This is a genomic window from Candidatus Peregrinibacteria bacterium, assembly GCA_016699755.1.
Taxonomy (GTDB): Bacteria; Patescibacteriota; Gracilibacteria; order CAIRYL01.
In genome coordinates, this window is sequence record CP065009.1 from 1,268,135 (window position 1) to 1,383,477 (window position 115,343).

At 40.4% G+C, this 115,343-nt stretch carries 94 protein-coding genes, 1 other RNA gene, 3 pseudogenes and 2 CRISPR repeat arrays (2 of these 100 running past the window's edge); of the genes and pseudogenes, 53 read left to right on the forward strand and 45 right to left on the reverse strand.

The window, feature by feature from the left end; all coding sequences use genetic code 11:
* Together IPN35_05665 and IPN35_05670 are read right to left on the reverse strand one after the other, a co-directional pair.
* On the reverse strand, positions 1 to 605 hold the 5' portion of the coding sequence (locus IPN35_05665; GenBank protein QQS59042.1) for an undecaprenyl-diphosphate phosphatase. 187 nt of this gene lie to the left of the window's left edge; 605 of the gene's 792 nt are visible here — the first part of the coding sequence; its start codon is at positions 603 to 605; its stop codon lies off the left edge, out of view.
* Positions 602 to 1,087: a DedA family protein gene (locus IPN35_05670; protein QQS59043.1), complete on the reverse strand. Its 486-nt coding sequence runs from the start codon at positions 1,085 to 1,087 to the stop codon at positions 602 to 604. Before IPN35_05670 ends, IPN35_05665 begins: the two co-directional genes overlap by 4 nt.
* Before the next feature lie 114 nt (positions 1,088 to 1,201).
* On the opposite strand from IPN35_05670, the gene IPN35_05675 reads away from it, so the two are divergent.
* Positions 1,202 to 2,002: a hypothetical protein gene (locus IPN35_05675; protein ID QQS59044.1), complete on the forward strand. Its 801-nt coding sequence runs from the start codon at positions 1,202 to 1,204 to the stop codon at positions 2,000 to 2,002.
* Here the strand turns inward: IPN35_05675 and recR are convergent.
* A complete protein-coding gene (gene recR, locus IPN35_05680; GenBank protein ID QQS59045.1) occupies positions 1,968 to 2,573 on the reverse strand; it encodes a recombination protein RecR in 606 nt (201 codons plus the stop codon). The two genes, IPN35_05675 and recR, sit on opposite strands and share 35 nt — an antisense overlap.
* A gap of 109 nt (positions 2,574 to 2,682) precedes the next feature.
* Here recR and ssb point away from each other — a divergent pair, with 109 nt between their 5' ends.
* The 3 genes from ssb to IPN35_05695 all read left to right on the forward strand — a co-directional run bounded on the left by ssb (position 2,683) and on the right by IPN35_05695 (position 6,034).
* A complete protein-coding gene (ssb, locus tag IPN35_05685) occupies positions 2,683 to 3,543 on the forward strand; it encodes a single-stranded DNA-binding protein (GenBank protein QQS59046.1) in 861 nt (286 codons plus the stop codon).
* 12 nt (positions 3,544 to 3,555) lie between these two features.
* The gene (locus IPN35_05690; protein QQS59047.1) at positions 3,556 to 4,560 is read left to right on the forward strand and encodes a 3-dehydroquinate synthase II; all 1,005 of its coding nucleotides are present in this window, start codon (positions 3,556 to 3,558) and stop codon (positions 4,558 to 4,560) included.
* Positions 4,561 to 4,645: 85 nt separating this feature from the next.
* A complete protein-coding gene (locus IPN35_05695; protein QQS59048.1) occupies positions 4,646 to 6,034 on the forward strand; it encodes an MBL fold metallo-hydrolase in 1,389 nt (462 codons plus the stop codon).
* A 112-nt stretch (positions 6,035 to 6,146) separates the two neighbouring features.
* On the opposite strand, the gene rpsR is transcribed toward IPN35_05695, so the two are convergent.
* The 3 genes from rpsR to rplU form a co-directional block, all read right to left on the reverse strand.
* Positions 6,147 to 6,353 carry a 30S ribosomal protein S18 gene (rpsR, locus tag IPN35_05700; protein ID QQS59049.1) on the reverse strand — a complete coding sequence of 69 codons (207 nt, stop codon included), beginning with the start codon at positions 6,351 to 6,353 and terminating at the stop codon, positions 6,147 to 6,149.
* Positions 6,354 to 6,375: 22 nt separating this feature from the next.
* Entirely contained in the window at positions 6,376 to 6,939 is a 564-nt protein-coding gene (gene rpsF / locus IPN35_05705; GenBank protein ID QQS59050.1) for a 30S ribosomal protein S6, read from the reverse strand.
* A gap of 62 nt (positions 6,940 to 7,001) precedes the next feature.
* Positions 7,002 to 7,379 carry a 50S ribosomal protein L21 gene (gene rplU / locus IPN35_05710; protein QQS59051.1) on the reverse strand — a complete coding sequence of 126 codons (378 nt, stop codon included), beginning with the start codon at positions 7,377 to 7,379 and terminating at the stop codon, positions 7,002 to 7,004.
* A 99-nt stretch (positions 7,380 to 7,478) separates the two neighbouring features.
* On the opposite strand from rplU, the gene IPN35_05715 reads away from it, so the two are divergent.
* From IPN35_05715 to IPN35_05735, 5 genes are read left to right on the forward strand one after another with little or no spacing between them, the layout of a single operon-like run.
* Positions 7,479 to 10,052: an Ig-like domain-containing protein gene (locus tag IPN35_05715; protein QQS59052.1), complete on the forward strand. Its 2,574-nt coding sequence runs from the start codon at positions 7,479 to 7,481 to the stop codon at positions 10,050 to 10,052.
* Between the two features lie 3 nt (positions 10,053 to 10,055).
* Positions 10,056 to 11,366, forward strand: coding sequence for an MFS transporter (locus IPN35_05720; GenBank protein QQS59053.1), 1,311 nt, complete (start codon positions 10,056 to 10,058; stop codon positions 11,364 to 11,366).
* On the forward strand, positions 11,363 to 12,355 hold the full coding sequence (locus tag IPN35_05725; GenBank protein QQS59054.1) for a carbohydrate kinase family protein: 993 nt from the start codon (positions 11,363 to 11,365) through the stop codon (positions 12,353 to 12,355). The genes IPN35_05720 and IPN35_05725 overlap by 4 nt, the downstream gene beginning before the upstream one ends.
* Before the next feature lie 2 nt (positions 12,356 to 12,357).
* Positions 12,358 to 12,912: a hypothetical protein gene (locus IPN35_05730; GenBank protein ID QQS59055.1), complete on the forward strand. Its 555-nt coding sequence runs from the start codon at positions 12,358 to 12,360 to the stop codon at positions 12,910 to 12,912.
* 2 nt (positions 12,913 to 12,914) lie between these two features.
* Positions 12,915 to 13,385, forward strand: a complete 471-nt coding sequence (locus IPN35_05735; protein ID QQS59056.1) for a TrmH family RNA methyltransferase — start codon at positions 12,915 to 12,917, stop codon at positions 13,383 to 13,385.
* On the opposite strand, the gene IPN35_05740 is transcribed toward IPN35_05735, so the two are convergent.
* From IPN35_05740 to IPN35_05750, 3 genes are all read right to left on the reverse strand, one after another.
* Positions 13,380 to 13,685 (reverse strand): type II toxin-antitoxin system mRNA interferase toxin, RelE/StbE family, encoded by a 306-nt coding sequence (locus IPN35_05740; protein QQS59057.1) that lies wholly within the window; start codon positions 13,683 to 13,685, stop codon positions 13,380 to 13,382. The two genes, IPN35_05735 and IPN35_05740, sit on opposite strands and share 6 nt — an antisense overlap.
* An 88-nt stretch (positions 13,686 to 13,773) precedes the next feature.
* A complete protein-coding gene (locus tag IPN35_05745) occupies positions 13,774 to 14,082 on the reverse strand; it encodes a hypothetical protein (protein QQS59058.1) in 309 nt (102 codons plus the stop codon).
* Positions 14,054 to 14,662, reverse strand: a complete 609-nt coding sequence (locus IPN35_05750) for a hypothetical protein (GenBank protein QQS59059.1) — start codon at positions 14,660 to 14,662, stop codon at positions 14,054 to 14,056. Before IPN35_05750 ends, IPN35_05745 begins: the two co-directional genes overlap by 29 nt.
* Before the next feature lie 144 nt (positions 14,663 to 14,806).
* Between IPN35_05750 and IPN35_05755 the strand changes: the two genes are divergently transcribed.
* The 3 genes from IPN35_05755 to IPN35_05765 are packed head-to-tail and all read left to right on the forward strand — an operon-like array spanning position 14,807 to position 16,256.
* Positions 14,807 to 15,079, forward strand: a complete 273-nt coding sequence (locus IPN35_05755; GenBank protein ID QQS59060.1) for a DUF1858 domain-containing protein — start codon at positions 14,807 to 14,809, stop codon at positions 15,077 to 15,079.
* Between the two features lie 26 nt (positions 15,080 to 15,105).
* A complete protein-coding gene (locus IPN35_05760; GenBank protein QQS59061.1) occupies positions 15,106 to 15,855 on the forward strand; it encodes a Nif3-like dinuclear metal center hexameric protein in 750 nt (249 codons plus the stop codon).
* Positions 15,843 to 16,256 carry an FdtA/QdtA family cupin domain-containing protein gene (locus IPN35_05765; protein QQS59062.1) on the forward strand — a complete coding sequence of 138 codons (414 nt, stop codon included), beginning with the start codon at positions 15,843 to 15,845 and terminating at the stop codon, positions 16,254 to 16,256. The genes IPN35_05760 and IPN35_05765 overlap by 13 nt, the downstream gene beginning before the upstream one ends.
* Positions 16,257 to 16,274: 18 nt before the next feature.
* Here IPN35_05765 and ispH read toward each other — a convergent pair whose 3' ends face one another.
* Entirely contained in the window at positions 16,275 to 17,213 is a 939-nt protein-coding gene (ispH, locus tag IPN35_05770) for a 4-hydroxy-3-methylbut-2-enyl diphosphate reductase (protein QQS59063.1), read from the reverse strand.
* A 7-nt stretch (positions 17,214 to 17,220) separates the two neighbouring features.
* Complete coding sequence (locus IPN35_05775) at positions 17,221 to 17,643, reverse strand: phage holin family protein (protein ID QQS59064.1); 423 nt, start codon at positions 17,641 to 17,643, stop codon at positions 17,221 to 17,223.
* Positions 17,644 to 17,951: 308 nt separating this feature from the next.
* Here IPN35_05775 and IPN35_05780 point away from each other — a divergent pair, with 308 nt between their 5' ends.
* Positions 17,952 to 19,853 (forward strand): tetratricopeptide repeat protein, encoded by a 1,902-nt coding sequence (locus IPN35_05780; protein QQS59065.1) that lies wholly within the window; start codon positions 17,952 to 17,954, stop codon positions 19,851 to 19,853.
* Here the strand turns inward: IPN35_05780 and IPN35_05785 are convergent.
* The gene (locus IPN35_05785; protein QQS59066.1) at positions 19,834 to 20,748 is read right to left on the reverse strand and encodes a hypothetical protein; all 915 of its coding nucleotides are present in this window, start codon (positions 20,746 to 20,748) and stop codon (positions 19,834 to 19,836) included. The genes IPN35_05780 and IPN35_05785 overlap by 20 nt on opposite strands.
* A gap of 240 nt (positions 20,749 to 20,988) precedes the next feature.
* Between IPN35_05785 and IPN35_05790 the strand changes: the two genes are divergently transcribed.
* The gene (locus IPN35_05790; GenBank protein QQS59067.1) at positions 20,989 to 21,273 is read left to right on the forward strand and encodes a metal-sensitive transcriptional regulator; all 285 of its coding nucleotides are present in this window, start codon (positions 20,989 to 20,991) and stop codon (positions 21,271 to 21,273) included.
* A gap of 16 nt (positions 21,274 to 21,289) precedes the next feature.
* The gene (locus IPN35_05795) at positions 21,290 to 21,937 is read left to right on the forward strand and encodes a DUF4395 family protein (protein QQS59068.1); all 648 of its coding nucleotides are present in this window, start codon (positions 21,290 to 21,292) and stop codon (positions 21,935 to 21,937) included.
* A 5-nt stretch (positions 21,938 to 21,942) separates the two neighbouring features.
* Here IPN35_05795 and lspA read toward each other — a convergent pair whose 3' ends face one another.
* The 6 genes from lspA to cas12a all read right to left on the reverse strand — a co-directional run bounded on the left by lspA (position 21,943) and on the right by cas12a (position 32,565).
* Positions 21,943 to 22,386 carry a signal peptidase II gene (lspA, locus tag IPN35_05800; protein QQS59069.1) on the reverse strand — a complete coding sequence of 148 codons (444 nt, stop codon included), beginning with the start codon at positions 22,384 to 22,386 and terminating at the stop codon, positions 21,943 to 21,945.
* A gap of 77 nt (positions 22,387 to 22,463) precedes the next feature.
* Positions 22,464 to 22,754: direct repeats of the CRISPR family, unit length 36 nt; unit sequence ATCTACAAAAGTAGAAATCCTATAGGTCGTTTAGAG.
* Positions 22,755 to 23,504: 750 nt separating this feature from the next.
* A CRISPR array of direct repeats spans positions 23,505 to 26,206; the repeat unit is 36 nt; unit sequence ATCTACAAAAGTAGAAATCCTATAGGTCGTTTAGAG.
* Between the two features lie 220 nt (positions 26,207 to 26,426).
* On the reverse strand, positions 26,427 to 26,705 hold the full coding sequence (gene cas2 / locus IPN35_05805) for a CRISPR-associated endonuclease Cas2 (protein QQS59070.1): 279 nt from the start codon (positions 26,703 to 26,705) through the stop codon (positions 26,427 to 26,429).
* Between the two features lie 8 nt (positions 26,706 to 26,713).
* Positions 26,714 to 27,670, reverse strand: coding sequence for a type V CRISPR-associated endonuclease Cas1 (gene cas1, locus IPN35_05810; protein ID QQS59071.1), 957 nt, complete (start codon positions 27,668 to 27,670; stop codon positions 26,714 to 26,716).
* 14 nt (positions 27,671 to 27,684) lie between these two features.
* Positions 27,685 to 28,239 carry a type V CRISPR-associated protein Cas4 gene (gene cas4, locus IPN35_05815; GenBank protein QQS59072.1) on the reverse strand — a complete coding sequence of 185 codons (555 nt, stop codon included), beginning with the start codon at positions 28,237 to 28,239 and terminating at the stop codon, positions 27,685 to 27,687.
* A gap of 149 nt (positions 28,240 to 28,388) precedes the next feature.
* Positions 28,389 to 28,718, reverse strand: coding sequence for a hypothetical protein (locus tag IPN35_05820; GenBank protein QQS59073.1), 330 nt, complete (start codon positions 28,716 to 28,718; stop codon positions 28,389 to 28,391).
* 31 nt (positions 28,719 to 28,749) lie between these two features.
* Positions 28,750 to 32,565 (reverse strand): type V CRISPR-associated protein Cas12a/Cpf1, encoded by a 3,816-nt coding sequence (cas12a, locus tag IPN35_05825; protein ID QQS59074.1) that lies wholly within the window; start codon positions 32,563 to 32,565, stop codon positions 28,750 to 28,752.
* A 170-nt stretch (positions 32,566 to 32,735) separates the two neighbouring features.
* Here cas12a and IPN35_05830 point away from each other — a divergent pair, with 170 nt between their 5' ends.
* The 5 genes from IPN35_05830 (at position 32,736) to IPN35_05850 (ending at position 39,716) form a co-directional block, all read left to right on the forward strand.
* Positions 32,736 to 36,905, forward strand: a complete 4,170-nt coding sequence (locus IPN35_05830; GenBank protein QQS59075.1) for a lamin tail domain-containing protein — start codon at positions 32,736 to 32,738, stop codon at positions 36,903 to 36,905.
* Between the two features lie 72 nt (positions 36,906 to 36,977).
* Positions 36,978 to 37,409, forward strand: a complete 432-nt coding sequence (locus tag IPN35_05835; GenBank protein QQS59076.1) for a transcriptional repressor — start codon at positions 36,978 to 36,980, stop codon at positions 37,407 to 37,409.
* Between the two features lie 117 nt (positions 37,410 to 37,526).
* A complete protein-coding gene (locus IPN35_05840) occupies positions 37,527 to 38,696 on the forward strand; it encodes a phosphoglycerate kinase (GenBank protein ID QQS59077.1) in 1,170 nt (389 codons plus the stop codon).
* A 158-nt stretch (positions 38,697 to 38,854) separates the two neighbouring features.
* Positions 38,855 to 39,106: a hypothetical protein gene (locus tag IPN35_05845; protein QQS59078.1), complete on the forward strand. Its 252-nt coding sequence runs from the start codon at positions 38,855 to 38,857 to the stop codon at positions 39,104 to 39,106.
* Positions 39,107 to 39,287: 181 nt separating this feature from the next.
* Complete coding sequence (locus tag IPN35_05850; GenBank protein ID QQS59079.1) at positions 39,288 to 39,716, forward strand: hypothetical protein; 429 nt, start codon at positions 39,288 to 39,290, stop codon at positions 39,714 to 39,716.
* Between the two features lie 56 nt (positions 39,717 to 39,772).
* On the opposite strand, the gene IPN35_05855 is transcribed toward IPN35_05850, so the two are convergent.
* On the reverse strand, positions 39,773 to 41,140 hold the full coding sequence (locus IPN35_05855; protein ID QQS59080.1) for a sugar transferase: 1,368 nt from the start codon (positions 41,138 to 41,140) through the stop codon (positions 39,773 to 39,775).
* A complete protein-coding gene (locus tag IPN35_05860; GenBank protein QQS59081.1) occupies positions 41,137 to 41,796 on the reverse strand; it encodes a YggS family pyridoxal phosphate-dependent enzyme in 660 nt (219 codons plus the stop codon). The genes IPN35_05855 and IPN35_05860 overlap by 4 nt, the downstream gene beginning before the upstream one ends.
* Before the next feature lie 75 nt (positions 41,797 to 41,871).
* Here IPN35_05860 and IPN35_05865 point away from each other — a divergent pair, with 75 nt between their 5' ends.
* The 3 genes from IPN35_05865 to ssrA all read left to right on the forward strand — a co-directional run bounded on the left by IPN35_05865 (position 41,872) and on the right by ssrA (position 43,309).
* Positions 41,872 to 42,111 carry a hypothetical protein gene (locus IPN35_05865; protein QQS59082.1) on the forward strand — a complete coding sequence of 80 codons (240 nt, stop codon included), beginning with the start codon at positions 41,872 to 41,874 and terminating at the stop codon, positions 42,109 to 42,111.
* On the forward strand, positions 42,108 to 42,752 hold the full coding sequence (locus IPN35_05870) for a hypothetical protein (protein QQS59083.1): 645 nt from the start codon (positions 42,108 to 42,110) through the stop codon (positions 42,750 to 42,752). Before IPN35_05865 ends, IPN35_05870 begins: the two co-directional genes overlap by 4 nt.
* A 96-nt stretch (positions 42,753 to 42,848) precedes the next feature.
* Positions 42,849 to 43,309, forward strand: a transfer-messenger RNA (tmRNA) gene (ssrA, locus tag IPN35_05875).
* Positions 43,310 to 44,003: 694 nt separating this feature from the next.
* Here the strand turns inward: ssrA and IPN35_05880 are convergent.
* From IPN35_05880 to IPN35_05905, 6 genes and pseudogenes are all read right to left on the reverse strand, one after another.
* Positions 44,004 to 44,390, reverse strand: a pseudogene (locus IPN35_05880) (recombinase family protein).
* Positions 44,367 to 44,825: pseudogene (locus IPN35_05885) on the reverse strand (recombinase family protein). The pseudogenes IPN35_05880 and IPN35_05885 overlap by 24 nt, the downstream one beginning before the upstream one ends.
* A complete protein-coding gene (locus IPN35_05890) occupies positions 44,822 to 45,001 on the reverse strand; it encodes a helix-turn-helix domain-containing protein (protein QQS59084.1) in 180 nt (59 codons plus the stop codon). Before IPN35_05890 ends, IPN35_05885 begins: the two are co-directional and overlap by 4 nt.
* A gap of 152 nt (positions 45,002 to 45,153) precedes the next feature.
* A complete protein-coding gene (locus IPN35_05895; protein QQS59085.1) occupies positions 45,154 to 46,407 on the reverse strand; it encodes a hypothetical protein in 1,254 nt (417 codons plus the stop codon).
* On the reverse strand, positions 46,404 to 46,976 hold the full coding sequence (locus IPN35_05900) for a hypothetical protein (protein QQS59086.1): 573 nt from the start codon (positions 46,974 to 46,976) through the stop codon (positions 46,404 to 46,406). Before IPN35_05900 ends, IPN35_05895 begins: the two co-directional genes overlap by 4 nt.
* Before the next feature lie 199 nt (positions 46,977 to 47,175).
* A complete protein-coding gene (locus tag IPN35_05905) occupies positions 47,176 to 48,480 on the reverse strand; it encodes a hypothetical protein (protein QQS59087.1) in 1,305 nt (434 codons plus the stop codon).
* A gap of 68 nt (positions 48,481 to 48,548) precedes the next feature.
* Here IPN35_05905 and IPN35_05910 point away from each other — a divergent pair, with 68 nt between their 5' ends.
* The 8 genes and pseudogenes from IPN35_05910 to IPN35_05945 all read left to right on the forward strand — a co-directional run bounded on the left by IPN35_05910 (position 48,549) and on the right by IPN35_05945 (position 60,116).
* Positions 48,549 to 50,093 (forward strand): SAM-dependent DNA methyltransferase, encoded by a 1,545-nt coding sequence (locus tag IPN35_05910; protein ID QQS59088.1) that lies wholly within the window; start codon positions 48,549 to 48,551, stop codon positions 50,091 to 50,093.
* Position 50,094: 1 nt separating this feature from the next.
* Positions 50,095 to 51,129, forward strand: coding sequence for a virulence RhuM family protein (locus tag IPN35_05915; GenBank protein QQS59089.1), 1,035 nt, complete (start codon positions 50,095 to 50,097; stop codon positions 51,127 to 51,129).
* Positions 51,129 to 51,488 (forward strand): hypothetical protein, encoded by a 360-nt coding sequence (locus IPN35_05920; protein QQS59090.1) that lies wholly within the window; start codon positions 51,129 to 51,131, stop codon positions 51,486 to 51,488. Before IPN35_05915 ends, IPN35_05920 begins: the two co-directional genes overlap by 1 nt.
* Positions 51,489 to 51,986: a hypothetical protein gene (locus tag IPN35_05925; protein QQS59091.1), complete on the forward strand. Its 498-nt coding sequence runs from the start codon at positions 51,489 to 51,491 to the stop codon at positions 51,984 to 51,986.
* The gene (locus tag IPN35_05930; protein ID QQS59092.1) at positions 51,983 to 53,212 is read left to right on the forward strand and encodes a restriction endonuclease subunit S; all 1,230 of its coding nucleotides are present in this window, start codon (positions 51,983 to 51,985) and stop codon (positions 53,210 to 53,212) included. The genes IPN35_05925 and IPN35_05930 overlap by 4 nt, the downstream gene beginning before the upstream one ends.
* 10 nt (positions 53,213 to 53,222) lie before the next feature.
* The gene (locus IPN35_05935) at positions 53,223 to 55,931 is read left to right on the forward strand and encodes an AAA family ATPase (protein ID QQS59093.1); all 2,709 of its coding nucleotides are present in this window, start codon (positions 53,223 to 53,225) and stop codon (positions 55,929 to 55,931) included.
* A gap of 8 nt (positions 55,932 to 55,939) precedes the next feature.
* The gene (locus IPN35_05940) at positions 55,940 to 59,056 is read left to right on the forward strand and encodes a type I restriction endonuclease subunit R (protein QQS59094.1); all 3,117 of its coding nucleotides are present in this window, start codon (positions 55,940 to 55,942) and stop codon (positions 59,054 to 59,056) included.
* A 461-nt stretch (positions 59,057 to 59,517) separates the two neighbouring features.
* Positions 59,518 to 60,116: pseudogene (locus tag IPN35_05945) on the forward strand (GIY-YIG nuclease family protein).
* A gap of 156 nt (positions 60,117 to 60,272) precedes the next feature.
* Here the strand turns inward: IPN35_05945 and IPN35_05950 are convergent.
* From IPN35_05950 to IPN35_05965, 4 genes are all read right to left on the reverse strand, one after another.
* Entirely contained in the window at positions 60,273 to 66,380 is a 6,108-nt protein-coding gene (locus IPN35_05950) for a hypothetical protein (GenBank protein QQS59095.1), read from the reverse strand.
* A gap of 238 nt (positions 66,381 to 66,618) precedes the next feature.
* The gene (locus IPN35_05955; protein ID QQS59096.1) at positions 66,619 to 67,146 is read right to left on the reverse strand and encodes a metal-dependent hydrolase; all 528 of its coding nucleotides are present in this window, start codon (positions 67,144 to 67,146) and stop codon (positions 66,619 to 66,621) included.
* A gap of 7 nt (positions 67,147 to 67,153) precedes the next feature.
* Entirely contained in the window at positions 67,154 to 67,999 is an 846-nt protein-coding gene (locus tag IPN35_05960) for a DKNYY domain-containing protein (GenBank protein ID QQS59097.1), read from the reverse strand.
* Positions 67,980 to 72,275 carry a phosphodiester glycosidase family protein gene (locus IPN35_05965; protein QQS59098.1) on the reverse strand — a complete coding sequence of 1,432 codons (4,296 nt, stop codon included), beginning with the start codon at positions 72,273 to 72,275 and terminating at the stop codon, positions 67,980 to 67,982. The genes IPN35_05960 and IPN35_05965 overlap by 20 nt, the downstream gene beginning before the upstream one ends.
* A gap of 318 nt (positions 72,276 to 72,593) precedes the next feature.
* On the opposite strand from IPN35_05965, the gene IPN35_05970 reads away from it, so the two are divergent.
* Positions 72,594 to 72,872, forward strand: a complete 279-nt coding sequence (locus tag IPN35_05970; GenBank protein QQS59099.1) for a hypothetical protein — start codon at positions 72,594 to 72,596, stop codon at positions 72,870 to 72,872.
* A 110-nt stretch (positions 72,873 to 72,982) separates the two neighbouring features.
* On the opposite strand, the gene IPN35_05975 is transcribed toward IPN35_05970, so the two are convergent.
* Positions 72,983 to 74,134 (reverse strand): Fic family protein, encoded by a 1,152-nt coding sequence (locus IPN35_05975; protein ID QQS59100.1) that lies wholly within the window; start codon positions 74,132 to 74,134, stop codon positions 72,983 to 72,985.
* A 581-nt stretch (positions 74,135 to 74,715) separates the two neighbouring features.
* On the opposite strand from IPN35_05975, the gene IPN35_05980 reads away from it, so the two are divergent.
* A complete protein-coding gene (locus IPN35_05980; GenBank protein QQS59101.1) occupies positions 74,716 to 76,518 on the forward strand; it encodes a ribonuclease J in 1,803 nt (600 codons plus the stop codon).
* Here IPN35_05980 and coaBC read toward each other — a convergent pair.
* The gene (gene coaBC, locus IPN35_05985) at positions 76,502 to 77,716 is read right to left on the reverse strand and encodes a bifunctional phosphopantothenoylcysteine decarboxylase/phosphopantothenate--cysteine ligase CoaBC (GenBank protein ID QQS59102.1); all 1,215 of its coding nucleotides are present in this window, start codon (positions 77,714 to 77,716) and stop codon (positions 76,502 to 76,504) included. The two genes, IPN35_05980 and coaBC, sit on opposite strands and share 17 nt — an antisense overlap.
* A gap of 59 nt (positions 77,717 to 77,775) precedes the next feature.
* Complete coding sequence (locus IPN35_05990; GenBank protein QQS59103.1) at positions 77,776 to 78,852, reverse strand: A/G-specific adenine glycosylase; 1,077 nt, start codon at positions 78,850 to 78,852, stop codon at positions 77,776 to 77,778.
* Positions 78,853 to 79,086: 234 nt separating this feature from the next.
* Here IPN35_05990 and IPN35_05995 point away from each other — a divergent pair, with 234 nt between their 5' ends.
* Both IPN35_05995 and IPN35_06000 read left to right on the forward strand, forming a co-directional pair.
* Complete coding sequence (locus IPN35_05995) at positions 79,087 to 79,443, forward strand: hypothetical protein (GenBank protein ID QQS59104.1); 357 nt, start codon at positions 79,087 to 79,089, stop codon at positions 79,441 to 79,443.
* 237 nt (positions 79,444 to 79,680) lie between these two features.
* Entirely contained in the window at positions 79,681 to 82,446 is a 2,766-nt protein-coding gene (locus IPN35_06000) for a ribonucleoside-diphosphate reductase subunit alpha (protein QQS59105.1), read from the forward strand.
* A gap of 83 nt (positions 82,447 to 82,529) precedes the next feature.
* Here IPN35_06000 and IPN35_06005 read toward each other — a convergent pair whose 3' ends face one another.
* Positions 82,530 to 83,099 carry a LemA family protein gene (locus IPN35_06005; protein QQS59106.1) on the reverse strand — a complete coding sequence of 190 codons (570 nt, stop codon included), beginning with the start codon at positions 83,097 to 83,099 and terminating at the stop codon, positions 82,530 to 82,532.
* Positions 83,100 to 83,124: 25 nt separating this feature from the next.
* A complete protein-coding gene (locus IPN35_06010; protein QQS59107.1) occupies positions 83,125 to 84,120 on the reverse strand; it encodes a DUF3137 domain-containing protein in 996 nt (331 codons plus the stop codon).
* Positions 84,121 to 84,194: 74 nt separating this feature from the next.
* Here IPN35_06010 and IPN35_06015 point away from each other — a divergent pair, with 74 nt between their 5' ends.
* Positions 84,195 to 84,845 carry an IS1595 family transposase gene (locus tag IPN35_06015; GenBank protein ID QQS59108.1) on the forward strand — a complete coding sequence of 217 codons (651 nt, stop codon included), beginning with the start codon at positions 84,195 to 84,197 and terminating at the stop codon, positions 84,843 to 84,845.
* A 26-nt stretch (positions 84,846 to 84,871) separates the two neighbouring features.
* On the opposite strand, the gene IPN35_06020 is transcribed toward IPN35_06015, so the two are convergent.
* Entirely contained in the window at positions 84,872 to 86,332 is a 1,461-nt protein-coding gene (locus IPN35_06020) for a hypothetical protein (protein QQS59109.1), read from the reverse strand.
* Between the two features lie 102 nt (positions 86,333 to 86,434).
* Positions 86,435 to 86,749, reverse strand: a complete 315-nt coding sequence (locus IPN35_06025) for a hypothetical protein (protein QQS59110.1) — start codon at positions 86,747 to 86,749, stop codon at positions 86,435 to 86,437.
* Positions 86,750 to 86,838: 89 nt separating this feature from the next.
* On the opposite strand from IPN35_06025, the gene gatC reads away from it, so the two are divergent.
* The 7 genes from gatC (at position 86,839) to IPN35_06060 (ending at position 93,846) form a co-directional block, all read left to right on the forward strand.
* Positions 86,839 to 87,129: an Asp-tRNA(Asn)/Glu-tRNA(Gln) amidotransferase subunit GatC gene (gatC, locus tag IPN35_06030; protein QQS59111.1), complete on the forward strand. Its 291-nt coding sequence runs from the start codon at positions 86,839 to 86,841 to the stop codon at positions 87,127 to 87,129.
* Between the two features lie 31 nt (positions 87,130 to 87,160).
* On the forward strand, positions 87,161 to 87,565 hold the full coding sequence (locus IPN35_06035; GenBank protein ID QQS59112.1) for a hypothetical protein: 405 nt from the start codon (positions 87,161 to 87,163) through the stop codon (positions 87,563 to 87,565).
* Positions 87,562 to 88,974: an Asp-tRNA(Asn)/Glu-tRNA(Gln) amidotransferase subunit GatA gene (gene gatA / locus IPN35_06040; protein ID QQS59113.1), complete on the forward strand. Its 1,413-nt coding sequence runs from the start codon at positions 87,562 to 87,564 to the stop codon at positions 88,972 to 88,974. The genes IPN35_06035 and gatA overlap by 4 nt, the downstream gene beginning before the upstream one ends.
* Positions 88,975 to 89,049: 75 nt before the next feature.
* The gene (locus IPN35_06045; protein QQS59114.1) at positions 89,050 to 90,042 is read left to right on the forward strand and encodes an aspartate carbamoyltransferase catalytic subunit; all 993 of its coding nucleotides are present in this window, start codon (positions 89,050 to 89,052) and stop codon (positions 90,040 to 90,042) included.
* Positions 90,042 to 91,337 carry a dihydroorotase gene (locus IPN35_06050; GenBank protein ID QQS59115.1) on the forward strand — a complete coding sequence of 432 codons (1,296 nt, stop codon included), beginning with the start codon at positions 90,042 to 90,044 and terminating at the stop codon, positions 91,335 to 91,337. The genes IPN35_06045 and IPN35_06050 overlap by 1 nt, the downstream gene beginning before the upstream one ends.
* Before the next feature lie 150 nt (positions 91,338 to 91,487).
* Entirely contained in the window at positions 91,488 to 93,134 is a 1,647-nt protein-coding gene (locus tag IPN35_06055) for an S-layer homology domain-containing protein (protein QQS59116.1), read from the forward strand.
* A gap of 76 nt (positions 93,135 to 93,210) precedes the next feature.
* On the forward strand, positions 93,211 to 93,846 hold the full coding sequence (locus tag IPN35_06060) for a V-type ATP synthase subunit D (protein ID QQS59117.1): 636 nt from the start codon (positions 93,211 to 93,213) through the stop codon (positions 93,844 to 93,846).
* A gap of 13 nt (positions 93,847 to 93,859) precedes the next feature.
* Here IPN35_06060 and sufC read toward each other — a convergent pair whose 3' ends face one another.
* The 5 genes from sufC to IPN35_06085 form a co-directional block, all read right to left on the reverse strand.
* Entirely contained in the window at positions 93,860 to 94,654 is a 795-nt protein-coding gene (sufC, locus tag IPN35_06065; GenBank protein QQS59118.1) for a Fe-S cluster assembly ATPase SufC, read from the reverse strand.
* A gap of 58 nt (positions 94,655 to 94,712) precedes the next feature.
* Positions 94,713 to 95,333 carry a non-canonical purine NTP pyrophosphatase gene (locus IPN35_06070; protein QQS59119.1) on the reverse strand — a complete coding sequence of 207 codons (621 nt, stop codon included), beginning with the start codon at positions 95,331 to 95,333 and terminating at the stop codon, positions 94,713 to 94,715.
* Positions 95,330 to 96,637, reverse strand: coding sequence for a trigger factor (tig, locus tag IPN35_06075; GenBank protein ID QQS59120.1), 1,308 nt, complete (start codon positions 96,635 to 96,637; stop codon positions 95,330 to 95,332). Before tig ends, IPN35_06070 begins: the two co-directional genes overlap by 4 nt.
* A 60-nt stretch (positions 96,638 to 96,697) precedes the next feature.
* Positions 96,698 to 100,066, reverse strand: a complete 3,369-nt coding sequence (locus IPN35_06080; protein ID QQS59121.1) for a transglycosylase domain-containing protein — start codon at positions 100,064 to 100,066, stop codon at positions 96,698 to 96,700.
* A gap of 65 nt (positions 100,067 to 100,131) precedes the next feature.
* A complete protein-coding gene (locus IPN35_06085; protein ID QQS59122.1) occupies positions 100,132 to 100,782 on the reverse strand; it encodes a hypothetical protein in 651 nt (216 codons plus the stop codon).
* A 224-nt stretch (positions 100,783 to 101,006) separates the two neighbouring features.
* On the opposite strand from IPN35_06085, the gene IPN35_06090 reads away from it, so the two are divergent.
* The gene (locus IPN35_06090) at positions 101,007 to 102,059 is read left to right on the forward strand and encodes a ribonucleotide-diphosphate reductase subunit beta (GenBank protein QQS59123.1); all 1,053 of its coding nucleotides are present in this window, start codon (positions 101,007 to 101,009) and stop codon (positions 102,057 to 102,059) included.
* 3 nt (positions 102,060 to 102,062) lie between these two features.
* Here IPN35_06090 and IPN35_06095 read toward each other — a convergent pair whose 3' ends face one another.
* Positions 102,063 to 107,693 carry a hypothetical protein gene (locus IPN35_06095; protein QQS59124.1) on the reverse strand — a complete coding sequence of 1,877 codons (5,631 nt, stop codon included), beginning with the start codon at positions 107,691 to 107,693 and terminating at the stop codon, positions 102,063 to 102,065.
* 251 nt (positions 107,694 to 107,944) lie between these two features.
* Here IPN35_06095 and rpsB point away from each other — a divergent pair, with 251 nt between their 5' ends.
* Genes rpsB through IPN35_06115 form a run of 4 tightly spaced genes read left to right on the forward strand, consistent with a single transcriptional unit; the run spans position 107,945 to position 111,346 of the window.
* The gene (rpsB, locus tag IPN35_06100; GenBank protein ID QQS59125.1) at positions 107,945 to 108,634 is read left to right on the forward strand and encodes a 30S ribosomal protein S2; all 690 of its coding nucleotides are present in this window, start codon (positions 107,945 to 107,947) and stop codon (positions 108,632 to 108,634) included.
* On the forward strand, positions 108,631 to 109,287 hold the full coding sequence (locus tag IPN35_06105) for a hypothetical protein (protein QQS59126.1): 657 nt from the start codon (positions 108,631 to 108,633) through the stop codon (positions 109,285 to 109,287). Before rpsB ends, IPN35_06105 begins: the two co-directional genes overlap by 4 nt.
* Positions 109,288 to 109,307: 20 nt before the next feature.
* Positions 109,308 to 110,078 (forward strand): translation elongation factor Ts, encoded by a 771-nt coding sequence (tsf, locus tag IPN35_06110; protein QQS59127.1) that lies wholly within the window; start codon positions 109,308 to 109,310, stop codon positions 110,076 to 110,078.
* A gap of 5 nt (positions 110,079 to 110,083) precedes the next feature.
* Positions 110,084 to 111,346: a homoserine dehydrogenase gene (locus IPN35_06115; GenBank protein QQS59128.1), complete on the forward strand. Its 1,263-nt coding sequence runs from the start codon at positions 110,084 to 110,086 to the stop codon at positions 111,344 to 111,346.
* 3 nt (positions 111,347 to 111,349) lie between these two features.
* Here IPN35_06115 and IPN35_06120 read toward each other — a convergent pair whose 3' ends face one another.
* Complete coding sequence (locus IPN35_06120; GenBank protein QQS59129.1) at positions 111,350 to 111,616, reverse strand: cupin domain-containing protein; 267 nt, start codon at positions 111,614 to 111,616, stop codon at positions 111,350 to 111,352.
* Positions 111,617 to 111,646: 30 nt separating this feature from the next.
* Positions 111,647 to 112,651 (reverse strand): calcium/sodium antiporter, encoded by a 1,005-nt coding sequence (locus IPN35_06125; protein ID QQS59130.1) that lies wholly within the window; start codon positions 112,649 to 112,651, stop codon positions 111,647 to 111,649.
* A gap of 86 nt (positions 112,652 to 112,737) precedes the next feature.
* Here IPN35_06125 and IPN35_06130 point away from each other — a divergent pair, with 86 nt between their 5' ends.
* From IPN35_06130 to IPN35_06150, 5 genes are all read left to right on the forward strand, one after another.
* Positions 112,738 to 113,133, forward strand: coding sequence for a YjbQ family protein (locus IPN35_06130; GenBank protein QQS59131.1), 396 nt, complete (start codon positions 112,738 to 112,740; stop codon positions 113,131 to 113,133).
* Between the two features lie 33 nt (positions 113,134 to 113,166).
* Positions 113,167 to 113,580 (forward strand): hypothetical protein, encoded by a 414-nt coding sequence (locus IPN35_06135; protein ID QQS59132.1) that lies wholly within the window; start codon positions 113,167 to 113,169, stop codon positions 113,578 to 113,580.
* 92 nt (positions 113,581 to 113,672) lie between these two features.
* Entirely contained in the window at positions 113,673 to 113,879 is a 207-nt protein-coding gene (locus IPN35_06140; protein QQS59133.1) for a hypothetical protein, read from the forward strand.
* Positions 113,876 to 114,628 (forward strand): 16S rRNA (cytidine(1402)-2'-O)-methyltransferase, encoded by a 753-nt coding sequence (gene rsmI, locus IPN35_06145; protein ID QQS59134.1) that lies wholly within the window; start codon positions 113,876 to 113,878, stop codon positions 114,626 to 114,628. The genes IPN35_06140 and rsmI overlap by 4 nt, the downstream gene beginning before the upstream one ends.
* A 131-nt stretch (positions 114,629 to 114,759) precedes the next feature.
* Positions 114,760 to 115,343: the beginning of a peptidoglycan-binding protein gene (locus IPN35_06150; GenBank protein QQS59135.1), read on the forward strand. 703 nt of this gene lie beyond the right edge of the window; only the first 584 of its 1,287 coding nucleotides appear in the window; the start codon lies at positions 114,760 to 114,762; the stop codon falls past the right edge of the window.

The window sequence follows — 115,343 nt, forward strand, 5'->3', positions numbered from 1 at the left end:
GAAATAAGCTGCAAGAGAAGTGCTCCAGACAGAATTGGGATGCCAAGAAAAAAGGAAAATCGTGTTGCCGTAGCGCGCTCTACGCCGGCAAACATGGCACCTGCTGTGGTGATACCAGAACGAGAAACACCTGCAAATGGTGCAAATGCCTGAAAAACACCTGCTACCATTCCCGCGAAAAATGAGAGAGAAGGGTATTTTTTTCGTGGGATTTTTTCCGCAAGCAAAAAACAAATACCAGAAAAAAGGAATCCATAGCCAATGACCATAGGGGAACGCATGCTCTCAAAAAAATCTTTTGCAAAAACTCCTAAGAGTCCTGCCGGAATACTTGCGAGAAACAGGAGGAGAAGAAGATTTTTTCCGTGAATTTCTTTTGATGATGTTTTTTTTGTTGTAAAAAGCATTTCCCAGAGATCTCGCCAGAAAAGGATAAGAAGAGAAAGAAGTGTTCCTCCGTGGAGCACCACATCAAAGGCAAGGAGTCGCTCTGCGGGAAGCCCAAAAAAATGTTCCGCAAGTGCCAAGTGTCCCGAGCTTGAAATGGGGAGAAATTCAGTAATCCCCTGAAACATTCCAAGAAAAAGTACTTCCCACGTTGTCATGATGTTAGAAATGAGAAAAAAGCCCATCCAAAAAGTACAGTTCCTACGACGAGTCCAAAATGAAGTGTTCGACCAATAGTGGCAGACACGAAAAATCGCCAAAAGCGCATTTCAAAAATGCCTGCCGCCCAAGTACCCACCTTAAACGGAAGTGGAGTAAAAGCAAGAAGAAATATGCTTGCGTCTCCCCATTTTTTGAAAAACTTCTCTGCCGTTTCCATCCTTCCCCCCCCAAATATTTTTAGAGCCACGGGGTGCCCCAATTTTATGCCGAGCGTGTATCCCATACATCCGCCGAGAAGATTGGCAATAAGCGTCACACAAAAAGCGGAAGAAGGAGAGATACCGAGAAGCAATGCAAACCCAAGAACAGGTGCTACTGGAATAGGATTAATGAATGCTTCGGTAAAGGAGAAAAGGAAAAGCCCAAGAAGTCCGTATTCTTCTACAAAGAGTTTTGCCGATTCGAGAAAGATTTCCATGGTTTATACAAATATCCATCCCCAATCTATCCTAACGTATTTCTAGAAAAAAGGTTTCTTTTTTCGGTATACAATCCCTTGAAGAAATAGCCAAAAATCAGTACAATAAGAGGAATGGAAAACACAAAAGAAAAAATTGACGGCATGCCACCAGAAGAAAAAGAAGGTGATGTTACAAATAATTCGGATGTAGCAGGACTCTGTTATTTTCTCGTATTTGCCCCTCTTATTTACTATCGGCGAAAAGACTCCCCTTTTATTCAATTTCATGCACGACAAGCAAATGTTCTTTTTCTCGTTACCATTTTTTTTGCCATTCTTCCGGGAAAATTAAGTTGGCTCCTTCTCCTTTCACTCGCAATGGCAGTCACCGGAATACTTCAAGCGAATATGGGAAAATGGTGGAAAATGCCTATTGTTGCAGAACTTCTTGAGAGCGGTTTGAGCTACAACTCGGCAAAAGAAAAAGGGAAAAGAGGAGTCCTCCTTTTTCAACGCGCGCTCAATTTACAGAAAAAATCTGGAGAAAATCCTTCAAGAGATTCTCAGCGGATTCAATTTCTTGAAGAACAACTTCTTCGAGAAACACGACTTCGAAAGCAACAAATATCAAAACTCTCAAGCGAACAACAACGCATTCTCAATATACTTTCCAAAATACAAAAACCAGAAGAAGAGGAATATCTTCTCGTTTTTCGAAATGAAGGAAAAACCATTCTCATTGGGGGTTTTTCAGAAGAAGGAATGGAGCTCTTTGCGAATAAGGAGGTATTTTTTGGAGCAGAGCATCTTGAGTCGTTTTCTGGGGAAAAGATACGTTGGGAAGATGCAGAAAACAGGATTTCAGAGATATTCTATGAAGTATTTTCAAAGAAAGAGATTAATACCGAAGTCGATTCTCCAGTGCCCGAGTAAGTGTAATTTCATCCGCATATTCTACGTCTCCTCCTACCGGAATACCACGTGCCAGTCGCGTCATAATCAATCCTTGAAATGATTCGCATTTTCGCACTACTAGCGTTGCAGTTGCTTCTCCTTCGAGCGTTGGATTTGTGGCAAGAATTATCTCAGAAACATCTCCGTGCTCAAGACGCGAAACAAGTTCGTGAATACGAATATCTCCCGGACCAATTCCTTCAAGTGGTGCCAGTGCTCCACCAAGAACATGATACAGTCCTCGATACGAACCGGTGCGCTCAATAGCGAGGAGATCGAGGGAGTCTTCCACAACACAAATACGATTTTTTTCTCGTGTGTCATCTTGGCAGATGTCACAATATGTCTCTTCAGAAAAATGACCGCATATTTCACATTTTTTTAGAGATATTCCTGCTTCAAGAATGGCATTTCCAAGACGATGTCGCACCTCTTCCGGTTTTCGGAGGAGAAAAAAAGCTAAACGCGTTGCGGTTTTTTGTCCAACACTTGGAAGCATTCTCAGTGCTTCTATAAGTCGCTCAAGAGAAGGGGGAAGTCCTGAAGACATGTCTCAAAAATATCAAGAACCATCCTTTCATATTCTCGAGGGAAAAGAAAAAAACTTCTTTTTTTGAGAGAAAAAGTTCATAGTGCTACCGATATTTTTCCCTCACTCTATGGTTTCTCTTAATCGCATTACAATTATCGGATATCTTACCGAAACTCCTCAAGTTCGACAAATTGCCAATGGGACAAGCGTAACGGATTTAAATATCAAAACTATCGAGAATATCACTAAAGAAGACGGTTCACCCATTACCATTAGCACCTATCACAATGTAAATGCTTGGCGCCGACTTGCAGAAATTGCCGGAGATTACTGTCGAGCCGGAAGTCCCATCTATATTTGTGGTCGTGTCAAAACTGATTCATGGGAAACAGAAGATGGTCAGAAGCGTTACAAAACGAAAATTATTGCGGATGATCTCATCCTTTTAGAATCACAGAAAAATACAGAGTCTCTTTCAGAAGACTCTCTGCTTTTTGGGTGTGTGAACACAGGAGAGATACTTGGAAATGTGACAAAAGAACCAGAGCTTCGCCAAACAACAAATGGACAACATGTCGCAACTATTCGTGTTGCTACCAATAGACGTTGGCAAGATCGAAATTCAGGGGAACAACGTGAAGAAACGGAATATCACGCCATTGTCGTCTGGGGAGAATTGGCAAAAGAATCGGCAGAGCGCATAAAAACCGGAGCAAAACTCTATGCTCGTGGACGAATGCAAACCCGAAGCTGGGAAACACCAGACGGAGAAAAGCGTTACAGCACAGAGCTTGTGGCAGATAAAATTGTTCTTCCGGGCGGAAAAAATGAGGAACTCGCTGTAAGTGCTCCAGTACAAACAGGAAATACTGAAGCATCACCTTCTCCAAAAAAATCGACAGGAGAAGAAAATCCTGATGCAAAAATTCCCGAAATTCCAGAGATTAAATACGAGTCAGATATCAAGCCCGAAGATTTGCCATTTTAAATATTACGATATATGAAAAAACTCTTCTGGGTTGATCTTCGCAATTTCGAGAAAAATCTTTTTACTGCGGCAGTAGAAGCTGGGGCAGATGCTATACTCCTTTCCAAAGGAAAATCAAAAGAGGCAAAAGAGCTCGCCAAAATAATGACCATCGCAGAAGATGGCGATTTGGTGCTCGGAAAAGACGTAGAACTCGTGAATATTTCGCAAAAATCGGATGAAGATACTGTGGTGAGCTTTCATGGAAAAATACCAGTCATCTTAGAAAATGCGGATTGGACCATTATTCCCCTAGAAAATCTTATCTCTAAAACAACAAACCTTATTCAAAGCGTATCTTCTCCACAAGAAGCAAAACTCGCACTCAAGGTAATGGAACGTGGTGCTGATGGAGTACTTTTAAAGCCAGTCTCTGTAAACGACATCCTTGAAACCGGAAGAACGATTCGAGATGCAGAAAGCGAGACACTTGTGCTCGAAATCGTAACGATTACTGAAATGAAACCAGTTACTATGAGTGATCGGTGTTGTATCGATACCACCTCGCTTCTTCCTTCGGGTACAGGTTTTCTTGTGGGAGATTCGGGGAAAGCAATGTTTCTCGTACACAACGAAAATGTAGAAGGTCTGTACTGTGCAACGCGCCCATTTCGGGTAAACTCCGGTGCGGTTCATGCGTATATTCGCTTGCCGCATAACCGCACAAAATATCTCTGCGAACTCAATTCGGGAGACGAAGTGCTCGCCGTGAGTCCCGATGGAAAAGGACAGGTGGTTGCGGTGGGACGAAATAAAATTGAACGACGCCCCATGCTTCTTGTTATAGCAGAGAATAAGGAGGGAAAAAAAGTTTCTCTGGTTCTTCAAAATGCAGAAACGATTCGCCTCACCACTCCCGAGGGAAAACCAGCTTCTGTAACGCGTCTTATTAAGGGTGATAAAGTTCTCGCTTTTTTTGGCAGTGGTGCCGGACGACATTTTGGAGAAGAAATTCATGAAACCATTCAAGAAAAGTAAGTTTTTCCTTTGTATATTTGAGATTGTGAGCGTTTGAGAAAACAAAAAAAATATGCAATAATAGAGGAAACATATTTTAAAAAAAATGCAAATTCATTTCCATGGTGCTGCTGGGGGCGTTACCGGATCGAAACATATTGTAGAAGTAAGAGGAAAAAAAATTCTCCTCGATTGTGGTATGTATCAAGGGCAACGAACAAAATCTATGGAACTCAACAAAACACTCCCCTTTAATCCGCAAGATATTGATGCCGTACTTCTCTCCCATGCCCATATCGACCATTCTGGACTCCTGCCACTTCTCGTAAAAAATGGCTACATGGGGAATATCTGGTGCACTCCTGCTACCGCCGACATTTTGACACCTATGCTTCTTGATGCCGCTCACATTCAAGAGGCAGATGCACAATACTTCCTCCGAAAAAAACACCTCCGAGAAACGGCGATTTTTCCTATTGAACCGCTCTACACTACCGAAGACGCACAAACAACACTTACTCTTGTTCGAAAACAACCAAGAGGGGAGCGACTTGAAATCTTTCCAGAAGTATTTGTGACTTTTTTAAATGCCGGACATGTTCTTGGAAGCGCGCAAATTGTTATTGAAGGAGATGGAAAAATTATTGCCTTTACCGGAGATTATGGACGAAAAGGACGAAAAATTATTCGTGATCCCGATGTTATCCCCAAGGCAGATGTCATTATTTCAGAATCAACCTATGGTGGGCGTTTTCATGAGCCGGTATCAGAAACTCTCGATAAACTTGCCACCATTATCAATGACACCGCCGCACGAGGCGGAAAGATTATCATCCCAAGCTTTGCCCTCGAACGAACACAGGAGATTCTCTACGATTTGCATATTCTTTTTCATGAATCTCGTATTCCAGAAATTCCTGTATTTGTTGATTCTCCTCTCGCAACAAAATTTACTGAGATTTTTGAAAAAAACGAATCGTTGTTCGATGAAGAAACGCGAGAATATTTTACGTCAAACGGCATGAATCCGTTTACCTTCTCTTCACTTCATCACACGAACACAACAGATGAAAGCAAGGCACTCAATAGTCGCCCAGGACCGTTTATCGTTATTTCTGCAAGTGGCATGTGTGAAGCAGGTCGTATTCGACATCACCTGAAGAATTCTATTTCCGATCCAAAAAATACCATTCTCATTGTTGGATACATGGCACAGCACACTCTTGGACGAAAGCTTGTGGAAAAGTTTCGAGAAGTGAAAATTTTTGATCAAATCTATCCTGTACGGGCAGAAATACGAGTACTCAATGGACTTTCGGGTCATGGAGATCAAGAGGATCTTCTTCGAAATATCAACGGCATTTCAGGACTTCAAAAAGTTTTTCTCGTTCATGGTGATCCCGATCAATCAAATGCGTTCAAAGAAAAATTACAAGAAACTCGTCCAGATCTTACGGTAACTATCCCTGTTCCAGGGGAGACAGCGGAAGTGTAAAGTTTTGCACTTCCCTTTTTTTCATAAAGGCGATTCATCAGGAAAAAGCGAAAAACAGGTGACCTGTTTTTCGCTGAGAACTAAAGACAGCTTAATAATGACGAGCAACCCCTTATCGTACAAACCCACACAGCGCTAAGTGCCGAGCGCGCTTAATAGAACAGGACAATATTTTCTGGTGTCGAAGACAAGTCCCCGTGTGCTCCCTTCTCTTAATGGAGTTAAAATAATCGAGATACAAATGGAGAAGTGATGCGTTTTTATAATCGATATGTTTCATCTTTTGCTGGCAGAAGAAACACTTTTTTTTCTGAAACATTGAGTAGAGAAAAAGGGAAATATTAGAGATCGAGATCGCCTCCAAGGATCTCATCAATTTTTCGATCGATTTCATCCTTGCTCACCTGCTTTTCAGAAGACGAAGGTTTTTTGACTTCTTTTGTTTTTTCCGAAGAATCTTCTACCTCTTTTTGCTCTGAGCGTGGTGAAGGTGTTTTCTTTCGTGTTGGAAGAATATCGTCTTCCTCTTCTTTTTCGTCCTTGGCGAGATGGGTATTATTCCATTTTTTTATCTCTTCAAGTGTCATAAATATCTCATCCTTTTCTGTTTTGACAATAAGATGCCGAAGGATTTTTCCATCAAGACGAATTTCCTCATCAATCTCCGCAAGCTTTTCTTTTGGGAGTGTCGCACGAAAAGTCATGTACCAAGCAGCCTCTTCTTTTCTTATTGGGTAGGCAAGTACTTGTTTTCCCCAGAAATCACGAACACTTATAGTGCCTCCTTCTTCTACAAACTTCTCTTGGAGCACTTTTTCAAAATACTCCTGCGTCTCTTTTTCAGAGAGAGAAGGAATGAGGAGGAGTGTTACCTCGTATTCGGGAAGAGGAGAAGGGTGAGTCATGGTCTTCATGGACAAAAAAATGCGCTTTTGCCAATACAAAAGCGGAAGGACCTTTCGGTGGATTACGATGAGGTTTCAGGTGTTTCGTTTTCTGGAGAAGATGTTTTTTCAGCTTTTTTTTGTGGCGCTCCGGTAACGATGTTCACTACTTCGATTTCAGTAAAAGACTGGCGATGTCCACGAACTATTTTATGTCGCTTTTTTGGCTGAAATTTTAAAACTCGAATTTTATCATTCTTTCCCTGTTGCTTTATCTTTGCGACAACTCTTGCTCCTGTGACAAACGGAGTTCCAATATCAGTCTTTTTTTCATCAGAGACAAGAAAGACTTCGGGAAAAATTACCTCTTCTCCCTCCGCTTCTAAGAGCTTTTCTACACGAAGCACTCCTCCTTTTTCCGCTCGATACTGTTTTCCTCCGGTCGTAAAAATGGCGAACATTCCCTTTTCGCAAAAAATTAAAGCTTGTCCATTTTTCAGGAAAAGAAGCCTTCCGTCAAGTCTCTCTTAAAAAAAGTAAGAAGAGGATTGATTTTTTTTGTGTCCTATGAGAAAATACATGGAAAAAAGCCACCAAAAATGACGCTCAAAACAAAACTTTTTTTTCTCTTTTTTTTCGCACTTCTCTTTTCTCCGCAAGGGGTGTTGGCTACGAATTCTCTTCGAATCGTGGCAACTGACACTATTTCGGGGTATTCCTCTGCCATTCGCACCTCTCTTGGAAATCCGAGAGATCGTGTCATCTTTCGTATAGAAAAACCAGATGGATCACTTATAGAACTAGAAGGAAAAGCAGATGAGGCAGGAGTCGCAAAAATAGATTTTCTCGGTTATCACACGAAAGAAGTCGGAATATATCATGTTACTGCATATGTTGGTGACACTCAATTTTCCGATACTTTTGAGGTATTTCCAGATGTTACCTCCCCCATTCACTCTCAGGTAATGGCAATAAAAGATAGTGCAGAAGCAAATGGGGCAGATACGATAAAAATACGAGTAACCCTTCGAGATCGTAATGGAAATCCCATTTCTAATCATTTTGTCGATCTTATTTCTTCTCGTGCCTCAGAAAATATTGATCCTCTTGGAAATGGCGCCACAAACGCCTTCGGAGAAATCTATTTTTACGTAACATCTTCTGAAGATGGTATTTCCTATTTTTCCGCACTCGATCGAAATGCAGGAGTGACTCTGGAAGATCGGGCAAAAGCAGTATTTTTTCGCTCACGAACAGATCAAACCTCTTCGTATCAAGCAGATCTTTTTCACACAGATTCTTTTTTTTCGGATAACAAAAATACACAAACCATTGACGACAGCAATGATGAACAGGGATTGGGATTTATTGGATATGATCCCCCCGAAGAAGCAGGGGTTCTTCATCATTTTGAAATAGAAATTGAACCAAGTGAAGGAGATGAGGTTCATATTGGAAGAGATTACAATCTCACTATTCGTGCAGTTGACGCAGATGGTATAGTGGTGACGAATTACGAAGGAACGGTAGTACTCGCATCAACAAAAGGAGTTTCTCTTCCGGGAGGAGGCGCGGGAAATTCTGGAAATATGGTTTTTTCTGCCAAAAATATGGGAGTGGTGACCGCATCTCTCGCCATAAGATTTAGTGAGGTTGGGGAACAAACTATTACTGCATATGAATTGGATCTCGATACAGGAGGGGTAACAAACATCATAGGAAAAAAAACAATTACTGTTGTCGAGTCGTGTACGAACGGAAATTGTGACCCAGAAGGTAAAGACCCATCCGGTCCAGAGAAGGATATTGTTATTGCCACTCCTTCTGGTGGGACAACCTTGGGAACAACAGTTCCTATTGCAGGAACGGCTAGTCTCTCAGGAGAAGTGCGTGCGTTCGTAGATAATATTGCGCTCGCAACATTTCCTGTTGAAAAAAATGGATCATTCGCCGGAACGATTTCTGTTCTCACAACAGGGGGGCACGTTCTTGTTGTGAAAGATTCTGCCAATCCTGAAAAGGTGTCTGACCCCATCTCGTTTAATGTGCGCAATACCCCTCCAGCACTTCTCGATTTTTCGGTCACTCCAACGGGAACATTTTCTCCCGGAGAAGTTGCCTCTGTCACCGTGGTCTCGCAAGCAAATCTTCAAGAAGTCAAAATATCTCTGACCGGAGACAGCGTTGATACAAGAAGTTTTTCCCTTTTGGAATCTGAAAGTAATCCGGGGAATTATAAGTCTTCTTTCGCCGTTCCTGCAGAATCAGGAACGTACATTCTTTCTGTGCGTCTAAAAGACAGTTTTGGGCTCATCTCTGAACCAAATATTACAAAGAGTGTTGTTGTTCAGAAAGAGGCTTCGACTCCTATTCCACAAAATGTTGTGGCAGAAGGAGGGGATCGAGAAATTAAGTTTTCGTGGTCGATTTCTTCTGAAGAAGAATCTTCTGTTTCAAAATTTGAGATTTTCCGAGGAAATGATGAAGAAGATATGAAAAAAGTATCGGAAACTCTTGGAACAGCACGAGAAAAAATCTTTTCCAACCTCGAAAACGACACCATGTATTTTTTGCGCATCCGTGCTATTGACAAAGAGGGAAAAGAGGGTGAGTTTTCCAAAACGGTTTCTGCTACTCCGGAAGGTGCCGATATTATTATTCCTCCAGATATTCCATCTCTTTCTTTGCAGGCAGAAGCAGGAGACGGAAAAGTAAAACTCACATGGGGGGATCCGCTTCAAAAAACCGATCGGTTTGTTGTTCGTTTTGGAATAGAGAGTGAAAAATATCGAGAACAATTTTCGGTTGATGGAGAGACACGATCAGTTATTGTTGATGATTTGGTGAATGGTATTCCGTATTATTTTTCTCTTCAGCCGTTTGATAAAGATGGAATTTTCACGGGAGATAAATATGAAGAAAAAAGTGCGCAACCACTCTTTTCGGGAGTGCGACCACCTATTCATGGAGCTCCCCCCATTAATCCACCACCAGTTTTAGAAAGAGAAAATGGAACGGAAGAAGTTGCTGGCAAGAATGGACCAGAACATATTTTTCTCCTTTTTATTGGACTCTCTTTTGCGCTTGCCATGTTTTCATTTCAGCGTTCGCTTGTTCTCTTTCGAGTGGAATAAGATATGACACTTCTCAACACCAAAAACTTTCCAACATCTGTTCGCATTTTCATTCTCGCCATTGGATTTGATTTTTTTGCGTGGGGATTTCTCGATCCTTTTTTCTCGTTATTTTCCCATTCGCTTCTCAAAAGTTTTTTTCTTGTTGGTCTCATTACCGCTCTTAAGGGAGTATCTGGTCTTTTTGCACTTGGTCCCCTGTTAGAGTGGATTCGAGTTTCTTCTGCACCACCGGTCGCACTTTTTGCTCGTATCTGCACTCTTTTTGCCATTTCTTTTTATGCAGCAGCAGGTATTTTTTTTCTCCCGTCACTCCTCTTTATAGGGGGAATTCTTCAGGGAATTGGGAACTCTGCAAGAGACGTATCGTGTCGAGATTTTTTAATGGAGTCGAGCACAAAAGAAAATGCATCAACCATTTTGGGAACAAATTTCTCATTTCGAAGTGGATGTTGGATTCTTACTGCCGCTTTTTCTGGAATAATTCTTCTCTTGCTTTCAGATATTTTTTCCACGGAATACGCTCGAGTATTCCCATTACTGTGTCTTTTGGTGTGTCCGTTCTTTATTGTTGCGTTCCTCCTTCTTCGCCGTATTCCTCAAAAAACAAGCCTTTCATTTCCTATAAGTGCACTAGCTCCTCGAAATTTTTTCCAGAAAGAGCAATCTCTTTTTCGATCATTTTTTCTTCTTCCTCTCCGATTACAGTATCTCATGCTTCTTATTTGTTTTCTGCAAGTTATTCAAATATCGCTTCTCCTCTTTTTGCCAATTCTCGCGAACGAACTCAAGCTTTCACTTCCTGAAATTGGTTTTCTCATGGCGACGATGTTTTGTCCACTCCTTTTTTCGGCACTCTTCTCTGTATTTGAAGATCGAACCGATCGCATGCTTTTTATTATTGGAGGACTCTTCTTTGCCGCTGTGCCACTGCTCATTCTCTCGCAAACAACAGCACCGCTTCTTGTTGGGCTTTGTGCCGTGCTCATTTCCCTTTCCCTTGCGGTTGTCCTTCCAGCAAATTTGGGAAGTATTGCCGCAGAAACTTCTCATGAAAAAGCTCCAGAAATAGCATCTCTTCAAATTCTTTTTCAACGTTTTGGCACTCTTCTTGGAGCATTTTTTACCGGATTCTTGTCGCAATATTTTGGTATTCAATCCGCGTTTTTCACCATTGCTGGCATTACTGTGCTTTTTGCGTTGTGCGCTGTCGTTGTAAAATGGTATCTTCAAGAACAAACGGTCATCAAAAATCATCCGTTCCACATCCATCCACTTCATCCACAGCTCTTTCATATTCATCATGTTTCATGAAAGCAAGAATTCTTGCCGTGGGATCACTCACAAGTGACCTCTTTCTCAGACCGCGGCGACAGGAAATTTTTCACAAAGAAGGTCACGAGTTTATTGGACTTTGTCTCGGAGACAAGGTTCGCATCGAAGAACGTCACGACACCTATGGCGGCGGCGGATGCAATGTCGCAGTAGGACTTGCGCGTTTCGGTGTTCCCACTGATATGCTCGGTATGACGGGCGATGGATTGGCATCTGAAAGGATATTTCGGAATCTTCGAAATGAAGGAGTGGGAGTACAGCATATTCAACAAGAGAAAGGTGGGAAAAGCGGTTTTTCCGTTGTACTTTCTTCAGAATCCGGAGAGCGAACCGTGCTTTTTTCACCCGGTGCGAACGACCATTTTTGTGATTTTGACGAATCCATTATGGAAGACTACGAGGGTGTGTGTCTTCAGCACTTGTCGGGATGTTCTGTAAATGTTTTTGGAAAAATCCGAAATTATTTTGTAAAGCATCCACAAAAATTCCTCAGCTGGAACCCCGGACGCGAATCATTAGAACAGGGGTGCGAGGCGTATGCCGATTTTATTCCAGTAGTCGACGTTCTTCTTATTAACAGAGAGGAAGCACAGCTCTTTACTGGAAAAAAAGAACTCAAAGAGATGTTTCGAACATTCTACAAATTTCAATTTCAGGGAAATGTCATTATTACCGATGGAATGCGTGGTGCAACGGGATGCAATGGAAAAGAAACATATACCTGTCCGGTATATGAAGGACTTGACCGAAAAGATACTCTTGGAGCAGGCGACAGTTTTATGACAGGGGTCGTTGGTGGGCTTTTACTCGGAGAAGATTTGCCCTCTTCTTTGAAACTTGCTACCATTAACGCGGCTCATGTTGTCTCCTGTTATGGATCACAGACATGCCTTCAGTCATATGAGAATCTTCGAAAACTTACAGATAAGATTCACATTGAGACAAAAACCTTTCCTCTCTCGGCGTAAATATGCCAGATATCAATAAGATTGCTCTTTTGCGAGAAATGTTGGAAATTGCGGAAAAGCAAATCCGCTCTGCAAAGCGAATTATCTCCGATATTTCTGGAGAAGGAATTGGTGATGACGATGATTTTATTCAGAGCAGAACCAAAAATCTCTCCTCTCCTCAGGTAGAAGAAGGAAATGTACGTGTTGTTGAGGGGGCATTTGACGGACAAAATATGATCGATTCCACAGGAAGGTCGTATCCTGTTCCCGCAAATTATGCGAGCAAAAGCAAATTAGTCGTAGGCGACCACATGAAGCTTACCATTACAGAAGACGGAAAGTTTCTCTATAAACAAATTGGACCCATAGAGCGTCGTTCAGTAGTGGGTCCGCTTACCTATGAAAATGGACAATATAAAGTACTCGCCGATGGCAAAGCATATAAAGTTCTTCTCGCTTCCGTTACATTTTATCGAGCAGACATAGGAGACGAGGTTACCATTTTGCTTCCAGAAAATCAGGAAGCTGAATGGGGTGCTATGGATGCCGTAATTCCTAAAGCAGAATCGGACTGATCATGAAGGAGATTCGTGTTATTCTCCTCGAAAACATTCGCTCTCTTCATAATGTTGGAGCGATTTTTCGGAGTGCAGATGGTGCTGGATTTCAGCATATTATTTGCTCTGGATATACTCCTCGTCCAGATGATGTGCGAATGAAAAAAGTTTCCCTTGGTGCCGAGGAATCTCTTTCTTGGAGTCATGTACCTTCTTCAGTTGATGCGGCACATCGCCTTAAACGAGAAGGGTTTTTTCTGTTGGCAATGGAAACAGTGCCAAAAGCAACAAACCTCTTTTTTGAACCCTCTTTTCCCGAACCTATAGCACTTATTTTTGGACACGAAGTAGATGGCATTTCTTTGGAGCTCTTGTCTCTTGCAGATAAAACCTGTTTCCTTCCGATGCATGGAGCAAAAGAATCGCTTAATGTTTCGGTCGCCACCGGTATTGCTCTCTACGAGGTACAGCGAAAGCGAAATTTCTCATGAGTATAATTTGTTTTTTCGTGGCTTATGTTCCTTCTCATAGACTTCTCTGTGTGTTCCTATGTCCATCAGAACAGCTCTAACATCCTCTTGTGTCTTTTCCAGTATGTAAAGAATTCTTAAAAAAGACCCAACGCAAATACTCCTTTCCCCTTGGTGTTGTCCTCTGAGAGGATGATCCCTTAGTCTTGGATCTCGGGGGTCTCGTTTAAACGTCTCCATTGCCTTATCTACTCTTTTTTGATCAGAAGGCGCAAGTTGCCTGTATGATTTTTCAAAATTTCTCTCAGTCTTAAGCTTCACAGCAAAAAATAGTTAAGGAGAGTGTACCATACCTTTGTCATCCCAAAAAAGAGAAAATGACGATGATCCTTTTCTGGCAACAGCTTTTTTACTTTTTCCCCTCTTTTTTTCCTTCTCCAATGCGAAAATATCCGCGAATAGATTTATCGGTTCCAAATGAAATACTTTCGCCATCACACTCTTGACAGACAAACTTCGTATTTTTTTCCTCTCTCTTTTTCACGCTCACAAGCGTTTCGCAATTGTGGCAGTAAAACACAATTTCTTGATTCTCCCACTCTTCTTCTGGAATTGCTCTCGATTTAATTTCATACGCCATTGAGAGATCTATCTCACTCAGCGGGGTGTTTGCATCGTCTTTTTCATTATCAGCGTAAAACTGATGACTCTCGCTCATCGGTATCGGAGAAAGAAAGTTGTTGTCGATCGATATGTGGTTCTTCTGGACGAATATTTAAATTGGGGGTAAAGGGGGAATTTTTTGACAAAAATACGCTCTGCACCTCTTCTCTTTTTACTTCTCGAAGTGAAAGGTATCCTCCAAAGAGAACAAGCGTATGAGAAAGAATAGTTCCAAAAAGCCCAAAACGAATTTGTGCGGTGGAATCATTCTGCATAAGCGAAGAGAAGACAAAAATATTAATAAAAAGCGTATATATGGCAAGCGTTCCAATCCCTGTCCAAAGCTTATTGCTCGAAATGCCAAAAGTTTTTGAAGATCCCAAAAAGCGGTGAATAAAAATGAGAAGTGATCCTCCAGAAAAGAAAAGTGAGAGAAGTCCAAAAATGGGAAAAATGCCAAATCCACTCTTAATATCTGCTACTCGTTGCAAACGTCCCTCTGCAGAAACAAGCTGATCCGACTGAAACCAGGGAAGAAACACAAAGAGGATTCCCAATATTGCGCCAAAAAACACATATTTCATCGAAATGGGAAGCCGACGAAAATCGCGAAGAATGGCTTGTATATTCACCACAAGAAAAAGTCTACTTTTCAGAGTAACGAACAAACAGAAGAGAAGCAATTTGACATGATTTTTATTTATGGCGGAAGTAATTTTTTGAATATCTTGCGGTTTTATTTTTTGTTTCTCCAAAGAATACTTCCTGTGCTATGGTGTATGCAAAATATCCTTCTTGGTATGCCAGAAAAATATCAGCTCATCACCGGAGATATGACCGTGCAAGATATTATTGATACCTACCCTGAGGCGGCAGATATGCTCGGAGAATGGGGATTAGGATGCTCTATGTGTCATATCGGTGCCATAGAATCGATTGCCGATGGGGCGGCAGCACATGGATTTACTCCAGAGGAAATCGAAGATCTTCTCAGCGACCTCAACGAATTGGCAAAAAGCCAGAAAGAATCCGAAGAAAAAACCAACGTGTAAACTCTTTTTTCGATCAGAAAAAAAACATGATTTTACGAGATGACTTTTCCGCATTTTGCAATGCCTTTCTCCGAGTGTCAGAGGTTCCCGATTCGTGGTGTGTCAACGGATTACAAGTTCCAGGAAAGGAGAACATTGAAAAAGTGGCACTTGGAGTAAGTGCGAGTCGAAATTTTTTGCAACAGGCGGCAGATTGGGGGGCGGATGCTGTTTTTACGCATCACGGACTTTTTTGGAAAAGCGGAGTAAAAACCATTTCTCCTCTTCTTGCCGAACGCCTCCGCATTCTTATGAGTCATAAAATTTCTCTTTTCTCCTTTCATCTTCCACTCGATGCCCATCCTGAAGTGGGGAACAACGTCACCATTGCTCACGCATTGGGCGCAAAAACAGTGCGGATGGAAGATATTTGCGCCATAGCAGAATTTTCTTATTCACTCTCCTTTTCCGATTTTGAGGGGCAATGCCAAAAAGTGTTTGGGCGATCAGCAGTATTCTCTGAATCTTTTGAAAAAGAGGAAATAAAAACCATTGGTATTTGTTCCGGTGGTGGAGCGGATTACGCCGAGAAGTGTTTTTCTGCTGGAGTGGATGTCTTTTTGACGGGAGAAATTTCAGAACATCACTATCACGATTTTGCCGAATTCCCATTGCCGTTTTTGGTGTTTGGGCATTATACCACTGAAACATTTGGAGTTCGGGCAATGCTTCCGATGCTTCAGCAGCAATTTCCGTCTGTTATATTTTCCTTTTTTCCTGAATCATGTCCGGTATAATCCGAGAAACAGAATTTCCCTCTTTTGAAGAAGCTGCCCGTGGGAAACTCGTTCCCATAGAACTTGACTCTGCTATTCCATTTCCAACTAAACGTGTGTATTACCTTTGGGGTGTTCCAGTGGGAGCAGTTCGTGGCGGACACGCACACACTATTGAGAAGGAATTTTTTATCTGTCTTCGGGGACGGTGCACGCTCAAATTTTCTACAGACGGATCACCACTCCAAAAAATTAGCCTTAACAATCCTAGGCGCGGTATTTTTGTAGACAACCTTGTGTGGCACGAATTCTGTGATTTTTCTCCAGATGCTATTTTGCTTTGTTTTTCCTCTACTTCATATTTACCAGATAATTATATTTCTGATTTTGAAGATTTTCGAAAGGTCTGCAAAGAGCAGTAAAACGCGGATTCTCCTCTTTTATGTCGGAAATTTTGGCAATGGAAATCGAACATTCTCTTCAAGCACAGAGAGGTTTTGGACTTCTGTTTTGGGGAATTTTTGAAGAATATGATCAATGACATTTTGCACGAGTATTTCTGGAACCGATGCACCAGAGGTAATTCCGATTCTCTGTGCTTCTTGTAAAAAATCGTCAGGAATATCTTTTGGAAAATCAACAAGAAGCGCACGAACACCAACATTTTCTGCCGTTTCTCGAAGACGATTAGAATTTGAGGAATGTTTGGAGCCCACAACAAGAATAGAGTCACATTGCTTTGCGAGTTCTTCTGTTGCTTTTTGTCGATTCGTGGTGGCGTAACAAATATCCTTTTTTGACGGAAGAACGATTTCGGGAAAAAGACGTTTTAATGCTGTCAAAATTTCTTCCGTTTCTCGAACCGAAAGGGTTGTTTGTGTGAGTACTGCTATTGGTTTCCCCTCTGGAACATCTTGTGCTGAGAGCGCTTTTACATCTGAAACACTCTCGATAAGTCGCATTTCTGCCACACCTGTTGTCCCTTCTACTTCTGGGTGTCCTCGGTGCCCGATAAAAAAGAGAAAGTGTCCTGTCTTTGTAAGTCGCGCTGCTTCAATATGAACTTTCGTTACGAGTGGACAAGTGGCATCAATAAGAATGAGGTTTCGTTTTTCTGCTTCTTGACGAAACTTTGGGGAAACTCCATGTGCCGAAAAAAGATATATGGACCGATTGGGAATGGCATCCAAATCTTTTGAAAAAAGAACTCCTCGTTCGCGAAGAGTATTTACCACGTGTTGGTTGTGCACCAAATCGTGATTGACATAAAGAGGGGTTCCAAAGCGACGAAGTACTTCTTCAATAATCTCAAGCGCACGATTTACTCCAGCGCATGGTCCCCGTGGAGAAGCGAGCACAATGGTTTTTTTTTCTTTCATATTAATATTATTTTCGTGGTGGACGAAGAACCCAGCGAAACACCGAGTTCGTAAGAGTTAACACAACTGATGCCAAGAAATATCCCCCAAAACCTCCTTCGATATTGACCATAATTGATGAAGACATCTCCTGAAAAACCCACTGCACAAGAAGCAGAATGATCATGTTAATTATAAGGAGGAAGAGCCCGAGAGTAAAAAAAACAAACGGAAGTGACAACAGCTTAAGGAATGGTTTTACAAAGGTGTTCAGAAGGGCGACAACAATCCCCACAAAGACAAACCCCATCCACACGGGACTAGATTCTATATGAAAATACTGCGGAACTATTTCAGCGGCAAGCCATACCGCGAGACTATTGGAGAGAATGGCAATTCCAATTTTTCGTAAAAAGCGACGAAGCATGGGGGAAAAAATATACCCTGTCATTGTTCCGACCAAGAGGGAAAAAGTCAAAAGACACTCTTTCGTGTTTTTTGGCTATTCTTTCTGTTTTTGTTGTGGTGCCACTCTCATACCGGCTTTTCTGATTTTCTCATTATACCTTGTCGGTTTTTCCAAATTCATCAAACGTGTGTTTTAAAAAAGAGTGCTTCTAGGAAGCAGGAGTGGGCGAGGGGTAATTACGATGTACGAATGGGAGAATCGTTGCATAAAACCCTTTTTTTTGGCACAATGCAGGGAATGATTTGCAAAATAAAAACACAAACCTCAATGCACTTTTTTTCTTTTCAAAAATGTTTCTTGCTTCTCAACTAGGATTCGGTCCACTTCTTGAGATTTATAGTGAATATGGAATAGAAATGCTCTATCTCTTTTTTGGGGTGTTTGGGCTTGTGATATTTAGTTTTTTGGCGAATAAAATAAATGCTTTGTGGCTCAAAAGGAAAGAGATTCTCAAAGAAATCAAAAAAAAATCGCTTCCAAAAGACTTTTTTTTTCATTCAGTAGGAAACGGTGGTGCACGTTTTGTGCTTTGGCATTTGGGAGGACAAATGATAAAGGAGGTCGATCAAAAGCTTTTTTTTCAAATTTTACCTCAAATAGATCTCGGTTCTTCTTTGGGTGCAAAGATTCTTCAAGTCAACAAGTGGTTTCAGAATGGAGCAATACAAGAGGATATGCGAGAAGCACTTACAGCTTTTTTTGAGCGGCTTGAAGATCATAGGGGTCAGTCGGAGGGGTATATTTTACAGCTCAGGGCATCTGACAGAAGAGAGCTTTCTGTTTCCCTAGAGGCGATTGATAGTGCTTTCCTGAAGGGCGATGCTTCTTTTGTAAGCACAGGAGATGCTGTTCTCCAAAGACTCCGTCTTCTTTCAGAACGAAAAATCCGAGATGAAGAAGAAATTCTTTTTTCTTTGGCACACAAATATTTTGTTTTGGGAAATATCGTAGATGCACGGAAGAATCTTCAAGAGGCATTTGATTTGGAACAAGGGGCGTTTGGTGCTCGCTCGCAAGAGTATTCTCGTTTTCTTGGCGACTTAGCCCTTTGTGATTTTTTTGAAGAAAATTACCAAGAGGCGCTGGGTTCTGAGGAGCCCCTCGTTGACACTGTCCGCAAATACCTTATTGATAAAGATCCGAATACGGGAACATACCTCAATGCTTTGGGGAAGGTGTATTTAGAACTTGGACGAGGAGCCGATGCGGTAAAATGTTATGAAGAAGCGCTTTCGGTATTTTTGCGATTTTTTGGAGAGAAACACCTTTCCGTTTCTGATACGTTCTTTAATCTGGGAGAAGCGCACCAAGAAGCAAAAATGTACGGAGAAGCCATCAAATTTTATGAACAATCTCTGAACATTTTACAGCGAGTTGCTTCGGGGTACATTCACTTTTCTGCCATTACCTTAGAACGAATTGGTATCTGCTATTATCTCAATAAAAGTTACGAAAAATCGATAGATGCCTTTCAAAAATCCCTTAATTTCTATAAGGATTGGTACGGAGATGATCACTCGTTTGTCGCTCGGGCGTCGAATAATTTTGGAGGGGCACTGTTTGCAAAGAAGGAATTTCGTCAGGCCATGGAACTCTATCAACGAGCGCTTTCAGTGCAGACAAAAATATTGGGAGAAAAGCATCTCAACGTCGCCATTACCTACAGCAATCTTGGAGGGGTGTGGAAGGGGATGGGACAATATCCAAATGCCATTGAATGCTATGACAAAGCCATCGAAATTCTCAAAAAAAATGGAGGAGAAGAACAGGCGGCCGTGGCGGTTGCTTATGACAATCTTGCTGGAGCACTTCGAGAGCGTGGAGATTTTGAGAAGGCATTTGATTTCTATACAAAGTCGATTGCTATTTCTCAAAAGATATTTGGGGATTTTCACCCCAGTATTGCCAGTTGTTATAATGGGATGGGAAAACTTTTTCGTCTTCAGAAGCAAATCGAAAAATCTCGAGAATATCATCAGAAAGCCATGGAAATAAATATTTCTTTTTTTGGAAAGGATGGAGTGGAGACCGCAAGGACATACGAGAATTTAGCACGTGTTTTTTTGGCGGAAGAAAAACCTCAAGAAGCACTACCTTACCTCAAGAAGGCGCTTGAAATATTTGGACATGAGTTTGGACCTCAGGATATTGATGTGCGACGAGTACGCGATACTATCGCTCTTTTGGGATAACTCTTTTTTCATAAGCGAGAAGTAGCCCCTCTGATACAGCAGGAATAAGCCGTTTCATTTTGGTTTCATCAATATTCCATTGAGCAATATTTTTTTCATCTGGATTCCCGAGAAATGGGCGAGGAATATCTACCGCAACGCCAGAGAAGAGGGAAAGATACCGAGCTCCGAGGTGTTGTTGAGGAAAAAGGCGATATGGAGTATTAAAATCCACAGGATAGCCATATTCCTGAAGAGTATTTGCAAATATGTTTGAACGAATTTCATCCGCAATACAAACATTATTCTCGTCGGATGTTATCATGTTTACTGATCGAACTTTTTTTTGATTCTCTGTTTCCAAAAGAGCGCCAATGTATTTTTCTAGGGTATCTGGTTTCTCATGCTCTCTTGGGGAAATGTATTGCGAAGTGGGCCACATGGTGTGGTTATCGTAAAAAAATCCATTGGGCGAAAGATGTTGTTGAAGAAATGCAATTATAGCGGCTTCGGTGTCTCGACTTATTTTTTTTAGGAGCATATCAACTTCAGGAAAGCGCTCTCTGTCAAAAATATTTCGAACAGCAAATGCTTCTGTGCGATTCGCGTCTACAATCCCTCGGTGATAATGTACTCGCGTTACTGCCACGTTTCGTTTATGAGAAAGCTCTGTGGCGACAGAAAAGGCAAGATCTCGTGCTCCAAAATCATATTCTAGCTCAAGATATGTTTGAAATATCTCTTCGGGAATATGAGAGAACGCATTCTTTATCTGTGGAAAGGCTTCTAAAAATACAATATCCCTGCATCCATGAGGACAGTTGAGCACAATATCGAGCGGTACACTTGGGTCTCCAAAAAAAAAGACATCTACCAAGACATACCCATTGTGATTGACCAAGATAATATCTTTCATGTTTTTTCATGAAATATTAATGTAATTATGGCTTTTTTTTCAAAAAATACAAAATGTTAGGAGCGCAAATTTTCATTTTCTAGCGAAAATCCATCTCTGTTTAGAAAATCCAAGGGCAGTAGTAGAGCTGACGTGGAGAAGGCGCACGAGTAAATCCATTTCCGCCAAGAATGAGAATATTCGTTTCTTTATTCATTCAAAAAAATTGCAACTTGCATTCTGCCAGTTTTTCGCATTTTCTTGACACCCCTATGGGGTATATGTAAATATCGCAATATGAAAGAGAAGAGTGAGAAAATACTTCATCGGCTTGCTATTATTCGCGGACAAATTGATGGCATTCGAAACATGATTGCTTCCGAGTCTGATTGTAAAGATATTCTTGTTCAGTGGAAAGCCGTGCAAAGGGCGTTTTCATCAACAGGAATCGAGCTTCTAGAAGAGTATCTCGATCGTTGTGCTCGTCAAAAGAAACTGAACGATTCAGAGGTTCTTGAGGTTATTCGCCAATTCTCTCGTTTATAATCTTTCTTGTTTTCCTATGAAAAAAGCGTGCCCTCTCTCTGCTGAAACCGTCAATTCTGTACAAGTTCGTTTTGTGGCAGGAGGAGTGATGATTATCGCTTTTTCTCTTGTTATTACTCCAAATATTCTTATTGCTACACTTTTGACAGTGGATTTTTTTCTTCGGGGATTTGTTCGCCGATTTTCACTTTTGGGATGCACGGCACGAGTATCTGCACGTTTTTTGGGAATTGGGAAAAAAATAAACGCTGGACCAAAACAATTTGCAGCAAAACTTGGGTTTTTCTTCTCGGCGGGGATATTCCTTTCTCTCCTTTTTGGGGCTTTTGAGATAGCATCTTTCTTCGCAATTCTCCTCGTGTTTGCCGCCGGTCTTGAGGCGATTTTTGGATTCTGTTTGGGGTGTTATATTTTTCCGCTGTGGGTTCATGTTCGATCTTTTCGTGTTCCCAAAAAATATGCCAATATTCTTGGTTCGGCGCTTATGTCTGTTATCATGGCATTTCTTATGTCTGGTGTTTTGACGTTTTTCAATCTTGGTGCTGTCTCCTTTTTTGTAAGTATTTGGATGAAATCTTTTTTGAAATCAATTTTTGTTGCTTTTCCTGTTATCCTTCTCGTTCGCCCCTTGGTAGAAAAACTCGTGCGAAAAATGGTGATATAACAAAACTACTCCGATTTCTTTTTTGAGAGTTCGTAGAGAATTAATGCGGCTATTCCAAGGGAAATAGCAATATCTGCCACGTTAAATACAGGGAATTTCCACACTGCAATAAAATCTGTCACGGAGCCAAATGCAACGCGTTCCCAAAAGTTTCCGAGTGCGCCACCAATAATACTTGCAATAGCACATTGTTCCCATTGTGTTTTTGCCTTTTCTTTGCCATAGCACAAGAGTCCGAGTAGAAGGAAAATAGTGAGAAAAACCTGAAAAACGAGCGGAACAGGAAGAGAGAGTGCAATGCCAGTATTTCGATGATATTCAAAGGCAAAAAGCCCAGGGATAATTTCCACCGTGTTTCCTTGAAAATACTGTTGTACTTCATATTTGCTGATAAGGTCGAGGAAGAGAATACTAGCAGTGATGCCGATGGGAAGGATGAGAAAGTTCATGGGATTTAGAAGAGCAGGATTTTCTGAATTGAATACTAATGAGAAGTAGAGCACAACTCAACTGAGGCTTTCGCTTGATCTACAAAAGTAGAAATCCTATAGGTCGTTTAGAGAGAAAAATTGACGACGATTTTAAAGAAATATCTACAAAAGTAGAAATCCTATAGGTCGTTTAGAGACGAAATGCTAACCGATGATGCCCTCCATCTACAAAAGTAGAAATCCTATAGGTCGTTTAGAGTCGGAAATAAACGATATTATTATCGCCATCTACAAAAGTAGAAATCCTATAGGTCGTTTAGAGTTGTGCCCTGTATTGTCTGCCTCTTAATATCTACAAAAGTAGAAATCCTATAGGTCGTTTAGAGCCAAGCGAGTAGCAATAAGAATGTTTGGTGGGAAAGGCACAAAAGAAGGGATTGTAGACCCTGTATTAAAACGAATAGCGAATAAAGCAAAGCTAAAAGAAGCGGCTGCAAAGAGCAAAACAAAAGAAGCCGTTAAGACCCAGAAAGCTATAAAAAGAGAACAAGAGAACATGGCGATTTTTGCTGATGAGTTGCAGAAAAAAGGATTAAAAATGGGTGATGGCTTTAGTATGACCGATACTGCACCACTTACAAGACAAGAGCAACTTCTTATAAAAGAAACACAAAACAAAGAAGAGGCAATGAAGGTCGCTGAGTATATCTACAAGATGAGACTGGAAGGGAAAGCTGTTGGTGAAGGCTTTACTGTTCAAGACCTCGTAGACACACCATTATCAAATCCTACAGATAGAAATATTAATCTACCTGGAGCACCAGAGGACAATATTATACCTCAATCATCAAAAAACAATCGAAATCCAATCCAGCCGAGTACGAAAAGCACTGCAAATCCCCAAGTCATAGATGAAAAAACACCACCTATACCTAAGCAAAAAACGCAAGTAAAGTCAACGGTTACAAAGCCAGTTGAACCAACAATTAAAACAGCATTTGCAACTGACTCATCAGGAAAAGTTAAAGTATCATCAGTATTGGATTTTTTAGAAAAATCAGTAAAAAAAGATGACCTAGGGATGATAAAAATAGCAAGAGATACTGTTGATAATATAGGGCAATCAAGAAAGACGAATCTACAAAAGTAGAAATCCTATAGGTCGTTTAGAGGTTCATTGCACCTAAGCGGTAAGCGTTATCTACAAAAGTAGAAATCCTATAGGTCGTTTAGAGAAGACCAACAAATGTGGACACAGGCGAAATCTACAAAAGTAGAAATCCTATAGGTCGTTTAGAGCACATAGATTTACTCGTTCATTTGTTAAATCTACAAAAGTAGAAATCCTATAGGTCGTTTAGAGCTAAATAAGGGGAAAATAAAATCTCCTATCTACAAAAGTAGAAATCCTATAGGTCGTTTAGAGGAGAGACAAAAGAACATTTACACCACCGATCTACAAAAGTAGAAATCCTATAGGTCGTTTAGAGCTAAATAAGGGGAAAATAAAATCTCCTATCTACAAAAGTAGAAATCCTATAGGTCGTTTAGAGGAGAGACAAAAGAACATTTACACCACCGATCTACAAAAGTAGAAATCCTATAGGTCGTTTAGAGAATACAAAAGCCACTACCTCGCCATTCTATCTACAAAAGTAGAAATCCTATAGGTCGTTTAGAGCAATATGTAATTACTTTACAAATTACATATCTACAAAAGTAGAAATCCTATAGGTCGTTTAGAGTCGGAGAGACAGTCGGGAAGTCATATGTATCTACAAAAGTAGAAATCCTATAGGTCGTTTAGAGAACCGACACGATAAAACAGTCGGCTCGCATCTACAAAAGTAGAAATCCTATAGGTCGTTTAGAGCAAATCAGAAGCCATCCACTCTATAAATCTACAAAAGTAGAAATCCTATAGGTCGTTTAGAGATATAATCCTGAAAAATACTTTACTCTTATCTACAAAAGTAGAAATCCTATAGGTCGTTTAGAGTTTTTCTTTTCGTTGAATTGTTCATATTATCTACAAAAGTAGAAATCCTATAGGTCGTTTAGAGAGTAAATCACGAAACATTTCTTCTTGTATCTACAAAAGTAGAAATCCTATAGGTCGTTTAGAGTTGTGGTAGACTACATTGCGTATCGCATTATCTACAAAAGTAGAAATCCTATAGGTCGTTTAGAGACATTGTGGCAAGACTCACTGAAATCAAATCTACAAAAGTAGAAATCCTATAGGTCGTTTAGAGAATCTTCTTGCCCTGTGTATAAGTCGGATCTACAAAAGTAGAAATCCTATAGGTCGTTTAGAGCAAATCAGAAGCCATCCACTCTATAAATCTACAAAAGTAGAAATCCTATAGGTCGTTTAGAGATTATAAGAATGATGATAACGTTTCTTAATCTACAAAAGTAGAAATCCTATAGGTCGTTTAGAGCCTGAAAAAGGTGCGAATGAGATCTTGATCTACAAAAGTAGAAATCCTATAGGTCGTTTAGAGTAACCAATGAAGACTATCCCATCTACGATCTACAAAAGTAGAAATCCTATAGGTCGTTTAGAGAAACGATTAACAACTCCACAGGAGTTAATCTACAAAAGTAGAAATCCTATAGGTCGTTTAGAGGATGTTGTCACTGACGGATTCGGCTCTATCTACAAAAGTAGAAATCCTATAGGTCGTTTAGAGCTATGACGTCGCACAGTTCATGACAATAATCTACAAAAGTAGAAATCCTATAGGTCGTTTAGAGACAACGTACTTCTCGCAGATGATGAGCTGATCTACAAAAGTAGAAATCCTATAGGTCGTTTAGAGATAACCAACGAAGACTATCCCATCTACGATCTACAAAAGTAGAAATCCTATAGGTCGTTTAGAGTCTTTCAGAAACGAACGCAGGGTCTTTGATCTACAAAAGTAGAAATCCTATAGGTCGTTTAGAGAAAATAACATTTTCCTAAAACGGCTTTAATCTACAAAAGTAGAAATCCTATAGGTCGTTTAGAGAAGAAACCAACCGTATGCACGCGCAACATCTACAAAAGTAGAAATCCTATAGGTCGTTTAGAGGCTCATAGTCAATTCAGACGCCGAGAGATCTACAAAAGTAGAAATCCTATAGGTCGTTTAGAGCTTTTTTCCAAAGAGGATATTCTCTGTTATCTACAAAAGTAGAAATCCTATAGGTCGTTTAGAGACAACACCCTCCAACAGAGAGCGTACATCTACAAAAGTAGAAATCCTATAGGTCGTTTAGAGAATTATTTCCTTGCGAGAACCAAGAATATCTACAAAAGTAGAAATCCTATAGGTCGTTTAGAGTCTCGGACAGAAAAAATACGCCACAGATCTACAAAAGTAGAAATCCTATAGGTCGTTTAGAGGTTGGTGAAGGTGCTGAGAGAGTGTATGATATCTACAAAAGTAGAAATCCTATAGGTCGTTTAGAGAGACGACGGAGGAAGACGAAGAAATGAATATCTACAAAAGTAGAAATCCTATAGGTCGTTTAGAGTTACCACAGGGAGAAGATGGGATGACGAATCTACAAAAGTAGAAATCCTATAGGTCGTTTAGAGAGTAAAATAACGTTCAGCCGTGTCATGTATCTACAAAAGTAGAAATCCTATAGGTCGTTTAGAGACTTTTTCTCCACCATTCGTCAAATAATCTACAAAAGTAGAAATCCTATAGGTCGTTTAGAGATGAAGAATTCTGCTAGTACAGGTTATCTACAAAAGTAGAAATCCTATAGGTCGTTTAGAGACAAAAATGATGTTGCCTATGGAACTATCTACAAAAGTAGAAATCCTATAGGTCGTTTAGAGAGCAAATTTGTTTTGGAGAAGCCGAAAAGATACAAACCCCGAAAATATTCAGGACGACTTTTTGGCTTTTCTTCATGGTGTCTTTTTAGAAAGACAGAGGTTTGCAATTTTTCTCAAAAAGCCCCATACGGATTTCCACCAAATATTGGTGAATTGAATTTTTAAAGAACGACCAAAGATCACCATCAGTATACCATTTCTGTTTTCGAAATCCAGAAAATTATACAAAAATAACCGCATCGTCTTTGTTGGCGGCGTATCCATATTTGATGGTTTTTTTCTCATCCGACTGCGAAATAGGAAAAATAAGCACGCTATCTGCTTGGCTAAATTTTTTGAGAAACTTCCCCTCAATCTCCGCCAGTACCAAGTTTAAAATCCGCTCACTACTCTTGAGTTCAAACACAGAATACTGCACGCGCCAACCATATTGCTTCAGAAATTTGGAAAATTGCGTCCGTAACTTGTCATTTTGAATGTCGTAGGTGACAAGAAGCATTTGTTTTTTTAGACAGAAAATACAGGGAGTTTTTCCATTTCATCACGGATGAAACAGCGGTAGTAGCTTTGCACATGGCGAAAAATATCCTCTTTTCGTTCCACAATGGCATTGGTAAAAATACGAGCGTACTTTCCTCCATTTTTCCATGGCAACATATATTGGTGTCCGTGAATATCAAAATCTTTTTCATCAATTTGCTTGAGTCCATATGCATTGCGAAGCGCACGGTCAACAAGACATCGAAATGGCTCCACCATGTCACACACGAGAGATTTTCGCTCATAGAAAAACTGATGATACACGCCGCAATATATGTCGAATCCATAGAGTCGCAAATGTGCCTCGAGAATGTGAAAAAGAATGGTGTAGCCCATGTCGAGCAAGGTATTTGCTGGATCAAACTTGGTTCGTGGTTTTCTTCCGTGCCAGCTCATCTCCCGAAAATATGCACCAAAAAACAGTTTTGCCACGCTTCCCTCAATTCCCAAAAGTGATTCATTATTTTTCGCTTCGGGAATTCCTTTTGCTATTTCTCGAATATCTGCGATGGCTTTTTTCTCAATATCTGTTTTTTTTCGAATCGATTGGAGGAGTGCGAGTTGATTTTTAATTTTGTTGTGCACAAGATGCCGTGCAATGGGCAGTGAATCTGATAGAAGATATTGGCGTTTTCGAAGAAGAGTGTTTCCTTCAGTTTTTGCCCCAAGCGCGGCGTAGACGCGGAAATTTTGATTTACAAAAAAGAGTGCGACTCCGTTTTTGATTATTTTCTGGAGAAAGACGCTCGAAAAGGTTCCATGTCCAATAACAAATAAAGCAAAAATTCGATGAAAAGGGAGTTGAAACAAAATTTCCTTTTCTTTTTCAAGAATGAGATTGTTGTTTTGAAAACGCAAATGTCGTGCGTCTTCGGTAGAGAGAAAGAGAATCTGTTTTTCGCAAAAGTCTGGGTACGAAAGCATAAGAAGAGGGGAAATTATAATTCCGCCTTAGAATCGCAAAGTTCCGCATAAATACATCGGGCGCACTTTTGCGGATTGGGTACGAAAGGCGTTTCGAGAGAAAAATGTCGCAATTCCTCTATTATTTGGAAAAGCTCATCTTTTTCTTTTTGCGTTGGAACAGGAATTTCAAATCTCGTATTGGTCGAGAGCGAGTAAAGAACAATCTTCTGCACCAAAAACCCCTCTTCTTCTAAGCATATTGCTTGCGCCCATACCTGATATTTGTATCCATCGTAAATGGTCGTTATTTTTCGCTTCCGTTCTACCAATTCACCGGTTTTGGTGTTGAAAAGGTCTATTTTGCCACACACGCCAAGCGTATCACTCCAAATTTCTAAACCTTGAATCCATTTTTTTGAAGTGGAATAGGTTTTTGTGTCGATACTTTCGTGAGCGATATTTCCCTTTTTCTGTGGTGTATCGTGAAAAACATTCGTGGAATATTGTCCGTACAGGTTATGAAAATAGAGTGATCGTGGACAAAAGACAAAGTCGTTCAGCCAAGTAATTTGAATGTATGATTCCATGTGTATGTTTTTGTTTTCCTTCGCTGAAAAACGAAAGCATGTGTATTATAGCATATTTTTTATAGATGTTCTTTTGAAAAAAATGTTCCTCAAAACAATGATGTTGTTCATCACTCTTGAGGATTGTGAGGAAATATAAGACTCACGACTTATTTCTTCTTTCTCTCTTCTTCCATTGCCTTTTTTGAAGAAAAATAAGAGAGTTGTCGTTTCCACTCTTCCCGATCAATTAAAAACAAATCCCACTCTTTCTCAGAAATGAAAAGGTCAAGATCACTTGTATTCTTGTCTTTCTTTGGTCTTCTATTTTCAATCCATTTTTGAATATGAGCATTTTCAAAATTCTCAATAAGTGTTTCAAATTGTCGGGAACATTCTTTGAAAATTTCTTCCCCTTTTTTTTCTGAAAAATCAGGCAATAAATTTTGAAGAGAAGCATTTCTTATCTGGAATCCAATGCTTTTGGTAAATTGATACATAATTTTGAAAAAGAAGGTAAGCCAATCCTTATTAATGTGAAACAAAGTTATCCCACTCGGCATTGCTTACGAACAAATTGTCCCACTTCATTTTTTCGCAACCTCCATTTTTTTCCGAAAAATCTGAGATTTTCTTGAGAACTAAAATTCCCTTTCGAGCAATATTGTATGCTCCGTTATCATCTCCATTTTTTGGAAGATCTTTTCCAAATTCTTCGGATTTTCTGCTATCAAAAAATGGTTCTACAGGAGAGAAAATGAAGTCTTGTTTATCGAATATCTTTGCTTGATCATCAGTATTTCGTATCTGGCAAATAAGGTTGATATAGAAAATAAGATCTTTAAAGAATTGCACATGTTCTTTCGTATTTAAGCTTTCAATCTGACCAAGAATATTCCCCGTCATAATATCGATTTCAGCCTCTTTGAGTAATTGCAGTAAATTCTCGGTTATACTTGCATAATGATCATATCCACCTTTATTGTTATTTAAATGTCGATTCCATCGAAAACGCTCTACTGATGAACAAATCGTCCAAATGGTGTTTTGAGGATATTCTTTTTGGGTTCGAAAATTCTTGATGTCATAGGTAAATTCAAATCTTCCGTTCGAAAATTCAATCTTCGTAAAATTTTGAATATCTGCCTTTGCTTTTTCTGCACTGGAATATTTGAGATACAAGTGTGGTCGCCATCCGGTTATAGGATCAATACGTGATGTATACGCTGCTTGCGTATAGAAAATGATTCCGGTCTGTTTTCCCATATCTTTAAAGGTCGTAAATGGAGCAGCGAGTTGGTACGCTTTCAAAAGATGCCCCGCTTTTTCGAGGTTTTTCTCTCCTTTGTTCACGAGAAAATTGAGTTTTTCGATGAGAGCTTTTTCAAGTTGTTGATATACGGATTTTTCAATTCCACCACGAATTTGTTTAAATCGCATGTTCAAGTCTTCAAAGACAATAATGGCATTATGTTGAATGGCAAGATCTGCAAGTTTTCGAACAACTTGTGAAATATATCCTTTCTTTAGATCCTTAATTCCTTCTACTGTTTGCCAGTCTTTGCGTTCTTGTTCACGATTTTTTGCTTTTTCTTCGAGTTTTTCAGCGTAGTTCACTCCAGTAATTTCATTAAGAGTTCCACTATCTAAAATTTTCCCTTCTTGTGTAATTACTGAAAAATATGCCAAATGTTTTTCTCCTCGATCTACGCCGATAATGTTGATTTCGGGATTATTTGCAAGAAAGTTGTTGATTTTCACGTTGAACTGGAATGGGTCGCTTTTCGTTCTATTCAGGGTGAGGGGGACATGGAAGAAAATTTTGTTTTCCGTAAAGCGATTTTTTTGAAAGGCTTTTTCTTCTTTTTCGAGTATTTTTCCGCTTTTCGTTGTTATTTTCTCTTTTTTGAGATCTTTTGTTTTGGGGCGATAAAAAATCTCCGCTTGTCCATTGAGTTTCATAGGGAAATTTTGTTTTCTGTTTTCTTCCGAAAAAAGAGATTCAAAATAGAGTGTGTGAAGATTCTTTGCTCCTGTTGCTCCTTCATTCCAGTCTTTGTTTTTGATTTGGAAGAGATAAAGTTCGCCATTTTGATTTTTCTCGTTAATGTAGGATTCGGAAATATCTTGAAAAGTTATTTTATAACCATCTTCCGAGACATCTCGAAAAAATTCACCAATATTCTCCTGATACAATTCTGTTGTCTTTAGGTGTTCAAAATCATACCCCTTCCAGCCATCATATTTTTTTAAACAATCTTTATAGAAATCAATGAGCTTCTGCATACTGTTTATTGAGAAAGTTTCTCCTTTTTTAAATTCAGCATTTTTATAAATATTCCAAATTTCTTCTGATGGTTGGAAAAACTCTAGTCCTTTTGCAGAAAAACAGACTTTTGGGAACATTTTCGCTTGATCGGGGAAAAATTTATATACCACTTTTTCGTATTTTCCTTGTTCTATATTTTTTGAGAAATTCTGAATATTTCGGTCATCAAAAATCTTATTGTTTCCTTTTGACATGAGTCCTAAATAATATTCCCCATTCTTTCGTAAAATTACCGCTGAATTATCGGATTCTTTATTTTTATCCCAACCATCAGCAAGTGTTGGATTATCAAAATTCAATTTCCATTTTTCCTCACTATACGGCTTTTTTGTCAGATAATTTCGGAGTTTGTTGTAGACTTGTACGATTTCTTCATATGCATTTTCATAGAACTGTAAATATCCGTTTTCTGGATTCGTATAAAAAGCATCGAGTTCGTAATCCGTTTGCCATGCCCTTTTCTTCTCTAGTGCAAAATACTTTGCCATTTGGTAAATAGTCAAAATCGAATCGGAAAAGTTTTTGATGATAATTTTTGCGTTTTGGTCGAAAACAAAATGTGAGAGAAGATTTGAAAAATCTTTTTCAAAAATCTCATATCCAGATTCTACTTTCTCTCCAGTTTCTGAATTTGTTTTTTCAGACCTAAAAAGGGACAGAAATTCAAACTCAAAAATTGCTAAAAACTGTTCCCATATTTGTTTTTCTTCAAAATTTTGAATTTCATAATACCGCTCTTTCCAAAATTTTTTTGAAGGAATTTTTTCGAGAGATTCTTTGATATGGGAAAGAGCAATAAAATCGGAGAAAGAATATCCACCATCTTTTTTCTTGGCAGAAGTAGAAATGATTTTTGCGCTTCTTAGTACTTCATAAAGTGCTTCCTCAACGGTTTCTGTTTCGTTTGTCCATTTATGAAAAATAGTATTGATGGCTTCTTTAGAAAGGTAAATTTCTTCTAAATGGTATTTTCCCTGATCTACAAGAAAATCTTCAAAAAGTCTTTTGAGGATGAGGGCTTTCAATTGAGCAGTTTTGTGAAAAGATTTGAGTATGTCTAAAAGTTTTTCGTCATTTTCAATTTCATCAATAAATTGTTCTTTCTCGCTGAGAATTTGTTTATCAAGTGATTTAAAAAACGGTAGTTTTTCTCCTTTGTGATCTTGTCTATATTTATTAATGAATTCATTGAGACCCTTGAGCTTTTCACCATTTTTGAGCGCTTCACCACCTAAAACTTTATTATAAAAATTAATTCCATCTTGCAGAAAGCAAGTGTTGTAAAAATTGATTGAGAAGATTTCGGAGAGTGATTTTCCAAAGTTTTCTTCGACTTCTCTAAAATCAACTTTTTCTTTAAGACACTCAAAAATTTGAATATTGTCGCAAAAGCGTTTGAGGTTTTGGTCAATAATTCGTGTCGCTAGTGCCGTAGATGTTCCATCATCCTTGTAAAAGTTCTTTCGGGTTTCGAAGAACTTGCCAAAATATCCAGAAAAGCCCTTCCAACTGTCAAAAATCGAAACAAGTTCCCCGGTTGATTCATCAGCAACCATACTTCCTTCTTCATTTTCATACCTTTCTTTTAGGATTGCCTTAAAAACAGCCTCTTCAAAAAGAATTTCTATGTTTTTGTTCTTTAATCCTGAATATTTTTCCGCCCATTCTTTTCCTTGTGTGTTAAAAAATTGCACGATTCCTTTCCGTAATTCTCCCTCTTTTTTTTGTATTTCTTTTTCGTACACTTTCTTATCGATTTTCCATTTCTTAAAAATCTCAAAATATCCATCGAGTTCGGATAAAACTTTGCTCTCCAATGCCTCTTTTACAAATTCTCTGTGGAGTCGATCAAAATATGGTTTGGTTGCTTCGTATTTTTTTTGAATAGTTTCATCTCTTTGAAAGACTTTTGTTTCCTCTAACATTTGCTGTGTCTTTCCCACAGGTTTTAACTCAAACCTCAGCGTCTTGCTCAATGAATATTGATTCGTAAATGACGAGAAAAGAGAGTTGTTCATGAGAATTAGGTGAAAGAAAACAGGTTTTTTGAATATTTTTCATCCTATTCCTCTCTCATCACAAATCGCAAGAAAGTTTTTCACTTTACCACTCTCTTGGAAATGCAAGTGAAAAACATGGAAAACATCATTTTTTTCGTGAAACAATAACCGTTGGTTTCTGATTTTTCGTGATCCGTTTTTTTCTGATCTTCTTTTTAGTATGCGCTCTTTTTGCTATTTTCGCAAATATCGCATCCCCTGCTCAACGTTTCATTTCCCAATGGATCAGGAACACCCCAGAAGACAAAATTTTTCGCTCTGCATATTTTTCGCCGTATTTCGCCTTCAAAAAATTCGTCTGTAAAACGCTTTCGCTTTTTTTAGTATTTCTCCTTTCCGCTTCGACTGCCTTGGCAGATGTCATTGCACCACTTCCTCAAGAAGATTTGTTGCAGCTTTTTGTTGACCCCAACCCCTCTCAAGAATCATCAGAAGAAACGGTATCGCCACCAGAAGAAGAGGGCAGTGGTCTTTTCGCTCCACTCCCAAATGAAGAGTCTCAAACGCTTTTTATAAATCCCGAAGAAGATATTCCAGAAGAGGTTCCAACAAGCACCCCCGAGGAAAACACCACTCCTTTGGCGAAATTTGGCGAAATTTTTATCAGCGAAGTGGTGACCAATCCCAAAACAGGCGAAGAGGAATGGGTGGAACTTGCGTTAATGATTGACGAAACGCGCGATATCTCTGGTCTTTTGCTCTTTGATGAAGTGGGGAAAATATTTACCATTCCCCAAAACACTCTTTTAACTCCAGGGGAATTCCTCGTTTTTTCTGGATGGGGAAGCAAACTCAATAACACGGGAGATTCTGTATTTCTCAAAAATGCCAATGACGAAATCCTTGCTTCTGCGGAAAATATTCCGGCGCTTAACAAAGGGCAATCGTGGTTACCAGAAGAATCTATTATTGGAGTTCCAACCGCGGGAGCAGAAAATGAATGGGCACCAAATCCTCCGCCAGAAGAAGTGCTACCTCAAGATTCACCAGAAGAAGAAGTGCCGGCTTCCGATCCTCCGCAAAATGAGACACCACCAAACGTGTTTCCTCCAATCACTTCCGACGATATTTTAATCAACGAAGTACTCACAAACCCAGAAATAGGCGAAGAAGAGTGGGTGGAAATAATTTCGCTGGCGAATGAAGAAAAAAGTCTTGCTGGATGCGCCTTGTTTGATGCCGTTGGAAAAATCTACTCGTTTCCAAATGAGGCGAGCATCGCACCTAACACATTTCTCGTGGTTTCTGGATGGGGAAGCAAACTTAATAACACGGGAGATTCTGTATTTCTCAAAAATGCCAATGACGAAATCCTTGCTTCTGCTGAAAATATTCCGGCGCTTAACAAAGGGCAATCGTGGTTACCAGAAGAATCTGTTATTGGAGTTCCAACCGCGGGAGCAGAAAATGAATGGGTTTCTGATCCGTCTCCTTTAGAAACAGAAATCGTTTCTGAAGAAAATCTTCCCGCTGATATTGTGATCAACGAAATTATGAGTCATCCCAAAATGGGAGAAGAGGAATGGGTGGAGCTGTTTTCTAATGCGGAAACATCATTTGATCTCGGGGGATTTTTTTTGGCGGATGCAACTGGCGCGTTTTATGAGATTCCCGAAGGAACCCTGCTTCTTCCCGAAACATATCTTGTACTCTCTGGATGGAGCGGAAAACTCAATAACAGCGGTGATGAGATTTCTCTTCTTTCTCCCACAAAAACAGAAGTTGTTGCTCCGACTGTTTTTCCCTCACTCAAAATAGAGGAATCGTGGGCATTTTCAGAAGACGGATACCGAAAAACAAATATTCCAACACCAGGACAAAAAAACCGTTTTCCGATTATTTCGTATGAAGAAAAAACGGCAACTACTCCAAGAAAAACTCCTATTCCACCACTTGCCAAAACACCGGCAACTCGTTCATCTGTTCGAGCAGAAGATATTGTTTTGCGAATTTCCGAAGCACTGTTTCATGGAACAGAAGAGGATTTTGTTGAGCTCTTTTGCGAAAAATGTGATACCGATTTATCAGGAATTCGTGTGGGTGATGACGATACATTTTTTGAGTTTCCCGAGGGGAGTATTCTTCCAAGTGGCGCATTTGTCGTGCTCCATCTTGCAAAAGAAAAGCAAGAAGCGCGGCAAGAGGAAAACATATGGCACTTTTGGACAAAGAAAAGTGGACTCACTGGAACCGATGAAACACTCTTTATTCTCGACTCACTCGGAACAGTAGAAGATGGACTGTGTATTGCAAATCGCAACGGAAGCTTTTCACCGGGAGAAGAGGATGATGTTGTTCGACTTATTCGTGAGCAGGCATTTTCTGGAATTCATCCGCTTTCAGAGGATGTGTGTTTCGATTCCCGTATTCTTGGAAAAGACCGATCCCTTGTAGCAATACCAAAAAAAGTGGGAACCGCCGCACAAAACGCTTTTGACGCATCGCCCACTCCGGGAAAACCAAACCCTGCTCCACCGCTTCGAGCAGAGGGAGTTTCTCTTTCGCTTTCCGATGGAATTCTTCTCCCCGACAATTCTCTTTCGTTTCGTATTCAAAATACCGGAAAACGAATGATTTCTTTGCGTGGATTTTCGCTTCAGACAGGAGAAAGTGTGTCGCCACTTCCAGAGAGTGATCTTTTTCCAAATGAATCGTCTTTTTCTTTTCTTACTGTTTCTGGAACCGATCGTATTTTCCTCAAAGATGCATGGGAAGCTGTTTCTGCAAAGTTTTTGCTTTCGGAGGCGCGAAATGCTGATATTGGTGCAAATCGTTTGGTGATTTCTGAAGTACTCGTCAATCCCGACGGTGTTGATGTAGGAAATGAATTTTTAGAAATTCAGTGTCTTACAGAAGAATGTCCTGCAGAGGAATTTGCCATTTTTGTGGGGGAAAATCGCATTCCGTTCTCAAAAAAACTCCGGAGGGGAGAATATTTTGTCTTTTCCGATATTGCTCTTCGAAACAGTAATCTGCTCGTTCAGGTGTTCGATCTTTCTTTGGGAAAAAAGGATGAATTTTCTTTAGAAAATTCTCACTCTGGAGAAAGCATGGTGCGCTCTGAATCTGGTTTCCTTGCAACTTTACTCCCCACTCCAAAAACAGAGAATCGCATATTTACCAAAGAAATGAGGGGAGACTCTGACGGAGATGGTATTCCCGATACATCGGAAATACTTTTAGGCTCCAATCCTTCCGAAAAAAATTCTATTTCAAGTGTGGAATATCGTTTGTTTCAATCGTTTGTACGCGCAGGAACGCAAGTAGAAGCAAAGGAAACACCAGACGGTATTCTCTTTGCTGGAAAGGCACTTCCCGAAACGGATATTCACATTGTCCTTCATTCTGATATACGAATTGTTTCTGCAAAAACTGATGCAGAGGGAAATTTTTCCGTCCTTTCTTCGCCAGATATTCCGTCTGGAGTGCATCGGGCGGATGTTGTGATGACTTCAAAGAATGGATTGCCACTTATTATCAAAGATGTCACGCAGGTTTATCTCAGTAAAAATCCGAGAGAAGGATGGCTTTCTGGCGTACAAATTGCTCAGGTACTTCCCAATCCCGAGGGAAAGGACGCGGGTCAAGAGAGTATTATTCTTCGGAATACGGAAAATCACTCTGGCATTTTGGCAGGAGCGGTTTTGAGGAGTGGAAATCGAGAAATTCATCTCCCAAAAATGGATTTTCTTTCAGGGCAAGCACGCGTTTTGCATGGAGATCTTGTTCCCCCTCTTCGCAATACAGACGGAAGTATTTTTCTTGTGGATGCGGATGGAAACACAATATCCACTGTCTCTTGGAAAACCGCAAAAAATGGAAAATGGATAGGACCAGAAGCTCCGATCCTTCCTTTGAAAGCAAAAAAGGTGAAGGCAAAAAAATCTGCTCACGCCTCTTCGAAAAAAGCATCAAAGAACTCTGGATCAGAAGAGGCATCTTCATTTCCGGTTCGACAAGAGATTCACGGAACATTTGGTGGTATTCGGGGGAATATGTTGGTGATGCTCGGTGACACCGGAGAAGAATCGGAATATCCAATTTCAAACAGAGTTTCTCCACGGCTTTTGAACCTTTTACTTTCTGAAGGGGAAAAAATTTCGGTTGTTGTAGAAAACGGCAAAGTATTTTCTGTTGATGCACTTCCAGAGCTCTCCTTTTTTCCTGTTCCCCCTTCTTTTCATGCGTGGGGAATTTCCTTCTTTCTCTTTCTTGCTTTTTTCTCGGGATGTCTCTTTTTCTTGCTTCCAATAGGAATTCGGTTTGGAAAATATTTTGGGTTTCCCAAGGCATCTTGAGAGTGAGAAGTATTCTCGAAAAATACGAATTTTGATTTGATTTTTCCCCCGAAAGGCGTATTCTAAAGCGTGATGAAAGGGTATAAGGCATTTCTTTCGGGTTCTGGTGTTCGAAACACTGCTCAACGGCGGAAAATTTATGCTGTGGTTATGCATCAGTCATCGCATTTCACAATAGATGATATTGTTCAACTTGTCCCTTCCCGAGCAAGCCAAGCAACAGTCTATCGGATGATTGGACGAATGAAGCAAATTGGGCTTATTGACGCACACACTCTTGGAGAAAAAACGGTATATGAAGTTGCACAACCAGAAGAACATCATGATCATCTCGTGTGTGAAAAATGCGGACATATAGAGGAATTTATTTGCCCAGAGGTTGAAGAATTACAAGAGGGCGTGGCGGCAGAATATGGTTTTCGCCTCGTTCGACACGAACATGTACTCACAGGAATTTGCTCAAAATGCCAAGAGAACGCAGAAGAATTCAAAAAGAAACATTAAATTTGTAGTCACCGTCGTCGTTACCAAATTCCGCTTCGGTTCTTAAAAGTGTTTTTAAAAAAACCTTTCCCTTTTTCCCAAAAAAGAGGAAAATAGGAGTGTTCTTTTAAAAACAAAATGAAGCTTCTCTCCCAACTTTCCCAGGGTGATCTTCGGGGAAAACGTGTCTTGGTTCGTGCCGATTTCAATGTTCCCATTTCTGAAGGAGTCATTACCGATGACACTCGTATTCGTGCTACAATTCCCACTATTCAACACATTCTTACTGCCGGAGGAAGTGTTATTCTCTGCAGTCACCTCGGAAGACCAGATGGAATGCCAAACAAAAAATATTCCCTTGCCCCTGTGGCAAAACGCCTTTCTGAACTGCTTCATAAAGAAGTTGTTTTCCTTCCAAATCCACTTGAAGAAAAATCTTCTCTTGGCAGAGAAGGAGAGGTGGTGCTTCTTGAAAATACTCGATTTTTCGCTGAGGAGGAGGCAAATAGCCCACTTTTTTCTGCACTCCTCGCAAATGGATGTGATCTCTATGTGAATGATGCCTTTGGAGCCGCCCATCGTGCTCACGCAAGTACTGCGGGGGTTGCCGATTTTCTCTCGGGATACTCAGGACTTCTCCTTGAAAAAGAAGTAAATGCGCTTTCTGGAGTTATGAAAGATCCAGATCATCCGCTTATTTTGGTGCTCGGAGGAGCAAAGATGAAAACGAAAATTGGAGTACTCAGAAGCTTTATTAAAAGTGCTGACAGTATTCTTTTGGGGGGCGGAATTGCAAACACCTTTCTCGCCGCAAGCGGAGTGAACGTACAAGAATCACTGTATGAAGAGAAGGAAATCGAAACCGCAAAGGAAATTTTAGACCAAGCAACAAAAAATATGTGCTCTATTCTTCTTCCGATTGACGCTGTTGTGGCAAAAAACACGGAAGATGCACAACACCACAGAATATCTTTGGTACAAGAGCTCTCGTTGGGAGAAAAAATATTTGATATTGGACCGGAGAGTCAGAGGAAGTTTTCGGAAAAAATATGTTCCGCAAAAACCATTCTCTGGAATGGCCCAGTGGGACTTTCTGAAGTTTCTCCGTTTGAAGTAGGAACACGAGCAATTGCCAATGCCATGACAGAGAGCAGTGCAAAAGTAATACTTGGAGGAGGAGATACTCTTGAGGCTATTGCACGACTTGGATTTTCGGAAGATCAATTTTTCCACATTTCTACAGGAGGCGGTGCCATGCTCGAACTTCTTGAGGGAAAAGAGCTTCCCGGAGTTATGGCGGTCTCGTAATAGCAGATTCTCAAAAACCCACAGAAAACAGCAGAAGAAAGTGATCTCCGCGTTCTTTTCAATTTAAAAACGGATTCTCTTTGAAATATATCAACAAAAAATATTGACAAAAAAATAATTAATGTTTAAAAAGATACACTTTCTTTTTTAAAACACTTATGAACAATGATCGACCAATGGCAACATATATTACGGGAGATTCTGAAATTTGGAAAAATATGAATCCTGAAGAACGAAGAAGAACGCTTCGAAACATTGCCCAATATGGAACCGATCCCAAAAGAGAGAGGAATAAGCAAACTTTTAAGGTACAAGAAAATGGCCCCGTAGGCATTCAAGAAAAAATCAAGGCTCTCATAAAATCCTGTGCCGAAAAAAGAAAAGCTCTTTCGGAAAAAGCGAAATCATAAGACGTGCGAGATAAAAAGGATCTTCATGGAATGTTATAGAGACATTCCATGAAGAGAGAGTTGCACAACCACTGTCATCTCAAGAGTCTAATCGCGTCAAGTCCTCATTCATGGAGTATTTTCTTGCTTTTTTTGTAAAAAAGTGGGAGAATACTCTGATGATCTTTTTCTCTCAACAAAAATGAAAAAATATACTTCATCTCTGAGAATACTGTCTCTCTTTGATGCATTCTGCATGCTTGTTGTGCTCGGGACAATGGCATTCGCACTTCTTCTTGGTAATGTTGCACCTGCCGCTCATGCGGAGTTTCTTCCTTCTGCACACGCCGCACCAGAGCTCATTATAACCAATAACGATAAAACAAACTTTACCCCCGAAGAGAGTGATCCTCGGGAGGTTATCCTTAGGGTTGTTAATTACTTTCTTGGGTTTGTTGGACTTATTGCTGTTATATTTGTCATTTTTGCGGGCTTTCTTATGCTCACTGCCGGAGGAGACGAAGACCAGGTTGGTCGAGGAAAAACCATTCTTATTTGGGCGGCAATTGGAATTATTGTGGTTCTCTTATCGTGGGCACTCGTCAAATTTGTGGCAGACATCTTTCAGTAAAATTATACTGTTCTTCAAAAAAGCTCCTCAAAAGCGGGGGGCTTTTTTTGTATACATCAATCCGCCCCTCTTCCTCGTAGAACGACAAGAGTTGCTTTGAGCACAATCTTTACATCAAGCCAAAACGACCAATTCTCCAAATAGTAAATATCGAGACGCATTTCTTCATCAAAACGAAGATCGCTTCTCCCCGAAACTTGCGAAAGTCCAACAAGACCAGGGCGTACTGAGAGGACACGGCGAAGTTCGGGAGTGAATTTCTCAATTTCTTCCGGAAGATGCGGACGAGGACCAACGAGAGACATTTCTCCCAAGAAAACATTCCAGAGCTGCGGAAGTTCGTCTAATGAAAACCGACGAAGAAATCTTCCAAATGCAGTAACTCGCGGATCATTTCGGATTTTAAAGAACGGACCATCTCTGCGATGATTTTCTTTTTCTAACTCTGCCCGAAATGCATCAGCATTCTGAACCATAGAGCGAAACTTAAAGCAACGAAATGGTTTTCCGTCTCTTCCAATTCGTGTTGCACCGTAAAAAATAGTGCCCTGAGACGTGAGTTTTACCCCAATTCCAAGAAGAAGAAAAAGCGGAGAAAGAAGAAGGGCAAAAACGACAGAGGCACACACATCAAATAAACGTTTCATTACTCGTCCCCACCCCGAGAGCGACTCTGGAACAGGACGAAGAAGGGGAACTCCACTAAAAATATGAAGCTCCATACGAGCAAATGCTACAGAGGACCATGGAATAAAGCGAAATACCCTGTGTTCTCTGTAGCAAAGCGAGCGTAAACGCTCTCCTGTTTCTTCCGAAAGAAATGGATCTACATGCCACACTTCATCTACATGGTTGAGGTCAATATCATCTTTTGGACCAAATTCTTTTCGGTAACAAAATCCTGGAGCGTTCTTTAAAATCCTTTGAAACATGCGACGGTTTTCTTCTTCTCCCACAAGCATTACCCGAGAAATACCAACATTATCCGCCCACAAAGAATATTTAATCGCCCGAAGAAGAATAAGGAAAACCCCATACAGTATTGTCGTAAAGAAAAGGGCTTGTATGAGAATCATACGAGAGAAAATAACCTCTCGCGCAACCATAACGAAAAAGCTCACAATTCCCATTCCCCAAACAATAACCGACAACAAGATGCGAGGAGCTTCTTTTGTCCAATCTTCTTCCCGAAAACCAAAGCCTCCCAAGAATGCAATAGAAAGCACAAATCCGCACGACGCGTAGAGAGAAAAAGGGAGAAAAAATGAAGCATCTGGAATAAATCGCGGATCAAACCAACTGTGCAAGCCAGGAATAAGATCGGTTATAGGGCGAACAATACGGGCGAGCCACCACCCCGCGAATCCCGAAAAAAATGAAAGAGGAATGCGTGCAAGCACAAAATACATATCAAATCGCTTCATACAGAAGAAAAAAGAAGGCTCCCCACACGCACAAGTGTTGCTCCTTCTTCCAGAGCAACGGAATAATCACCACTCATTCCCATAGAAATTTCTCGAAATGCTTCTCCAAAATCACCTTTTGCGCGAATTTTTTCAAAAATGCCTCGGAGTTTCTGAAAAGTATTTCGAAACTCCTCTTCTTTTGCGTTTTGTTTCCCAATGGTCATAAGCCCTTGTACTACAATTCCAGAAATTTTTTGGATTTCTGGGAGGACAGAAAAAAGCTCCTCCTCAGAGAATCCATATTTTTTGGGATCGTTTGCAGTATTAACTTGCAGAAGAACTGGCATTTTTTTGGCAGACATTTCCGCCTCTTGTCCTATTTTTTCTGCCAACAAAACCGAATCGACCGATTCAATAACGTGAAAGAGTGAAACGGCTTTTTTCACCTTATTTGTCTGGAGATGTCCAATACAATGCACTTCAAAATCTCCCCGAAGAAGTGGAAGCTTTTCCATTGCCTCTTGAATACGATTAAAGGCAATAATATGTGCGCCGAAATCGAGAATTTTTTGTATGTTTGAAACTGATTGATTTTTGACCACTACTACCAAACGCGCTCCAGAAAAGTGGGAAACCTCATCGACCACCCGATGATATTTTTCCACAATACTCATGCGCCTCATTGTGTCGGAAACCAGTTGAAAAGAAAAGATCTCTTTGAGAGAATAGGCTTCGTTTCTTCCCCTTTTATGAGACTTCTCTACTATACGTTTTTTCTTATCTTTTTTATTCTTTCGGGTGTACTCGTGTTTGGAAACACAAATTATTCTGGAGAATTCTTTTTTATGCGCCCATTTGAAGGGCAATCACTTGCCTTGCCCTTTTTTGGGTTTTTTCTCCTAGGAGCCTTTTCCGGAATCTTTTTTTTCCTTTCGATACGCTCTCTGTTTTCTCAGAAAGAGCACTCTATTGAACCACCACAAGCATGAAATACAAGATTCCTCTCTTTTTACTTGCGATTCTCCTTTTCCCTGCAAATACATTTGCGGAAAACATTCACGTCACTACAAATATTCGAAATGGACAATGGTTTCCTTCTTCCTTTCTCTTGCAATTCTTTACGGATCGCGAAGATGCGAAGATTTTTTGGACCCGTTTTCCCAAGCGTTCTCCAGCAGAGGGAAATATGTATCAAAGTGCTATTTCTATTATTCGTTCTGGAAGCATTCATTATTTTGCCTTTACTCCAGAACCAGAAATAACGGCAACAGATACCAAAAAAATTACTTTTTTTGTGGAATCAAAAACCGGATATGAGCATCTTCGTATGACGCTCGTTGATCCGCGTCACAATATGGTGGTGCTCAAAAACTTCTCTGCATTTCCCGTGCAAACAGATGGTTGGAAAATAACATCACAAAATGGAGAATTTGATTTTTCAGGACGAGAACTCGCACCAGGAAAAAAGATGGCACTTTCTCTTCCCATGAATAAGACATCTCCAAAGATATTTCTTGTTGCTCCAGATGGGAAAGCAAAGCAACTTGTCGCGCCACCAGCCCTTCTTTCGGGACAATATTGGGAATGCACTACACGCCGCTCTTCCTCATGTGCGATTCAAGAAAAATAGGAGAAAGAGGTTAGAATCTCCTTCCAAAGAAAAAGTACTTGCGTCTCATCAAAAAAGAGACCAAAATATAAAGCACGCATGATCATTGAAACCAACGGGGGTGACCGGCTTTTGACGGGAGGATTAGGAGAGGAAAAGTTGCGATTTCGGGGTTTGATTTCTATCCCCGATAGATCCATAGAAATCACCATAAGTGCAACTGCACAAAACCCTGCTCGCTCTGGTAAAATCGCAGGACTTGTAAACAATGCCTTTGGCAACCTGTTTGCACCAAAAGCCCTCGCTTTTGCGTAAGAGTTTGAGCATGTGACCGCCCACATATGCGGTTCCGTCTTTCTTAAACCCGCTTAGGGGGCTAAGAACAGGCGTCATTAAATCTAAGACGAATTTTTCTTGTTTGTGATGTTTTTGGAGAAACGTTCGTACCACAAAAATATTCCGCCTGCTAAGTTTTTGTTCTGTTTTTATTTAGTGGCGGTAAACAAATGGAACTATAATTGTAGACGCTTTTCGTTTCCCCTTACCGGACGGGGGTTCAATTCCCCCCACCTCCACCAACTGTGATTTATTGCTTTTAGAGTCCTGTAATATATTGTACAGAAGCGAATATTCGCTGTTTCCAAAACCCCTTTCTTTGCTGTAGAGCAATTTATTCCGAAACACGAAGTTTTGAATACATAATTTCTCTTTTACTTGCCCTTTTCGCCATGTTTCCAAAGGGTTTTTTAATATGTTCTCTCCCGTATGAAATGTGACATGAAAAGGTGTGCTGATCACCTTCTTGTCATTACTACTGTATTTGCTTTCTATCTGTTCTTTCTTTTCAAGTAGCTCTTTAATCTCATCTTCATAGATTTTTTGTAATGATTCTGACTCGGCTTTTCCGGCGAGCTTGGCGAGTCTTTTTATCTCTATTTGAATTTTTTCGGCTTCCTCCTGCGAGTTATTGATATTTTTTGAAGCAATACTGAATCTGGTCTCATGAATATCTTGTAATACTGCTTTGAGGAGATTCAGAATCTCAATAGATGGCTCATATTTCTTGAGAAGATCCAAAAAGCCCTCCTCAAATTTGCTTTTTGGGATGCTTCCGATACAACGGGAAGACAGACACCGATAATAGGGGAACTTCTTTCCATCTCTCCCCGTTGACCATGCGGCAGTGAGTTTTCTTCCACAACACTCACATGTTACCGATCCGCGTAGTGGAAAGTCTTCTCGAACATCTTGCCGAACATACGATCGGACTTTCCCTGTTAGTCTTTCCTGTATTCGATTATACGTATTTTCAGAAATAAGTGGCTTATGTTTTCCTCTTGCCCGAATTACTCCAAGATCTTCACAGGTGATGAATCCAGCGTAAAAGTCATTCACCAAAAGCCGTTGCACAGCCTGTAAATGAACTCTACCACTACTTTTCACTGTCGCTCTGCTCTTGTATCCGCTTGCTTGTAAAAATCTCTGCATATCCATTTTGGTCTGGAATTTTCCGGTAGCAAAGTCTTCCAGTGCTTTTTTTATAGTACTGGCTTCCGGTTCTTTTTGTACTATTATCTTTCCTTCCTCTTTATCATGAGTATTCTTGTATCCGGAAGGAGCATAGAATGTCCAATACCCAGCTTCAAGCCTTGCCTTCATTCTGTTTCGCACCTGAGCTTTGTTTTGGTTGCGCTCCAGTTCGGCAGCACCCGCAATCACTGTCTCTACAAATTTTCCCTCCGGCGTGTCTTCAAATTTATAGGAGGGACTATCAAGCATTCCGTTTACACCAGAAATTGCAGCTTTTAGATGAAAGTGTCCTATCACGTCTCTAGCAAATCGCTTGATATCATCAATAATAACGACTGTCTTTTCTGTACTCTTTTTCATGCGCCCCTGTAGGTACGAGAGCATGTTTTGCATTTCTGGTCGGTCTGTTATGCCACCTGAAATGCCTTCTTCATGAAAGACCTTTACGATTTCATAGTTTTTCTGCTTGGCATAGCCCCTGCATCTTTGTTCCTGACTTTTCAGTCCATGTCCTTCGGATACCTGCCGATCCGTAGAAACCCTGCAGTAGATAACAGCTTTCATAGTTTGTGCTGAGAAAGATAATCCAAAACGCTTTGTTTCCGTATTCGCAGTGTTCCCTCAATTTTGTAGACCTCAAATATTTTCCGTTCAATATAGCGGTATGCTGTAGGTCTGCTAATCTTAAGCATGTCCATTAGCTCTTTTATAGTAATGAGTTCATCTGTTTTGTCGGTCATGTGCTTTGAATATATTTTCATTTGTTATCATAGATTATCATAAATAGAATTTGCAAGATAGTAAAGATCATCAATCACTTGTTGTAACTCTTCATCGGAAAAATCATCTGATATTTTGCCCAGTATCTGCCGTGCCTGTTCTACAGATACTGTCATGCTTCTTTCTCAAAAACATCAAATCCCTGTTCTTTTAAAAGTTCCTTAAAGGCTCTTTCTCCAAAAGTGTTGATAAATTCGCACACATCCATTTTGTCTTTGCTTGTCTCTCGCGGCAGTTTGATAATGATTGCCTCAATGCCATACTCTTTGAATTTTTCCTGAGTTAATTTCGCCCCCTTTTGGCCGGCTCCATTCAGATCACTGTCAAAGCAAATAGCCACATTCTTTCCCCTGAGTTTTTGTGCCAGTTCTGCAACTGTAATCCGTGTAATATCTTTTGCTACCGGAGACACTGATGCAATGCCCACTTCATTTGCCTTAATACAATCTGTAACACCTTCAGTGATAAGAATGGATTGTGATTTCTCTAAAACATCAGCGTTAAATATTTGTCCCATTCCTCGACAATGTTTCGTTTTTGAGTACTTGTTCGGTGTGCGAAAGTTACCAGCTATTCTTCCTGCAATCTGAACTACTTTTCCTTTCCTCAAAAATGGATACAAAATCCTTCCTTGCATGTGCTTTGCCAAATACAAAAAGCCTCTTTTCTCTCTTCTGAAAAACCCACTGAATATCAGTTCTTCATCTAAAAACCCTTGATCTCTCAGTTTTTTGAGAGCATCTTTGTAATTCAATCCGCAATATCCGATTTTGTATTTTGCAACTGTTTCTTTGGAAAAGTTCGGAGGAATATATTTTTCTATGGTTTTCACCACCTTTCCAATTTTTTTGCTGTAAGGAAAACCAGTGATTTTTATCGGAGCAAATCCTGTAAGATATAGCTTTTTGTTCTCTTCATTCAGAGAAAAAACCTCTAAAATGGAACTCAACAGTTCCATAAATCGAACCGCATTTAGAGAATTTGGGAGAAATCCGACAATTTTTTTTGTCTTTTTCACCCTTTTTCTTGTTTTTTTTGACACATCGCCATGTTGTGTTCCAGTTTCTTTTGTTGAAGAAATTTTTCCTGTTTCATATTCTTCAAGAATTCTTTCAGCAACATTGATTGCTTCGGGAAGGCTACAGTCTTCTTTTAACTGGATAAAATTGAATATGTCCCCACAGGCTTCGCACCCCATTCCATGGCAGTAGAAAGCTTTTTTTATAAGGTCATAATGAAGACTTGGTATCGTTTCGTAGTGAAAAGGACAAAGGATAAAACCTTCCGAAAAAGTCACACGCTCCCCGTAGTATCGGAAAACACATTCAAGAGAAAGCCGTTGTTTAATGTAGTCTCTATTTTTCATTTTTGTGTCAAATCTCCCACACTCTCCCCCACTTTCTTATTCATAGGTTTTTCATTTTCTTGATTGCGTTCATTAGCGGAGGAAAATAAAATGAAGAATTTCTCTTCCGTAAGGAATAAAAGCAATTTTTCTGTTACCTCAGAAATAACAGAATCTGTGATTTCTTTTTCATAATCTTGGAGATTTTTCTTTAAATATTCTTGAAAGTTTGAGAGGGCACTTTTGTGTTTTCGGATTCCTTTTGGCCAGTGCATGGTGGCAAGGTGAATATGCAAATTACTTACCTGCCACTTTCTGGGTTTATCAGATCGAATGAGCTTAATCTTTAGGAATTTTTTAAAATCTTCATTAAAAGTATTTTGACTGATATTGGGCATTACTCTTTCTCGAACCTCTTCGCGTGTTCCAGAAAAACAACCATAGCTATTATTGGCGATCCGCCAATCTGCCTCGTGGATCAATTTGTAATAGAGAGTGTTTTGTCTTTGTGTGAGAATATGCAGACTTTCCAGTAGCTGGAGATAGCGGTGATGGACGGTATATCCACTTATGTTGTGAAAATTGTTCATGGTGATTGTGATAAGAAATCACTAAAACAACAGACTCCACTTTTTTGTGGGTCAAGTGTTTAAAAAATAACAGACAGCATCTGACTATGCTTTATATAAAGCTTTTCTTTTTCTTTAAGGGCAAAAATAGGTTCTGAAACTTTGTATTGATATTATTTTGTATATTGTGTTTTACATTATTTCACTAAATTTTGTGGAGTTATTGAGGAGTTTCTTGTGTAGTTTTAGGAAGGAGGGCTGGATTAAAGTAAAACCCTTCTCTCGTGTCTCCAAATATAAAAATTATGTCATTAAATACTTTTATGCTTTTTAATTCGCCAATACGATTAAGCAGTGTTCTTTCTGAATAACAGCTGTCTTTTGTTAATTGGTCATTAGGCAGAATATTCTTCTTTTTTAGGGCAGATTTTTTTACATACCCCTGCCTCACGACATCTTCTAAAAAAATATGTTCACCATTGCTGTAAATACCTTGAAGAAGAAGATATGAGAAGATCTCATTCTTCGGATACTCCAAAGTTGCTTCTGCACCTGATAAATTATCTATCAATCGTCCGCTTTCTTTGTAATAAAGGAGATTTTTTCTGCCAAGCATTATAGGCTCTTCATTCAACGGCACCATTCTTTTTCTCTGACCAATAGCTGCAAGATCAACTGATGAGTCTGAAAAATGATTTTTTAGGTCATTAAATACACTCAAATATCTGTCCCTTGCTTCATTTAAAGAAATACTTTGGATTCCGGTAATTTCAAAGTATCCATACTCATCTGCTAGTTTATCGTGGATAGAGCCATCTATGTTCTCATCAGTCGCACTGAAAACTTCATTAAGATAATACTTTCTGAGGTCTTTGTAGTCATCATCCATCTCTGAATGATACTTTTTCATCAAGAGAATGAGGTCATTTTTTATAATTCTAAGTGCATCTTGCATTGCCTTACAGGAGAGCTTGACACCATTTTCACTTGTAGTGAGCCTAATAAAAGTTGTCAAAAGAAGAAGATCATAAAAATGTCTATGCCAACCAGCTTTTTTTGTATCAGTATTATTCTCCTTGATAGTCATAAAGGGAATCTGCTTATTTTCTCTAAGTGCTTGATATAATTGAAAAAAACATGCGTGAATGCCTTCTGATTCTAATACTTCAACTCCAATGTGTTTAGCAAGCTTTCTGTATGTTTGGAAGGATTTTTCATCTTGGTATTTTTCAGAATGCATCGCCACGCTTTCGTATACATAATGCACCATAACAACAATACAGTCATGCAGCTTTCCATAAGTCTTTTTGAATTCTGTACTTGAATGCAACTTTCGATAGGAGAATATCTTAGAGGAATAATAATCCCAAAGAGGCATATTTTTCTCTATTTCTGGGAAGAAGGTTTTTATTAAATATTCCTCAAAATTGTTACATTCCGCATACTGCTTCTCTAAATCTATTAAAATTTCGTAGGGCCCCCTCATTGATTCTGAGAAATTCTCACCCATTGTATTCTCGTTCAATACAAATGAGAACAAATTATGAATAATGATGTTTTTTATTTATACTCCAAAAAAGGTTTTTCAATACAATGGCAAAAAATGAGAATTCAAACGGAACATTCGAAAAAAAGCTATTTATGGCTGCCGATAAATTGCGAAAAAATATTGATGCTGCAGAATACAAGCATGTCGTACTTGGTCTTATCTTTCTGAAATACATCTCAGACTCTTTTGAAGAAAGATATAATCAACTTGAAAAAGAAGTTTCCGAAGGGGCAGATCCAGAGGATAAAGACGAATACTCGTCAATGAATATCTTCTGGGTGCCGACAAATGCACGATGGAAACATCTACATGCCCAAGCAAAACAACCGACAATCGGAAAGATTCTCGATGAAGCAATGGAATCAATTGAGAGGGAGAATCCTATTCTGAAAGGTATTTTGCCAAAGGTCTACGCACGACCAAATCTCGACAAAGCTGCACTTGGCGGTCTGATCGATCTTATTGGTGATACGTCGATTGGAAGCGAAGCCGCGAAGTCAAAAGATATTCTCGGGCGGGTGTACGAATACTTTCTTGGTGAGTTTGCGAATGCCGAAGGAAAGAAGGGGGGGCAGTTCTACACACCGAAATCAATTGTAAAAGTATTGGTCGATATGATCGAGCCGCACAAAGGTCGTGTTTATGATCCCGCTTGTGGTTCGGGAGGGATGTTTGTTATGAGTGAGGAATTTGTGAAAAATCACCAAGGGCGGCTAGATGACATCTCTATCTATGGGCAAGAAAGCAATCAAACCACCTATAGACTCTGCCGTATGAATCTTGCTATTCGTGGAATTGATGGCTCACAGATCAAGTGGAATAGTGAGGGTTCATTTCTCAAGGACGCACACCCTGACCTAAAAGCTGATTACATCATTGCAAATCCCCCTTTTAATCAAGGCGAATGGGGTCAAGAGCTTCTTCGTAACGATCCACGCTGGCAATATGGTGTTCCACCAAGCGGAAATGCGAACTTTGGCTGGATGCAACATATGATCTACCACCTTGCACCAAAGGGTACGATGGGGCTTGTTCTTGCGAATGGTTCTCTCTCATCAAATCAAAGCGGAGAAGGAGAAATCCGCCAACGGATTGTGGAAGCTGATTTGGTAGATTGCATTGTGGCTCTGCCAAAACAACTTTTCTATAACACTGGTATTCCGGCGTGTCTCTGGTTTATTTCCAAAAAACGACACGAAATGAACGGCGACCGCAAGCGCACGGGTGAAGTGCTTTTTATTGATGCTTCGGAGCTGGGCTTTATGGCAGACAGAGTACATCGCGAATTTACTGATGATGATATTTCAAGAATTACTGACACCTACCACGAATGGCGAAAGAACGGCGGAAAATACGAGGATGAAAAAGGTTTTTGTAAATCGGCGAAGATTGATGAGATTACAAAACATAACTTTGTACTGACACCTGGGCGGTATGTTGGTATTCCAGATGAGATCGATGATGGAATACCTTTTGAAGAGAAAATGGCAGGTCTGATGAGCACACTGTCCGAGCAGATGAAGAGAGAGAAGGAGCTGGACGAAGAAATTAAAAAGCAACTTTCAAATATCGGCTTTAACTTGAAATAACATGACGAAAAAATCACAACCACCAACAATTCGCTCATCCGCCGCAGAGTATTTGACTTTCGTATCTGCAACGGGCAATACGGAACAAGCCATAGAAATGCGCTATGAGGATGAAAATATCTGGTTAACGCAAAAAATGATGGCGGAACTCTATGGTGTTTCTGTTCAAGCGATAGACCAGCACCTCAAGACATTGATCAAAGACGGTGAACTTGATAGAGCAACTATCAAGCAATACTTGATAGTTCAAAAAGAAGGGGTTCGGACGGTACAAAGAAAGGTAGATCACTACAACCTTCAATCCATCATCTCTGTTGGATTCAAAGTAGAAAATGAACGAGCGATACAATTTCGCAAATGGGCACGCCAGATTGTAAAGGACTATACTATACAGGGCTGGACCATGGATACGGAGCGACTGAAACAAGCTCATCAATTTGATAAAAAGTTTTTTGAGCGTCAGCTCCAAAAAATCCGTGAAATCCGCTTGAGTGAGCGGATGTTTTACCAAAAGGTTACCGATATTTATATCACCAGCGTTGACTATGATCCATCGTCAAACACCACAAAAGATTTTTTTAAGAAGGTGCAAAACAAGCTTCATTACGCCGTACATCGACACACTGCCGCGGAGCTGATTGTAAAGCGAGCGAATGCAGAAAAAGAAAATATGGGGCTGAGTACATGGGAAGCCGCGCCAGATGGGAAAATTCAGAAGTTTGATGTCTCTATTGCAAAAAATTATCTCACCCCAAAGGAGATGAACTTTTTGGAGCGTCTTGTTTCAATGTACCTTGATTATGCGGAGTTACAGGCGGAGCGCCATATTCCGATGATGATGGAGGATTGGGCAAAACGGCTGGACGGTTTTATTGAGTTTAACGGAGCGGTGCTTTTGACCGATGCGGGGAAGATCAGTCATGAGGAAGCAAAACTGCATGCCGAAACTCAGTTCGAGAAATACCGTATTACGCAAGACAAGCTGTTTAAGAGTGATTTTGATCGGTTTTTAGAAATATTTCCTGATAAAAAATAATGCCACAAGAAACCACACAAAACGGCATAAATCAAGAGCGACTTCGAAAGATGCACAAAAAAGTCATTTTATATTTAGGGGGAGTTTTATATGCTGATATGAATGATATTCAAGAAGAATTTCATTTGAGTGAAAAAGAAAGGACTGCAATCGAAAGCATACTGGTGGATAGTGCCCTGATTAAAAAATTTTCAATTCTTGGTATAACAAAAGAAGGTATAAAACCTTATACGCTCACGATGGAAGGATATAAAATGGTGGAGATTATGAAACCTTGGTACAGAAAAGCTGAGGTATGGATGGCAGTTTTTACCCTTTTTGTAGCTATTTTTACTTTTATTTTGGCAATAAAAAATTAAATGACACAAGCAACAACTACACAGAACGGCTGGATGCAACAACAAGAGCTTCTAAGTGAAGTTCAAAGATGTGTTGATCTTTTTAATTCTCAAGTTTTTTTAAATAATTCCGTTTTTCGACAATCAGCTTTTATTGAGCTTCTGGTGCGTTTGAATTATGTGCTCCAAGTTTTAGATAAGAATTCCAAAAGAATAACCTGGACAGATGACCTTGAGGTAACCAAGAAGATCAAGGATATTACTGACTTGGTAAATAACTTAAGAAATGCAGCTTGTCATCAAGAAAGCCGTCGTAATTTTGTAGAAGGCACAAATCTAAAGTTTGTTTTTAATACCATTACAGGAGAAGTGCCAAGAGCGATTCAAATTGGGAATAAATTTTTAGGCTGTGATTATGCGGATGATATTGCTTTTTATTACGGAGATAAAAAAATCTATTTAGTTCGTCACATTAAAAAACTTTTGGAGGAATTACCTAATTTGATAAAGACCAAATGACACAAGCAACTACACAGAACGGCTGGACAGAAACGACACTTGGAGAAGTGTGCGAAGTTTCATCTTCAAAAAGAATTTTTGCAAAAGAATATCAAACCTCAGGTATACCATTTTTCAGAGGAAAAGAAGTCACGGAAAAATTTAATGGAAACAATGTCTCAACAGAATTATTTATTACAGAAAAAAAATATAATGAGATCAAGAGTAAGTTTGGAGTACCACAGGAAAATGACATTTTGCTAACATCTGTTGGAACTCTTGGAAACCCGTATTTGGTGGAAAAGAATTTTAAATTTTATTTCAAAGATGGGAATTTAACTTGGTTTCGTAATTATAAAAACATTGACCCAAAGTTTCTGTTTTATTGGATCGTTTCACCAGACGGAAAAGAATCATTATCACATTCAAAAATTGGCTCAACTCAGCAAGCATATACAATAGTTTCATTAAAAAGATCAGTGATCATACTCCCCTCACTCCCTGAACAACGCGCCATCGCCGCAGTGCTCTCGTCGTTGGATGACAAAATCGAACTGTTGCGAGAACAAAACAAAACATTAGAAGAAACGGCTCAAGCAATTTTTAAAGAGTGGTTTGGGAAATATTCTGTAGACCGACCAGAAGAATTGCCGGAGGGGTGGAGAATCGGAACATTGGGGGATATATCGATAAACTATTCTGAGTCATTTAAATTTTCTGATAAAGAAGTGGTATTTATTAACACAGGAGATGTTTTGGAAGGACAATTTTTACATTCAAATAAAATTAGCCCTAACGGACTTCCCGGACAAGCTAAGAAGGCAATCGGGTTGCACGATATTTTATATAGTGAAATTCGACCTAAAAATAAAAGATTTGCCTTTGTTGACTTTGACACATCTGATTATGTTGTATCTACAAAATTTATGGTTATCAGACCGATAAGTAGTTTTAGTCCATTTATTCTATATTTGATCTTAAAGAATCAAAATTCTATAAATGAATTTAATACTATCGCAGAATCAAGATCTGGAACCTTTCCTCAAATTACTTTTGATTCTATTAAAAAATTTCCTGTGATAATACCTTCCATAAAGTCACAGAGTGAGTTTGAACAAGTGTTAATCTCAATAATGAAAAAAGATAATGTTAACAATAAACAAATCCAAACCCTCTCCACTCTTCGCGACACTCTGCTTCCGCGGTTGATGCGGGGTGAGGTGAGGGTGGCTGAATTTTATACTTAAGCAGTGTCATATGAAAAAGATAGACTCTCAAATCATAGCAATTGATAAAGCAATTTGTGGTAACATCCGAAAATTTGATGTCACAGAGAGAGGGCTACAGTCGCAAAACATTCTTTCTCAACTTAGAAATCTGATAGAACATGTCGCCTTGAAGATGTTCGCAGGTCAGAAGGATATCGAGAATACCTATGAAAATATACAAAATGCACTTCAATTCATCCATACTCGGGGTAATCTGAAGTTCTTATCAAGATTTCATAAGAATTTGCAGATCACAGCCTCACATTACACTTTGGATGAGGAGAATTCGGAAAGATTAATGCTTAAGTATTTCGAGTATCTAATCAGAATAAAATCCTTTCTAAAAGAGAAATACGATTTGGATATCCTAGAGAATATTGCAGATTTTCCTATTGCCGATGATCCAGCCCTGAGGGAGTACTACGAAAAGATAGCAGTTAAAATTGATGAATCTGAATCACAGCGAAAGCAAAGTACGTATGATGACCGTTATTATATTCAGAAAATTAAGCCTTTTTTCATCGGTCTAAAGGTCTATTACGAAATCACTTTTACGGCCGCAAATGATCATGCTAGTAAGTTTGATAGAATTATCGCGTTCACAAAATATGATATTCCACCAAATTATGCCGTTAAACTGAGGGTTAGCCACGATGAGATTGAGGTCTTTGGAAAAACAATGCCCATTCAAATTATAGATTCCTGGGAGACTTCTATCCGGCCATGCGAACTGAATAATTTTGCCAACATATTTGGAGACCACACAAAAATACAAAGCGGTTCGACTGAATATCGTGAACTAATGGTTTTTCTCAAAAAAACCGGTCTTAATCTCGTCGAAATCATAGATTTTTCAGATGATTTATATTTGAAATTTGTTGGAGTGATCCAAAATAAAACAAAAACTACTCATTTTCTAGATATCCTGGATAAATGTAGGGGCCTCATGCAAGGTGGTAAGTCCGGAGGTAATGTCATACGATATCTATTGTACAGGCTGAATAATAAAATTATAAAACAGCAATACAACAGATATGAAAATTGCTCATTACTTTCAGATTTAAAGCTAAAATTTGGTTGTAAGCCATTTGATAAGATGCCCTTTACTACTTCGTTAATTTATCATAACCCAAAACTCTCAGATTTGCTTGATTGTATTAATCCGACCAGTCGGGTGCATGAGTTAATTGCAAGGCGCATACAAAATAATACAGAAATAAAAGGTCAATTATACACTCCAATTAAAGATCTTGACGATTTTGAGGGAGTAGATACATTGGCAATTGATTACAACAGACTACTATATTACAAGCACACGCATCGTAAACTGGTAAATTATAAAGACTATTTTTTTATTAAAGGGTATGAGGAAGACGCTCTCCAAATTATCAGGAACTTAAAAGAACTGTCATCATCCGGCATAAAAAATTACTCAAGTTCTTTTGAATCTTGGCTTCAATCTTCAACACATAAGGTTGACTGTGAAGAAAAAATAGGAAAATTGAGAGTCATGTTTGAAAAATCAGAAGTTGCAGTAATATATGGCTCGGCTGGCACTGGCAAAACAACACTGATAAATCACATTTCTCATTTTTTTAATGACCAAGACAAGCTATTTTTGGCAAATACAAATCCTGCCGTTGATAACCTAAAAAGGCGTGTCGATGCCTCAAAATCAAACTTCAAAACAATCGCAAAGTTTTTATCTAGTCGCAATGAAGATACAGAGTGCGACATACTGATTATTGATGAATGTAGTACCGTAAGCAATACTGATATGCTAAAGGTCTTAGAAAAAGCCTCTTTTACTCTATTGGTACTAGTGGGCGACATCTTTCAGATAGAATCTATTCGATTTGGAAATTGGTTTGGTTTAGCAAAAGAATTTATTCCGAAGACATCGATATTTGAGCTTACCAAACCATATCGCACAAAAAATAAGCAGCTTCTCGAATTTTGGGATAGCGTTCGAAATATTGATGACAACATGCTTGAGCATATTACGAAAAATAATTATTCGGCGAACCTGAACGATTCTATTTTTGATCGTACTGGTAACGATGAAATAATTCTATGTCTTAATTATGATGGGTTATATGGAATCAATAACATTAACAAGTTTCTGCAAGGCAATAATCCAAACATTTCTGTTGAATGGGGCGTGCAAATCTACAAAGTAGGTGATCCGATTCTTTTTAATGAGTCTAATAGATTTGCACCCCTTATTTATAACAACTTAAAAGGCAGAATTTTAAATATTATGATTTTAGAAGATCAAATACAATTTGATGTTGAAATAGATAAAATAATAAACCAATTAGAAGCGAATCCGTATAATTTTGAATTATTGGATAATTCTGAAGAAAATAAATCAGTAATCCGCTTTATCGTAAACAAATATCGAAGCACTGATGAAGATGACGAGTCATCTTCCATGGCGGTTGTACCTTTTCAAGTCGCCTATGCGGTATCAATTCACAAAGCCCAAGGGCTTGAGTATGATTCAGTTAAAATCATAATTACAAATGAGGTTGAAGAAATGATTTCTCACAATATTTTTTATACAGCTATTACAAGGGCTAAGAATAAATTAAAAATTTACTGGACACCAGAAACTGAAAAATATGTATTGGAGAGTTTATGTGCAAAGAGTAGCAAACAAGACATGAATATTCTTATGTCAAAATATCAACTTTAATTTTCTCTATGACCAAAATTTTCGAATCCGACGTCGAGCAAATGACCATCGAGACTCTCCAGTCTCAGGGCTACACATATCTGACCCCAGAACAGCAAGAGGAGGAGCGACCAGATCTTTCTGATGTGGTACTGAAGGGGCGACTTCGTGATGCCATTAATCGATTAAATCCAGATATTCCTGCGGATGCACAAGAGTATGCGCTCAAACAGGTGATAAATTTACCAAGCCAGAGTCTCATAGAAAATAATGAAGCTTTTCATCGATACCTTACGGAGGGTGTACCCATTGAATATCAAAAGAATGGCGAAACAGTTGGGGGTTCTGTACAACTCGTAGATTTTGAGAATCCTACGGCAAACAATCTGATTGTAACGAATCAATTCACAGTAACAAATGACAATACCATCAAAAGACCAGATGTTGTGATTCTGGTAAACGGACTGCCACTTGTGGTAATCGAACTCAAAAATCCAACAGATGAAAATGCCACTGTTACAAAAGCGTTTACTCAGCTCGGAAACTATAAAAATGCCATTCCTGACCTTTTCTTTTACAATGGCTTGCTCGTCGCTTCCGACGGACTCGACGCCAAGGTCGGTTCACTTACTGCTGGATGGTCACGGTTTATGAATTGGAAAACAGTTGATGGTGTAAAAGAAGATGCCGTTACGGTGCCACAGATTGATACCATGATCCGCGGAATGCTTCGACCAGATGTGATGCTTGATCTCATCAAGCAATTTACTGTCTTTGAAAAAACAAAAAAAGAAGAATCGAAAACGGGGCTTATCCAAATCGAAACAGTAAAAAAGGTTGCGGCGTATCATCAGTACCATGCGGTGAATCGGGCAATTGAATCAACCAAGGAAGCTGCCAAAGAAACAGGGAACAGAAAAGCAGGAGTGGTGTGGCATACTCAGGGATCGGGGAAATCACTCTCAATGGTGTTTTATGCGGGAAAAGTGGTATTGGGGCTTGATAATCCGACAATACTGGTAATCACTGATCGTAACGACCTTGACGATCAACTCTTCGATACTTTCGCGGGATGCAAACAGCTCCTTCGTCAAGAACCCATACAAGCAAAGGATAGGCTTGATTTGAAAAAACTCCTCAAAACATCGGGTGGAGGAATTGTATTTTCTACCATTCAGAAATTTTCTCCTGAAGATGGCTCTTCAATATATGAGCTTTTATCTGACAGAAAAAATATTATCGTAATTGCCGATGAGGCGCATCGAAGCCAATATGGTTTTGGCGCAAAAACTCGTGAGACCGAAAAAGGAGTCGAAACTCGTTATGGAAATGCAAAATACCTCCGTGATGCCCTGCCGAATGCTTCATTCATCGGTTTTACAGGAACACCAATCGAAAGTGAGGACAGATCGACTCCTGCCGTATTTGGAGAATACATTGATGTTTATGACATTTCTCAGGCAGTAGAAGACGGTGCGACCGTTCGCATTTACTATGAATCACGGCTCGCTAAAGTTCACCTGAAGGAGGAAGAAAAGGAAAAACTCGATTATGAAGTAGAAGCAATCACCGAAGGAGAAGAATCAACCGCCAAAGAAAAAGCAAAAGCAAAGTGGACGCAACTGGAAGCCATAGTGGGACACAAAGACCGACTTGCTTCCGTGGCAGAAGATTTCATTAAACATTTTGAAACTCGACAAGAAGCCTTTGAAGGAAAAGCCATGTTTGTGAGTATGAGCAGAAGAATAGCTGTGGAGCTCTATGAAGCAATTATAGAACTCCGCCCTGAATGGCACGACACTGACCTGAAAAAAGGTGTGATAAAAGTGGTAATGACTTCGAGCTCTTCTGATCCTGCCAGTTGGCAACAGCACCACACGACCAAGCAAGATCGCAAGGCAATCGGTGAACGGATCAAAGATCCTGATGATCCACTAAAAATTGTTATTGTGCGCGACATGTGGCTTACAGGCTTTGATGCTCCGTGCCTGCATACGCTCTACGTCGACAAGCCTATGAAAGGACACAATCTCATGCAGGCTATTGCTCGTGTGAATCGTGTCTACAAGGATAAGCCAGGAGGTCTTGTGGTGGATTATATCGGCATCGCCTCAGACCTCAAGCGAGCACTTGCAACCTACACCGAAAGCGGCGGAAAAGGCGAACCGACACTGAATCAAGAAGATGCAGTTTCAACAATGCTCGAGAAGTTTGAAGTGGTGTGCCAACTCTTTGCAGGATTCGATTTTGAACGATATTTTGAGGCTGACACCCGAGAAAAAATGACTATTATTCTTGAGGCTCAAGAACATATTCTTGGAATAGAGGATGGGAAGAATAGATTTACAAAGGAAGTCGGACTCCTCTCCAAGGCTTTTGCGCTTTCTGTTCCGCATCTTAAGGCGATGGAGATTAAAGATGAAGTCGGATTTTTTCAAGCAGTAAAGGCTCGATTGGTAAAATTCGAACCAAGTGGAAGCGGTAAAAGTGATGAAGAAATTGAAACATCTATTCGACAAATTGTAGACAAGGCGGTGGTTTCCGAAGGAGTAATCGATATTTTTGATGCGGCAGGAATCAAAAAGCCTGATATTTCCATTCTTGATGATGAATTTTTGGAAGAGGTAAAGGGTATGAAGCGCAAGAATGTTGCACTAGAGCTATTGAAAAAGATATTGAATGACGAAATCAAAGGGCGAAGAAAAAAGAACTTTATCCAAAGCAAAAAGCTCTCGGAGATGCTTGAGAATGCCATTAAAAAATATCAAAACAATCTCATCACTGCAGCTCAGGTAATTGAAGAATTAATCAATATCGCCAAAGAGGTGCGAGCCTCAGATGAGCGTGCAGATAATCTTGGGCTTACCGATTATGAAATTGCCTTTTATGATGCTCTTGCGAACAATGACAGTGCAAAGTCAGTATTGGGGGATGATGCCCTCAGAGAGCTTTCTCGTGTCCTTGTAGAGAAAGTAAAAGCCAACACCTCGATTGACTGGACAATCAAAGAAACAGTACAGGCAAAATTAAGAGCAATCGTAAAAAGAACCCTTCGGCTATACGGCTATCCGCCTGATATGGCAAAACTGGCAACAGATAATATCTTAAAGCAAGCTGAGCTACTTGCTGATGAATGGAGTGTGTAATATTTAATTGTTTTATGACAGAAGAAAAAAAGAATATTTTATGGTCTGATATTGAAGGTATTTGCACTGATATATTCTATGATTATGAATTTGAGTTGCCACTCGTAAAAAAGCTTTGGAATTTATATGAGAGTCCACCAAGCAATATTACTGAAGCACAGAAAAGGATTATGTTTTTTGCACACTTTGTTGCTGATATTAAAAGGGCTACTGGTTTTTATGCTGATGACACTGTAAGTACTTGTGAAGAATGTTTATCCGAAATACAGCCCTTCAAATGGGGTTGGAATGAAGATGGTTTTTGGAATGAGAATCAAAATACAAAAATCAATAACTTTAAAAATGCTATAGATTTTGCAAAATACCTTGCCATTGATATTCTAGGTGACCAAATAAGTGAGCTAGAAATCTATCAAAAGATAGATGAATTATACTCTCTTTTTTCTTCTAAGTTACAAATTATGAACGAAATCGTCTATATTCTCATCAATGAGGCCATGCCAAACTATGTAAAGATTGGTCGAACAACAAATCTCGAACAGCGAATTCGAGATATGGACAATACCAGTGTACCACTTCCGTTTGAGTGTTTTTACGCAGCAAGAGTAGAAAATGCTTCCTTTGTTGAAAAAAAACTTCACGATGCTTTCTTAGATCATCGGGTGCGTTCGAGTCGTGAATTTTTTGAAGTTGCTCCAGAAAGAGTTGTTTCAGCCCTGAAACTGGCAGAGATAGAAAACGTTACTCCAAAGCAGGATATTGTGGAGAACATTGAGGATCAGCAAGCACTAAATGAAGCACGCACTAAGAGGGCAAGGTTTAATTTTAGAATGGCAAATATCCCCGTTGGATCAGAACTTTATTTCAACGGAGACAAAGAAATAGTGGCGAGGGTCATTGATAATAGAACAATAGAATACAATGGCGAAAAAACCAGTTTATCAAAATCAGCACAACAAATCTTGAGCTATGACTACGGCGTGGCTGGCACCGATTATTGGATGTACGAAGGGGAGAAACCTTGGATGAGCGAAGACGGAGAATTGAGATGGAGGAATAAGAGGAATAAAAAGACGAGTATTCTATATTCATGGAACAAATATTGGAAGAGATGAACTTCACGAAACCTTTCCCCTAAATTCAGAACCTATCAAATGAAATTCGTTGGCATCGAAAATGTATTCTCCTCTTCCATTACTGGTGAATGACAAGAGCTCTATCCTTCCCCTCCATCTGAAGAGTCCTTTAAAAGGATATTATCGACTTCCATTTTACCACGAAGAAGTATTTGGGTCACTCCCGTAATATTCGTATCGGGCTGAACGCTATGCATATCTGCCTGAAGATTGCGAGTAATGGTGTGAATATTTCCATCAGCAACATGAGCACCAACTCCACAATAAATATATTCCCCATTAGTATTCGGTACACAATCGGAATCTTCTGGTCTATATCGCAAAAAACGAACTCCGTTGTTTGTCGTGAGTTTCAAGAAAAAATAATGATTTTTTGTGAGTCTCCAATCCCACTGTGCTACAAATTGTGTAGTATTTGGCGTTGTGAATATCTTTTTAAAGCCATTTTCCTTCCCATTGCTTTCGGTAATAAGAAGACCGTCTTGGGCAGTAATAGAAGGAGCTATAGGAGTATTAGGGGTTGTATCAAAAACAATCCAATCACTGGCATCTTCACCATCTTCATAGAGTGTGGAATTCTCTCCTGAGTTCTCGACGGAAAGATGTATTTCAAAATCACTGGTATTCGCATTTCCACTCGTATCCTCACATCGAACGTAGTAATGATACGACTGCCCATCTCTCAAGCCACTCACATGAAGGTTGTGAGCTAAAGAACTATCAGAATTGACAGGAACAAAAACTGGATTAAAAGGAGCGACAACGGAATCAAAAGTATGGCTCATGGAGGCATAACCCGTTCCAGAAACCGTGTCATATCTGCAAGAAGCTTCTTCATCGGTCGTCACCACAAGAGTCGTGCTCTCGCTTCCCACTGGGAGTGTGACCCCTCCATTTCCACTCATAGTGGGAGGGGTGTTGTCAAAACGACAATATTCCCAATTCTTTGGTGCATCGCACGTCGTAAATCCGCTGCATTCTTGCGTATAGGGGTTTCTCGCAAACGTGTCTGCTCCAAAACAAGAAGGAGCCGTATTCAAAAGAGGTTCGGGAAAGTACGTAATCACCGGATCGTTTTCTCCATCATCAATAACGGCATAAATATAATATTCTTGAACGGGAAGAGATGAGGCATCCCAATAGTATTGATCGGTACCATTTTCGTGGTCATCGTCTTCCTCAATATTTTCAATAATGAGCGTTCCATCTGCTCCGATACTATCGTTGTCATAGTAAAAAGAGATGGGAGCATTATCATCTGGGTCTTCATCTGTATACGCAATAACTACTGTCTTGAGATTTGGGCTCGCATCAATGGCAACAATATCGAGTGTTGGGGGAATATTGTGGGAAACGGTAAGAGTTCCACTACTGTACGAGGGAACTGGCGCATTTACTCCATCATCAATCATCGCATACACAAAATACTTTCCATTGGGAATTTCCGACGTATCCCAAGCATACTGATCTGTTTCGTCATCTTCGCTCAGAGCAATAAAGTTGATGGACGACCCATCGGCGCCAGTATCATTGGTGTCATAATACAAGAAGATATCCGCATCATCATCGGGATCGGCATCGGACCAGGTAATCGTAAAGTTCTGATCGGTAATGTCACCGACGCCATCAGGTTCAAGAATGCTCAAAGAAGGTGATGTATTTCTTATAATTTCGACAGGATCTTGGCTATAGACGGTGTTCACAGTGGTACCGTCATCTATTATTGCATACACGTAGTAGGAACCTTCGGAGAGACCAGATGTATCCCATTGGTATTGATCGGTTTCGTCATCTTCACTGATATTTTCCACAATCAACACTCCATCTTCACCAGCATTATCAGAATCATAAGAGAAAGAAATCAAGGCATCATCATCGGTATCTTCATCTGTCCACTCAATGGTAAATTCGGAATCAGCAATATCATCGTTTCCCGCTGGTTCTGTAATGGTGAGGGAGGGGATCTTCGAGGCATCAATGGCATTGGCGGTAACGGTTTCTGTCACAGCATCAACACCCGTTCCACGAACAGTAAAATCAGCAGATTTTTCTCCCGGTATCGTTGCCAAAAATACAATCTCAAAAGTACATGAACCTTGAATTTTGAGAGTGATGTTTGAGCACGTATCATTCTGAAGGGAAAATTCTGAGTCGCCTACGAGACTAATCGATTGAAGAGGAACGTCGGTGTTTCCGGTATTGCTTACCGTAATCGAATGGATTATCTGCATATCTGTATTTCTCTCTCCCAGATTATGAGATGATGGTGAAACAACAATCGAAGCATCTCCACTGTAATACGTCGATACATCAATAATTTGTAACGCTCCAGGAATAGAATCGAGAGTCACGAAAGCATACCCATTTTGAATAAACACCGATGTAGGATAATTGAACGATGCCCCACCATTCCCATTGTGTAAACTGGCAGAATATGATGGATTTTCTGGTGAAGAAACATCAATAACAGCAAAGTCATCATCAGACCCCACGGTTACAAACGCATGATTTCCAGACACATATACCGAAGTTGGATTATTGAGGTTCACTCCTCCGTCACCATCGACAATGCCCCCAACTCTTGTTGGATTTGTAGGATCAGAAATATCGATAATTTCCAAAGAATCACCACTACGTGAGGTTATATAGGCGTAATCTCCAGAAACAAATACTGACTGTGCCTGACCTAAAAGAACTCCATCAGCCGCGGTTAACCCACCAACATAAACAGGTGAGGAGGGGGTAGAAATATCTATAATCGTAAGTGAATCACTTAAATACGAGACAACATACGCATAGTCTCCTCTCACGAAAATATCTCTTGGAGCATCCAAAGCTGCTCCATCATCACCATTATAGAGAGCACCTGCCCAAACCGGATTCGTGGGATCAGAGACATCAATAATTTCAAGAGAATCAGAATTTTGAGATGCCAAATATGCATAATTTCCAGAAACCACAACTGCTCGAGGATTATCGAGAGTGGTTCCATTGTCTCCCTTTTCCACAACAACAACATGAGTAGGATTTTCCGGATCAGAGACATCAACAATTTCGAGTGCGTCATAAAAATATGATGCGATAAATGCATAATCACCAACCACAAAGACATCATACGGACTTCGAATTCGTGCGGTACTGCCGATACGAGCAATGGATCCGGCATGAGTAGGATTTTCCGGATCAGAGACATCAACGATTTCGAGTGCGTCAGAATTTCGGGAAGCAACGTAGGCATGATCCCCTTTTACGAATACAGACTCTGGTGAATCTAGCAGGGCTCCTCCATCATCATGGACGATGTTTCCGACATGGGCAAACGCCGTGGGAGCAGTAAAATCAAAGCCAGATTGATGTGAATCGGAAACAGAAACAGCATACGACTCTGGGCTAAAAGTGAAGCCGGCTTTCTGGGGAACAATTTCATACGTACCGGGCTCCAAAAGAACAGTATAATTCCCGAGAGCATCAGTCTGAATATTGGTAACTTCCTGACTATTTTGGAAAATTTTCACGTCTATTCCGGCAGTACCGGCAGAATTTCTAGTTACTCTTCCAGAAACAGAATAGGCTTCCTTGACATCAAAAAGACTCGATTCAAATTCCGCCGATGCATTTCCAGAAAGATCATACGCAATCGCTTTTATTTGAAAACCCGAACCAAAAACAGTCTTCGGAACAAAATAGGTCATCTCTGGTATATGCCAGGTGTAAGGACGAGCATCTTTGTCAGAATCAAGTTCAAATATATCCGTACCTATGTAATACCAAAACTGCTCATTTGAATTCCAAAAATAAAAATCTGCTTCCTTCAAAGAAATATTATCAGTCGCATTAAGTGACACACGCATTTCGGCACCATTGGTCACAGTACCTCCAACAATTTGTATATCGGTAATAACAGGTGACTCGTTATCTTCAGTCAACCTTGTCAGGAGTTCAATATCACTCACGCTTCCATTTGGCGGGAGCTCAACCCTATGGAGTATGCTATCATAGACATACGTTCCCGGAAATTGTCTTTCCGATACTTCCATAAGACAACTCCCATTCGAAAAAGAAGAGCCTGAAAAATTTCCTTCCGCATCACTCTTCGATTTGTTCGAACAACCGGCAATAGGTGCGGATGCAAAAGGAACACCACTTTCGAATATTGTTCCCGAAGCACTCGATGCATACCGACTTTCATCTGCACTCAAAATAACCGTGGTCGTATCTGCTATAATATATTTGGATTGCCCTTTTGAAACCCCTACTGTCACTTCATATTCAATATCTGATGACAAATCTGTGGACACTACCTGATGTTCATCAAGAAAATTAATTTCATTCCAAAGAGTCTGACCCACTTCACGGTAAAATAAGGAATAGTGATCACGATTTGGGTCGTCAACATGCTTCCAACGTGAAACGAGTACTTCCCCCTCAAATTCGCTCACATCTGCATGAGAAGCATAATAGAGAGGTAATGACGGATTGCCATTTCTATTGATGGCAAATGAGAATGTTTGCTCTGCCCAGTTATCGGAAAACTCTGTTTCGTTTTCTGCATTTACAAAAAATTTCATATTCATGTCTCCTATGAACATACTGGTATTTGGAAATTCGAGTGTTATTGTTCCCGTCTGTCCCGGAAGAATATCTATTTCAAATTCATGAGTTTGAAAAGCAAACTCATCTACAATATGATGCAATGTTATTGTACGAGCCGACTGATACCCATTATTTTCTACAGTAAGGGTAAATTGTTGCGGAAGACCATTTTCCAAGCTTCCGGTGCTTTGGATATTTGTTATGGTGACATCTGGTTCCGCCAGAGCCTGCATTGCGGAAGCAGTAGTAAAAAAAGAATCCCCAAAACTACCGTCAAAATTTTGTCGCCAAGAAGCCTGTTGTTTCAATGCTTCTTGAATATCCGGTCGTACATTGTAGAGCCACAAACTCCTCAGGGTCATGACGCCATCAAAAACGTCCTCGGTATTTTCTAATGATTCTTCTGCTTCATTCCATTGGTTTTCTAAAAAGGAAAGCATGGCGTTTATCTTCCCCTGAACCGAAATATTTAAACTTCCATCTGTTACGGTTCTGTTCGCAAAGGGGCGCAGATAGTGAAGTGCCATGTTCACCAGCTGGTAACTGGGAGCACTGGAATTTCCTTCAAAATGTACACTTCCGTCTCCTTCGACTCGATTAAGAACAGAAAAAATTGCATTATTTATCGCTTCATCTATTTGAGACGATTCTCCTGACACGGACTCAAGCGCATGAATAACCTCTAGTGTCGTAAGAATATCACTCGTGTATTCTGGAAAGAGTGCAAAACCGCCATTGTTTTTCTGCTGTGCCAACACATCGTTTAATACCGTTTGATACGATATATCGTTGATAGTTTTTAAAAATCGTACCCTTAGAGCCTGTTCCCGAAGGTTCTTTGGTTCGGTATTCACCAAAAAATCTCTCATGGCAACAAATTGATCATTCTCGGTTTTTCCATACCCAAGAAAAGCTTCTGCAATTTTGAATGTTATTTCATATTGCCGCATGTTTCCGTAACTGCCATCTGCATTTTGATTTTGCGTCAAAAAATAGAGAAGATTGTCAATTGCATGATTTTCTATTCCATTGTAATACGAAACAATCGGTCCGTTGCCAACACCACTAGCGCTTATCAAAGTCGGCTGATCTTCAACAGCAAGGGTTCCCAAAGCCGATCCAATACTGACCATTTGCACATCATTTTCATCTACGGTGACGGAATCATTCATACTCTTAACAGAAAACCCGGCATACGGGTTTTCTTCAGAAGAGTCTTCATTATTATGCATTTCGAATATTTCTGCTGAATAGAAATTGCTCATAGCAACATTCAGATAGTTTGCATTGATAAAATTGATCACTTCTTGGTCACTCATATTTTCCAAATTGTTCAGAAGGTTTTGTATTTCCGCTTCCAGATTTTCATCTTCCATTTCGATAAATATACGTTGTAACTCATTTACAAAATCAGCATCAAAATTGCGACTTGTGACCCATGCCTCCCAAAGTTCTTTGTTTGGAGGAAGGTTTTGAGAAAGCTCAGAAAGCGGAATAACCTCCGCGTATGTTTTTTGCTGAAAGGGAGGAAAGGGAATACTGCCAGAGAGTAGAGTAACTGCTGTAAAAATGGAGAAGATGTTAGAGAGTTTCACAGGACGGAGAAAGAGGAAATGAAGGAAAAAAAGGTTAAGGTTAATGGATGAATGTGGTTGGTCATAAAAACAAAGGCATAGAGTTTCATTTCTTTTTCTTTTCGGCAGTATTGAAGGCTATCCCAAAGAATATGGCAGTATTCTGGTTTGGTAAATACATTAATCCATTTCACAATAGTGAAAGTGAGAAAATAAGGAATGCCAGGTTGTTTCGATTTATAGTTCTTTGCCATGGTTGTTAGGGGTTATTTTTTGTGGTCGAGTCCAAAAGACTCGACCGAACGGAGGAGCTTCTATTTTGATGAAATAAAAGTACGGCACAGACAATGACAAAAACCTCAATAAGAAAAGTCCAATGAAAAACAAAATTATATACCCAGTAGTCATATATAGCCGGCACCTCAAAAAAAGAAAAACTCTTGGAAGAAAAAGGATAGAGCCAGTTGATTTTGCCGACCAAGGTATCAAGAAAGAGATGCAAAAAGATGTTGGCGAAAAATATAAGGCTCACAAGATAGTACTTTTGTTTTTTTAGAAGCCTTAATGCCAAAAAAGTAAATAAAGAAATCAGCATCCAGTAAAATGGAGTATGTATCCAATAGTCATGATGCAGGTGTTGCTTATTGTCCACCAAGTAAAAGTAAAGCATGTCGATATCCGGCAGAATACTTCCCAAAAGACCAACCCATAAATATTTTGCAACACCGCTTGTCTTTTGCAGTTTTTTGGTAAGTATGTAGCCAGCGGGGAGATGTGCGATAAACATAAGATGATTATTCTGATATTATTTCACAATTTTTATATTCATAATTTTTGTCTTTCGCAGTATCACCCCCAGTTATTTCAAAAGATTCAACATCACTTATGTTCATTTTTATTCCATTGCAATAAACAGAGTTTTTATCTTTTGCATATATTTTGTTTAATACCATAAAAGTATTAGGGTTGGCACCTTCAATCTTTGTAATTTCGAAATCATACTGAATACATTCAGGGCAGGCAAGAACCCCATTATCAAAGTAAACATGACTATCGTCCATTGCATAACCGTGCTCCAGTACTTTAAAAGTATTAAAATCTGTTTCTGGTATTCGCAAAGTGGAGTGTGGAAGCGGAGAATATGCTGCAGTCAACCATGCATAACAAACATCTTTTTTTGCTTTATAAAAATATCCATTATTATTTCCGGGGGCATAGTTCCTGTTTAAGTCACAATCAAAAATTTTTGAAGTCAGAGCCATAGAGAGCACAAAAAAAACAATGCTAATTAGAATCATAAATTTTTTTGTACTTATTCTTTTATCAAATTTAAGACTAATAAATTTAATAGTAATAAATAATATATACGGTATAAAAAGGAATATCCAATAATGTTTATATATTATTGATTCAATTGTGACCAAAGGCAATAGCGGAATCTGGATAAATACTGGAACTCCCCCCATTTTTCCGAACTTGTCAACAAACAAAACATACGGAATAGCTAAGATTATTGAAGCGAAAAAGAAAAAAAACAAAAATATAAATATTTCTTTTACAAGTTTATTCACACAAGCTTTCATACTGATTTTAAAATTTCTCATTTCAAATAAACAAACATTATTGCGTGCAGGCTTCACCCTCGTAGACCATTAACAGAGACATAAGGGGCTTATTTTTTTGTTTTATTTCCCCCTCAAACATCAAACTAGATGATCCACCACTGTCAAACATATTTACTTCTTTGAGGTTTCCGAATACATTTTTATATTGGTTCATAACATCATCGATTTTGTAAAAATCCAACCCCTTATATCCAAACCAACCTCCTGTTACAAGAAGTACCATATAGTTTTCTTCAGTAATTCCGAGAACAGTTCTTTGGGCATGAAAATCACATGGATTATCAATTAAAGGAATCCATTTTGATCCTTTCCCCATTATTTCTTCACATGTTTCTTCTCCTTCCTCACCATTCGTTCTTGGCACTCCATTTGTCATTAATTTCGGTCCACCTCCAATAATGTTGCTCTTGTATTGATTAGCTATATTCTCAGGATCATCCGTAGTAAAAATAACATCGTTTTCACTTGAAATTGCTACTGAAGTCCATCTCCTATCCCCAGAATAATCATGACCCAAACTAAAATTGACATCTCTTAATCCAAAATTTGAATCATCTTGGTTATCCTCATAATAATCTCCATTTATCACAGCAGTTGGCTCAAATCCATTTAGCTTTCTATTGTCTACAACACTGGAGACGGCACTTGTCAATATGCTTTTAAAAGTACTTAAAATGAAATTTTTCTTTATGTTTCCATTGGAATCTGTATCACCTATTCGTACTCCATCCTCTAAATTGATGTAATGCTTAAAACACGCTCTTCTTTCCAAACTTGAATTAAGATCAATAATTAAGAAATGATGATTACCATCAGTTTTATACAACACCGGACTGTGGAGAGCATGACCTGCCGTGTTATCTATTCTTGTGCCTTCAAAATTTTGTGCCAATCCTGATTCATAAGAATACGGATCACTTTCAGGAAAGCCAAATTTACCTCCTGAGCCTCCATTATTGTTGTAGTAATTATCAATTTCAGAAGGCACATAGTACGCCTTCTGTTTATTTTCACTTAATATCTCATTTTCTTTCGTGGTCATCATATAGACTTGCCCTTCCATAAAATTCTGATAAGTACCTCCTGACCCAAAACCACTATCAGTTGCATATTGTTCGTGATCAGTAGGTATACCCAATTCTTGTATCGCTTTTTGGTCATCCTCTTCTAATTTTGTTAAAACTTTTCCTTTTACCCGAAAGATATTTCCTCCACTTGTGTTTGGACTATAATACAAAACACTTTCATCGTTATTTGGGCAGTATGTCGATTGTTGATCTTCACAAGCACCTTCTATGTAGGTGCCTAACTTTGGTGAAAATCTAAAATTATCATACATACTGAAATTATTACCGATCTTTATTAATTCTGGAGTAAGTGTGCCTGAATTATCGGTAATATAAACATCAATCATATCTCGTATTTCACGCCTTTCCTTCCAATACTCATACCCTTTTGCATTGCTTTTAAACCACGCTCCATGCGTTGCGAGGGCATAAGTATGATCCACATCTCCAAACATTTTTGTTGTTTTTGGGATGCAAGGAAGTCCGTATTCATACCCATAATCGGGATTTTCTACTGAGAAATTGTCAAATTCTGATTTCGTTAAAAAACACTTCATCCCTTCATCTTTTTCCGAAATAGAATCTCCATAGACAAAAACATACTCACCGTTATATAAGTCTTCATAAAAATAACTTCCCACCTTTTCCCCATTCTTCAAAAAGCTCACCGTCCACCCCCCATTACTCACCTGCTCCCCAATGGAATAATTTCCAGTGCCATCTGGACTGAGAGAAATATATAACACCCCGGTAAATCCATCTTTCGTTATGGGTTTGTTAGGAGTGATAATGGTTCTTCCTGCCTGTACATCCGCATGCATATTTTGCTTTGTGTTTTGAGAAAGACTGAGAGAATCAATAACAGATGCATTCGAAGAAGTAATGGTATAGACCGCATAGTCTTGAGGATTCGCATACGCATACTGAAGACCTTGTACGGTAGAAATTGCCTCTAGCCCAGCAATATCCTCAAAAAATTGTGCTTCATCGTAAGAAAACTGCTCACCAAGCAAAAGAGTCATATCCGTAAAATGATTTTTATAATTCCCCCTATGAGAATACATGCCTCCAAACACGATGGCGGCATCTATGGTGAGCCCTTTAAAATCAAATGCCGTGGGAACTCCGTTTGAGGGTGCGAGAATTCGGTTTTGTGTCACCGTTGCCTGCGCAAAACCAAGCTGAAAATTAAAATCGAAGGTTTTTTTCAAAAGATCTCCGCTTTCTTGTGCTCTTCTCAAATATTCACGAGCGAGAGCCGCATTGCCCTCCAGAAGAATTCTGCTGTTTCGATCGGGGTCGGATTCATCGTCAAGTGTTGGATCAGGTGCAACTTTTGAGAGCGTTATAAAAATTCCTTCACTATTCCCGGCAATAGAAAATTTTTCCGCCTCGTACAGATTTTGCGAATCAAGTGAATATTCGTACTTGAGAATAAGGCGATCTCCAATGGATATCGGCGTTGTCCCAACTTCTTGTATTCCCTCACTGTGAAGCTTGGGAACAATAGCAACAAGATGAGCCGGAGTCGCATAGATTCCTTCGTAGGAAGCGATAGTGTCTTTATCAGCTTCAGTGGCTCCTTCATACCCCAAATCCACCGGCACATTATTGATTTCATTCCCATAAAACGTGGTCGAAAGGAGTTCGGTATTATCCGATTGTTTTCGAAGCGAAATATCTACCCGATGTCTTTTGCTGTTCGGTAAAACAGACCACTGTTCCGTGGCAATGGTCGATGTGCTTACCGGAAAATACGGAAGGGTTGGTGGCAGAATATCTTGCACTCTTCCCACAGTTGAGAGTGTCGATTGATATTGCTCTTCCGTGATGTCTTTTCCGGTTTGGGTTTTGAGATCGTCAATATATTTTTCGAGTGGCGACAGATCACCTTGGTACGATAAAAAATCAGTCCAAAAGGTCTGTGTGTCAAAACTGGCAGTATCATGAACAATCTCTTTCGGATCCCGAATATATTCCTGCAAAACCGGTTCTATGCCAATCCATTGTTTTTTGGAAAATTGGGAAGACTCGCGAAGAATAGTTTCTACCTCAGCAGTATTGGTCGCGGATGAAAAATCGAGATCATTGCTTCTGTTCCCTGCTAATTGGTCATATTCAAAATACATTTCTGGATGAACCCATTCCACGACAAAATGTGTTTCACCCGAGAAATCGTATGTATCCAGATGTATTCCCTGAGCAGAAGCATCCAGCACAAAAACGGGAATCAGGTTCCAATAGAGCGTGGCATATACCGTACGAGCCTCTTCTACCGCCAGAAGTTTTTTGAGCTGATCAATACTCATAAGCACCGGTGATTTTCTGTATCTCGCAGGGATACCAGAAGCTCGCAAGAGGGCAATCGCAAGAGATGCGGCATCGGTATCGTTACAAACTCGCTCTCGAAGACACCCAAGAGCGCCTTTTTTCGCCCCATAATATGGTTCATAAACGATATTCTCTTTTACAAAGTTGGTAATACGTACCGGATTCTTCCCGAGTTCTTCAGCAAGTGCAGATATCTCTTCGTTTATGATAATTTCATTGCCATCCTCCTGAACATCTGCCAAAACCGGAAGTTCTTGTGAAAGTGATACTATATTTCCTGATGCCTGAATGAGGGTATTCACATTCCCCAATTCAAGAGACTCCACCTGAATCTCCTCCTGAGAAAAATCGAAAGAAGAGGGAGTATTGAGAAGAGGAGCATCAACCAAAAACGAATCGAAAAGAGCTGAAAGCGAACTCACCTCTGACGCACCAGAAGGAGAATAGATGATTTCTGTTTTCCCGAGAGAAAGGGCATCAATCATATCCGTAATGTGTGAGAAGTAGTTTTGTTTCCGCTCCTCAGAAACAGAAGCTGTTGCCAGATTTTCCTGTTCAAATGCTAAAAAATCTTCAAGCCGAATCTTGAGATCCGCCTGTTTCTCTTGTAACTCTTCTTCGGTCAAACTCGATCCATCGAGTGCTTTATTTTCTGAAAGCAAACGATATTCACGCATAAGAACTGTATAACTCTCTGTCGTTGTTGGGTTTTCTTCAACCGGAAAGGGATCAAAAACCGGATTCAATGGACTCCCCTGAAAGGGGTCACTCTGAAAGGGATCACCCTGAAAGGGATCACTCTGAAAAAGTTGTTCAGCAAGAGCAACAGATGTCTGAGAAATTGCACTGATTACCAAAAAAAGTGACAGTAAAAAAGCAAGGCATCTTTTCATGCATATATAAAAAAAGAACAACTTTTGGAGTATGAAAGATAATTTCTTTACTTGTCAAAAGAATAAGAAATGAGAATGATATTCAAAAAATCTCTCTCACTCGTTCTGGTCGGTTGTGAGGAGGTGTTTTTGTGGTCGAGTCCAAAAGACTCGACCGAACGGAGGTTGCTTATTAGTCCAACCCTATGCAAATATTCTCCACTTCTTCTAAAAGCTTCATTTCCTCCCCAATCTGATTCCAGTTATTTTTTACAAAGTCCACCAACTTGACAAATATAAATTAACATATATAATATTTAGCAAATATTTCTACAAATCATGATTGAAAATGTAAAACCCAAGACAGACACCAATCTGAGACCAATGTACGAGGGGGGGGTGGAAGAACTATGGTTTGAGGAATTTGGCACAGAACCTGATCGAGAATCTCCAGAATTTAAGGCTTATCTTGAGAAAAAATTAAGACCTATAGACTTTGAAAACCGGCAAGGTTGGGAAAGAAATTCAACATTAGAAACTCAAATTGTAGAAGCCATGGGGCGAAAACTTCGTAGAGCACTTGGTGACACAAGTATTACAAATGAAGTTGACTCCTAAATACCAATTCTAAGAATGATATTTGGGTAGTCTGTGAGTATTCTCCGAAAACTAAAGATGAAACTATAATAAGTAGAAAAGTTTGTGATACCAACAAAATATAATGTGTTTTATGCTTTTAAGATATTCAAATATTCCTTAAAAATAAACTGGCGGTTTCGTTTGTAGCCGGTTACTTCTTTGAGAATATTGAGCTTCACAAAACTTGCCAATAGGTTTTGCGCGGCCTGGGGGCTGATCTCTAATTGTCTCCGAACACGAATTGAATCAACAAAAGGCTTGTGAAAAAGAAGCTGGGCAAGTTTTGTAGCATTTTTTGCTCTACGTCCAAGAGTGGGAATTTTTTCGTGAAAAATATTGTTCTGCAATGTGTTAATCTTATCGGTTGTAATAATCCCCTGTTTCGCCGTTTGTACCACTCCATCAAGAAAAAAAGAAACCCATTTTATCACTCCATCCTGACTACTTCTGGCATAGTCAAGCGAGTCATAGTATGCTCTCCGGTTTTTTTCAAAAAAGTCGGAAATATATAGGATGGGTTGCTGAAGTATATTTTTTTCAAGAAGATATAGGGGTATAAGCATCCGTCCAATGCGACCGTTTCCATCGAGGAAGGGATGGATTGTTTCAAATTGAAAATGAATAAGCGCGATTTTTATGAGGTCGGGAATAGGGATTTTTTCATCTTGTATAAATGCCTCAAGATTTTTCATTGCTTCACCGACTAATTCAGGCGAAGGGGGCACAAAGTGTGCGTTATCTGGACGGCTTCCGCCAATCCAATTCTGACTTTTTCTGTACTGACCTGGTGATTTGTTTTTTCCACGATTTTGATCAAGGAGCACGCTATGGGCATTCCGAATAAGCCGCTCACAAATCGGCAATTTTTGGCGTTCAGAAAGAGCATTCTTAAGGGCTGCGATATATTGGTGGAGCTCTTTCCAATCATCCCTTTTTTCAGGATCGATCTCTGTTTCATCCTCTTCAAAAGCTCCATCGATTTCAGTTTTTGTGCCTTCGATCCTGCTTGACTGAACAGCCTCTTTGTTGATGTAAGAACTGATAAAAAGCTCGATATTGGGAATGCTTGTGATTTTTGCAGAAAATTGACCAAGTACAAGTGTTGCTTGCTCCAGTTGTTTTTGAATCGCAAGGTCGAATGTTAAGTGTTGCGTTAAAAAAATATCAGCAGGAAGAAAAAATTGATATGATTCTTTTTTTCGCGTTTCGCCCGGAAATGTAGTACTGAGGTAAGCTGTCATGGTCTATTTTTCTTGAATATTAACTTTATTTTAAGGATAAAAAATAGATTATGCAATTTTTTAATCTATTTTTATTTCTAAAAATATACTATAAATTTATATAATCTATTTTTTAGATTAAAAGTTTATTATAAAGAAATATAATCATTTTTGTTGTAGTCCAATTTTTACAATATGTCTTTGCAGATATTCACTGCTTCTTCTAGCAGAAGTAATTCTGCCCCAATCTGATTCCAGTTATTTTTCACAAAGTCCACCAAATTTTTACAAACGGAGTTTTTTCTTCGTTCTTTTGTTGATCAAACAGAATTACGCCTATCGATACTTTTAGAAGTGTTTGCACTATAATCTCGTGGTTTTTTCCAAAGACAAAAACAATAATTTGTTTTTTTAAAGCCAATAAAATAGGTTTGCTTCCAAAGTTTTTGTTTTTTTTTTCGTCTTCTGTTACAATGAGGTTGATCGAAAGTTTTTCTCTTAAGTTTTCGTTCCATGTGCTGGAATTCATTTGAGATTCGGCACCTTCAGAACTAAAAAATCGAAGGAATATACATGAACATTTTGCTTTTTCACTTATTACCGTGATGAATCGTTTTTTTCAAAAAAAACCAAAACCGCCACAATCATTTCGTGGCAAAAAACCTCCTTTAGAAAAACAAGGTGGGCATCCAAATGTTTCCCAAGAAAATCGGGAAATTCAACCGAATGAAAAAAAAGGGGTGCTCCGCGCCTATATTTTGGGAGGACTGAACGAAGTCGGAAAAAACTGTCTTGCGTTGGAATGTAACGGAGACATTATTGTTGTCGATGTCGGTATGGCATTCCCCGATGATGAAATGCTCGGGGTGGATTTTGTCATTCCCGATACTACATTTCTCGAGCGCAATAAAAAGCGTATTCGCGGTTTTGTTATTACCCACGGACATCTCGACCATATAGGAGCTTTACAACACGTTCTCCCAAAGGTTGGTTTTCCGCCACTGATTATGACAAAACTCACTGAGGGGCTCGTTCGAAAACGACTTGAGGAGCATGGGGTCAACAATCAAACAACAATCCATGTGGTTGATCCATACAAAGACACGTTCCAACTCGGATGTTTTGCTCTTGAGTTCTTTCCAGTAAACCATTCCATTCCCGACTGTATGGGTGTCTATGGAAAAACTCCAGCTGGGACTTTTGTTCACACAGGAGATTTTAAGTTCGATTTTACTCCGGCAGATGGAAATCCGGCAGAAGTGGGACGCATGGCAGAAATTGGAAAAGCGGGTGTGGACGTTCTTTTTTGCGAGAGCACCAATGCCCCAAAAGCGGGGTTTTGTATTTCGGAAAAAGTTATCGCCGAGAATCTGCACGAAGTTGTTCGAAATGCTCAAGGAAGAATTATTCTTGCAAGTTTTTCTTCACTCGTTTCCCGTATTCAGCAGGTTGTGCATTTTGCAAACAAATACAATCGCAAGGTTTTTATATCGGGACGGAGCATGCAAAATACCCTAGAAATTGCCGCTCAACTCGGATTTTTTAAGGTTCCAAAAGGATCCATTCGGCGCCTTGGTCCGGCAGCGGATGAGCTTCCTGCAAATCAAGTACTCATTCTCACAACTGGTTCTCAAGGAGAGCCACGAAGTGCACTGACGCGTATTGGACATGGAACACATCCACAAATTACCGTTCAAAGGGGAGATACTATTGTTTTTAGCAGTTCGCCTATTCCGGGAAACGAACGAGGAGTGTATTCGAGCATTAACAACCTTATTCGTCTTGGTGCGCGAGTTATTACAAATAACACCATGGATATTCACGTCTCCGGACATGGACATTCTGGCGACATCAAGCTTATGCATTCGCTTATGCGCCCTAAAGTGATTGTTCCTATTCACGGAGAAATGTTTATGCGAGAAGCACATCGCGATATTGCGATTGATCTCGGATACCCACCCGAACAGATTCCTCTTCTCGAAAACGGAGATATTTTGGAATACGAAAACGGAAGTGTTCGCAAATCAAAGAGCAAAATCCCTGCAGAGCTTATTCTTATCGATGGACTCGGCATGGGAGACGTAGGAACAAAAGTGATGGAGGAGCGCAAAATTATGGCAAATGGAGGAACACTCGTTGTGGTGCTCAAGGTAATGGCAAAAAGTAAACGACTCGTGGGCGATCCTGATATTCTTTCCCGCGGATTTATTTACATGCGCGAAAGCAAGGAGATTTTAAGTGAGGCCCAACAGCAAGCAAAAAAATCGTATGAAATCGCATTACGAGAAGATGCCGAAGTAAAGCGAAATGATCTCAAGAAGGCAGTTCAGAGGAGCCTAAGCACTCTCATCTACAAGCGGATTCAACGCGAACCGATGATTATTCCCGTTATTGTGGAGGTATAATTTTCCCCATCTCATCCCACATTTTTGTTGCTATCTTCTGTTTTGTTCCAGAAAAAGAGATCTCTGAGGAGGTCTCTTTTGGAAGAAAGAAAACTTCTGAAGAATCCTCTCCTAGTGTTCTATGGGAATTGAGAAAAATTCCATCGAGATGTTTTCGTTCGCATTTTTCCCGAGCCACTACTTTTGCATTGGCAGACGTTTCGAGCGCAAAACCGAAAAATCGTTGGTGCTGTAATTTTATTTTTCCGCATTCCGCCGCAATATCTGTTGTTTGAACAAGACTGAGCGAAATCGTTTTTTTCTGGCATTTTTGAGAGGGAATTTTTTCCAATTGTTTCTCAGCAGAAGAAAAATCCGCTACCGCCGCACAAAATATCGCAATGCTTTGTTCTGCTATTTTTTTCTGCGTTTCTCGGAACATTTCCTCTGCCGTTTCCACTCGAAGCACCTCTGTGAAAATGTTTGGAATAGCAACATCTGTTTTTCCAGAAATAAGTGTTACTTCTGCTCCGCGGAAAAACGCTTCTCTTGCCAATGCCAACCCCATTTTCCCCGAACTTTTATTTGTGAGCACTCGAACGGGATCGAGTGGCTCCTCTGTTCTTCCAAGTGTGATGAGTACTTTTTTCCCGAAAAGTGTTGACTGTGAAACAAAACGCTTTGCGAAAAGGGAAATTTCTTCTGCTGGAAGAAGTCGCCCTTCCCCTACAGTGCCACAGGCAAGAGTTCCCGATTCGGTAGGAAGCACTTCAACATTTCGACTCTCAAGGATTTTCATATTTTTTTGTGTTGCTGTTGCCGTGAGCATGGCGGTATTCATGGCGGGTGCAATGAGAACCGGTTTTTTTGTGGCGAGTACAGCGGCCTCAAAAAGACCATTTGCTCTTCCGTGCGCTAAACGAGCAATGCTATCTGCACTTGCCGGAGCAACAAGAATAATGTCCGCATGTTCCGCCCAAAAAAGATGCTGATAATCGGGGCTTGCCAAAATTCCAGGAGGATTCTCGGCAGAAAACCATTCGTTATCGAGCACAGGATTTTGTGAAACAGCGCAGAGCGCCGCAGGAGTAATAAACGCTCTTCCCGATTTTGTCACAACACAATGAACGTCAAAGCCTTCTTTCTGCAGAGCACGAATAAGCTCTGGAGCTTTGAGCGCGGCAACCGACCCAGTGATGACAAGAAGACAGATTTTCATGTGTGATCATAGATTGCCTCCTTTTTAAAAAAGAGACAAAAAAGATCTCTACAAAGATTCTATGCCCGCATCTCGCGAAGCCTCGCAATGCCTTTTGCGTTGGCAGATGGAAAATTGTATTTCGAAAATTCTTCTGGAGAAATCCACAAAAGCTCATCGTGCTCATGTGGAAATGGTTCTCCCGAGAGAATTTGACATCGGAAAAAGCGAAGTCGCCAAAAGAACTCTTTTTCCTCCCACGTTTCTTCAAAAAAATGAGGACGCACGGAGATATTAATGCCAAGCTCTTCCAAAATCTCCCGCTTTACTGCATGACGCCAATCTTCTCCTTTTTCTCGCTTTCCTCCCGGAAATTCCCAATTCCCCCCTTTTTCTAAGGGGCGCCTCGCAATAAGATATTTTCCATCACGACGGATACACGCAGCCGCCACTTCTATCGCTGTTTTTTTTACGGAAATCTTTTTCCCAGCAGAAAGAGAAATTTGAGTGTTTTCCCATTCTTCCTTTTTTCCAGAAGTATAAAAATGACATTTTTTCTGCAAGGGGCATGCTTTGCATTCTGCTCGACGACTTCCGCAAATTTCTGAACCCAAATCCATAAAAGCGTGATTAAGGAGTGGTGCATTTTTTCCTGCTCGTTCGTAAAGTGCTTTCGCACGCGAAACGACCCCTTTTTCCGTACATCCAAAAAACCGTTGAAATATGCGGAGAAGATTGGTGTCGAGCGCTGGTTCCGGCTTTCCAAAGGCAAAACTCATAATAGCGGCAGAAGTGTATGAACCAATGCCCGGAAACTTTTGTAATTCGGAGGAAGTTTTGGGGAAAACTCCGTCATATTGTCGTACAAGAATTCGCGCTGTTTTGAGAAGATTTTTTCCGCGAGAGTAATAACCAAGCCCCTGCCACACAGGAAGAAGATCTTCCCATTCTGCCTCTGCAAGAGACTCAGGGGTCGGAAAACGTTCTAAAAAACGTCGATAATAATCGAGTACCCGAGAAACTTGCGTCTGCTGAAGCATGATTTCAGAAACCCAAATGTAGTACGGATCTCGTGTTTCGCGCCACGGAAGCAAACGAGCATTCTTTTTATACCACGGAAGAATTGCCGAAAGAATATATTCAAAATGCTGTTTCATGTCGCACAAAACTACCACGGAAACATTGTTTTTTACAGTAAACAATTTAAAATTTTTGTTGTATTGTAACTATATATTTTTTTAAACAAACAAAAATGAAAGAAAAAGAACTCTCCCTGGAAGATGCATTTCAGGTCTTATTCAGGTGTTTTTTATGAAATCTGCCATTAATAGAAATTATAGAAGTTTTCGACTTTCGGCTCTCTCAGAAACTGATTCCTCTCTGGCAAAAGAATGAATACTGAAAAACAACATGAAAAATACAATCCGCTAAAAGATAGTAGCTTTTGGGTTGCCTTCTTTCTTAGTGGAGTTCCTTTTCTTCCTTTCCTTGCGCCACAAGGAATGTTATTTGACCTAGCAATACTTATATGCACTCTTTTTTTGGTGACTTGGACAGGATGGATTATTTTTAAAAAAGGAGAAAAATGGAGTCTTATTATTGGTTTTTGTATAGCGTTTATTGTTGCTGTGGCTTCTTCCTACACTATAATAAAGATTAAGGAGCACAGAAATCAGGTAAAAATGGAAGAAGAAATGCAAGAATTGCAAGAGGACATTAAAGAACAGATAGAGTTGGGAAATCTCTAAAGAGAATCATCTTACTTGTGCTATTTCTCGTTGAGTGAGAATCCTTTTCAAAATGCTATTTCGCCATATTTTTTGCGCTTCCAAAAGTGAAAATAGTATGTCTTTCAAGAATCAGAAGACAAGAAGCCATTTTCCCAAAGAAAAATAATCTTGTTGTTTCCCTAAAAACACAATATCTTGTTATTTGCTATTTTTATGAGCACAATATATTGTGTTTTTTATTTTTCATTTTTTCTTATGTCTCCTGCTCCCATTTCGTATCAAATTCAAAAAAGAAACGGAACGCTTACCGATTTTGATGTTTTCAAAATTCAAAATGCTATTTCAAAAGCATCTGGTGCGGCGGGGGAATTTGATTCCAATCTTCCCGAGCGACTTACCGAAAGGGTTGTTCGACTTTTGGATGAACACTACATGCAATCAGAAAAACCGCTTAGCGTAGAGCAGATTCAAGATATGGTGGAAATTGTACTCATGAAAGCGGGGCACCTAAAGATTGCAAAAAACTATATTCTCTATCGCGCAGAGCACAAAAAAATTCGAGAGCAAAAGCAAGAAGAGGTTCGAAAAAAAGTCGAACACCGCACGTTCACTGTTTTGGCAGAAGATGGCTCAGAAATCCTCTTCAATCCTTCGGAGTGGGAAGAGCGCATCCATGAGCTTTCGGATGATCTCCACAATATTTCTTCTGACCGTATTTTTGAGGAAGCAACAAGGCTTCTCTACGATGGTATGAAGGCCTCTGAGCTTCCGGTAGCGATTTTAAATGCCACTCGAACACTCTCAGAAAAACACTACGACTATTCATTTCTTGCGGCACGACTTTTATGCGATCAGCTTCAGCAAAACATCTTGGAATCAAAAAATTTGACCGAAGAATTTGAGCACTATATCAGTCGTGGTATTGAGTACAAACTCCTCAATCCTGAGCTCAAAAAATTTGACCTCAAAAAAATTGCTTCCGCCATCGATTTTAAAAGAGACCAACTCTTTCAATACCTTGGCGCTCGCACCATTGCCGATCGATACCTTTTAAAAACTCCAACGCGTCCACAAAAAATATTCGAACTTCCTCAGTGGATGTGGATGCGTGTTGCTATGGGACTTTCTCTTAAAGAAGAAAATCGGGAGGAACGCGCTATCGAATTCTACAATGTTCTTTCTCAATTCCTGTTTGTTTCAAGCACGCCAACACTTTTCAATTCGGGAACAACCCACTCTCAAATGAGTAGTTGTTATTTAAACACCGTGGACGATTCGCTCACCGGAATTTTTAAGTCGTACGCGGATGTTGCTCAGCTTTCAAAATTTGCTGGAGGAATTGGTACAGACTGGAGCAATATTCGCTCTACCGGCGCCATGATCCGCGGAACCAACGGTGCAAGCCAAGGGGTGATTCCATTTCTCAAAATTTTTAATGATGTCTGCCTCGCAGTCAACCAAGGAGGAAAACGAAAAGGAGCTATGGCAGCGTATTTGGAAATATGGCACGGCGATATTGAAGAGTTCATGGAACTTCGCAAAAACACAGGAGACGAGCGTCGACGAGCGCACGATATTCATCCGGTACTCTGGATTCCCGATCTCTTCATGAAACGCGTCATGGAGAACAAGGAGTGGACGCTTTTTTCTCCAGACGAGGTGCCAGAACTACACCATCTTTATGGAAAGGTGTTTGAGAAAAAATATGAGGAATACGAAAAAAGCGGTATTCCAAGCGCACGAAAAGTTAAAGCGGCGGATATTTGGCGAAAAGCGCTTACCATGCTTTATGAAACCGGTCATCCTTGGATCACTTTTAAAGACCCCTGCAATATTCGCTCTCCGCAAGATCACGTTGGTGTTGTGCACAATAGTAATCTCTGCACAGAAATTACGCTCAACGACAGTACAGATGAAACAGCTGTCTGCAACCTTGGAAGTCTGAATTTGGCAAACATGGTAAAAAGCGGAAAGCTCGACGAAGACCGTATCCGCGAAACGGTTCGCGTTGCCATGCGCATGCTCGACAATGTGATTGATATTAATTTTTACCCAACAAAAGAAGCAGAAAATGCCAACTTTCGACATCGTCCAGTAGGACTTGGCATGATGGGGTATCATGATGCGCTCTACCAACTCGGAATTGATTTTGCGAGTGAAGAGCAGATTGTCTTTGCAGATGAATCGATGGAAATTATTTCGTACTACACTATTCTTGCGAGTTCAGAACTAGCGGCAGAACGCGGAAGCTACTCTTCATACAAGGGATCAAAGTGGGATCGTGGCATTCTTCCTGTTGATTCTCTCAGCCTTTTGGAAGAAGAGCGTGGTATTGCACTCACCATTCCCAAGGGCGGAAAACGAGACTGGAAAAAGGTTCGAGAACATATTCAAAGACATGGCATGCGAAACAGCAACTGCATGGCGATTGCGCCCACGGCAACTATTTCAAACATTGCTGGAAGCGTTCCGTGCGTTGAGCCGATTTTTAAGAACATCTACATGAAGGAAAACCTTTCAGGAAACTTTCTTGTGATCAACAAATACATGATTGATGATCTTGTTTCAGAGCAACTGTGGGATGATGATATGCTCATCCAGCTCAAAGGAAATGACGGATCTCTCGCAAAAATAGAAGGTATTCCCGCAAAACTGAAGAAGAAATATCTCGAGACTTTTGAAATAGAACCACGATTTGTTACCGAATCCGCCGCGCGTCGCCAAAAATGGATTGATCAAGCGTGCTCCACCAATATTTTCCTCAAGACAACCAGCGGAAAAATGCTCAGTCAAACCTATATCGATCTCTGGAAAATGGGTCTCAAAACCACCTATTACCTCCGCACCATTGCCGCAAGTCAAATTACAAAAACCGTAGAAATTCCGGCGAGCATTACCAAATCTTCTCCACCAAAATCACCTTCTTTTTCGAAAGAAAAAGAGAGGTCTTTGCCAGGAAGTGCCATAGATGGAAAAAAAACCTGTTCCATTTTAGATCCCGATTGCGAGGCATGTCAGTAGTAATTACGAAAATGGAGCAGAGTATAACTCTGCTCCATTTTTTAACGACCTATAGGATTTTTTCTGGAGATAAGGTGAAACAATCAAAATGATACTTCTGGAGTTTCGCGTGTTTTTTCACGATCGCCTTCGGGAATTTCGAAAAACTCTCTCTCGGAAAAGTGGTGAATATTCGCCACAATATTCGAAGGAACACTCTGCACTTTTACGTTATATGCCGTTACATTTCCGTTATAAATTCTGCGAGAAGAAGCAATTTGATCTTCCGTTTCCGCAAGTTGTTGCTGAAGTTCGAGAAAGTTTGCATTTGCCTTGAGATCGGGATAATTCTCCGAGAGTGCAAAAAGCGAACGAAGCGCACCGCTAAGTGCCCCTTCTGCCGCGGCTTTTTTGGCAGTCTCTGCATCGGGAACCGACATTGCCGTTGCGCGTGCATTGGTGATGTTTTCGAGTGTCTGCTTTTCGTGGGAAGCATAGCCTTTTACAGTGTTGACGAGGTTTGGAATAAGGTCGTATCGACGCTTGAGCTGAACATCAATACCAGACCACGCCTCTTCTACTTTCTGACGAGCATGGATGAGACCATTGTAAAACATGGCGTACAATCCGCCGAGAAAAACGAGAAAACCAAGAGGAAGAAGAAGCCCATCCATGGGAGTGCAAAAAAACAAAAAAAGATTAGTCCAAAAATCGAGTAATGTCACTCGAAATTTGAGCAAATTCGGAAATTTGATCTTCAAGCATTTTCTGATCACGCGGATCGAGTTCAACCTTTCGAAAGAAATTGGTTTTCATTCTCCACCAACTCAAGAATCTCCCCTTGAGAGAAAAAAGAACCACATCTTCTCGAAAGATAATAGTGCACTTCCACTTTCTACTGAGATTGATGAGACGCGTCTGCACGGAAGGTGAAAGAACCTTGACAATTTCGATCTGGTTATCAATTTTTCTACCATTATAAAATACTGTATATGAGGCATTAAAATCGATTGACTCTGTATCAATTTCTTCATTTTTATTGCTTCGAAAAAAATTATTGAACAATTTAAGTTTTATTCCCTCTGGTTCTAGCTGGAAATTGGAGCTTAGCTTCTTATCTAATGGAAGAGCAAAAACAGTATTTATGCACCCTCTATTTCTCCACTGTTTTGTTGAAATAACTATGAAAGCGCCTATCCAAAAGTTAATCTTTTTTCTTTTATACAAAATACTCCCCCAGAATTCCTCGTGCAAAATAGCTGGATCATATTGAGAAATCTCAGGGTATTTCTTAGTAATATATCCACCTCTCTTGTACTGATGATCACTTGGAGCAAACACCCAACCTTGAGTCTTCGCAACGAGTATTTTTACGAGCTGCCGCTGTACTCGAAAAATATATCCAATATAGAGCGCTATCAGAACAAACGGAAGAAATAGTAAAAAAACGCCATCTCCGTCTTTTGTCAACTCTGCAAGGGTAGCAATAATACTAGGATTCAAAACAATCCACACAATGGTGGCTACCGCTGGAACAGAAAAAATAAGAGCATTTTTTCGAACTCCTGTTGGATTTTTTTGATATTTTTCGAGTGTTTGTTCTAATTTTTTTCGGTCAGACGCAAATTGACCATGCGTTATTTTTTCTCCAACGGGATCCCAAAATACCTCTGATTTCTGTTCTTCCTTTGGCATGTTTGTGAAAAATTTTGTTTTTGATATTTAAAAAGGCTCTTGAGTAGGAAAATCATTTCGATTATCCTCTCAACATGCTTAAACACGCCAAAATATCAGACTACAAAATAAAAAAAATATTGATGTGTTTTTGTGAAGATATCGATGCCTCAAAAACAGCAAGAATTCTAGAAATAAATCGAAGGACTATTGATCGGTATTTTAATATCTTCCGAGAAAAAATAACTCTTCACGCCATCGCTCAAAGTAAGGAATCTGGAGAGTTTGAACTTGATGAAAGTTATTTTGGAGCTAAAAGAGTACGAGGTAAAAGAGGAAGAGGGGCAGCCGGAAAAACACCAGTCTTTGGTATACTTAAACGAGACGGAAAAGTATCAGTAACCATCGTAAAGAAATGCAGTAGAGAAGAGTTATTGCCTATCATACAGGGAAAAATACTCGAAGGTTCCACTATCCACACCGATGGCTGGAGGGCTTATGACGGACTCATTCTAAATGGGTATGATCACTATCGTGTCTACCATTCCCATGATGAATTTGCTCGAGGAAAATGCCATGTGAATGGCATAGAATCTTTCTGGTCATTTGCCAAGAGAAGACTCTCTAAATTCAACGGTATTGCTTCTCATAAGTTTAATCTTCATCTGAAAGAATGTGAGTTCCGATGGAACTATAAAGATCAGAATCTTTATGATAAAATGCTAAAGATTTTGAAGAAATTTTAAAATCTGCTACTCAAGAGCCTTAAATATTAATCCAAAAATGGCGTAATGTCACCTGAAAGATGCACAAACTCGAGAATTTGGTTTTCGAGGAGTTCTTGATCGCGGGAGTCGAGTTCTATTTTGCGGAAAAAGTTTGTCTTCATTTTGCGCCAGCTCAAAAAACGACCTTTCAAAGAAAAAAGCACTGCATTTTCACGGAAGAGAATGGTTGCCTTCCATTTTTTGCTGAGTTGCACTAGGCGCACCTGCACCGAAGGAGAAAGAGTTTTCACGATTTCCAGTTCTTTCTCTAGCTTTTTTCCGTTGTAAAACACCGCGTAGGCGGAGTTGAAATCGACTGATTCTGTTTCGATTTCTTCATTTCTCCGAAAGAGACTATTTAAAATTTTAAGTCCAATTCCTTCTGGCTCGAGTCGAAAATCGGAAGCAAGTTTTTTGTTAAGAGGAAGAGCAAAAACGGTATTCAAGTGTTTCGTTCTGCTTCGGGATTTTCTGCTATTTGATTCGACAACATATTCAAAAACTCCCATCCAAAAGCGCATTTCTTTTCCTTCGTAAAAAATACTTCCCCAAAATTCCTCTTGAACATTTTGATCTTTGTTTCCTTTTTGAAAAATTTCGGGATACTTTTGGACAAGACCTTGCCATCGTTCGCGTCGATCATCGGGAGAAAACACCCAATTCCTTGTTTTGGCGACCAGCATTTTTATGAGTCGACGTTGCACACGAAGGACGTATCCGATATAGAGAACAATCGGAACAAATGGAAGAATGAGGAGATAAATGCCAGTCCCATCGTCGTCTACGTCTGATGCGTTTAACAATGTTCCAATAATGCTTGGATGAAAAATAACTGCGAGAATGGTGATCAGAGCAGGAAGAGCAAAAAGAATAGTGTTCCTCCGAATGCTCATGGGATTTTTTTGGTAGCTCTCGAGCTTTTCCTCAAGCATTTTACGCGAGGAAGCAAAGCGTCCATCTGTTATTTTTTCCCCAATAATATCCCACTTTTCTCCATCGGCAATTAGCTCGTTTTTTTGTGGCGATTGCTGAGTCTTGAGGGTAGATAATTGCTCGGAGCCAGAGTTCAAGAAAGGAAGGGGGAGTGCTCCGAGTTCTGGTAAAGGATTCTCTGGTGACAACTTCCTCTGTTCTTCAGAGGTTATGTTTTCTGAAAAATGAGTAGACTCTTCATTTTTTGGAAGAGGAACTTCGGGTTCTGAATGAATTTGGTTTTTTATGATTTTTGTTTCCTCAGAAACATTCTCGATTGAAAAGCTTTCTCGAATGCTGTGTAAAAGATTTTGAAGCGCACTTGCAAAAGGCGCATCAGGATTTTCCGCAAGAACAGTTCCTAAGTCCTCCAAAATATATTCTTGAGAAATCCCAGCCTTCTCTGCCAAGTGAAAAACCTCATTGGGAGATCTTCCAGAAGAGAGTTCGCGAAGTGCTATTTGTCGAACATGCTGACGAATGGATTCTTCCATTGCGCACAAACAAAAAAGGAGAGTTTTCCAGAAAAGAAACGAGAAAACTTCGTAAGAGTATCAAACAGGTAGTGCAAGAAACAAGTGTTTGGGTATGTCAACTTAGGCTTTCGTTTTCTTTTTTTCTGCCTTTTGACGGCGCGCAAGCTCTGCAAGTACCATTCTTTCAATATCAATATCTCCACGAGTTGTTTCAAAATTGCGAAACCCCTTCTGGTGGGCTTTGGCGAGAAATCGGAGTTTTTCGGTTTCAGAGTTAAATTGCTGAGTCTCTCCTCGAACACGAGCTTCTTGTGGATGATTTTTCGTAGAATCTGCAAACACCATGCCGAGTTCGTTTGCATCTTCTCGAACAAGAATTTTGAAAATCTTCGTAATATGTTCTTCTGTTGCCGATGAAGAAGGAGTATAGTGCATAGCGTTACTATATTAGCACTCGCTATTTTAGAGTGCCAATTTTGCAGAGTCAAGATTTTTTGGCACAGTAGAGAAAATTTTTCCTAAAAATGATTGTCGATAGCGTTCTCGTCGAAAAACTCGCTCATCTTGCACGAATTAAATTGAGCCAAGAGGAGGTTGCGAAATTTGCAACACAGCTCAGTGATATTTTTTCTTTTTTTGAGAAGCTCCAAGAAGTTGATACAAATGAAATAGAACCGATGGCACAAGTAACAGGACTGACAAATGCGTTTCGAGACGACATTCCCGAAGCGAGCGGTCTTGAAAAAGAACTCCTCTCTTGTTCACCACTTGAAATTTCTCGACATCAAATTTCTGCTCCAAAAACATTTTCATAATCCCCCCTCTCTTTCTCAGTATTTCTTATTCATGAAAAAAATACTCTTTCTTCTTTTTCTTCTTGCTGTTCTGGGGGGATACCAATTTCTTTTTTTGGAGGAATCTTCTCCTGGGCAAGCAAATATCTCCGTTCATGCTAATGTCACTGTTCCCTCGAAAGAACCCTGTCTTTTATATCGAGCAGGAGCAGAAAAAACACTTCTCGAAAACGAGACCATTGCTGCCCTCTTTTACAGCGAAAAAGCAGATTCTTGTCTTATGGAAAAGCGAACAGAACAAGAAGGCTACCTTACGCTCACGCTCATCAACCTTATTTCCAACGAGGAAATTGCTCGATTTTCTTCTGGTATTCAACCGGGAGATCTTTCTTATCGTGACTATCGTGCTCTTCTTGATGAATACCAATCTTCTTCTCCTGTTTCTCCAACAAAATGACCATTTCTAAACTCATAAGCGACCTAAGAAATCGGCGAAAAACTGCCACAGAAATCACAGAGTCCTATTTGCAAAAAATAGAAACTTCTCCGCTTAACGCTTATATTAGCGTGAACAAAGAAGAGGCACTTCAAAAAGCAAAAGAGCTGGACAAATCGGGAGATTTTTCTCATCCGCTTGCGGGAATTCCCGTGGGGATAAAAGACAGTATTTGCACTAAGGGGGTGCGGACTACCGCCGGATCAAAAGTCCTTGAGTATTTTGTGCCACCCTATTCGGCAACTTGTTGGGAAAAACTAGAGGAAGCAGGAGCAATCTTGCTCGGAAAAACAAATTGCGATGAGTTTACCATGGGATCTTCCACAGAAGGATCAGCATTTGGTCCGACAAAAAATCCGCATGATCATACAAGAGTTCCCGGAGGAAGCTCGGGAGGATCGGCGGCGGCAGTTGCCGGAGACGAATGTGTGTTTTCTCTGGGAACCGATACCGGAGGCTCCATTCGTCAGCCCGCAAATTTTTGTGGATGTGTGGGGCTCAAAGTAACGTACGGAAGAGTTTCGCGCTCGGGAGTTATTTCATACGCAAGTAGTTTTGATACCATTGGTCCTCTTACAAAAACAGTAGAAGACGCGGCGTATGTTCTTGAAATTATTGCTGGAAAAGACAAAAAAGACAGTACTACTCCTAACATATCAGTTCCGAAATACACCGAAATGCTCAAACATGATATTTCTGGAAAAATCATCGGACTTCCAAAGGAGTTTCTTGAGGTAAATGGAATAGGAGAAAATGTTCGAAAAGAAACGGAAAAAGCCGCAAAAATTCTTGAACAACGAGGTGCAAAAATTCGAGAGATCTCTCTTCCGCTTACAGAATATGCTATTCCGACCTACTACTTGCTCGTCAAAGCAGAAGCAAGCACCAATTTGGCAAAATACGATGGTGTTCGATTTGGATCCTCTTCTGGTTCAGAAGATCTTACAGATCTCTATCAAAAAACCAGAGGAACATTTTTTGGTGATGAACCAAAACGTGCCATTATGATGGGTACCTTTACGCTCTCATCAGGATATGTTGATGCCTACTACAAAAAAGCGGCGGCAGTTCGACGAAAAATAGCAGAAGAGTATGCCCGCGTGCTCGAAGAAGTGGATGCGCTTATTGCTCCGGTTTCTCCATTTCCTCCATTTTCTCTTGGAGAAAAAATAGATGACCCACTCCAAATGTATCTTGCGGATATTTTTACCGTAACGGCAAATCTTGCCGGAATTCCCTCTCTTGCCGTTCCTACCGGAAAACAGAATGGGCTTCCCACAGGAGTACAAATTTTGGGGAAACAATTTGATGAAGCAGGAATTCTCCAGCTTGGGTGGCATTTGGAATCTGCTTGCAAAGAGGAGAAGTGAAAGTAAGATGCTGATCGCTTGTGAACATCTCGAAAAAACAGTATCCTACCAAGGATTCTCATTCTAAATAGCACAATGAGTTCTCTTTCTGAAAAGACCCTCCTCGAAATTCGTAATAGCAGAGACATTGGTTTTTTTGACGTGTGTTCCATTGATAACATTCAAGCAAAAGAAGAATTACAGCTTATTTTTGAGCTTGCTCGTGCATTTCGAAATACGGGAACAGAAAAGCTTTCGCTTTGTAGAGGACATTCGCTTATCAATGCTTTTTTTGAGCACTCTACTCGTACCATGTCGAGTTTTGACCTTGCAGCAAAACATCTCGGTATGGATACACATAATGTCGGCTCCACGAGTTCGGTAAAAAAAGGAGAAAGCCTTCTCGATACTCTTGAGACAATTGATTCCTACGGACTTTCAGTGGTGGTTGTTCGTTCACGACAATCGGGTGTTCCCGAAATGGTTGCCCAGCATGTTCGAGCGAGTGTAATAAATGCAGGAGATGGTTGGCATGAGCATCCTTCACAAGCTCTTCTCGATGCACTGACTATGCTCGATCATTTCAAAACAGAAACGCTTGAAGGGAAGATTATCACCATTGTGGGAGATATTCTCCACTCCCGAGTATTTGGCTCTCTAGTGCGCCTTTTACCACGTTTAGGAGCAAGAATTCGTGTAGCGGCACCAGACACCTTTTTCCCCGAAGAGTCGGAGAAATTTGGCATTCAGAAATATTACAGTGTTGAAGATGCCCTTGTTGGTGCCGATGTTGTCTATACCCTTCGTGTGCAAGAAGAGCGTGGATCAAACGGATTCATCCCGAGTCTTCGGGAATATTCAAAGACCTTTGGCATCTCGGAAAAACGCCTCAAAATTGCCAATAAAAATGCCATTCTTATGCATCCGGGTCCGGTTATTCGTGATGTTGACGTGCATTCTGCGCTTGTGGCGCATCCGCAATCGCGCATTCTTCAACAAGTAGAGAACGGGCTTGCCATACGGAAAGCACTTCTCTGGCTCACTTCCGTTCGATACGACGGAACGCAAAAATCGTTTTCTCATATCTAATGAGCACTCTTCTCATTCATGGCGGACGTATTATTGATCCCGCAAACAGTATAGATGAACAAATGGATATTTTGGTGAAAGATGGAAAAATTGCAAAATGCGGAAAAAACCTTTCAGAAAAAACAGAGAAAATTATTGATGCCAAAGGACTTTTGGTTACCCCTGGACTTATTGATTTGCAGGTACATTTTCGGGAGCCAGGACGAGAAGACAAGGAGACCCTCGAAACTGGTTCTCGCGCAGCAATTGCAGGAGGAGTTACCTCGGTAGTCACTATGCCAAACCTCACGCCTGTGGCAGATAATCAGACCGTTATTGAGTTTATTATCAGTCGCGCAAAAGCACTAAATCTCATCAATATTTTTCCATCAGGTTCAATCACAAAAGGACAAGAAGGGGAGCGACTCTCGGAAATGTGGGAAATGAAAAATTCTGGTGCCATTGCTGTAACCGAAGACGGATATGATGTGCAAGACGAAGGTCTGCTCCTCCGAGCTATGCGCTATGCGAAAACGCACGACATTCTCCTTATGAGTCATTGCGAGTGTGATAATCTCACCGGTTGCGGGGTGATGCACGAAGGATGGACATCCACGCGACTCGGACTCGCCGGAACACCAGAAGTAGCAGAAGACATGGCGGTACTTAAGAATATTCTGCTTGCGGAAAAATCGGGCGTGCGCTTGCACCTGCTTCATAATTCCACTAAAAATGCCATTGAGGCGATTCGTTTGGCAAAGAAACGAGGTATTGGAAACATTACTGCGGAAGTTTCTGTTCAACACTTTGCGCTTACCGATGAGGAGTGCATTGGGTACAATACAAATGCAAAAATGTATCCTCCACTCCGCTCCGAGGATCATGTACAGGAAGTTATTCGGGGCATTCAAGATGATACTATTGATGCATTTACTACCGATCATGCGCCGCATATTGAGCCAGAAAAATTAGCACCTTTTGAAGATGCTTCATTTGGAAGCACGGGACTCGAAACGAGTTTCGCCGTTATGAATACCTATCTCGTTTGCAAAAATCATATTTCGCTCATGAAAGGAGTTGAGAAGATGACAAGCGCACCAGCAAATATTATTCGCGTGCCAAAGGGAACACTTTCAGAAGGAGTTGATGCGGATATTTCGATTTTTGATCTCGAAAAGAAGTGGGTGGTTGATCCAAAAACATTTTATTCCAAAGGAAAGAACTGTGTGTTTACAGGAAAAACACTCTTCGGAAAAGCGCATACGGTTCTTATTGGTGGCGAAATAAAAATGCGAAACGAAGAAATGGTAATTTAAGGGGGGTTGTATATGTTTTTTAGCGTTTTTTATTCACAATAGTCTTTTTAGCTTTCACTTTTTTGAGGAGCGATTTTGTGCTATAAGAAAGAGAGCTCTTGCGAAACGGCTCTTTTCTGTGATATTTTTGGCTCAGTTTTTTCATCAATTATGTCACTCTCTTCCTCATCTGTTCGAAAGTGGTTGTGCATTTTTCTTAGTATTTCTTTTGTTTGTGCAACAGGATTGGGAGTGGTAGCGGAAAAAGGGAGTGCAGAAGAAAGTGGGAATGGAACGGAAGTTTCTAATATTTTGCTCCAGCAAGTAGGAGGAACAAAAAGCGAGGTGAATAGTCTTCCTGTGCGACTCACAGAATTTCCGAGAAATCTCGATAATACCGATCTCCAAATGCCACAAGAAGGAGAGTATATCGGCACTATAACGCGAGAAACATCTGTATACGACGAGAAACACGCCTTTTCCGTTCTCTACCCACTTTCTACTACTGTTACCCTGCTCAATAGCGAAGAGCCTTTTTCGGGAATCATTAATGCTCCAAAAGCGATTTTTCCCAGTCAGTTACCAACACCAAAACCAATAAATGCAAGATTTTTAGGGGGGGCTGTATTGAGTGCAGAAGAAAAAATCATGTTTCATCCATCGGTATTTTTACGTTATCCCATTGGCGAACAACAAAAAGGAAACACTGCTATTACTGTCTATTGGTTTCATGAAGAAGATGGGACATACCAATCTGTTCCATACGAGTTTTCTGAAGATGGTGAGGGAGTATTGATAAAGATTGTTCAAAACGGAATTTATGCTATTTATGATGGTCCTGGAGAGCTTCCTTCGGAAGAAGTAAAAGAAGAAGCAGTAGCACAGGAAACATCGCAAGAGACATTTCCTTCAGAAGAGAAAAGAGAAGAAAGTGATATTCCGGTGAAAACGAATCATTCTTCTTATCGCGACATTGCTCAGCATTGGGCAAAAGCATATATTGAGCAATTTGCTTCCGCCGGACTCTCCTTTTCTGAAAATACGTCCTTCTTTTTCCCTGATGCGCCGGCAACAAGATCGGAAGTAGTGCGCATTTTGGTACAAAGTCTTAATGCTACAGACGAAACAAAAACGTGTTTGGATGAACTCATGCCTTCTCACAATGCTGTTGTTTTTTTTACTGATATTCGGCAAAACCACGCCAATGCAGATTTCCTTTGTGTTGCCTCTCAAAAGAAACTCATTTCTGGACGGGCAGACGGTTCCTTTGGCCCCGATGATGCAGTGAGCCGTGCAGAGGCGTTATCACTCCTCTATCGTGTTTCAAAAAATCAGCCGGAAATAACAGATGAGGCATCTTCTTCACTCTCTTTTGAGGACGTTCCGCAGGAGAGTTGGTTTGCTCCTTTTGTTGCTCGAGCTATTTCCGATGGAGTCGCCACCGGATTTACAGAATACGACGGAGGAGCACTTCGTATTAATGCGGAGCAAATTGGCGGAGGCGAAACAGGAACGCATGTAGAAGAATTGCAACGTATTCTTACAGAGCTCGATTTTTTTTCCGGAGAGATCAACGGAATTTTCACCGAAGAGCTCAGGAATGCAGTACTTCAGTATCAGCTCAGCAGGGGAATTTTGCAAACACCAAATAATCCTAGTGCCGGAGTGGTGGGACCGGCGACTATTGCTACGATTAATGGAGAGCTCGGAGCACGAAATGTGGGTATGAAAACAAAAACGGTCTTTCGTCCAAATGCTCCAGTAACTCATGCAGAAGTAGCAAAATTCGCCTCTGTCATTCTTGGATTTAAGGAATAGGAGTTTTAGAGGAAAAATATTTGCGGAAAACCGCAGATTCTGAAAAAATGTCGCTCGCCTTTCTTTCTTCTTTGGAATGGCTGTTCTTAGAATAAATCCAACGCGCGTTAATCTTCTCTCGCTACGGAAACGAGTAAAAACCGCACAACGTGGTCATAAGTTGCTCAAAGACAAGCGAGATGGACTCATGAAGCAGTTTATGAATCTTATTCGAGAAACAAAACAACTCCGTGAGGAGGTAGAAATAGAAATTGGCGAGGTGTTTTTGCTCTTTCTCAAGGCAGGCTCTGTTATGAGTCCAGAAGCAATAGAAACGGCACTTCTCGCGAGTACGGCGAGTATCGATCTCCTCGTGGAGACGAAAAATGTAATGAGTGTTCGTATTCCTCAGTTTGAGGCAAAAACGGAGGGGAAAGCGATTGGTTTTACTTCCGTGGGAACATCCAGCGCGCTTGAAATGGCACTTAAGAAATTGCAAGACATTTTCCCTCGTCTTTTGCGTTTAGCAGAGCTTGAAAAAGCGACAGAAGCGCTTGCTCAGGAAATCGAAAAAACAAGGCGTCGAGTTAATACATTGGAATATCGCATGATTCCAGATCTAAAGGACACCGTGCGTTTTATCACCATGAAAATTGAAGAATCTGCGCGCGACACACTTGTCTCGGTTATGCGCATCAAAGCAATGATTCAAGCAAAAGAAGAAGGAAGATAAGTCTATTTAAAAGCTATTTCGTTGTACTGCTATCACCTTTTTCATATCCCTCTTCTTCAATTTTTTGTGCTAGATGTATATCGCCTGTTTTTTGAATGTGCCCGTTGTCAAAGAGATGAACAAAATCTGGGGAAATGTATTGGAGGATTCGAGGGTAATGAGTAATGAGAATAATCCCCATATTCATCTCATTCTTAAGAATATTTACTCGATCACATACAACACGAAGTGCATCCACATCAAGTCCAGAATCGAGTTCATCAAGAATAACAAGCTTTGGGCGGAGAATTTCCATTTGAAGAATCTCCGATTTCTTTTTCTCTCCTCCCGAAAATCCATCGTTTACACTTCGCCCTAAAAACGTCTCCGGCAATCGTACGTTTGGAAGCTTTTCAGAAATATCTTTTCGAAATCGAATCGGAGAAATCTCTTTGCGAAGAACCTTGTCCTTTCGTGCTTCTGCGAGTGTTTTTTTCGCATTTCGGAGTACTTTTGTTTGATGAATGGTATGGAGAAATTGCTGATATGGCACTCCCGAAATTTCACGAGGTTGTTGAAAAAGGAGGAATATTCCTCGTTCACTCCGTTCTTCTGGAGAAAGCGGAAGAATGTCTTCGCCAAAAAATTGAATAGATCCTTGAGAGATAGTATAGGACGGGTGTCCTAATAGCACCTTGGCAAGAGTGGATTTTCCAGAACCATTTGGCCCCATAATTGCATGGACTTCTCCTTGCTGAACGGTGAGGGAGAGGTGCGAAAGAATTTCTTTCTCTTCAAGTTTTACCTGAAGGTTTTGTATTTCAAGCATAAACAAGGAATCTACAAAAATAATAACACAACAAGGGTAGCAGATTTAGAAGATTGTTTCACAAAGCAATTTTTTGGTGCGTACTCAAAAACTGCTCCAAAAACTGCTTTAGTGCTTGCATTGCCTTGCCACGATGACTCACTGCATTTTTTTCTTCTGGCGACATGGTGGCATATACCTTGGTTTTTCCCTCAGGAATAAAGAGGGCAGAGACAGGGATGCCTTTTGGAGGCAAACATTGTGGCGAATGCGCAAGTATTCCTTTGGTTTCTCCTGTAAAAACAGAGCGAATATTTCCTTCTGCCACAAAAACAGCAGTACAAAAAAAGGTTGCTGATCGATCATTCTCTCCTTCCATGCGTTTTAAAAAGTGTTCCATCCATTCCGCATCACTTGCTTGCTCACCAGCACCCCAACGACGAGTTTGAACACCAAGTTCTCCCGAAAGAGCAGAAACTTCAAGTCCCGAATCTTCTGCGATAACCGGAAATCCAGTTTTCTGAAAAAAGAAATCCGCTTTTTGAAAGGCATTTTCTTCATAGGTTGTTCCTGTTTCTTCTACATTATTTGTAAATCCTAAATCAGCAAGCGTTATAAACTCTGCGGGAAGATCTCCGATGACTTCCCGCATTTCTCGTACTTTTCCAGAATTGCCAGTGGCAATAAGAATGCGCTTCATTTCTCTGATGATTCTTTCTTCTTTTGTATCCCAAGAAATCGATCAAAAAGTGCTTCTACTCGTAAACGGTGTTCTGCACGCTTCCAGAGCTCTGAATTTTTTGTGATATTGTGGTCATGATTGTGATGCGTGTGAGGAGGAAGTTCCTCATGAAATAATTCGTGTGCGAAGTGCTGAATATTTTTTTCTGGTATGGATATTTCTGAAAGATCCAAAAGATACCCAATAATAAGACGTTCCCGAGAGCGTTTTTCTGCCTCTGGCCAATTCTCTTTTTCAAAATCTTCTTCCGTTTTCTTCATGTTCGCGAGGTGTTGTTCCCACGTAAATCCCATTTGTTGCACTCGATCCTTGAGAAACTCTTTCATATTTGTCATTTCTTCCTGCACAAAAATATCAGGAAGATCCATAGTTGCCTTTTTATTCCAGATTTCAAGAAGCTCATTTTCTCGCCGACTTCGCTCTTCATTTTCTGCTTTCTCGAGGAGGATTTTTTCAATTTCCAAACGCATACTTTCGGCGCTTGCTGTTTCGCCAAATATTTTTTGTGCGAACGCATCATCCACCATTGGAAGAACTTGCTCGTATACCCCTACCATATTGATGTCAAATACAACTGGCTTTCCGGAAAGATGTTGCGCTCCGTAGTCTTTTGGGAAGGTCATTGTAAAGGTTTTTTCTTCTCCTGTTTTCATTCCTATAAGTTCTTTTTCGAAATCCGAAAGGAGTTGTCCTTTTCCAAGAACAACCGGATGCATTTTGCTTTCCGTGCCTTCAAGAGGAACACCATCTGGTGTTTTTCCGAAAAAACTAATCTCCACAAAGTCACCATCTTTCGCAGGTCGATCGACTGGTTTTCGCTCGATAAAACGCTCCCGAAGTTCATCAATAACCTTCTCCTTTTCTTTTTCTGAAACAACTATTTTCTTTTTGGGGACAGAGACATCTTCCCATTTTTCAAGAGTGATTTCTGGGAAAGAGGTGATGATTGCCGTAAAACGAAAAGGGTTGAGCGATTCCACCGAAACTTCTGGCAAAATAAGAGGAGTGATCTTTTCCTCTATCATTGCCTTTGTGAGAAGATCGGGAATTGCTCTTTCTGCCATTTCTGAAAGGATCATTGCTTCTCCGTAGTGTTCCACAAGAATTTTTTCAGGAATATGTCCTTTTCGAAACCCCGGAATATTTGCTTTCGCAGAAAGGGCGGCAAGAGAGCCTTGACGATATTTTCCCAAAACATCGTTTTCAATTTCGACGGTAAGTTGCACCTGAGACTTTGGCAACTTCTTTTTTTCTCTTTTCATGGGGTCAACAAAAATATGCCAAGAGATTGTGTCACAAAAAGTCCTTGGGGAGCAAATGGGCTACTGAAACCGAACTGAGATTCGACCCGAAATACGAGGGGAAGCATTTTTTCGGAAAGCTTTTAGATAGAAACGCCATTCTCCGCATTTTTCTGGAGAAAAGGTGGCTGTAAAAATGCCAGTTGCTGTTAATTCCGAAAAATTTGCGATTCTCTTTTTCTCACCATTTCCCTCTCCCCAGAGCTCCAAATGATCGAAGTCGTTTCGAAGTTCTGTGTCTGTTCCGGCTTCTAGGCGAATACTTTCTCCACAGGAAACAATGCTTCCATTCTGAGGGGTTCGTATTTTAAATGTTTCCGAGGTTTCGGTTTTGCGAATGCGAAAAGGAGCGGATGATTCCATTTGATTCCCAGAATAATCGGTTGCTACTACGAGAAGTACGTATTCTGCATCCGTATTGGGACTTTCCCACTCCCACTCAAATGGGGCAAAAAGGTCAGCACCAATTCGCTCGTTATTCACAAAGAATTCTACTTTTTGTACTGCGCCAAAGATATCTACTGCGTCTGCCGAAAAGAGGAGCGATGTTCCTCCCGAAAAGCTTTCGTTTGGATGTGGGACGGTAATAGAAACATCCGGAGGAGAAGTGTCTTTTTTTGGCGAAACAGTAATTTCGGCACTTCCAGAATAGAGGAGTGTGTCTTGCACTTCAACGCGCAACCGAATTTTATCTGAGGCACTTCTAGCTATAGGAATAACATATTGTTCTTCAGGAGCATCAAATGATTTCAAAAGTCGGTCATCCACAAAAAATCGAACCGAATGAAATCCGTTTGGAATATTCGCATCTATAGAAATTGCCATGCGAGGAGCAGAGACATTGCCCCCCTCGGTTGGATTGACAAAAGAAACACGAGGCGCATTTTCACGTGTTTTTTGTGTATGAACATCATCCTGTTCTGTGGGAATGGTCGCCGAAATATCTTCTCCAATACCAAGCTCTGTCAAAAATGTTTCCCTGTTTTTTGTTAGCCACTCTTGTACAGGATTCTCCCATTCAGGTCGATCGGGATAGTAGGAATGAAGATTGGGAACTGCGCGCTTCTCAATGGCGTCTTTTGGTGTAAACGTGCTGGGAAGTTTTCCACTGATAGAGTCGACTTCTACAAAAGAGAGTGAAGTATCTTCTGTCGATGGAATATTCGCCGTGGCAAATGTTTCTTGAATTAAAAGTGACTTAGGAAAACCTTCAGACGGAAGGAGTCCTGAAAGTTTGGAGACGAGAACAGAGGTAATGCCCTGAGGAAGTGGAGGACGATTTGAGGGGATACCCTGAAATGCTTCTGTCATGAAAGAGTACCAAATAGGGGCGGCAATTTCAAACCCACTTGCACGACTACCAAGCACTTCTCCTGTACTATTTCCTGTCCATACCGCTGTGATGAGATCTGGGGTTCCGCCAATAGTCCAACAATCCGCTGGAAAGGCAACATCTTTTACTTTTTTGTCGGCAGTGCCTGTTTTCACAATATTCCATCTTCCTGGAAGTTGGAGTCGACTATTCCATCCTGGTCCTCGAGCATTGGGATCAGAGAGCATGTCCGCCACAAGATATGATACAGCAGGATTAAGTACGGGCTCTTCTTCTTGTGGAACTTCGTGTTTTGCAGAAAAGAGAATGTTTCCAGATCGATCTTCCACGCGCAAAATTCCCACCGGTTCCCGCAGATATCCGCCATTCACAAAAGCGGAATAAGCAACCGCCATATCGAGTGGTCGTGCCTCTGCTCCTCCAAGTGCAATGGCGGCACCATAAAAATCTGGTTCCTGATCAAAATGAATGCCAAGATTCGTTGCCATTTCATAGACCTTTTCGGGACCGGCGATGATAGTTGCTTTTATCGCAGGAATATTAAGAGAATTTCCGAGAGCTTTTCGGACAGAAACAGGACCTCGAAATGTTCCATCAAAGTTTTTTGGCTTCCATCCATTTCCAAAATCTGTTTCTACATCAAAAAGAATACTTGCTGGAGAAAGCTTTCCGGCAAGAAACGCCGCCGCATAATCGATTGGTTTAAAACTACTTCCTGGTAAACGTTTTTTGAGAATAACATTTACATTCCCGTCAATTTCTTTGTCCCAATAATCGGCAGAGCCAACGAGTGCTCGTATTTCCCCTGTTTGAGGATCCATGGCAACAAGTGCCGCATTTTTCGCTTTGTATTGTTCTGTGTTTTTTTGACGGCTTTTTTGAATCGCTTCTTCTGCTTTTTCTTGCATTCCAACATCAAGTGTTGTGATTACTCGTAATCCACCACGTTGAATGAGGTCTGGCCCATATTTTTCTTCAAGCTGTTGGCGGATCCACATAACAAAATGAGGAGCAGTAATTGCCTCACGATATTCGGAAAAAGTTATGATTTTGAGCTCTTCTTGTGCTTGTTCGTATTTAGCATCAGAGAGGTAGCCAAGAGAGTGCATTCGCTTTATCACCCAATCGGATCTCCCCTCAAAATATGCTGTCTTCCCATTTGCCAGAGGAATCTCCCTTCCAACAAGTCCTGCCCTCCATGAATCGGCAGAAAATGCATTCACATCGTCAAAGGTTTCGAGATTATTTTTCTGAATGATTTCGGGGTCGAGGAGAACATGAGAAAAAGCTTGTTCTCCATATGGAGAAAGTCGAGTTGGCTCTTTTGGGAGTGATGCTAATATTGCCGCTTGTGCTGGAGAAAGCTCGGAGGCAGAAATGGAAAAATATGCCTGACTTGCAGTTTCGACTCCATGAAAAGCCGAGCCAAAAGAGATGCCGTTTAGATAGAGTCCAAGAATCTCCTCTTTGCTGTACTGGTGTTCTATTTTGTAGGCGAGCACAATTTCACGCAATTTTCGTACAATCGTTCGCTCGGGGGTTAAGAAGAAATTTTTGATAACTTGCTGTGTAATTGTACTTCCTCCTCGCTGAGGACACATACCACCAAGATTTCCAAAAATTTCATGACAAAACGCCATGGAAATTCCCCCAAAATCAAATCCATCATGAGTAAAAAACGCATCGTCTTCTGCAGAGAGAATAGCGTTTATCATGTTCTGGTTAATATTCTGTATGGGAAGAATGCGACGATTTTGATCTCCGTGGATTGCGTAGAGCTGAACTTTCCCTTCTCTATCGTAGATAACGGTTGATTCGGAAAAAAGAAGTGCTTCTGGATTTGAAACATCGGGGAGATCCTTTAAGACTACAAAAAGGAGAACGGAAAGCCCAATGAGCCCGAGGGAAAAAAAGAGGAGAAAAAGTGAGGAGACAATTTTCCAAAAAGAACGAGGAGGTTTTTGTTTTTTCTGGTGAGCGAGCGACGCAAAAGAAAATTTTTGAATCGTTTCGTGTGCATTGCGCCGAAGAGATTTTTTTTGAAACGGATTTTTCACGCCAATACGAAAACAAAAGTATTGTGTCTCTTTTTCATAGGAATGTCGATATTCCTCTTTTTGTACTAGAAGGATGAGCTATCGTTTTCATCAGAGTTTTGTGGTAGATCCCCTTGTTGACGTAGTTCTTCCAAGATGCTTTCTTCCTTTCGTGAGCGAAGTTCCTCAATGACTTCTGGAGGGACGGTGTGCGAACGAATGAGATCAATAACGGCACCGATATCCGATCGCTTTGCAATCTCTAACATAACTGCTGTTGAGAGATTTGTGTTCTGTGCGAGTTTTTTCTGTACTTCTGTATTTTCATCTTCCACAAAGCTCAGGAGTACTTCTTCGGAAACGGATGGATTTTTTGCAACAACCCAGCGAATTTCCGGCAAGAGATCGATGGAAAGTTTGGCGGCAATGGAAGGCAGAATATTGCGATTTGCCCCCAAGTATTGACGAACGAGCCACGAATCATCTTCCGCCAATTTTGGCTGCAGATCTTCTGGAAGATTTGGATTTTTTGCCGCATCACTGCGTACTCCTTCGTTTTGATGATGGGCAAAATACCGCAGAAGATTTTCATCTTTTGTATCTTTCGCCATACGCGTTAGCTCTTGTATACTTTTTCCTTCAAGCTCGGCAAAAACACTTTCATCAGGACCTTGGGGGAGTATATTGCATCCTCCCAAAAAAAATATTGCCAGAAAGGAGAAAAAAGCACGTTTCATATTTTAAAAACAAAAGTCGGCGCTCATTATTGCTCATTGTTGTGTCTCAAGCAAGAAGCTGCGCGCATCCACAATATAGTAATATTCTAGTGGGAGTTTTTCGTGTATGCATCCATCTCTTTTAAAAATATTCCTCAGGAACATTTTGCGTGAAACAAGAAGAAGGATTACTCTTTTTTCCGCTCCTTAGATAGGGCACTTCTCTTTTCTCTTCTTCAGGCATTATGTCTCAAAAACAAATCGTATTTGACCCAAATGCGGAATCAACAGCAAAACGAATCAATCTTCGTCGGGTTATTAATGGAGAAGATGATGGGCTCATGCAGGTTTCTCCGTTGAAGCATCCTTGGGCGCAAGAGGTTTTTAAAACCATGCAGATGAACAACTGGATGCCAGAAGAAGTTCCCATGGGAGAAGATGTTCAACAGTGGCGCCAAGACGGATTTCTTACTGAAAATGAGCGGCGTGTGTACAAGCGTGCGTTAGCCTTTGTGTCGAATCTCGATGGTATTCAGACGGAAAATCTCACAACAAATGTGGTGCGACAAATAACTTCTCCAGAAGTAAAGCTCGCTTTGGTGCGACAGGCGTATGAAGAAGCACTTCATGTGCATAGCTACGCCACCATGGTTGAAGCACTTGGGTTTGATCCTGATGAAATTTATGGCATGTATAAAAAAGATTTGGAGCTCTACGAGAAGAACAGGTACGTTCTCAGTTCCTTTGCAAAAATTTCAGAAAACAATTTTCATACGGGAACGCCTGAGACTGATGCTGATTTTTTGGAATCGTGCATGGCGAATATTGTTCTTGAGGGAATTTATTTCTACTCCGCTTTTCTCGTATTTTATGTGCTTCGTCGAAATCAAAAAATGCCAGGTTCAGCTCAGATGATTCAGTTTATCAATCGAGATGAAGACATGCATCTTCGCCTTTTTACGCATATTTTTAATACTATTCGTGAAGAACAGCCAGAAATTTGGACAAAAGAAATGCAGGATCGATGCACCAAAATTGTCTTAGGAGCGTATGAGCACGAACTCGATTGGGGGAAATCGTGTATTCATGAGGGTATTTTGGGTCTCACTCCAGAAAATCTTGAACAATATCTCCAATTTGTTGCAGATATGCGCTTACGACAGACGGGTCTTCCCAAACAGTTTCATGCGGAAAATCCATTTCCATGGATTGATGAGATTACGCAAAACTCTATGATTGAGACGAATTTTTTCGAAGGAACTGTTCGTGAGTACAGCACTGGAGCACTCGAATGGTAGTATTTACTGCTTCTCAAAATTCACCACGGGTGGTAAATTCATTCCAACCGGAGTAAGCTTTTTCACTTTTGGATCATACTCAATAACAAGAGCAGCTTCTGCTTTTTGGTTTGCCACGTCATCTCCGCCTGTGGAGCAAATGTTGGCAGGAGTAATTCCTCCCCCAAGATCAGTAGAAATATCAGAACAATCAATGTTGTACTTTTCACCGGTAATACCAGGAGGACACCACTTTGTGCCTGCCGCACAACGTCCTTCTCCGGTTGTTGTTTTTCCCACAAAGAGTGGTACACAATCGGAAGGAAGTGGAGATTTTGTCTCTTCGTAGGCATCTTCGCATGATGGATTGTAGCATTGATCATCTGTACAGATACATCCACTCGTTTCCCTGTCTTCTTCGGGAATACTATCACAATCTTTATCATTCGTAATACCGTCGCCATCGGCATCGGTAAAGACATTGAGGAGTCGGTATTGACGGAGATAGGAGAGGTCAAACCGTTGTGCCGCTTTTTTCTGATCGGTTGTTGTTCCACAGCCTTCAATCGTGGGAGGGCTACCACAGTCTCTTGGAAGCAAAACTTCTGATGGTAATTCAACATCTCCCCCCTGAACACCAAGAGTTCCTGTGATATTTTGAGAAGCAAAACTTCCTTTTACATAGAGCTGGTTTGAAAAATCAACGCGATCCGCCTCACTCGTAAATCCATCAATAATCTCATCCTCTTGAATAATACCGTCTCCGTCGGTTGAATCTACGTTTCCGTCATTATTATTGTCATTTGAAGACATTACAGATCCATCCGCATAGAAAACTCCTTCAATATGGGTGACATCTGGATGAATAAAGATGTTTCCTTCTTTTCCACATCGACCTCCTTTTGGACTTTTGTAACAATCCGCTCGAGCTTCTTGTGAAGAGAGGACGATAAAACCGATATTCGAGGAGGACGAGGTGTAAATATTGTTTCGAATGTAGAGATTCCCGCCGTAGACAATAACAGTGATGGTATACGGTTGTTCTCCTGCAGAAGCAGGGAGAATGTGAAAACTGTCACCTTCTCCAAAGTCTTGAAGTGGATCCCACTTCCCTATGCCGGTTCCCACGGGTTTTCCAAGGATGACAGAAAGGTTTGTATTTTGGTTTGTGGTGTCGTTGTTCACAAACCAAATAACTTTTCCATCTTGAAGTGATCTGTTATTCTCGCTATTTCTTAGAAAATCAAGATCGTCCCAGCCTTCAATAGTCTCCTTTTGAGTGTCAATAGTTCCATTGTTTGGCTCAGGCGTCAAATTTCCTGTAATTTCTCGATAGTTTTCGTAGAGAATCTTGCGGATATCTCGACGTTCATAAATTTGTCCTACGACAGAAAATTCTGAAAAAGCAGACGATTCCCCTACAATACCGGATTCGTTGATCTGATCTCCGTGAACCGAGCCAGAAACGGAAACCCGCAATCCCCCTGGCGCTGTGAGGCGTTGAGATTCAATAAGTGGGTATTTCACCACTTTTTCTCCTGTGTTCCAGGCAAAATACTGGAGAAACTCGGTTTGTTCCCCTTCTATTTCTTCGCTAGTATCGGGGGTTGCTATAAGGGAAAAAGAAAATTCAGCACCAGCATCTATGGAGGGAAACTTTCGATCGGTAATGGTGTAGTTGAGCGATTGTCCCACGATTTCTGTTACTTTCTCTCCAAGTTTTTTGAGGAGTGTGTTCTGAAAGAGGGAGAGCATTCCGGGAAGATACGAAGTCGAAATACTGGAAACTTCTTGATAATAATCGTTTCGAAGAGTTTGTGTTTCTGGATTGTCCCAGAGAAGATGGGTATCTCGAAATACTGTTCCTGCTGGCAGTCCACTGAGTTTGGTGCGTAGTGCCCCTGCCCAGTCAAAAGCATCTATGTCTACGATGTTACTATTATTTTGGAATTTGAGGAGAAGCTCATTTTCGACATTCTCAAGGTTCGCAAAGTCTGCAAAATTTAGCGTGGTCGATTCAAAAATAGGACGATACGAAAAGGTTTGATTTGTAAATACCTCTGGAGACCAATCGTCTGTTTGCCCAACAGAAAGTGGCTCAGTGCTTGGAAGCTTTTGCTCAACAGAAACTTCTATGCGACTCAATTCAATGGTGTTGCTTTTGCCGGTTGGGGCAACAGAAGAGAATTCTGTGATGATGGTGGGGGCGGCAGCATCGGTATTTTGCAAATAGAATATCGCAGGGGTATTTGAAGAACCGTCAAATATTGGTGCGCCTGCTTCTTGCTGAGGGGTACTAAAAGTGACCGCATTACGAATCGGTGAAGTGGTTGGTTCTATTTGGTCAATCTTGATTGTATCGTGGAAGACAGAACGAAGTTTTACGGTTTTGATGACATCTTTTTCACTATCTTGATATTTGTATTCCTTTATTACAGGATTTCCAAAGGCATCGTATGGTGTTAGGATTACTTTTGTTGTGTCATCTCCGTCCGCAACAAGAGAGAGATTTTCTGAAAGGAGTCCATTGGAGTCAAACTTTGCAATGGCGATAGTGTCTCCGTGGGTTAAATCAGGAACTCCAGCAACTACCTGAAAGATCCACTCATTCTCAAAATTATGGGTATTTTCGCTATTTTCATCAGTCGGAAGTTCAAGATTGTTCCCATTACTATCTCCTATGACTCCCGAAATCCGATAGATTCCGGGGGTTGTGTTGCTCCCATGTACTCCATCTGAAATCGTGATCCACAGCTTTCCATCGGTATTTCCATCAGGATTTTCGCACCCAATAGAAAAATCCGTTACATCAAGTGCATAGTCCCAAGTTTCACTATCTTCTATTGTTCCATTTGAATTGTTATCGGTAGGATTCGGCAACATTCGATGAACAGCAATATTTGTTCCTCCTACACCATTCACACACGCCAAATTTCCTGCTCCTGTTACTCCGCTTTTTTCGGCAATAGGATAGCTCAAATCATCTGAGGTTGCCCCAAAGACGTAAAATTTATTGTCCTCAATGGGCTGTGGTCCTTCGGTGGTACATGCCCATTCTGTAATTGGAAAGACATCTTTCGCATCCTCTTCGGTTCCACCGTGCGCAAAAATTTCTTCCCATCCGTAGGCAATCCACCCAAGATCTGGCGACCAAGCGCGTCCCAAAAAGTGTCCTCCTTTATCGGCATCACACGAGATATCGGCGTCAATATCTGAATGATCTCCTTGATTTCCTCCAAAGTCGTCAAGATAGCTCTGTTCGTCAAAATATATATATTTTCCAGAGCTTTCGATGAGTGCTTTTCCCGAAAGCTGTCCATCTTCATTGATAACTCCATAATTGTTTGTGTCGCATTCGTTGTTAATGCCGAGAAATCCGGTATTATCTAAATTACAATGAAAGCGAATCCATCCAACTGTGTCGTTCCAAGCAAATCCTCGGAGATCATCCTGAAAAACAATAACACCGCCACTCGCCGGATTCATGTCAATCCATCCAACTGTGTCGTTCCAAGCAAATCGATTATTCGTAGAAATACTGTCAGGGGCAAAAAGTCGTTCTGGGGTAATGAGGGCAATATTCGCTGTTCCAATATTTCCAAGACGATCAAGAGCGCCTAAGATGGTGAGCGTTTTGTCAGCCGACTGAACGCAATCTCCGTCGGAATCACAAACTTCTATATGATAGGTGTATATTCCTGGAACAAGCGGACTGAGAGTATATTCCTGATACCCATTAAGGTGTTCGTAGCTGATCTGTTGGATAATGGTGGCGCCATCAAGAATAGTTGCTGTTGTGGTAACGCGTGCTCCATCTGGATCTTCTGCTCGCCAAGAAATTGTGGGGGCAGTATCAATAGTGTCTCCTCCATCTGGAATAACAAAATTGTTGTTATCGAGCATTTGAAAGTAATCTATTATTGGGTTCGCGTTACTAATAACAAATGTCTCTACCGGAGAAATATCTTGTAGTCCAAGAGAATCTTCTCCTACTATTCGCCACGAAAGTGTTCCTGACGGAAGATTAGAAGGGGGTGTGTACACATATTTCACCGTATTTTGTGCTTGTATGAAATATCCAGAAAAATTTGATGATTGAGGAAGAATGGTGCTGAAATTGTCATCAGAAATTTCTATTCGGTAGCGAATAGAATCACCACTATTTTCGGTAATGGTGAACACAAAAGGAGGTCTTCTGTTGTTAACCGTATAATCATCTCCATCGATATTTTGAAGTCCCGCAGTTACGGTTTCTCCTCCAATAGGATAAATAAGTTCACTTGAAGGGGCATCATTCGGAATGGTGAAATACCATGGCGCACTAATGCCAGAAGAAAGGTTAAGATCATCAACGACTTCCACTGACCAACGGTAATCCCCAGGAAGAAGGGCATCGGTAAAAGTGTGGTCGTAGTTGGAACCGACATCAATATCCGCTGTGTTATGAAGAAAAGGGCTTCCCGGTGCTGGAGACCAGCTTCCGTCTGAAGCCTTTTGCTGAAGATACAAAGCATATCGAACCCGTATTCCTTCTGTTTTATCGAGATCGGCATCTTCATCATTCGGGCGAAAGGTAAGGGTTGGTGTTCTCGTAACAAGTGGAGAAAGACCATCGGGGTCGCTTGATGGGCTGATCAAAGTAACTGTTGGCGCATGGTTTACCGGAATGCGCCAGCTTGTTTGTGCCCAACTTGTTGTTTGTTGTGTCGGAAGCGTTTCGGTTGGCTGTAATACTGCTCCTGGATTGAGCTCCATGTAATTTCCAAAAGAGAGACTCCCAAAGTTTTCAGAATATGCGGTGCCATGAAAATATCCCTCTTCGTCGATATACACCCCACCTTGATCATCAATGGGACCGAAAGAAATCCATCCAAAGTTTGGATTCCAAGCATTTCCAGAGAGATTTGCCCTCTGATCGCTTACTACCTCAACAGTGATGCCTCCCCCAGAATAGGGGGCTTGTAGGTCAATCCATCCACAACATTCTGACCAAATCATTCCTGTTACACGCGTATCACTCACATTCACCCCTCCTCCATCGGAATTAAAATCTATTAAATTCCCCCATGGATCTTCTCCGTAGCGATGGGTGCCAAAATTTTCTCCCGCCATGAGACGAGTATCCACCTCGAGATTTCCAGAAATATCTCCATCTGATGTTCCGAGAATTGTAAAAACAATGGTTCCTGTTCCGTATTTATCGGAAACCGGCTCAATATCAAGTGAAAGCACTCCTCCGCTTGCGGTAAAATCATAACTGCTCAGTACGGTAATAGGAGCATCTCCGTAAGAAAGCGTTATTGCGCTATCACCATGAACAATAACTTCGTCTACCTCTCCACCAGTTGGTATAATGAGGGATGCTTGTACTTCAAAAGATCCAGAAATAGTGGTTGGACCAGAAAGATCAATCGTATCAGAGGTGGTTGTTTTTTGGTTTGTTCCGTAAAAAATACCTTCGTCTAGAGGAAAAGTGAATGCGCTCGCAGAATGGACAACAGGAAAGCAGAAAAAAAGAGATAGAGCTATTCCAACTTTTTTTCCTATTCGCCAAAAAACACGAATCACGGCTAAATATTTTTTAAACACGCCGCTTATGATTTTTTCCCTTTCTGTAGAAGAAAAGAGTGTTTTTGTGTGTTTGTTTCTCTGCACGCCAAGAGACAAAAAGAGGACAATAATCTTGCTATTGTATCTCTTTTTTTGTTTTTTCTCAAGTTTCAAGTGTTCCTTGCTAGAGCATGAAAAACTTGCATTCCTCTGTCTTCTTGGTAAAATGCTCGCCGTTCTATGACCGTTTCGGACGAACAAAAATCCTCCCCGCACGTTCACAAGTTCTCTATGTGAAAGGCAGGGTAGCCCTCCGAAACTGCGATCACAAGGATTTTTATTTCTTCATATTTTTCATGAGTACATCAGAAAAACTTATCCGCGAGCTTGCGGAGAACGCTTGTCACTTTGGACACAAAACGAGTCGTTGGAATCCAAAAGTGGAGTCCTTTTTGTGGGGGAAAAAGGGTGGAGTGCATATTTTTGATCTTCAAAAAACGGCAGAGGGGCTTGAGCGTATTCTCAGGATAGTTGCAGAAATGGTGCGCGACAAAAAAACTATCCTCTTTGTTTCAACAAAACCTCAGACAAAATCCATTCTTCAGGAAATGAATCAAGGAGCTGGTGTACCAGTTGTTCTTGAGAAATGGGTTGGTGGACTTTTGACAAATTTTGAAACAGTAAAAGGTCGAATTCGTCGTCTCAAAGATATTCGAGAAATGATTGAGACAGGAGAAATTGAAAAGTTTCCAAAAAAAGAACAATCTCAAATTCGAAAAGAAGGCGAAAAATTAGAAATCGCCTTTGGAGGAATTGTAAATCTCTATCGTCTTCCCGATGCCCTGTTTATTATTGATGGTGCACGAGATGTTATTGCCATTCGGGAGGCAAATCACTTGGATATTCCCGTCTATGGAATTCTCGATAGCAATGTCGATCCACAAGGATACACCGATTTTATTCCCGCAAACGATGATGCGGTAACGTCTCTCAGTTTTTTGCTCGGGAAGGTGTATGAAATTTTGAAATCCGAAAAATCATCATGAATGAGGCAGAAAAACGCTTCCAAGATGACAATGGCATGACCTCCCAGGCGGCATGGGAATGCGTTCTGAATTGGTCAAAAGAAAAAAATTTTTCCGCCGCAAAAGAGGGGTGTCATGTTCTTCTTCAGTTTTTTCCAGAGCGATCAGAAGTGAAACACTTTCTCGATCGTCTCGAAAAGGAGGAGGCGGAAGTAATGGAAAAAACAGCTCCTTCAGAAGGTTTGAATGGACAGCAAAATGGTCACACAGAATCCAAAAAGAAAGGGTCGTTTTTTGAAAAAATTCAAACAATACTTCCCAAACAAGAATCACTTCCAGGTGTTGAGTATCCAACAGAAAATGAACGCCTTGCAGCAACAGTTTCGTACTTGTGGATACTTTTTGTTGTTCCTCTTTTTCTCTCTCGAGAATCACGTTTTGTTCAGTTTCATGCTTGGCAAGGAATGGTGCTTACCGTGGGTGTTCATCTTTTTCTTATTGTTTTTGGGGGGCTGTTTCACGCTATTGGAATTAGTATTCTCGCAAGTCTTCTTTATTTTTTGGTTTTTCTTGTGTATATCGTTGGTGGTGTTTCCGCTTATACGGGAAAATGGAATCATCTTCCGCTGATTTTTCCTCTCTCGGAACGTCTTCAAAAAATTTTTTCCGAATAATTTTCTTTTTTCTCTCAGAAATGACTGATATTTCCGCAAAGAGTGTAATGGAGCTTCGACAAAAAACAGGTGTTTCTATGATGGCATGTAAATCTGCTCTTCAGGAGGCAGAGGGAGATACAGAGAAGGCGATAGAAATTCTCCGAAAAAAAGGCGCAATGACAGCAGAAAAGAAATCAGGAAGGGTGACAGCGGAAGGAGCTATTGCTGTTTCTGGTCGTGCGCTTGCTTCTGTTCGCTGTGAAACTGACTTTGTTGCTCGTAGCGAAGGTTTTCGCAAATTTGTTCAAGAGCTTGCCGACAAGGCAAGTACCGATGGAGTGGAAAAAGCAAAAGAGCACTTTGAAGAGAAGAAGAACGAAATGATTGCAGTGGTAGGAGAAAATCTTTTGCTTGGTGATGTTGCTGTTATCCCAGAAGGAGACACTGTGGGAAGCTATATTCACTCGAATGCAAAAGTCGCCTCTGTTGTTGCGCTTACAGGAGGAACAGAAGAAGTGGCAAAAGATATTGCGATGCACGTTGTGGCGAATTCTCCAAAAGTGATAGAGCCAGCAGATATCGAAGACAAAGAGGTGGCAAAGGAGAAAGAAATTTGGAAAGAGCAACTTATACAAGAAGGGAAATCAGAAGAAATTATAGAAAAAATTCTCCTTGGAAAAGAGAAGAAATATCGAGAGGAACAGGCAATTCAGACTCAACCGTTTGTAAAAAACCCAGATGTACTCATAAAAGATTATGTTGCCTCTGAAAATGCTGTTATCGAATCATTTTCTCGCGCCGAGGTATAAGAAGCATGCTTTCTACAAAGGTTGCCATTTTCGGTCATGGAAATATTGGCGGAGGTGTTTCGCGCATTCTTCTTGCCGATCAAAAGCGAATAGAACAAGAGTACGGCGTGCATATAGAGCTTGTTGCCATTTGTACAAAAGATCCTGAGCCAGATCTCGATTTTGCCAAACAATATCACCATCTTTTTGTGGAAGCAGAGGATGTTTTTCAGAGAGAGGATATTTCCATTGTTTGTGAAACTATTGGAGGAGTTGGAGTGGCAAAAACTTTTGTGCAAAAAGCACTCGAATCGGGAAAACATGTGGTGACGGCAAATAAAAAACTCATTGCAGAACATTTTGAGGAACTTTCTGATACAGCACAGAAAAACAATGTTCACCTTCTCTTTGAAGCGGCGGTTGGCGGGGGGATTCCTCTTCTTTCTACAATCTCTCAGGGGCTTTCGGGAGATGTTATTCAGAAAATAGAAGGAATTATGAATGGAACAACCAATTTTATTCTCACTGACATGGGGAATTCTGGGGCAGATTTTCAAGAATCCCTTCAAAAAGCGCAAAAAAGTGGGTTTTCCGAAGCAGATCCGACGGATGATGTTGAGGGGTACGACACCACTTCAAAACTCTCTATTCTCATCGCAAAAGCCTTTGGAAGATACATTCCTCCGAAAGATATTCCTCGGCTTGGAATTTCTCGAGTTACCGCGGCAGATTTTCTGTATGCGGAAATTCTCAAGAAAAAAATAAAGCTCCTTGTTCATGCTGAGCAGAAGGAGGATGGGGTAATTGCAGAGGTGAGTCCCGTGCTTTTACCAGAGTCATCCTCCATTGCCCATGTTGATGGTGTGCTCAATGCTCTTCGTCTTACTGGAAAATATAATACTGCCGGAAATATGTTTGTTGGAGAAGGTGCAGGGCGATTCCCAACTGCCGCTGCACTTGTTTCGGATATGATTTCTATCGCTCGTGGCTCTCCCAATCCTTGCACAGAAGTCGCTTCGGGTTCTTGTCTTTCCCCATCAAAACGCGCTTACTATTTTCGGTTTTTGGTGAATGATCGCCCCGGACTTGTAGGAGAAATTGGGGTGATTTTTGGGAAATATGGTATCTCCATTGATGCTGTTCATCAGGCAGAAGGGCAATCGGGAGATATTCATTTTGTTATTACCACCTTTCCAGTAGAGTGGGATTTTTTGAAATCCGCAAGAAAAGAAATAGAAGCCTGCTCCTTTCATGTTGAGCCACCTTTTGTTCTGCCAATTTGGAAATAAAATCTACCCTCCAAACTGGTAGCGTTTTCGAATAGGTTCGGTGATTTTCCATGTGCACTTGAGTCCCTTAGGAAACATCACAAAATCTCCAACACCAAACGAAACAGACTCTCCTTCTTCGGGAGTCACGGTTGCGCTTCCTTCAAGAATAAAACAGGTTTCAGGCGTATCATATTTCCAATGAAACTCCGAGATTTCTTTTGACCACACTGACCAATCTTCAGATTTCTTTCGGTCTTCTTCGGTTGCCGGACGGACGAGAATGTTCATGATAAGAAAAAAAAGAAAAGCGCTGATCTTCTAAAGAATTCCAAAAGTTCCTCCGAGAAATGCGAGAAAAATGGCGATTGCCATACAGCCTTCCCATACGCGAAATCGATTATCAAGTGCAGAAAATACAAAAAATAATGTTGCAATTGCTAAAAAGGGGAGTCCGGTGAAGAGTGTTGTTTCTGAAACAGAGAGTGGGGCAATGAGTCCCGAAATTCCCAAAATACCAAGACTATTGGAGATATTTGATCCCAAAATATTCCCAATGGCGAGGGAAGGGTTTTTCTTTTTCATTGCCATAATTGAGACAAATATTTCAGGAAAACTGGTTCCTATCGCAAGGAGCACCATAGAGGCAACGTCTCGGGAAATTCCTAGTGCTGGACTAAGTTCAATCAGGCTTCCAATGGTGAGGTCGGAAGCAATAATAATGCCAGTACCGCTTACAACAAGAAAAGCCACCATTATCCATGGATCTTGTCCTTTCATTAATTTTTTTTCGCGTTTCTCTTCTTCACGAATATCATCTCTTTGGCTTTTATCGAGTACAGAGAAGGCAAGAAAAACTCCAAACATCAAAAGGAGAATAAAACCTTCTCCACGCGAAAGCACTCCATCGGACAAAAAGAAAATAGTCAGTGCAGTGCTTCCAAATAAAAAAGGAAGATCGTTATCTTGCAATTCTCGCTCCACTTTTATTACCCAAAAGAGGCTCGCAATGCCGGCTCCCAAAAGAATATTGGCGACATTTGATCCTACTACATTTCCGGTGACAATTTCGGTGAGATCATTTTTTGGGGTAGATTTGAGAACAGAAACGAGAGATGTTGCGAGTTCTGGAAGGCTGGTGCCAATTCCCACAATAGTAATTCCAATAATAAAATGAGGAATTCTTAAATAAAATCCAAGACGCTCCGCATATTCAATAAAATAATCTGCGCTCTTCACGAGCATAATGAGCGAAATGAGGAATACAAAAAATGAGGAAATTAAAAGAGTAGATTCTGGGAAGAGGGAGAAGAGAAACTCAGACACAGCAATGTTGAAAAAGGAACATTTTCTATTTTCTCGGAAAGAAGGAGTGTTTGCAAAGAAATGTGTTTTTTCGGGAAAATGTACCCATGAAAATGTTCTCGTTTTTTACTTCGGAAAAATCGGAATGGCACGAGCTCACTTCTGATCTCGGAAGAGTTCTCACAGAAGAACATTGGAATTCTGGAATACTCCTCATATTCTCACCACATACTACTGGCAGTATTTTGCTCAATGAAAATTGCGATCCAGATGTTCAGCGAGATTTCTTGCTCAAAATGAACGAAGTATTTGCAGATGATCCACGATTTCGTCATATCGAAGGAAATTCCGACGCACACATAAAAACATCACTCACCGGAGCTTCTGCTTGCATTCCCGTGGAAAATGGAAAGCTGATGCTCGGAACATGGCAAGGCGTCTTTTTTTGTGAATGGGATGGACCCAGAAATCGAAAGGTGTTTCTCCAATTTGTTGGTTCATAAAAATGAGATTCCTCCTTATTTCCGGCATTAATCATGTATCTAAAAATTTTTTCTTCTGGACTCAGAACATCAAAAAAGGCATTCCTCAAAAGTGAGTACGTTTTGCTAGAAGATTTTTATTTTCATTTTGAAAAAGAGAAAACAGAATCGCTCCAACAAAAAGGAGAAGATATTTTAAACGATGGAAAAGAAACAATTATTTTTGCCCATTTATTTGGTGGAATTCTCGCAAAGGCAGTGCTCGCTAACACTTCCAAAAAAATGTTCCTCTTTTGGCAAACATGGCTTCGCCACACCGGTGGTATTCCAGCGGCGGCAAAACACCTTGATGCTTCGGTACCTTTTCTTACGTTTGGTGGATACTTAGATGGCATTGTTCCTTTTTCAGACGCAAAAATTGACGAAGTATCTCATGAAAATCTTTGGAGTGAATTATATCGTTTATGAAAAATAAATGAGGATATTTAAATACATATCTTTTGTTTTTTCTGTACTCCGATTCTCTCTTCCGATACTCTGCCCTGTGCCTTTTTTTCTCCTTGAAAAAAACTATTCGTCGTTGGGTCGAAATTATTGGAGGAACCTTTCTTATTCTTTTGGGAATTGTTGGGCTCGTTCTTCCGTTTCTTCAGGGAATTCTCTTTATTGTTCTTGGCGTTACTCTTATTTCTCCTGCTCACGGAAAGCGTCTTCTCGCGTATGTAAAGAAAAAATGGCACGATTTTCGAGAAAAGATAAAAAAATGAAGAATATTCCAGAAAAATTCTCCGTCTCCTCATTACCTCCTTCGTCGGGGAGGAGCGGAATTCTTTTTGTGGTAGCTACCCCCATTGGAAATCGTGAAGATATTACGCTTCGAGCACTTCGCACTTTGCAAGAGGTAGATGTTATTGCGGCGGAAGATACACGTCATACCGGAAACCTTTTGAAGCATTTTGAAATTTCAAAACCCATTGTTTCATGTCATCAAAACAGTAATCCAGAGAAAATTCTTTACCTTCTTGCAGAAGGAAAAAGCGTAGCACTTGTCACTGATGCTGGAACACCAGGTATTTCCGATCCCGGAACAAAGTTTGTTTCTGCCACGGTTTCTGCGGGATTTTCCATTAGCTCCATTCCGGGCGCATCCGCATTTCTTACTGCGCTTTCTGCAAGTGGATTCCCCGCAAATACTTTTTCTTTTCTTGGTTATGCTCCGCAAAAAAAAGGTCGCGAAACTTTTTTTCGCTCCCTCAGAGAACAAAAAGAAACTGTTATTTTCTATGAATCCACTCATCGTATTCTCAAATGCTTGGAGTCTCTTGTAAAGGAAATTCCCAATCGGCAAATAGTCGTTGCACGAGAGCTCACCAAGCTCCATGAAGAATTTTTACGGGGAACTCCAGAAGATGCGCAAGAGGTGCTTAAACATTCTCCAGAAAAACAGAAGGGGGAATTTGTGGTACTCGTAGCACCAGATCGATTTCACCTTGAGATACGCGTTCCTAAGAAATAACTCCATTCGCTTTTGAGACACATATCCTTAGAGATTTTGCTTCCCATCATGAGGGGGTCATCAGGGAAGATAAATTGATTTCCTCATAAAAATATGAGAGAATAATCGGAATTTTTTGAAAGAAACACACAATGCGTTTTTTTGTCTTGGTAATATTTGGAATCCTTCTGTCTTTTTCAGAAACATACGCTGAAGAATCTTCGCCTCCTGAGGGGGGAGTAAAAAAACTTTTTCGCGTTACTGGCTATTATTCACCACTTCCCAATCAAGCAAAATATGTTCGAGGAAGTTATGAGGCAGACATTCGTCTTAACGGACGGGGAACAAACGGAGCTGATGGCACTGAGGTTTTTCCAGGAATGATTGCGGCGCCAAAAACGTATCCGTTTGGCACAAAAATTTTTTTGCCAGGACTTGGACTCGGAACGGTTCATGATCGAGGTGGAGCCATTGTCTCTGCCGGAAATCGTGGACAATCATACGACAGAATTGATGTTTGGATGGGAAGTGGAGAAGACGGACTTTCTCGCGCACTTGCTTTTGGTGTTCGTGTTATGGAGGGAGTTCTTTATCCTTTGGGGTCAGCTCTTTCTGATACATTCTCATGGTATGCCATTCCTTCTGCGGATCTTTCGTTTCTTCCGGATGCCTCTTTTTCTCCTCAATCAATAAGCGCACCAGTGAGCATACAAACCCTTCAAAAATCACTTCGAGA

Excerpts from the sequence above, each read along its gene's own strand:
- IPN35_05670 (QQS59043.1), bottom strand. The coding sequence starts at position 1,087 with ATGGAAATCTTTCTCGAATCGGCAAAACTCTTTGTAGAAGAATACGGA.
- IPN35_05675 (QQS59044.1), top strand. The coding sequence starts at position 1,202 with ATGGAAAACACAAAAGAAAAAATTGACGGCATGCCACCAGAAGAAAAA.
- recR (QQS59045.1), bottom strand. The coding sequence starts at position 2,573 with ATGTCTTCAGGACTTCCCCCTTCTCTTGAGCGACTTATAGAAGCACTG.
- ssb (QQS59046.1), top strand. The coding sequence starts at position 2,683 with ATGGTTTCTCTTAATCGCATTACAATTATCGGATATCTTACCGAAACT.
- IPN35_05690 (QQS59047.1), top strand. The coding sequence starts at position 3,556 with ATGAAAAAACTCTTCTGGGTTGATCTTCGCAATTTCGAGAAAAATCTT.
- IPN35_05695 (QQS59048.1), top strand. The coding sequence starts at position 4,646 with ATGCAAATTCATTTCCATGGTGCTGCTGGGGGCGTTACCGGATCGAAA.
- rpsR (QQS59049.1), bottom strand. The coding sequence starts at position 6,353 with ATGTTTCAGAAAAAAAAGTGTTTCTTCTGCCAGCAAAAGATGAAACAT.
- rpsF (QQS59050.1), bottom strand. The coding sequence starts at position 6,939 with ATGACTCACCCTTCTCCTCTTCCCGAATACGAGGTAACACTCCTCCTC.
- rplU (QQS59051.1), bottom strand. The coding sequence starts at position 7,379 with ATGTTCGCCATTTTTACGACCGGAGGAAAACAGTATCGAGCGGAAAAA.
- IPN35_05720 (QQS59053.1), top strand. The coding sequence starts at position 10,056 with ATGACACTTCTCAACACCAAAAACTTTCCAACATCTGTTCGCATTTTC.
- IPN35_05725 (QQS59054.1), top strand. The coding sequence starts at position 11,363 with ATGAAAGCAAGAATTCTTGCCGTGGGATCACTCACAAGTGACCTCTTT.
- IPN35_05730 (QQS59055.1), top strand. The coding sequence starts at position 12,358 with ATGCCAGATATCAATAAGATTGCTCTTTTGCGAGAAATGTTGGAAATT.
- IPN35_05735 (QQS59056.1), top strand. The coding sequence starts at position 12,915 with ATGAAGGAGATTCGTGTTATTCTCCTCGAAAACATTCGCTCTCTTCAT.
- IPN35_05745 (QQS59058.1), bottom strand. The coding sequence starts at position 14,082 with ATGAGCGAGAGTCATCAGTTTTACGCTGATAATGAAAAAGACGATGCA.
- IPN35_05755 (QQS59060.1), top strand. The coding sequence starts at position 14,807 with ATGCAAAATATCCTTCTTGGTATGCCAGAAAAATATCAGCTCATCACC.
- IPN35_05760 (QQS59061.1), top strand. The coding sequence starts at position 15,106 with ATGATTTTACGAGATGACTTTTCCGCATTTTGCAATGCCTTTCTCCGA.
- IPN35_05765 (QQS59062.1), top strand. The coding sequence starts at position 15,843 with ATGTCCGGTATAATCCGAGAAACAGAATTTCCCTCTTTTGAAGAAGCT.
- ispH (QQS59063.1), bottom strand. The coding sequence starts at position 17,213 with ATGAAAGAAAAAAAAACCATTGTGCTCGCTTCTCCACGGGGACCATGC.
- IPN35_05775 (QQS59064.1), bottom strand. The coding sequence starts at position 17,643 with ATGACAGGGTATATTTTTTCCCCCATGCTTCGTCGCTTTTTACGAAAA.
- IPN35_05780 (QQS59065.1), top strand. The coding sequence starts at position 17,952 with ATGTTTCTTGCTTCTCAACTAGGATTCGGTCCACTTCTTGAGATTTAT.
- IPN35_05785 (QQS59066.1), bottom strand. The coding sequence starts at position 20,748 with ATGAAAGATATTATCTTGGTCAATCACAATGGGTATGTCTTGGTAGAT.
- IPN35_05795 (QQS59068.1), top strand. The coding sequence starts at position 21,290 with ATGAAAAAAGCGTGCCCTCTCTCTGCTGAAACCGTCAATTCTGTACAA.
- lspA (QQS59069.1), bottom strand. The coding sequence starts at position 22,386 with ATGAACTTTCTCATCCTTCCCATCGGCATCACTGCTAGTATTCTCTTC.
- cas2 (QQS59070.1), bottom strand. The coding sequence starts at position 26,705 with ATGCTTCTTGTCACCTACGACATTCAAAATGACAAGTTACGGACGCAA.
- cas1 (QQS59071.1), bottom strand. The coding sequence starts at position 27,670 with ATGCTTTCGTACCCAGACTTTTGCGAAAAACAGATTCTCTTTCTCTCT.
- cas4 (QQS59072.1), bottom strand. The coding sequence starts at position 28,239 with ATGGAATCATACATTCAAATTACTTGGCTGAACGACTTTGTCTTTTGT.
- IPN35_05820 (QQS59073.1), bottom strand. The coding sequence starts at position 28,718 with ATGTATCAATTTACCAAAAGCATTGGATTCCAGATAAGAAATGCTTCT.
- cas12a (QQS59074.1), bottom strand. The coding sequence starts at position 32,565 with ATGAACAACTCTCTTTTCTCGTCATTTACGAATCAATATTCATTGAGC.
- IPN35_05835 (QQS59076.1), top strand. The coding sequence starts at position 36,978 with ATGAAAGGGTATAAGGCATTTCTTTCGGGTTCTGGTGTTCGAAACACT.
- IPN35_05840 (QQS59077.1), top strand. The coding sequence starts at position 37,527 with ATGAAGCTTCTCTCCCAACTTTCCCAGGGTGATCTTCGGGGAAAACGT.
- IPN35_05845 (QQS59078.1), top strand. The coding sequence starts at position 38,855 with ATGAACAATGATCGACCAATGGCAACATATATTACGGGAGATTCTGAA.
- IPN35_05850 (QQS59079.1), top strand. The coding sequence starts at position 39,288 with ATGAAAAAATATACTTCATCTCTGAGAATACTGTCTCTCTTTGATGCA.
- IPN35_05855 (QQS59080.1), bottom strand. The coding sequence starts at position 41,140 with ATGAAGCGATTTGATATGTATTTTGTGCTTGCACGCATTCCTCTTTCA.
- IPN35_05860 (QQS59081.1), bottom strand. The coding sequence starts at position 41,796 with ATGAGTATTGTGGAAAAATATCATCGGGTGGTCGATGAGGTTTCCCAC.
- IPN35_05865 (QQS59082.1), top strand. The coding sequence starts at position 41,872 with ATGAGACTTCTCTACTATACGTTTTTTCTTATCTTTTTTATTCTTTCG.
- IPN35_05870 (QQS59083.1), top strand. The coding sequence starts at position 42,108 with ATGAAATACAAGATTCCTCTCTTTTTACTTGCGATTCTCCTTTTCCCT.
- IPN35_05890 (QQS59084.1), bottom strand. The coding sequence starts at position 45,001 with ATGACCGACAAAACAGATGAACTCATTACTATAAAAGAGCTAATGGAC.
- IPN35_05895 (QQS59085.1), bottom strand. The coding sequence starts at position 46,407 with ATGAAAAATAGAGACTACATTAAACAACGGCTTTCTCTTGAATGTGTT.
- IPN35_05900 (QQS59086.1), bottom strand. The coding sequence starts at position 46,976 with ATGAACAATTTTCACAACATAAGTGGATATACCGTCCATCACCGCTAT.
- IPN35_05910 (QQS59088.1), top strand. The coding sequence starts at position 48,549 with ATGGCAAAAAATGAGAATTCAAACGGAACATTCGAAAAAAAGCTATTT.
- IPN35_05915 (QQS59089.1), top strand. The coding sequence starts at position 50,095 with ATGACGAAAAAATCACAACCACCAACAATTCGCTCATCCGCCGCAGAG.
- IPN35_05920 (QQS59090.1), top strand. The coding sequence starts at position 51,129 with ATGCCACAAGAAACCACACAAAACGGCATAAATCAAGAGCGACTTCGA.
- IPN35_05925 (QQS59091.1), top strand. The coding sequence starts at position 51,489 with ATGACACAAGCAACAACTACACAGAACGGCTGGATGCAACAACAAGAG.
- IPN35_05930 (QQS59092.1), top strand. The coding sequence starts at position 51,983 with ATGACACAAGCAACTACACAGAACGGCTGGACAGAAACGACACTTGGA.
- IPN35_05935 (QQS59093.1), top strand. The coding sequence starts at position 53,223 with ATGAAAAAGATAGACTCTCAAATCATAGCAATTGATAAAGCAATTTGT.
- IPN35_05940 (QQS59094.1), top strand. The coding sequence starts at position 55,940 with ATGACCAAAATTTTCGAATCCGACGTCGAGCAAATGACCATCGAGACT.
- IPN35_05955 (QQS59096.1), bottom strand. The coding sequence starts at position 67,146 with ATGTTTATCGCACATCTCCCCGCTGGCTACATACTTACCAAAAAACTG.
- IPN35_05965 (QQS59098.1), bottom strand. The coding sequence starts at position 72,275 with ATGAAAAGATGCCTTGCTTTTTTACTGTCACTTTTTTTGGTAATCAGT.
- IPN35_05970 (QQS59099.1), top strand. The coding sequence starts at position 72,594 with ATGATTGAAAATGTAAAACCCAAGACAGACACCAATCTGAGACCAATG.
- IPN35_05975 (QQS59100.1), bottom strand. The coding sequence starts at position 74,134 with ATGACAGCTTACCTCAGTACTACATTTCCGGGCGAAACGCGAAAAAAA.
- coaBC (QQS59102.1), bottom strand. The coding sequence starts at position 77,716 with ATGAAAATCTGTCTTCTTGTCATCACTGGGTCGGTTGCCGCGCTCAAA.
- IPN35_05990 (QQS59103.1), bottom strand. The coding sequence starts at position 78,852 with ATGAAACAGCATTTTGAATATATTCTTTCGGCAATTCTTCCGTGGTAT.
- IPN35_05995 (QQS59104.1), top strand. The coding sequence starts at position 79,087 with ATGAATACTGAAAAACAACATGAAAAATACAATCCGCTAAAAGATAGT.
- IPN35_06000 (QQS59105.1), top strand. The coding sequence starts at position 79,681 with ATGTCTCCTGCTCCCATTTCGTATCAAATTCAAAAAAGAAACGGAACG.
- IPN35_06005 (QQS59106.1), bottom strand. The coding sequence starts at position 83,099 with ATGGATGGGCTTCTTCTTCCTCTTGGTTTTCTCGTTTTTCTCGGCGGA.
- IPN35_06010 (QQS59107.1), bottom strand. The coding sequence starts at position 84,120 with ATGCCAAAGGAAGAACAGAAATCAGAGGTATTTTGGGATCCCGTTGGA.
- IPN35_06015 (QQS59108.1), top strand. The coding sequence starts at position 84,195 with ATGCTTAAACACGCCAAAATATCAGACTACAAAATAAAAAAAATATTG.
- IPN35_06020 (QQS59109.1), bottom strand. The coding sequence starts at position 86,332 with ATGGAAGAATCCATTCGTCAGCATGTTCGACAAATAGCACTTCGCGAA.
- IPN35_06025 (QQS59110.1), bottom strand. The coding sequence starts at position 86,749 with ATGCACTATACTCCTTCTTCATCGGCAACAGAAGAACATATTACGAAG.
- gatC (QQS59111.1), top strand. The coding sequence starts at position 86,839 with ATGATTGTCGATAGCGTTCTCGTCGAAAAACTCGCTCATCTTGCACGA.
- IPN35_06035 (QQS59112.1), top strand. The coding sequence starts at position 87,161 with ATGAAAAAAATACTCTTTCTTCTTTTTCTTCTTGCTGTTCTGGGGGGA.
- gatA (QQS59113.1), top strand. The coding sequence starts at position 87,562 with ATGACCATTTCTAAACTCATAAGCGACCTAAGAAATCGGCGAAAAACT.
- IPN35_06045 (QQS59114.1), top strand. The coding sequence starts at position 89,050 with ATGAGTTCTCTTTCTGAAAAGACCCTCCTCGAAATTCGTAATAGCAGA.
- IPN35_06050 (QQS59115.1), top strand. The coding sequence starts at position 90,042 with ATGAGCACTCTTCTCATTCATGGCGGACGTATTATTGATCCCGCAAAC.
- IPN35_06055 (QQS59116.1), top strand. The coding sequence starts at position 91,488 with ATGTCACTCTCTTCCTCATCTGTTCGAAAGTGGTTGTGCATTTTTCTT.
- IPN35_06060 (QQS59117.1), top strand. The coding sequence starts at position 93,211 with ATGGCTGTTCTTAGAATAAATCCAACGCGCGTTAATCTTCTCTCGCTA.
- sufC (QQS59118.1), bottom strand. The coding sequence starts at position 94,654 with ATGCTTGAAATACAAAACCTTCAGGTAAAACTTGAAGAGAAAGAAATT.
- IPN35_06070 (QQS59119.1), bottom strand. The coding sequence starts at position 95,333 with ATGAAGCGCATTCTTATTGCCACTGGCAATTCTGGAAAAGTACGAGAA.
- tig (QQS59120.1), bottom strand. The coding sequence starts at position 96,637 with ATGAAAAGAGAAAAAAAGAAGTTGCCAAAGTCTCAGGTGCAACTTACC.
- IPN35_06085 (QQS59122.1), bottom strand. The coding sequence starts at position 100,782 with ATGAAACGTGCTTTTTTCTCCTTTCTGGCAATATTTTTTTTGGGAGGA.
- IPN35_06090 (QQS59123.1), top strand. The coding sequence starts at position 101,007 with ATGTCTCAAAAACAAATCGTATTTGACCCAAATGCGGAATCAACAGCA.
- rpsB (QQS59125.1), top strand. The coding sequence starts at position 107,945 with ATGAGTACATCAGAAAAACTTATCCGCGAGCTTGCGGAGAACGCTTGT.
- IPN35_06105 (QQS59126.1), top strand. The coding sequence starts at position 108,631 with ATGAATGAGGCAGAAAAACGCTTCCAAGATGACAATGGCATGACCTCC.
- tsf (QQS59127.1), top strand. The coding sequence starts at position 109,308 with ATGACTGATATTTCCGCAAAGAGTGTAATGGAGCTTCGACAAAAAACA.
- IPN35_06115 (QQS59128.1), top strand. The coding sequence starts at position 110,084 with ATGCTTTCTACAAAGGTTGCCATTTTCGGTCATGGAAATATTGGCGGA.
- IPN35_06120 (QQS59129.1), bottom strand. The coding sequence starts at position 111,616 with ATGAACATTCTCGTCCGTCCGGCAACCGAAGAAGACCGAAAGAAATCT.
- IPN35_06130 (QQS59131.1), top strand. The coding sequence starts at position 112,738 with ATGAAAATGTTCTCGTTTTTTACTTCGGAAAAATCGGAATGGCACGAG.
- IPN35_06135 (QQS59132.1), top strand. The coding sequence starts at position 113,167 with ATGTATCTAAAAATTTTTTCTTCTGGACTCAGAACATCAAAAAAGGCA.
- rsmI (QQS59134.1), top strand. The coding sequence starts at position 113,876 with ATGAAGAATATTCCAGAAAAATTCTCCGTCTCCTCATTACCTCCTTCG.